This window comes from Acinetobacter yuyunsongii, from assembly GCF_041021915.1.
In the GTDB taxonomy this organism is placed as follows: domain Bacteria; phylum Pseudomonadota; class Gammaproteobacteria; order Pseudomonadales; family Moraxellaceae; genus Acinetobacter.
This window is the reverse complement of record NZ_CP157435.1, coordinates 807,400-922,742: the sequence shown is the minus strand read 5'-3', so window position 1 is coordinate 922,742 and position 115,343 is coordinate 807,400. Positions and strand designations below refer to the sequence as shown.

Genomic DNA, 115,343 nt, shown 5'->3' with positions numbered 1-115,343 from the left:
ATAATCAAAACAGCGACTGCACACATTAAAGCCAAATCAAACTGTGCTTTCCCAAATACCATCCACGCAATAAAAGTCAGCACACTAATACTGAGTACGGCGATCACAAAATATTTTGCAACCACATCTGCAATTCGTTGCAATGGTGCTTTGGAGCGTTGCGCATCAGCGACAGTTTGGATCATTTTGGCTAATGTCGTGTTCGTACCCACAGCAGTTGTTTGGATTCGAATAGAGCCTTGTTGATTAATTGTCCCGCCAATGACTAGATCATCTTTTTCCTTTTTCACAGGAACAGGCTCACCTGTCATCATGGATTCATCAACATAGGTCTTTCCATCAACGACTAGACCATCTAATGGAATTTGCTCACCCGATGATATTTGCAAAATATCACCTTGTTTGACCATCGCTATATCTACTTCAACAACTTGATCATGCTGCACAAGTTTCGCTTTAGCAGGTTGTAAACGGAGTAAAGCTTTTAATGAATTTGCTGTTTGTGAACGTGCTTTTAGTTCTAAAATTTGACCCAACAAGCTCAATGAAACAATCATACAGGCTGCTTCAAAATACACAGCGACACCATGCCCTGTTTTCGCCTCAACTGGAATGAGTGATGGGAAAATCGTGGCAATAACACTATAAATAAATGCTGCAAGCACCCCGACACCAATCAAACTCCACATATTCAGATGTCCTGTTTTATAGGACACCCAACAACGTTGTAAAATGGGATAACCCGCCCATAACACCACAGGCAAACTTAAAAGAAGTTCAATCCACGGCTGAATATGTGGCGAAATAAAGGCATGAACATGCGAACCCATGGCCAAGATCATCACCAACAAACTCAAAGGTAATGTAGTCCAAAAACGTCGACTAAAATCTACCAGTTCAGGATTTGGTCCATCATCCAGAGTGGGTTGCATCGGCTCCAGTGCCATCCCACAAATTGGGCAAGTTCCTGGCCCTTTTTGTACAATTTCAGGATCCATTGGACAGGTATAATCCATATCCATTGCCCCCTCAGGTAGAGGACGCTGATCGACTGGAATTAGATAAAATTCAGGATCATTTTTAAATTTATCAAAACAAGATGGGTTACAGAAATAATATGTTTTACCTTGATAATCTGTTTTTAAATCTGTCGTGGTTTTGACTGACATACCACAAACAGGATCAATTTCTGTATCAACTAAATTGCTTTCACTTGAATGATCATGCTTTCCACCACAACAAGAAGAAGATTTTTTAGCTTCATCTTGAATAGATGCTACTTCTGGTTTAGGGCCACAACATGAACTTAGTTTTTGCTTCGTTGGCTTAGGCTTACAACAAGAAGATGTTTGAGCTAATTCAATAGCTTGCTCTGATTCACTTTCACAACATGAACCTACTTTTTGTTGAGACTGCTTAGCACAGCAAGATGATGTTAATTTTAGATATTGATCTGATTTTAAATAATTTTCAGGTTTTGAGCTGAATTTCTGTTGGCAACCTGCTGAACAGAATAAATAACGAATATCCTGATAATCAAAATAATGCTTCGACGTTTCAGCCACCTGCATTCCACAGACAGGATCAATATATTCATAAACAATTGCTGTTTTCTGACCTGAACAGCAGGATGAAGCTTGTTGCTGAGTCATCATTACACCTATCTTTTCTTTCTCGATAGGACTAGGATAAAGTCTGTACCTAGGTACAGAGTCAAGTGCTTTTTCACTATCCCAACAAAGGTATGAGAAAATGAACCTTACAATCGGAAAACTAGCAAAATCCTGCCACGTTAATGTCGAAACCATTCGTTATTATCAGCGTATAGGTTTAATGCGTGTACCTGAAAGTACTCAAAGTTACCGACATTATAGTCAGCAAGACTTAGAGACCTTGAGCTTTATTCAGAAAGCGAAGGATGCTGGATTACAACTGAATGAAATTAAACAATTGCTCACATTGAATTTAGAAGATCGCATCCAAGTGAGACATGTTATTGAACAACGATTGAGCAAGATCGATGAAAGAATTCAGGAACTTATGGGTCTTAAGCAAAGACTTTCCACATGGTTAGACGAGTGTAAAACGACAGAAAATGAATGTTGCCCAATATTGATGGAACTCAAACAATAAATTCCATCAATCAATCTAGACAGTTGAATCAATACTCATCAAAAAAGTACATAACATTAGATAAATGACCAAATCACATTTTCATCCTTCTGTTTCAATAAGAAACTGGTTTGGTAATCATCGGCGACGATGAGATGCTGATTAGAGATCATCATTACTTTCAACAGCGTATCATTGTGATAAACCAAATCATTTTTACCTTGTTTAGTTAAGATAAGCATTTGATCTAAGACAATTACATTTTTTGAATCAAACATACTTTTTCCCTCTCAACATTACCCTATGGTCTTTTCAATATTTTTATAAAGTGACACAGTGAATATCGTAACGAATGAAATAAAACACCCCATTCATTCATAGCGCTAAAATATTCCTTTTAATTGTTTAAATATGTGAAATAACCAAGTATTTGCAATTTTCACAGCAAGATTATAGAGCACTTTTTACGCAATTTGTGATATTTTTGCCATATAAAACCAAAATTTGTTATTTTATTCTTATTTTTGACAGCACACTAATTAAGTCTAGTGCTACAGCTGTGTGATTACTTTGAATTGTCAGAATCCAGAACTGACCAACAAGATTAGAACTTCAATTTATTTAGATACTTAAGCACACTTAAATCAAGTATGATTCTCGAGGCTTTGTTATATTTTGAATACGATGAATAGTGATTTACATGTACTCAGAAAAGATATTCGTTTAAAAAGAAAACGAGTGAATCGCTTTGAACATAAAAAAAGTGAGCAAGACACTTTAAATCGCCTCAGATCAATACCTCAATTCAAGTTTGCAAAAAGCGTTGGATTATATCTTCATGCTTTTGGCGAAGTGCACACTCACAAACTCATTCAACTTTGTTTTAAACACAAAAAACTCGTTTACCTACCCATGATCTGCACGATGAATCAAGAACTTGTATGGGTAAAAATCAGCTCCAGTCAATATTTAAATAAACGCTTTTCCCATCATCCACTCGGGATGAAAGAACCAATGGCATCGCGTGGTCAGCATGTATCTACTTTAGATTTACTGATTATGCCTTTACTTGCCTGTGATCACTTAGGGACACGAATCGGCATGGGAGGTGGTTTCTATGATCGTACTTTGGCAAGTACGCCGCATCGACCTTTTCGTTTGGGTCTCGCTCATACATTTCAATATATTGATCAAACTTTACCTAGACAAAAATGGGATCAACCGATTCATGGTTTACTAACACCTAAAAAGTTCTATATTTTCAAGCCTTAACCTTATTGTTCTAATATTTTTTAGAAAAAAACCGACCAATTTAGTCTTTTTTTAATATTTTCTAAGTAAAAACCCTTGTAATTTTTGAAATGCACATCACTATAAAAAACATGGCAACACCGTTGTCACTCATTAGGAGTGCCCATGTCTGAATATATTTTAAATAATGAATCAAGCTTAGAGCCACAGGTTCCAAGTGTATTACCACTATTAGCATTACGTGATGTTGTGGTCTATCCACACATGCAAATTGCGCTATTTGTGGGTCGTGAAAAATCGATCAATGCAGTGGATGTGGCTCGTAACGGTGACAATTTAGTATTTGTAGTTGCGCAAAAAGATTCGCTTACAGAAGAAATTGATCACGATAACCTCTATCAATATGGAACTGTGGCTAAAATCGTACAAGTCGTAAATCATGAAAATGATGAAAACTGCATTAAAGTACTGATTGAAGGTCTGCATCGTTCTAAATTAGAGCGCATCATTGATGGTGAAGAATACTTGACTGCCGAGCACAGTCTCAGTCCAATTACATTACCATTGGATGAGGAAGCTCAAGCAACTCGCTTAAACGAATTGCGTACCCTATTCGCTCAATATGCTGAAGCGAAATTACGTAATGCACGTGAGCTTGTTGCAGCAGCAAATAAAATCGAAGACTTATTACAATTAATGTTCTTTGTTGCAACTCGTGTACCTTTAAATATCGAAGTGAAACAAAAGTTTTTAGAGCACGACGAGTTTGAAGCGCATTTGCAAGAGTTGATGAGCTACTTGATGAATCAATCTGCTGAACAGCAAATTGAACAAACGTTGCATGACAGTGTTAAACGTCAGATGGAAAAGAATCAACGAGAATACTTTCTAAATGAAAAAATGAAAGTTATTCAACGTGAACTTTCTGATATGAACGGCGGTGCTGAAGATGACGTTGCGGAAATTGAAAAACGTCTTGCTGAAGCAGATTTGCCTGAACATGTACGCAAAAAAGCTGAAGCTGAGTTTCGCAAACTGAAAGCGATGCAACCTGCATCGAGCGAAGCTGCCGTTGTTCGTAACTATCTAGAAGTCATTTTAGATACACCTTGGAATAAGGCGAGCAAAGTCAGCATTAACTTAGCGAAAGCACAAGAGATTCTTGATGAAGATCATTACGGCTTAGATGACGTCAAAGATCGTATTGTTGAATATCTTGCAGTGCAATCTCGTGTGAAAAAACTCCGTGGTCCTATTCTTTGTCTAGTTGGTCCTCCAGGTGTGGGTAAAACATCACTTGGTGAGTCTGTTGCTAAAGCAACAGGTCGTGAGTTTGTTCGCATGGCGCTTGGTGGTGTACGTGATGAAGCTGAGATCCGTGGTCACCGTCGTACTTATATTGGTGCGATGCCGGGTAAAATTGTACAATCTTTAACAAAAGTTGGCGTGAAGAACCCACTGTTCTTACTCGACGAAATTGACAAGATGGCACAAGACTACCGTGGCGATCCTGCATCAGCATTATTGGAAGTACTTGATCCATCACAAAACAGTAAGTTCAACGATCATTATTTAGATCTTGATCTTGATCTTTCAGAAGTCATGTTCATCTGTACGGCTAACAGCATGAATATTCCTGAAGCATTGCTTGACCGTATGGAAGTCATTCGTCTACCAGGTTATACCGAAGATGAGAAAGTAAATATTGCTGAACGTTACCTTGTTCCAAAAGCGATTAAGAACAATGGTCTACGTACAAAAGAATTGACTGTTCACGAAGAAGCAATCCGTGACATCGTACAACGTTATACACGTGAAGCGGGTGTCCGTAGCCTAGAGCGTGAAGTGTCTAAAATTGCACGTAAAGTGGTGAAAGAAGCCGTTAGCAAGAAGTCTAAAAACTTACAAGTTGATGTCACTTCTGCCAATCTTCCTGAATACCTAGGTCCGCACAAATTTGACTTTGGTATGGCTGAAGATGAAGCACAAGTCGGTCGTGTAAATGGTTTAGCTTGGACTTCGGTAGGTGGTGAATTGCTTACTATTGAAGTTGCAGCCGTGAAAGGTAAAGGTAAATTCATTACCACGGGTTCGCTCGGTGATGTGATGAAAGAATCGATTACTGCTGCAATGACTGTAGTTCGTACTCGTGCTGATGAATTAGGTATTGAAGCATCACGTTTTGATGAAACTGATGTCCATGTTCACTTACCTGAAGGTGCAACGCCAAAAGATGGTCCATCTGCTGGTCTAGCACTCACAACTGCGCTTGTATCAGCATTTACTGGTATTGCGATTCGTCCAGACATTGCGATGACAGGTGAAACGAGTCTAGGTGGTCGTGCGATGCGTATTGGTGGTCTAAAAGAAAAACTTCTTGCAGCTCACCGTGGTGGAATTAAATTAGTTTTTATTCCACAAGATAACGTTCGTGACTTGGCTGAGATTCCTGAAAATGTAAAAGAAGGCTTAGAAATCAAAGCTGTAAAAAGCATTGATGAGATCTTACCTTTAGCATTAACGGATACGCCGAAGCCTTTACCTAAAACGCCTATTGTTAAACCAGTAGAAGAAGCAAAGGCTGCGCGCCATTAAACAAGTAAGTAGATGAAAATTAAAGAGAGCTTCGGCTCTCTTTTTTTGTTACATAATTTGGTTGAAAAACAACCAATATATTGCATAATAAAATAGAGTCGATAAAAATAAAGATGAAGCTTGACTCAGTGAACCCATTTTTTAGTGTCATCCGAACTCCAGACTGATGACACTTTGATCGCAGCTCAAACGCAATTTTGAGCTGCGTTTTTTATACAACGTAATCAATAAATACACTTTCAGCGACTATTCCCTTTCTTGCTGATCACTATCGATAAAGAACACTGTTTATAATAGGCGTAATTTCTCGATCTATTTATTCTATGAAAATTCGTATTCTGACTATCGGACAAAAAATGCCTGCTTGGGTGTTAACTGGATTTGAAGACTATTTCAAACGCATTCAACCTTTTGTACAAACTCAAGTGATTGAACTCCCGATGGCAAAACGAGGCAAAAATGATTCCGAAGCAGATATTTTAAAATATTGTCAAATTGAAGGTGATAGTATTTTAAATGCACTTAAACCCAATGAAACGTTAATTGCCTTAGAAGTAGGTGGTCGAGAACTCAGTACAGAAAAACTGGCAGATACCATGAAACAATGGATGCTTGAAGGCAATGATATTGCTCTTGCGATTGGTGGTCCTGATGGACATTCAGACGCAGTTCGTAAAGCAGCAGCTTGGCATTGGTCTCTTTCTAAATTGACAATGCCACATCCCATGGTTCGTATTCTACTGATTGAACAACTTTATAGAGCGATGAGTATCAATCATAATCATCCTTATCATCGCGCTTAAAATTGTTCTGATTATAGAACAATCTGTTGATGTTTAAGGGCTGTCATTGTTCCCATGAATTTGTCACGATAATGATGTATTTCCAATCAGGTGCTTATCTATGAATTTCCAGACTTTACCCGGGTTATTTATTTCTCATGGTTCTCCCATGCTTGCACTTGATCCTGAACAAGTGGGTCCCGCATTGTATCGTTTAAGCAATAATTTACCAAAACCCCAAGCAATTATTGTGATGTCTGCTCATTGGGAAAGCCAAGCACTAGAAGTAAGTACATCAACTCGAGCTCAAACGTGGCATGATTTTCGTGGTTTCCCCCCTGAACTTTATGAGATCCGTTATCCTGCTGCGGGCGCTCCAAAACTTGCTGAGGAAATACTGACTCTATTTACAGAAGCAGATATTCCTGCACATGCAAATAGCACACGACCACGAGATCACGGTGTATGGATGCCTTTATTGCATATGTATCCAGAAGCCGATATTCCTGTGATTGAAATTTCCTTACCCATCGAAATGAATGCTGACCAGATTTACAAAATCGGGCAAGTTTTAGCACCTTTACGTGAACAACAAATTTTATTAATTGGCTCTGGTAGCATTACCCATAATCTCTCTGAACTTTCATGGCATGCAGATGCTGAAGTTCCAATATGGGCAAGCACATTTCGGAATAGTGTAGTTAGTAAACTGAATCATCAAGATTATGACGCTGTACTTGACTGGCCATCTTTACCCTACGTGCAACGAAATCATCCTACCCTTGAACATTTTGCACCATTATTCTTTGCAATGGGAACAGGTCATCGTTTTAGTATTGTGCATAGTAGTTTTTCAATGGGATCATTAGGTATGGATATTTATCGTTTTGATTAAAAACCAAGCATCAGACTTTTCAAATGGCTTACTTATATTTGGGTAAGCCATTTTCCTAATCAATTTTCTTAAAATTTACAAATAGATATATTTAACGAACTTAATCCATAAACTGATTACATTTTATTTTTTAAGAATACTTTAAGCTAATGACTGTTATTTATTTACTGTTGTTTGACTATGAAAATTAAATATTTAGTTCTTGCCTTATTACCGCTTTCTTTGATGGCGTGCCAAACTGTACAAAATGTAACTGATAATGTTATTTCTCAAATTAATACAACAGCAGCAAAAAATTTAACTGAATATAATTGGACTTATCAAGATTCAAAAGCATCAAAACCTTTAGTTTTATCTTTCGATGATAATCAACGATTATCTATTCAAACTGGTTGTAATAATCAAGGCGGGACTTGAAAAGTTGAAGGTAATACCATTGTAACCTCACCACTGGCATCAACAATGATGGCGTGTGCGGATGATTTAATGCAACAAGAACGCTTATCTGCTGATATTTTTAGTGAGAAAAAAGTTCCTTTCACACTCAGTACCCAAAATGATCAAGCGATCTTGACGATAACTGATAGTAAAGGTCAAAAATATACGTTCCTTGGTAAAATGACAGCTGAAGCAAGATACCAGTCTGAAGGTAAAATCGTTTTCCTCGAAATTTCACCACAAACTAAATCATGTACGGGTGTAGCACCACAAACTTGTATGCAAGTTCGTGAAATTAAATATGACGATAAAGGCATCAAAACATACGCTGATAAAAATTGGTCACTTTACTATGGTCAAATCGAAGGTTTTGAACATAATCCAAACCAACGTGTAATCGTTCGAGTTAAACGTTTCGAAATTAAAAACCCTGCTGCCGATCAATCAAGTATTGCAGATGTGTTAGATATGGTGGTTGAACAAGAAATCGTGAAAAAATCATAATTTTAGCCAGTTAAAAAAATCCGATGTTTTTCAACATCGGATTTTTTATGGAAATCCCCTCTTTATTAAAGAGGGAGTTTAGGAGACCCTTAATAAATACCCTGCGCAAGAATGGCATCTGCTACTTTGACGAAACCAGCAATATTTGCACCATCAACATAATTGACAGTACCATCTTCTTTGGTCCCATATTTTAAGCAATTGGCATGAATATCTTTCATGATGGCATGTAAGCGTTCATCAACTTCACCATGTGTCCAACCAAAACGTAACGCATTTTGAGACATCTCAAGACCAGAAGTTGCAACTCCACCCGCATTTGATGCTTTACCTGGTGCATACAAAATCTTAGCTGCGATAAATCGTTCAACTGCGTCCAAGGTAGATGGCATGTTGGCTCCTTCTGCAACACAGATCACACCATTTTCTAGTAATAATTTTGCATCTTCTGCACCTAGCTCATTTTGAGTGGCACAAGGTAATGCGATATCAACAGGAATATGCCAAGGGGTTTTACCCTCAAAATATTCAAAACCATGCTTCGATGCAAACTCTGAAATACGTCCACGCTTGATATTTTTCAGCTCCATCACTTCGGCAAGTAATGCATCAGTAAAACCATTTTTTACAAAAACAGTGCCATTCGAATCTGACAGAGTCACCACTTTTGCACCCAAAAACATAGCTTTTTCAGCGGCAAATTGCGCTACATTTCCCGAACCCGAAATCGAAACCGTTTTTCCTGCAAAGCTATCACCACGAGTTTTCAGCATTTCTTCAGCAAAATAAACAGTGCCATAACCCGTCGCTTCTGGACGCATTAAACTTCCGCCAAAAGAAATACCTTTGCCCGTAAAAACACAAGCCGTATCATTACTCAGCTTTTTCATCATCCCTGCCATGAAGCCTACTTCACGACCACCAACCCCGATATCACCTGCTGGAATATCGGTATCTGATCCTAAATGACGATATAACTCCAACATTAACGCTTGGCAAAAACGCATAATTTCAGCTTCTGACTTTCCTTTTGGATCAAAGTCTGAACCACCTTTACCACCCCCCATAGGGAGAGTCGTTAATGCATTTTTAAAAGTTTGCTCAAAACCCAAAAATTTTAAAATCGATAAATTTACTGAAGGATGAAAACGCATGCCACCTTTAAATGGCCCAATCGCTGAATTAAATTGAATCCGAAAAGCTCGATTTACATGAGTTTGACCTTGGTCATCCATCCACGATACACGAAATTGAATAACACGTTCAGGCTCAACCAAACGCTCTAACAAACCGTATTGAGCGTATTTAGGATTTTTCTGTATAAAAGGCCATAAACTCGTCATGACCTCTTCTACTGCTTGTAAAAACTCAGGTTGATATGGATCTCTAGCTTTAACATACTCCAAGAAATCATTTAAGCTATCGTATTTCAACGCTCACCCCCAGATAGTGATTTAATTCAGTGCAAAAAATGCACCAAAATAGAATATTAAACACATTTAATACCCTTTATGATCAACTCTCAACCCAATCTTCATAAATAATATTTTTATTATTTTAAATCAATATCTTACTTTAAAAAATATTCATTATTTTTATAATAAATATTCAAAAAAATAGCTTAAATAAGCATTTAACCTAGTAATAAGGCATTAGAAATCATTCGAAATATAAGATTTAGCACTAAAATAAAACAATATTAGCACTATAAAATTGCAAAAATAAAAATCTATAAAAAGTAGATTTAAGCAACGATTGCCGCCGATTAAACTATTCTTTGCTATAATAACGACATTGTTTTTATCCTATCTTCTTTCATGTCAGTTTCAGCACAACAACTCTCTCTTATCGTTCAAGTAGACCAACTTTTACCACAAACGCAATGTGGTTTATGTGGACATCGTGATGGTTGTTTACCTTATGCGAAGTCGATCGTGGAAGGTGAAGATGCAAACAAATGCGTTCCTGGTGGGCAACCCGTTGCAGATGCACTTGCAGCATTATTAAAAAGACCAACAATGATTGCGGAACCGAGTGTTTGGGATATTCAAGCAGATGGTCGACCGCAACAAATGAAAGCGATAATTCGTGAAGATGAATGTATCGGGTGTACTAAATGTATTAGTGCCTGCCCTGTTGATGCCATTATCGGTAGCGGAAAATTAATGCATAGTATCTTGACTGATCTATGTACAGGTTGTGAGTTATGTATTCCACCCTGTCCTGTAGATTGTATTGATCTGGTCGAAGATTCCAATCCATTACCTACAGTTCAACAACGTACTCTTGAACAAGATGATCTAAGACATCGTTACTATGCGCATATTCAAAGAGAAGAAAAACGCCGTTTGAGTCGTAAAGGACCGATTGTTCGTGCTGAAATTGATACCGAATTTTTTGCTCAATTTTCTCAAGCACTTAACAATGTACCCTTGATCACACTCATGGATAAACCAAAAGAAAATCCTGCATTAGATGCAAAAACGACAATTGAACTTGCGAAAATTAGAACGCAAATCAAAAAGTTAGAAAAGCAGTTAAGTGTACGTGCAGATGAATCCAAGCAAACACAATTACTTGATTTACAACAACGTTTAAATGAATTACAGGGAATCTAAATGCCTGTCAAAAATATGACCAAAAAACAAATTCAGACTTTTTTTGAACGTTTACGTACGCAAAGACCACATCCCCAAACTGAGCTGAACTATAACTCTCCTTTTGAGTTACTGATTGCTGTTTTGCTTTCTGCGCAAGCAACCGATGTCAGTGTCAACAAAGCCACTGATAAACTCTATGCCGTTGCCAATACTGCACAAGCTATTTTAAATCTTGGTGTTGATGGCTTAAAAGAATATATTAAGACGATTGGCTTATATAACGCTAAAGCTGAAAATGTGATCAAAACTTGTCAGATTTTGGTTGATCAATATCAAGGACAAATTCCAGAAACGCGAAAAGAACTAGAAGCTTTACCAGGTGTAGGGCGTAAAACGGCAAACGTCGTGCTCAATACCGCCTTTGGCCACCCTACTATGGCAGTCGATACCCATATTTTCCGTGTTGGCAATCGTACTGGTTTGGCAGTAGGTAAAAATGTTTTAGAAGTCGAAGATCGATTAATTAAGGTTATTCCTAAAGAGTTTATTATTGATGCTCATCATTGGCTGATCTTGCATGGACGTTATTGTTGTATAGCACGTAAACCTAAATGTGCTGAATGTATCGTATCCGATGTCTGCAACTGGCCTGATCGTTTTGAATTTGGAGCCGTAAAAACAATTCCAACAAAAAACCTCAGTTAATCCTGAGGTTTTTTAGGCTGCTGTAATTTGGGATGTAGCTGACGTTCTCGACCATTTTTCTTATTTTCCAAAGCCTGTTGTTTCTGCACATGGCGCAGCATTTTTTGACTTTGATACAATAAAAACAACAGTAAAGCTAAACTTAAAATTACCACCACAATCAACATAATTTTCAGCAACGAAGTATCCTCAATCAGCTCACACGTTTCGACTTGCATACCGAAACTTCATCTTCATGTTCTATTATGTCAGATTTTGCTGGGTTGCATACCATGCATGAATATCTCGTTTTTCAATAGCCGTCGCCATGAGTTCTGGAAATTGATCAGGTGTGCAGGCAAACGTTGGAATCCCCATATCCGCAAAGATCTGTGCATGTTGAGTATCGTACCAAGGTGCACCTTCATCAGACAATGCCAGTAGCGCAATCACTTGCACACCACTATCTAACATTTCAGCCACTTGCTTGAGCATTTGCTTAGCATCTCCACCTTCACACAAATCACTGATAAGAATAAAAATGGTATCTTCTGGGCGAGTGATTTTACTACGACAGTATTTAATTGCTTTCGCAATATCGGTTCCCCCACCCAACTGTGTGCCGAACAACACATCCACAGGATCTTCGAGCAAAGGGGTTAAATCGGCTAGCTCCGTATCAAACACGATCATTTGTGTACTGACTGCACGAATACTTGCCATCACTGCCGCAAAAACACTGGAATAAATCACGGAAGGTGCCATCGAACCACTCTGATCAACACAGAGTACAATGTCTTTTAAAGCCGTTTGTTGACGTGGATGACCATGTAACTCATGTGGAATAATCGTTTTAAAATCTTCCTGCCAATGTTTCAAATTAGACTGAATGGTGCGCTGCCAATTAATGTCTTGCATGCGTTTAGGACGGCGTGTATGTGCTGAGCGATTAATACTGCCTCGAATCGCTTGCTGTAATGGTTGCTTTAGACGATTTTCAAGTTGCTCTACCAACTGACGTACCACGATGCGCGCGGTTTCTTTGGTTTTTTCAGGCATCAAATGATTGAGTGAAATTAAGGTAGAAACTAAATGAATATCGACTTCTACACTTGCCAACAATTCAGGCTCTAACAACATTTGTTGTAAATTCAAACGCTCTAAAGCATCTTTCTGAATAACTTTTACCACAGAAGATGGGAAATAATGGCGAATATCCCCTAACCATTGTGCCACTCTAGGACTAGAATGCCCCAAACCACCACGGCGATTAGGCTGTTGTGCCTGATAAAGCTCATTCAGACATTCTTGCATTTTGGTATCTTGCACCGACCAATTCGGTAAATGCGAGGTCGAATTGGGGACTTGCCCTAAAATTAATCGCCAACGTCGTTCTTGTTCCGCAAGATCAGGTTGCTCTAAAGTGATCAGTTCTTCATTCATATTCATCACTTAAACCTCGACAGCAACAGGCTGTAAATACGCGTAAATTTCATCTAATACCGTTTGAGCACGTGTAATATCTAAAGTACCGACCTCTTGTTTGACTGCGGTCGCTTTCTGCGTCACTTTCTGAATTAATTGCTGTGCTTCAGCAGGGCTAAAACTTGAAGCTGTTCTGGCCAAAATTGGCAATAACTCAATGAATTGCTGTTCTTGTAATTGATTGACCCATTGGCTCACGGTGTCCCAAAGACTTTGCTCATGAATCAATAACAAAGCTTGATGGGTCAAGAAACCTTCAAACCAAGCTGCACTATAATCCGCCGTCTGCCCAAGCGATAAAGCACGAGATAGAAATCCCTCTGTTTGCTCCACATCGATCAACTGCTGTTCTCGAGCTAAACGCACACAACAACCATGCAAATAACCTTGCATATGTTCCAACTGCAATAACTGATGTAAGGTCTCTTGCCAGAGCCGTAACAATTCATCTTGTTGTAATTGTTCTAAAAGCTCATATAAAGTTTGTAGTTGTTGGGCAAATTGCTGAGCCATTTCGGCATTCAGTTGTACACAATAACTTGGCAAACTCAACATCAAACGAATCGCTAAATGTTCTACCACTTGATGTAAATGTTGCATTGAAAATTGGCGCACACTGCCATAACGAATTGCCGTAATAAGCGGCTTTAATGTTGCCAAAATAATGCTTGGGTCTTGATGCTGAGTGGTGAGCTCATTCAATTTATCCAAAGCCAAATTTAGGCTTTGATCCAAACCAGACAATAAAATGCTCTCGATCAGTTGCGCAATTTGCGCCACATCTTCACATTGTCTAATCTGATGTTCGACATAACTTTGTGTGGCAAGCTGAATGCTATTTCCCCACAACGACATTTCATTCAGATATAAACTAGTTTCAGGCTGCCAAGACAACTGCCAAACTTCTTTAAAGTTACCTTGCTTTGAGCCTGCACCAGCTAACTCTGCCCAAGCGAGACCCAGTAATTTCACGCAATGTAAAAATTGACTTTTTGCCAAGTCGAAGGCTTCCCGTAAATCCAGACTAATGTCACGATGCGGTGCTTCGAGTTTCAGGCGAAAATGCTTCACTTGCTGTAAAAAGTCTTTTTGAATGGGCAACTCAATCAACTCATCAGGCACTTGCCCCAATTGCTCGTCTTCAAGCAATTTAGCTAAAATCGGTTGCGGAATATCTAAGCCGTGATTTAAGACCGAACGAATTGCCTCAAATAAATCTTCCAAATCAGGAATACGGCGTCCACGTAATTGCAATAAAGATTGAATCAGTTGTACCGCATCAATAATCTGAGCACTAGAGGCATCATGACCTGCTTGGCGTAAGGCTTGAGCAAATTTACTTAACCAATCAATCGTAATTTTTTCGCCATCTGCCTCTGCATCTAAGGCTTGTTGGTAATGCTTCCAAAGATGGGTATACCATCCAACCGCTTGTACACCTGCACCATAGCCATTGTCCCTGCTCAAACGCCCATGTGTCCATGCAATCCATGCAGCATCAACTTTGACTTTAGGTAAGCCTTTGAGCAAGGCGGTATCTTCTTTATTTTGCGCTTTTAAATCCGCCAATACAGGTGCATGCCATGCACCACAAATCACCACAATATTTTGGTAGCCTTGCTTTTGTGCCTGCTTGATCACTTTGCGCATGTAGGCTTCGCGATACTGCTCTAGCAGTTGGTCTTCACTACTATAATTTTCAGGTTGCTGGCTTATCAAATAATCACGTAAAGCTGACATGGCATCGCTAATTGCGGCAAACATTTGTCCAGCGTGTGGCTGCTGCTCGACCAAATGCTCCCAAAAACGTTCGCTGTCTTGATAGCCTGCCTGCTCTGCCAGCAATTGAATTGGATCTCGGCGAATCGAAAGATAATGCTGTTCCAAATTCTGTTCTGGCTCAACATCACCTTGCTGATTAGACTCAATCTCTTGATCGTCTGCTGAAGCTTGCTGTAAACGTTGCTCTGCCCATTGTTTTTCCAACGCAAAACGATGTTGCAAAGGCAGATCCATAAACTCTACTGCAATTTGCTGACGCAACGCATATTGCAAAGCTTGCCACTCAGGCGAAAATTCAGCAAAAGGATAGAACACTGCCTGTGATCGCACTTCTTTTTGTATAGGGGTATTCAACAACAACGCCACAGGCGGCTTAAAATCTGCATGTTGCAATTGAGCAATGATTGCATTGGCATCAGGTGGCCCTTCAATCAAAATACAATCAGGTTGAATCGAAGCCAAAGCATTACAGACACTACGCGCCGAACCAGGCCCATGATGACGAATACCGAGAATATGCAGCATTTTTTATCCTTTATTCCGATCACAGCTTCTCCCTTTCAAGGAGAAGATTGGGATGAGGTTTTTATTATTTGGTTTTATTCTAAATCACGACAAGCACGATACAGGTTTTGCCAACCCTCACGTTGTTTAATCACCGTTTCAACATATTCTTTCCAAGGTACGATATCTTGCACAGGATCTTTTAATACTGCACCTTGCAGACCTGCCGCCAACTCATGATCAGTGAGATTGCCCGAACCAAAATGCCCTGCCATCACCCAACCATGACTCATCACTGAAATGGCTTCAGCCGTTGATAAAGTTCCCGTGGTGGTTTTGAGTTTTTGCTTGCCATCTAAGGTTTGCCCATAACGCAGCTCTCTAAAAATCGTCACCAGTTTTTGAATTTGAGCATCCAAAGGCTGAATCTCAGGTAGTTGTAAACTCTTGCCTAAAGATTGAACGCGTTTTTGTACGATTTCCACTTCCTCAGCAATGGTAGCAGGCGGCGGTAAAATCACCGTATTAAAACGACGCTTTAACGCAGAGGATAGTTCATTCACCCCTTTATCACGGTTATTGGCGGTGGCAATCACACTAAAACCTTGTACGGCTTGATACTCAATTCCCAACTCAGGAACAGGCAAATTTTTCTCTGAAAGTAAGGTAATCAGCGTATCTTGGACATCGGCAGGAATACGTGTCAGTTCCTCCACACGCGCGATCTTACCTTCTTGCATTGCACGTAACATCGGACTTTTCACCAAAGCATCTTCACTTGGGCCTTTGGATAATAATTGGGCATAATTCCAACTATAACGTAAGGTATCTTCACTGGTTCCCGCCGTACCTTGAATCAATAAGGCACTATTACCTGAAATCGCAGCGGCCAAATGTTCAGATACCCATGATTTTGCTGTCCCTGGCACCCCTAATAGTAATAAGGCACGATCAGTCGCCAACGTTGCGACAGCAATTTCCATCAAACGGCGATTACCAATATATTTTGGTGAAATCTCTGTGCCATCAGCTAGAGTTGTTCCTAATAAATAGTCAACCACTGCTTTTGGTGAAAGCTGCCATTGAGGAGGTTTAGCTAAACGATCATGTGCTTTTAATGCATCTAATTCATGGGAAAACTGTTGTTCTGCACGCGCACGTAAAACTTGTTGAGACATGTTGATTATCCTAATTTATGATTTCTTGATCATTAAGCAATAAGTTTTTGTTTGTACTGATTCAATTGAATGAGCTGTTTCCATTCAGAAATAGAAAAAAGAGCTTGTAAACTACTGATGTCGATTGGATAAGCTTGCAAAATCAACCATTGAGCCTGCTCTTTTAATAATGCAAATTTCTTCTGATCCTGCTGCAAATCTAAGTTCGCATATGCATGTTGTAATAATACGACTGCCATTTCTGAGATATTTTGAACATCATGCAGCGCCTTAGCACGCTGAAACAACAACCAAAAATGTTCTAAATCTTGATTTTGGTAATGGGATTCAAGTTGCTTTAATAACAATCCAGTTGCTGGTTCTTGGTCTAGCAAAGTAAAGAATAACTCACGTTCAAACATGTTCCCACTTGATGCCGTTACAGCTTCACACCATTTGACTTGATGTTGGTAAAACCATAAAGCTAAATCATGTCGTTGCTCTCGATAACAACACACAATAAACGCACTCCAAAGTGAATCTTTTTGCTGTGAATGCAATGAAAGTAAATGATCCCAAGTACCAAATAATTCTAACCAATACGCAAGTGGCAATTGGATTAAAATTCTTTTGAGATAAAGTACGCCCTGTGAACTTGCACAAAATGCCTGATAAGCTTGCTCGACTTGAGCACTTTGGTAAGCTATTTTTAAACTTTTACGACTTTCAACCAAATTAGCTTCTCGATCAAAAAAGCCATAATCATTGAGTGCATCATCTTGGTCTAAGTTAATGTTGAATTTAACTTTTTCAGCTTGAGCATCGTAACTCAAACATGCACGCATTAACGCCATAACTTCGTTGTACAGTGCATTATCTTGATAATATAAATAGAAAGCTAATGCAGCATTACTACTTACTGTCGCTGCATTCTGTGGTTCTAATGTTTTTACATGCTGGTACAAAGCTTCAAATTGAGTCACGGGCATGTTATACATCACAAGACTTTCAGCATGACTTTGCAAATGATTTCTCTGAATCGATTGTGACCAAAACTCTGCTATATGTTGATGAATAAAGTTCGGCAATTGACCGCATAACTGGCTCATCAACAAAGACCATTCGCTACTTTTTGATTTCTGTAATTGACGGATCAATGGTGCTGCGTCTTGTTGTTTCACATATTTCCACACCCTTTTTGCATCATCCAAACGCGTTGTCACATCGCCCTGAAATGCAAACTCAGGTAAGACTGATGCCAATAACACTGGGTTTCGACACAGTGGTAGAACTTTCAACACCAAATAACGAGGAATCACTCGCTGCTGTAGTTGAGCAAGTTTGAAAATTTGAATAACCCAATCTTGATATAAAAATGGCGACTCTTGTGCAACAACCCATTTCAAAATTTGCACAAGTTGATTATCCAATTGCTTTTCATTTTCTATCTGATCAATCTCAGCAATATTCTTTTGTAAGGTTTCAGGTACACCTTGTGCTTGATAACCTGCTTGTTGCATGAGCACCCAATATTGATTCAAGACTAATAAATCTTGAGCTGAATCAATCTGTTTAGGTGCATAGACTTGCAATTCATTCGGTACTTTTACAGTCTGTTTAAACTGCTGCCCTAGCGTCAATTTGAGTAATAACTGCTGATTAAACTCACTGTATGATGTGCTTAAAGACATTCAAAGTGCCCTCCTTGCCAAATACTCACCAGTTTAAGTTGCAATCCATTCCATTCAACGCCTGCACTAAATGGCTCATTCCCCACTAAAAACCATAACTCAACAAATTGTTTAATCTCAATTTCACACATTTTTTGATCCTGATCGACCAAATAAATTACTTTATCCTGCTTGACCAAACGCAATTGCTCTAGCCAGAAAAAGCGTACTAGCTGCAAAGGATATTGTTTTAATCCATTCGCATACTGAGTAAATGCTTGATCAAAATTTTCAAAGCCTTTTGGCGCAACCAGCGTTAGGCTCAAATCATTGAATGACATTAAATTATCTTCTAAACGAAGACGTTGTTGGCTTACCACTGGATAAAGTTTGGCATTTAGAGCCAGTTGTTTTTGGAAAGGCAACGTTAAGCCAAAGTTCGAATAAGGTGGAATTTCAAAATCTAATAGCAAATAGTCGCGTAAATTTTGACTATCCCACAGCCATTGACGACGATAACGTCCACGGGTATTGACCAACTCCTGAGTTACTTGTCCTAAGGCATAAATATGAAGTATCTGAGCGGATATGTTATCCCACGCATCAGTTGGTAAATTCACACCAAAAAGCTGTTTTAATTCTTCATATAGTTCTGGTTTGAGCTGTTGACGGTTTTGCCATAAATGAACGGCTGTTTGTAATTTAGCTATCCAAAATGAACTCTGCATTTGCCAATTACTTTGATATAGCGCACTCGAAAACTCATCTAAATAACTAACTAAACCTGCAACTTGAGCATCGACCAAACGACTTTGAATATCGCGGAACTTTTCATGTTGTTGCTGACGTAATCTCCCAAGTCCCATCGTGACAATATCATTCAACCATGTTTGTAATGCCTCAATGCCTGCATCCATTTTTTTCTCACGTGCCAATTGGCGTTTCGCACGTGCTTCTTCATCAATCGGTTTATCAATCTTGTTTTCTTTCTTCTCAAGTGTTTTAGTTTTTTTATCTCGCCATTTTTGTACTCGATCAGGTATGCCTTGTTCATCTGATTGCACAGTAAATTTATCTTGATACTCGGTATAGACAAACAATAATGCTAAAGCATGTTTACAAGGTCGTTTAAAACTTGGACAACTACATTCGCATTTAAGTTCAGGTAAAAATACTGCGCTTTGATAAATCGCACTGCCCTGAATTTCTCCCCAAATCCACTGATCAGTCGAACCCGAGATATTGTTCCATGCCTCAAATTTTGCGAGTTTCTTGGCTGATTTTGCCGAACTTGCATCTGGAATAATTTGCTCGACTTGATCAGATTGAATCGTCAGCAACATAGTTAACCCTTTAAAATAATTCTAAGTTTCAGTATTTTTAAATTGTACGCTTGAATGGAATATAACGTTTTTTGTTTAGTTTTTATATCATTTAATCTGACATAGCGACATTTTATGTCGTAGATAATTATAGGTATAAAAAAACTGTCTTATGGCTACATAAGACAGTTCTATCAAAACTAAATTATTTATCTAAAATAGCAAATAATTCTTTTTGAACTTCTTCGATTGCACGTAAGCCATTCAATTTATTATAAGTTGGTGCATCTTCACCTGAAGCAGCACGACCTTGATAAAAACCTACTAATTGTTCAGTTTCACTATGATATGAACCTAAACGCTTACGAATCGTTTCTTCTTGATCATCTGGACGTTGTACCAAGTCTTCGCCAGTTTCATCATCCTTACCTTCTACTTTAGGTGGATTATAAACAAGGTGATAAACACGACCAGAAGCTGGGTGCTGACGACGACCTGAAAGACGTTGAACAATCTCTTCATCAGGAACATCAATTTCAATCACATGATCAATTGAAATACCCGCAGTTTCCAAAGCTTCAGCTTGTGGAATCGTACGTGGGAAACCGTCAAAAATACAACCGTTCACACAATCTGGTTGAGCAATACGCTCTTGAACCAAACCAATAATGAGTTCGTCTGATACTAAACCACCAGACTCCATAACACTTTTCGCTTTAAGACCTAGTTCAGTTCCTTCACGAATTGCAGCACGGAGCATATCACCGGTTGAAATTTGTGGGATATTGTAGCGCTTACAGATCAACTGAGCTTGAGTACCTTTACCTGCCCCAGGTGGTCCGAGTAAAATAATGCGCATAAAAGAACATCCTCATTTAAAAACAATAAATCTTAAATTGAGCAATATGATACAGATTTATTGCTCAACCAACATCAAATTAATTATAAGAAAGCAACAAATAAGTGGATTAAACCTGCAAAAAAACCAGTCACACCACCCAATACAATTAGGATCCACTCATCTTCTTGGAACGCAGGTCGCAATAAATTCTGGAACTCTTTCGGTGTTAGTTCACGGATGCGGTCTCTAAACATTTGAAAGATCTTCTGCGCACGACTTGCATTCAGAGCTGGGTCACATACTGGACCCATAGTAATTTCAATTGAGCGATCAATCAAGTCGGTCTTGAGTCTAGCATATTCTCTTGGCCCTAATGAAAGCTGCAGTGAAGTTCTGACCAATGGAGTTTCCATAATTTCATTAATATGGCGCTTGACAATCCGACGAGTTTTATCTTTTTTACTACCATACATCATTTCAGTCATGATGGATTTCAGAGTAATTAAATCTTCAGTTACCACGCTTGCAAATACATCTGAAACTTCCTCTTGGCGTTTCATAAATGCACCTTGAACGTTATATGTACCAATCCTTAGCACAGGAACGATCCATGGAAACTTACGGTCTTTGGTCAAACGGAAAATCTGTGGGTAACGGATATAATGCGGTTCAATTGGGTTAAATACCATCCAAATCGCAATCCAGTTGGTTAAAAAGCCCCAGATTGATGCCCAAAAAGGAACGGTCCAATGCCACGGTACCACAAACCAAACGATCATTTGGAAAATCCCAAAGAACATTCCAATTAACGCACTGATATGCCAAATAAAATTAATTTCTTTCTGACCAACTTTAAGGAACATACGTACCATTAAACGGCGATCACCTTCCATTTGGCTGACCACCATTTCCCGCATGTCCACAAGTGACTCGACGTTCATGGTCAGCTCAGTCACAAGTTCTTTTAATGTATTTGGTAACTGTTTATGGGCTTGCGCATAAATTCGACGTTTAATCGAGTATGGTAAGTTCTCCCACAACACAGCATTACGATCAACCATGACTTCATCAATTAAGTGTTCAAGCTCAAAACCAACTTGCTCACCAATGATCATTGCCATATCTTCTGGATCCATTGCCTCTAAAAACTCACGCAATGAACCCAACTTAGATAATGTATTATCGGTAATGATGCCCGAAATACGCCCTGCTTTACGCGGCACAATCCCCTGCCAACCTACAGGTAATGGTCCTAAATGGAATCCCCAAAAATTAATTGGGTAAAACACCATTTTTAAAGCCATCCATACATGAGCCCATGTTACTAGGGCTGTCACTGGAATAATACTTAGGACCGCCAGATGGTCAGGCCGATTTAAAAAAATCTGCCACAATTCATTGACGTAATCAAACATGCATGACTCTCAGAATTATTGATACATTAAGACTTATAAAAGAATGAACAATCAGTCACGCCCATATAAGCCAAAACTTAACGTGTAAGAAATCTGAAAAAGGGGCTCTACTTTTTTAACAGTATTCCCATTTCCATCTTCTATCTTGTCACGCAGTCCCGCTCCCACACTAAACGTACTAATTCGATCACTATTCAACCAAACAAATGCTAAATCAGTACCAACACCTAAATTCCCTTTTTGTTTACCGCCATAGTTTTTACTATCTAAATGACCAGCATAAAGACCAAGGTAATAACCATTTTTATCTGTACCTGTTAAATAATATGGATAACGAAAGCCAATTTGCGCACCAGGTTCATTATCATCATTTAAAAAAGCGCCTACTTTTGCATAAGCAATACCGTATGGATTTACCCATTCAAGATTGGCATGTAGTAATTTTTTAGTAAAACCAGCACCAATATTCCAAGTTGCTACGTCTTTTGCCCCTTTTAATTTTGCTTCAGGCATATATGGATTTTCTTCAGCATGGACAACGCCGTTGAATGCTAAAACCGCTAGTAAAAGGTAAGATTTTTTCATTATTTTCTCCATTTTCCCTAAGAGTGTATCTTGGACAATCCTATTTCAAACAGCTTCAGACTTTAACAGAATTATTTTGCATCTAATATACAAGTCCCTACAATTTTAATGTCTGCAAAGTCAAAAACTGTCGCATCATCATTCAGATGATGTACTGAAAATACTACAGTATGATCATGCAACTTACGTTAAAATAGCCCGCCTTTTATATTTTCTCCCTTGTAATTTAAGTCGACACCCTATGAAACAGCACTTTCCTTTAAAAAACATGCAACAAGAAAAGCGCATTTACAAGGGTCGAATCTTCTTTGCTATATTTATCGTCGCTACTTTTCTACTTTTATTAATTTGCCGTTATGCATATTTACAGATTATTCATTACGACGACTTTACAACAGCCTCTGATAAAAACCGAATTCGTTTACAGCCTCTTCCACCCGCACGTGGTTATATTTATGATCGCAATGGCGTACTCTTAGCGGATAATTATCCTGTTTTTACAGCAACACTCAGTCGTACAGATGTCACAGATATTGATGGAACCATTGCACGTTTAATTCCAGTACTGAGCTTAACCCAAGAAGATGTCGATCGTTTTAAAAGTCGCGTAAAAACTGCACGTAAAACGGAAAGAATTACCATCAAGTTAAATCTGACTGAGGCAGATATTGCGAAATTCAGCGAAGTTAAATACGACTTCCCGGGTGTGAAAATTGAAACACAAATGACACGTTACTATCCTCATGGCGAATTGTTTGCCCATGTGATCGGTTATGTGGGGCGAATTAATGACAAAGAATTAAAATCTATTGATAAAGATTTATATGCAGGTACCAACCTGATTGGAAAAATTGGTGCAGAAAAAAGCTATGAAGAGTTATTACATGGAACACCAGGTTATGAATCCGTTGAAGCCGATGCACATGGTAATGTACTCCGTCATTTAGGTCGTCAAAACCCAACGCGCGGAAATGACCTTTATTTATCGATAGATTATGGTCTTCAAACCATTGCAGCTCAACAGTTGGCAGATCGTCGTGGTGCAATTGTAGCCATGGATCCTCGAACTGGAGAAATTTTAGCACTGGTATCTAGCCCAAGTTTTAATCCAAATTTATTTGTTACAGGCATCAGTTCAAAAGATTATAGTGGTTTACGTGACAACTTAGACCAACCACTTTATAACCGTGCCGTACAAGGCGTTTATCCACCGGGTTCGACTATTAAACCGATGTTCGGACTTGGCGGAATTCATTACGGACTTGTCGATTGGGGCACAGCAATTTCTGATCCTGGTTATTTTAATTTACCAGGAGATAGCCACCGCTTCCGTGATCATAAAAAGACAGGTCATGGTGCTGTAAATTTACATAAAGCTGAAGTTGTATCCTGTGATACCTATTTTTATATCCTGTCTTATCGTATGGGTATCGAAAAAATGAATGACTGGATGCGACAATTTGGCTTTGGCGCAAAAACAGGTGTAGATTTACCAAGTGAAAGCACAGGTTTATATCCAAGTCCAGACTGGAAAATGCGTACACGCAAATCGAAATGGTTAAAAGGTGAAACGATTTCTGTGAGTATTGGACAAGGCGCATTTACTGCTACCCCATTACAACTTGCGATGGCTGTAGCAATTACTGCGAACAAAGGCTCTCACGTTACACCTCACGTTTTACGTGATAATAAAGGCGCAAAAAAATATTCTGTGCACAATGCTCCTGACGGTAAAATTCAATTTAATGGTACAGAGCAAGATTGGCTTAACATGCATGCAGCCATGATAGACGTGATTCAATCTGGAACGGGGCGTGGCATTAAGGGCGGATTACAATATTCTATTGCGGGTAAAACAGGTACAGCTCAGGTCAAAAGTATTGCTCAGGGTAAACGTTATAATGAAGCCGCTCTTTCCTCCCGACAATGGGACCACGGTTTATTTGTTGGCTTTGCACCAGCGGATAATCCTCAAATCGCAATTGCTGTCGTTTGGGAAAATGGTAAACATGGCGGATCGGCAGCTCAACTTGCACGTCCAGTCTTTGATTACTGGCTAGTCACTCGTAAAAATAATCCTATTCGTCCAGCCAACCATCAAGTGAGTGGCGGTTTAATGACTGCTGGTATTAAGCCCGGTGAACTACCAAGTAGTTCTGATTCACCTGCATCAACATCAGCAGCAAGTTCAGTTACAACTACTGCTGCTTCTCATTCTAATGATGGAGTCACTGAGTAATGAAAAATCAATTACGTATCATCGGTGGTGATTGGAAACGTAGAACGCTACCATTCGCTAGCATTGAAGGTTTACGTCCGACACCAGATCGAGTAAGAGAAACATTATTTAATTGGCTCATGTGGGATATACAAAATTCACAAGTTTTAGATTTATGTAGCGGCTCTGGTGCGCTGGCTTTTGAAGCTTTATCACGCGGCGCTGCAAAAGTCGTCATGATCGAACCCAACCCGATTCAAGCTCGCTTTTTAAAAGAAAACATTCAATTGCTAAAAGCAGAAAATTGTCAGCTACTAACACTCACTGCACAGCAAGCATTAAAGCAATTAAATACTCATTTTGAGGTTGTTTTTTTAGACCCCCCCTACGACCTAGAATTATGGGAAGAACTTGCTAAATTAGCTGATCCTATTATTACGGAAAATGCCTTTATTTATGTAGAGGCAGATCGAGAATTATCTCAATTAAAACTTCCATCTAGTTGGCAAAAAATTAAAGAAACCAAAGCAGGAATTGTCAGAGCGGGTTTGTACCAGAAAAAATCTTAAAAAATGCGCAACCAAAATAATCGAATTAATTGGCCCCGATCAAATGGAAAACTGGAAAGATATTCATAACCAATCCGATTATTTTTATTCAATTGATACACCATACCGTATCCAAATGAAATCGAAAAATCATCTAAAGAGAGATTGCTCGTATCTCCTGTTAACATCTTTTGATTAAATTGATTGGTTTGGTAAGCGGTATAGTTATAAACACGCCAACGATCATCTTGGAAAAACAGATTATGCAAGATTGAATAATCTGTTTTCTCTTGCTGTGGATAGGCAGAGTCAAACGTTTCTTCAGTATCATCATTGACCTCTGTAAAAAAATTATAATCCCCTGCATGACAGGCACAGGAGAAAAATAAGATAAAATAGGATAAATTTTTCATTTTTGTTTTCCCAATTATATTACATGATTAAAATCAAATATATAGAAAAAAATATGCGCTTCATCTCAAAACTGGATTTTATGCCAAACTATTTAATTCATTTAATTGCTTATATTAGACATAATTAATTTATTTACAGAATAAATTCTATATACAATAACAATCTTTAAAAATTTTTATTCTAAATATCATGAAGATCTTATGCGTGCTGATTGTGATTGCCCAATTAACAGGATGTGTATTTGGACAATCAAGTGAAGTCAAACGTGCTGAAAAAATTTTACAGCGTTTCCAGTGTAGCAACGTGGAGACCAGCCAGCTTGCCACTTCTTCCATTACCAATTTTTATCAACAGACCCTTGCCGCAAACAAGGACAAAGCCAGCACCTATATTGAACAGTATAAAAATGGTGAGGACCTGTTTGACATTCCACTCGATGAAGTTGTACAACAAAAGTACCAGCTCTATCTACAGGCTTGTCAGGCGCTTGGTGGGGTTGCAGCGTCACCTTTAATACCAGTTTCAACCGAACAATGATAAATCAACCTGCCTGATGATTTTTTCTTCTCGGATGCAGCATGATTGAAAAACAACTTGGTTTAAAACATTATATTGCGCTTGGGGTCATCGCCCTTGCCGTGGCAATTGCCAGCATACAGCCGCTTGAGCTTGAGTCCTATCTCCTGCATCAGGTGGGCACCGTGTTTATGCTGGTTGTGCTGATCATCAGCATGAAAAAAATAGGCATCAATTTTTCCAGTTTTTGCTTGTACCTACTTTTCCTTTTCATCCATATTGTTGCGGCACATTATTTGTACTCCTATGTGCCTTACAATGAATGGTTAAAGTCCCTATTTCATTTTGACCTGAATCAGGTGATGGGCTGGTCTCGCAACATGTATGATCGACTGGTGCATTTTGCTTATGGATTATTGCTTTACCCATTTTTTCTCCGTTGTTTTCAGGTCTGGTTTCCTACCGCAAAACCATTGACTTTGTTCCTGCTGGTGATCCAGTTTGTGATGGCTTCCAGTATGCTCTATGAGTTGCTCGAATGGGGACTATCCATTGGTTTATCGCCTGAAGATGCAGAAAACTATAATGGACAGCAGGGAGATATGTGGGATGCACACAAGGATATGTTTCTGGCCACAATCGGATCAATCTTTACAGGGCTGCTCTATTTAGGCAAAAGCAAAAGAAAAGCACCTTAAACAGGTGCTTTTCTTTGATCAGGACAAATTGATTAAAACTTAGGGTCACGCATCTGAACCAACGTGCTGTTTGCCTTGGCGAGGCTATCAGCGATTTTACCCATCACCGTTGGAATCAGAGTCTCAGCCATTTGTGCCGCCTGCAAACCTAGTTTTTCACCAAAAGTTGGGCGCTTACGGGTATTAATCACATACACATCATGTTTTGGTAATAGGCTTAACAAATATTCATCCGAGGTCTGTAATTTATCAACCAAGTTCAGCTCACGTGCGTCTTCACCGTACCAGTGCTCACCTGTTGCAACCTGAGCAACATCTAATTGTGGACGATACTTCTCAACAAAGTGCTTAAATAAAGAATGGGTTTGTTGTAACTCTTCTTCAAATTTCGCTTTACCTTCCGGCGTATTCTCACCAAACATCGTCACAGTACGTTTGTATTCGCCCGCAGTATACAGCTCGAAATCAACATTATGTTGCTTCAATAAACGATTGAAGTTTGGAACTTGAGCAACCACTCCTATCGAACCTACAACCGCAAAAGGAGCAGAAATAATTTCATTGGCAATACATGCCATCATATAACCGCCACTTGCAGCAACTTTATCCACACAAATCGTGACATTAAAACCGGCATCACGTAAACGAACCAATTGAGCAGCAGCTAGACCATAACCATGAACCATACCACCAGGGCTTTCTAAACGTACAATGACACGGTCATGCCCTGCTTTTGCAGTTGCTAAAATTAAAGTAATTTCTTCACGAATAGTATCTACCGCAGATGCTTGCACATCACCTTTAAAGTCAAGCACATAAATTTTTTGATCATTCTTTTTTCGAATTTTTGCTTCTTTAGCAAGTTGTTGAACGAGTTGTAGTAATTCCAAACGAGATGCTGTTGTTTGTGCAATTCTTTTTCTTTGTTCATTCACACGCGCATTTAAATGACTAATACGAATTTCAGCAGGAAATTTAGGTAAATGGAATAACATAAAGTAAGTGCTCTATAAGTTCGGCTTTATTCGACTAAGATGTGGCCTGTTGAATAAAAATTCAATAGTGATTTTGCAAAATAGATTCATTTTCATCTATCTCATAAAAAAAGAGCCCGAAGGCTCTTTAATTTATTCAGCAAGAATCAACCAAAACGACCCGTAATATAAGCTTCAGTCAATTGATGATCTGGTTGTGTAAATACTTTTTCAGTTGAATTGACTTCGATCAAATCACCCAAGTGGAAGTATGCAGTACGATCAGATACACGTGCAGCTTGTTGCATCGAGTGAGTTACGATCGCAATGGTATATTGTTCAGAAAGTTCTGAAATCAACTCTTCAATTTTTGCGGTCGCAATTGGATCCAGTGCTGAACATGGTTCATCCATTAAGATGACTTCTGGACTTACAGCAATGGTACGTGCAATACATAAACGCTGTTGCTGACCACCAGATAAACCAGTACCAGGTTGGCTGAGACGATCTTTCACTTCATCCCATAAACCCGCTTTACGTAGGCTGTTTTCAACAATTTCTTCTAAGTCATATTTATCACGTGCTAAACCATGCAGTTTTGGTCCGTAAGCAACGTTATCAAAAATTGATTTCGGGAATGGATTTGGCTTTTGGAATACCATCCCCACTTGAGCACGCAGCAACACTACATCAAGATTTGGATCGTAAATATCTTGGTTATCGAGTGTTACTTTACCTGTCACACGACAACTGTCAATCGTGTCATTCATACGGTTTAAGGTACGCAGGAATGTTGACTTACCACAACCCGATGGTCCAATAAATGCAATCACTTCATTTTGATAAATATCGATATCAATACCTTTGATTGCTTCAGTTTCACCATAATAAACATGAACATCTTTGGTCGTGATTTTTACTTCATTGCTTTTAGGCTTTTTATTTGATGAAGCCGTTTCAAACTGAGAAACAAAAGCAGTATTAGATTGCTGAACTTGTGCTTCAGATGAATTCGATTCTGTTTGCTGTGGATTCACTGACTTATCCTTTTCTAATGCGTTCATAATTTCAATCGTATTCATTGTACTCTCCTCAACTACCAACGCACTTCAAATTTCTTACGAAGCCAAATTGCAAGGCTATTTAAACCAATCATTAATGCAAGTAACACAATAATCGCAGCAGCAGTACGTCCTTCAAAGAAGTTACGTAACTCATTTCCCTGCCATAAATAAACTTGTACAGGTAAGGCTGTTGCCTGATCCAGTGGCGTAGCTGGAACACTCGCAACGAAAGCACTCATACCAATTAATAGTAATGGTGCGGTTTCACCCAAAGCATGTGCAACACCAATAATTGATCCTGTCATGATACCCGGTAATGCCAATGGTAATACGTGATGGAACACTGTTTGAACTTTTGATGCACCTAAGCCAAGCGCTGCCTGACGAATTGAAGGTGGCACAGCTTTTAATGAAGCACGTGTGGTAATAATCACGGTTGGTAAAGTCATGAGACTGAGTACCAGACCACCAACCAACGGTGCAGACAATGGTAAATGCATCCAACCAATAAAAATCGCCGCGCCGAGTAGACCAAATACAATCGAAGGTACAGCAGCCAAATTGTTGATATTGACTTCAATGATGTCAGTCATGATGTTTTTAGGTGCAAATTCTTCAAGATAAATCGCACTTGCAACCCCGATTGGAATTGAAATCAAGATTACAATCAACATCATGAATAACGAACCCATAAACGCGCCCGCTAAACCACTTGTTGCTGGTGAGCTACGAGAATCTGGACTGATAAATAAATTCGTATTAAATGTATTTTCAATAATACCATTTGCTTTTAGTTTATCTGCAAGTTGACGAACTTCTGGATCAAGCTGCTGTTGGTCATCTGGTAAAGAACGATCAATATTACCTGCTAACCACACATCCACATTGGCGTCCGCTAAGAATTTAATCTCTTCTTTAGTACCAATTAATGCTGGATTCTCAAGCACCATGTCACGTAAACGATAGGCTTCTGAACTCGTGTACAAACTATTCAAATAATCACGTTGTGACTCAAGTGCTGGATCTTTAGCCACAATACCATTAACAATAAGTGCATCCCAATCCACCATGCCCATTTCAGTTTGCCAAGCCACAAAGCGCTCTTCAAAATGAGCAGGTGTCTCACCAGCAGTCTGCTTTGGCTTTGCTCCTACATTAATAATTGCAGGATCAAAATACACAGGAACGGTCATACTACTTTGCCAAAATGAAGGCAAACCTTTTGCTAAAATGCTAACGAACAATAAAGCAACAAATGCAAGACCAATCATCACCGCAGAGAAACCTGCAAAGCGAAATGCCTTTTCTTTACGATGACGCTTTGCTAGAGAGCTTTGAATGATTGCTTTACGCTGCTTACGTTGTTCAGCAGCTACTTGTGGATCAAATACGTTCTGATCCAGAGGAGATGTATTTGAACTCATTCGTATTGCTCACGATATTTGCGCACGATATATAGTGCAATAATGTTTAAACCCAAAGTAATCACAAACAAAGTTAAACCAAGTGCAAATGCCACCAATGCTTGTGGACTCGCAAAATCTGTATCACCAGTTAACTGTTTAACAATGGTTACGGTCACTGTTGAAACCGCTTCAAATGGATTTGCATGCAATAATGGACTATTCCCTGCTGCAAGTACCACAATCATGGTTTCACCTACAGCACGAGACACTGCAAGTAGAAATGCCCCTGTAATACCCGGTAATGCTGCTGGTAATACAACTTGGCGAATCGTTTCTGATTTGGTTGCACCTAAACCCAATGAACCATCACGTAACGCGCGAGGAACTTGAGTAATAATGTCATCTGAAAGCGATGAAACAAATGGGATGATCATAATCCCCATGACAAAACCCGCAGTCAGTGCACTTGTTGCATTAATATCAATACCAACAATTTCACCAATCATTTTGAAGAATGGACCAATGACCATTAAAGCAAATACACCATAAACGATGGTTGGAATACCCGCTAATACTTCAATTGTTGGCTTTGCCCAAGAGCGTAAGTTTGGAGATGCATATTCAGCTAGATAAATCGCAATCATCAATCCCACTGGTACTGCAACTAATAATGCAATACCACTGACCATTAAAGTACCCCAAATTAATGGCAAGATACCGTAACTTCCCTCTGCATTACCTGACGTGCTAAAACCTGGATTCCATTCTGTGCCAAAGAAAAAATCTGCTGGACTAACAAAACGGAAGAAATGTAATGCTTCACTCAACATTGACAGTACAATACCAATCGTTGTGAGAATCGCTACACCAGAACATAGGATCAAACCAACATTAATGGCTTTTTCAACCTGATTACGAGCACGAAATTGCTGACTCACATGACGCTTTGCCCAAACTAAACCTGCTAAACCAGCACTAATTACGATTGCCAATTTTGCAAAAGAACCTATGGTTTCAAATTTAGCAAGTTGTTGTGCAGCTGCTAGCTCATAAGCTGCTGGATGATCTGTAACCCCAAAACCAGAGGCAATCGCTTGAACACGATCGATTAAAACCTCACGGCTTGCTTCATCTAAAGTTGCACTGACCGATGCTGGAATATTGTTAAAAATAATATGTTGAAGGACACTTGGTTCGACCAAGTTCCAAATGATCAAAATTAAAAAAGCAGGAACACCACACCACAAAGCGACCAACGCACCATAATAACCTGGACGTGAATGCAAAGTTGCTGAGTTGTTTCCCTTACCTGCTAGGTTACGGCTTTTGCTCAGCCCGATTTGATATGCAATTGCCACAAGGGCTAATAACACACCGATAAGTAGCAGATTCATGTAATCTCCACTGTTTTCTCAATTTTCATCATTTGAAAAAACTTAGTTAGACAAAAAGGCTGATGAACCTAAGTCGCACCAGCCTCCCTTTTAACAATATTACTTAACTGTTTTACCCGCTTTGAAATCAGCTAGAACTTTTGCACGTTCTTTATCGCTCATACTGATCAAGCCAGCTTTTTCTAATTTAGAACCTTTACCAGAAGCTTTCTTATTTAAGAAATATTCTACGTATTGTGGTAAACCTTTAATTGATTTTAAATGCTCGCCTTTCACATAGAAGTAAAGTGCACGAGATACTGGGTATTGACCACTTAAAACTGTTTTCTCAGAAGGTAATACACCATTTACTGTCGCAACACGTAATTTATCGCGGTTTTGGTCATAGAAACCTAAACCAAATACGCCCACTGCATTAGGAGAAGTTTTTAAACGAGCAAGAGTTTCTGTATAGTCACCAGCGATTTCGATTACGCGACCATCTTTACGGAATGTAGAGCACGCTTTTTTCTGAGCTTCTTTATCTAAGTTTTTGAAATAAGCAAATGATTCACAACCCGCTTCAACCATTTTTTCTTGGAACACTTCACGCGTACCATGGTTTGTTGCTGGAATAACTAAAGTAATCGGTTCATTTGGTAAGTCATCATCAATTTGGTTCCATCGTGTATATGGGTTTGGAACCAATTTACCACCTGAAGGAAGCTGTGCAGCCAATGCAGTAAACACATGTACTGGATCTAAGTTATAAGCACCCTTTCTTGAGTTAGACGCAAATACAATACCGTCATAACCAATTTTGATTTCTTGAACTTGATTTACGCCTGCTTTTTTACATGCAGCAAGCTCAGAATCTTTAATTTTACGTGAAGCGTTTGCAATATCGATGGTATTATCGCCAACACCTTGACAGAATTGCTTTAAACCACCTGAAGTACCACCTGAACCAACAACGGGTGCTTTAAATTGCGGGAAGGTATTCCCAAAGTCTTCAGCAACAATACTTGCATATGGCAATACAGTTGAAGAACCAGCGATTTGAATCGTATCACGAGCTGCATTCGCAGTTGTTGCTACGGCTACTCCAGATACAGCTAATGCAATTGCGATATGACGTGGATTTAAGCGCATTCTGTTTTCTCTCATTTATACAATTTGATTTACAACTCTTTTTAATTCAAGTGTTGTACTTTAGTTAACTGCATTTTGAGGAGATAATATGACAATTAAGTGACAACTTTATGACGCTTTTATGATGATCATTTTTTATTTGAAAATTTTCAGTCATAAAGAAAAGAATTTTTTGATAAAAATAGCAAAAGAAAATTATCTTAATGATTGTAATTTATAATTTTTTACTTAAAACACGACATATAAGAAATCAAACTAGAAATACAAATTTGACGACCTTAGTAATGAAAACTATATGACAAATGTCTATGTAATATTAGTTTTAATCCGTCGACTTGGTTCTAAATGAAATAAAATCAGGTTTCCAATAGCCATTTACACGTCTATCTTAAGCTATTCCGAAAATTACTTGAGATTAAATTAAAGGTATATTCAGATAAGCTAAATCTTTCCAAGCTCAATCTCACAGACTAAAAAATAAAAAAGGCACATGAATGTGCCTTTCTCTTAGAAAGCAAATCGATTAGTCAATCGCTGGAACATAAGTTCCTGCGACAATTGCATCTTTAATACGATCAGCTTCTGCCAACACAAGTGCAAGCAAGTTTTGAACGTTTTCAAGCGTTGCAACTGGGCTTAAAGTGGTCATCTTCAATGATTGAACATTACCCACTTTGGTTACACCAATATTCGCCTCACCACGAGCAAACAATTCATCTGCCACGTTTTGGTTTAAGCTATCGATAAATTCAGCAGGATAAGCTTCTGGTACGACACGGAACAGGACTGAAGCGAATTGTGGTTCAACCAACAATTCAAGACCCGCTGTTGCTTTAATATAATCTGCAACTTCACGTGTTAATTTCACACCATGATCAATCATTGAACCATAAAGCTCTTCGCCTAATGCTTCAACCGTCATCCATAATTTCAATGCATCAAAACGACGTGTCGTTTGTAATGATTTAGACACAAGGTTAGGTACACCATGTTCTTCATCATAAGCAGAGTTTAAATATTCTGCTTCATAATGCATAAAGCGATAGTTTGCTTCGTCTTTCAACAAGAAAGCGCCACAGCTAATGCTTTGGAAATAATGTTTATGGAAATCAAGTGTGATTGAGTCGGATAATTCAATACCATCTAACATTGCACGATGGTCATTGGAAAGAATCAGTGCACCACCCCAAGCCGCATCAATATGCATCCATGAACCATACTTGGTGGTAATTTCACGGATTTTCTTGAGCGGATCAATCGCACCCGCATCGGTTGTACCTGCTGTCGCTACCACACATGCTACGATTTTGCCTTCAGCCTGAAGATGCGCCATAGTTTTTTCTAGCGCATCCACATCCATCTGTGCATTTTCGTTCACAGGAACAGTGACAACAGACTGGAAACCCATACCCATCATTGCCATGTTCTTTTGCACAGAGAAATGTGCATTTTCAGAACAGATGACTTTGACGTTCTTCATTGCTTCTGCTGGAATACCATCACGCTGAACTGACCACGGCTTGCCGTTTTCATCTTGCCAGTTTTTCGAGATGCACCAGTCACGCGCCAGTAACACACCCATCAGGTTTGATTGTGTACCACCAGAGGTGAATACACCTGCTTGACCTGCGCCATAGCCCACTTTTTGGCGTAACCAATCAATAAGCTGAACTTCCATCAATGAACCCGCTGGGCTTTGATCCCATGAATCCATAGATTGGTTCGTTGCATTGATTAACACTTCCGCAATTTGGCTCATCACCATCGTTGGGCAATGCAAATGTGCAAGTGAGTGTGGATGATGTACTTTTAAACTTTTGTTGAGGAAAAGCTCAACCATACGTTGTAATGATTGTTGTACACCTAAACCTTCTTTTGATGGATGAAAAGAAATTGCTGCACGCAAATCTTTAATACTTCCACCTGTGTACATTTTATCATTTTGCAACCATGCTGAAACGGCTTTAACCGCTTCGCCCATTGCTGACTGATAGTCAGCAATGGATTGTGCATCATTGCAGAGTAACGCTTTACGATGTTCTGCAAAATCAACCATGGATTAGCCTCGTACTGCTTTTAATGCTTCAGCAATCGCTTTTTTGAAGCGTGCAACCACTTCAACACATTCGTCTTGATTGATGATAAGTGGGCAAAGTAAACGAATTACAGTACCGTTACGACCACCTTTCTCAAGCAATAACTTGTTGTTGAAACACGCGGTTTGAATTGCCGCAGCCAATTGTGCATCAGCAGGAAGTGAACCCATATGGTCAGCTGGTTTACGCTCATCAACGATTTCAACGCCGATCATCAAACCACGACCACGGACATTACCGATACATGGGAATTCTTGAGCTAACTTTTTGAATTCAGCTTGTAAGAAGTCACCACGCTCTTGCGCATTTTGAGCTAGGTTTTGTTCAGAAATAGTTTTTAGAACCATTAAACCTGTACCCATGGCCAACTGATTGCCACGGAAAGTACCCGTGTGACCTGCTGGCTGCCAAGCATCAAACTTACGCTTAATACCAAGCACGGCTAATGGTAAACCACCACCTACAGCTTTTGACATCACCACAACATCAGGCTCGATACCTGCATGTTCAAAGGCAAACATTTTACCTGAACGTGCAAAACCAGCTTGAACTTCGTCCAAAATTAAAACGATGTTGTGCTTTTCAGTCACTTCACGAATTTTTTGTAACCACTTAACAGGTGCAGTTACGACACCGCCTTCTCCTTGAATTGCTTCAAGAATCACAGCAGCAGGTTTCGTTACACCACTTTCAACATCTTCGATGAAATTTTCAAAGAAGTAAGTCAAAGCATCAACACCCGCTTCACCACCTAAACCAAGTGGGCAACGATACTCATGTGGATATGGCATAAACTGAACGCCAGGCATAAGACCATTCACGGCATTTTTAGCACTCAAGTTACCTGTCATAGACAATGAACCATGAGTCATACCGTGGTATCCACCTGAAAAACTGATAACAGAACTACGACCAGTATATGTTTTAGCGAGTTTAATCGCCGCTTCTGTAGCATCTGCACCAGATGGTCCACAGAATTGTAGGCAATATTCTTCTTTACCGCCTGGCAAGTAAGCCAAAAGTGCTTCAGTAAAAGCATCTTTTAAAGGAGTCGTTAAGTCTAAAGTATGCAAAGGCAAGCCACTTGCCAATGTATCTTGAATACTTTGAATCACCGCAGGATGATTATGACCTAAAGCCAATGTTCCTGCCCCAGCTAAACAGTCGAGGTATTGAGTACCCTCAACATCTGTAACCCAGCAGCCCTGTGCTTTCGCTATCGCTAACGGTAATTTACGTGGATAACTACGAACATTTGATTCCATCTGACTTTGGCGAGTCAAATAATATTCGTTGGATGCATTAGCGGCAGGGTTTACGGAAGTAACGCTCATATCGAATTACCATCTCTGATATGGGTAAAAGAAATAAGTCTGGTGACTTGCGGTCGTTTGACTCGGTGCTTTTTAGAATCTAGTGAGACACAAATTTTATATCTTTTCAACTAGGAGCGAGATGATACCTAATTTTGAAATAAAATAAACTCTTTTTATGCCTGACATTCATCTAATAGTATTGAAAAAATGCTTCATTCCAATAACTATGATGAATTATCATCATACTATGTGACAAGCGAAAGAAAGTAAGCTTTTTTTAACAGCCTTAATTTTTTTAGATAAATGGTCAAATACATAAAGCTAATTATTTAATTTTAAATATTTTTTAATTAATTTTTCTGTTGCAAAACACTGTTAATATATTACAAAGACACCACAAAATCTGCAGAAGTTCAACATCAGTTCTTTTTAATATGAAAGTTGTAAAAATAAATGTTTAATACCAAATTTTAAGGAATTTTTTATGCGTACTTTAGCACTTGCAACATTAATGATCGGAGCTGCACTTAGCCCAAGCCTTTTTGCTCATGAGACTGAAAACTTGAACTATAATATTGTGAATATCCAAGCAGATGCAGCACGCCAAGTTGCCAATGATGAAATGCGTGCTGTGCTTTATATTGAAAGAAGCAATAAGCAACCCGCAGAGCTTTCGAATCAAATCAATCAATTAATGAATCAAGCGCAAGCTATTTCACGTAAATACACACAAGTAAAAGTCGAAACAGGTGCTCAAAGCACTTACCCTATTTATGACAATGATAATAATAAGTTAAAAGAATGGCGTGCGCGTGCAGAAATCCAAATTGAAAGTAAAGACTTTAAAGCAGCAAGCCAGTTGATTAGTGAACTACAACAGAGCTTTCAGACTCAATCGATTAGTTTTAGTGTATCTGACGAACAACGTAAAAAAGTTGAAAATGAACTCATGATTGAAGCTTCTAAAAACTTTCAGCAACGCGCACAAGCGATTACCCAAGCTTGGAATAAAACGCAATATAATCTTGTCAGTTTAAATTTGAATACAAGTAATTATTTCCCTCAACCAATGATGCGTGGTGGGATGGCAAAATTTGCGATGGCTGAGGCAGCTCCAGCACAAGACATGGCGGCTGGTGAATCCAAAATCACGGTTAGCGCCAATGGGTCGATTCAGTTTAAATAAAATCGTAGGAGCGTATCGCATACGCTCTCCTAACATTTATTTTTTTAACGGCAAGGCATATTTAAAAATACGCCCGACCACTTCACCGAATTGTTTTACAAAGCTAGCATTATTGTAATTTAAACCATATTTCTCACATACAGCTTCCACTTTAGGTGCAATTTGACGATAGCGGCGAGCGGGAATATCTGGGTATAAGTGATGTTCAATTTGATGGCTCAAATGTCCTGTCAAAATATGAAATGGTTCTGAACCTTTTAAATTAGAAGAACCACGAATTTGACGCATGTACCAATGACCGCGACTTTCATTCTGTAAAACAGTTTTTGGGAAGACCTCAGCATCTTTAGTAAAATGACCACAAAAAATAATACTAAAAGTCCAAATATTACGAATCCCATTAGCAACTAAATTTCCAGTAAAAACTGGGATCGCTGAAGGTCCTGCAATCAATGGGAAAAACACATAATCTTTAAAAAGTTGCTTCGCTATTTTTTTCTGCGCTGGTTGCCATTCTCGTTTAAATTGCGTCATTGATTTACGCTTATAAATCACTTTGCCGAGTTCAAGATTTTGAATCGCAACTCCCCACTGGAATAATAAGCTGAATGGCACAATATAAATCGGTTGAATTAAAGTAAACTTTGTCCAGCGTTGTTCTGGAAATAAGCGAAATACACCATAACCCACATCATCATCCATACCTTTCACATTGGTATAAGTGTGATGTTTGTAATTATGTGTTTGACGCCAATTATCTGAGGTTCCAACGGTATCCCATTCGTAAGTCTGACCGTTAAATTTTGGATCATTCATCCAGTCATATTGTCCATGCATCACATTATGACCTAACTCCATGTTTTCCATAATTTTGGCAAAACCCAATAGCCCCGTTCCTAATAACCATGCTGGTGGAAACCATCCTGCAAATAACAAAGCTCGTCCGAGTAAGCTGCTATAACGGATTGAAGAATAAACACGGCGAATATACTTCGCATCTTTTTCGCCTAAGTCATCTAATACTTCTTGCTTGATCTGATCTAATTCTCGAGCAAAAGCATCTAATTCTGAAGCAGTTAAATCACGATTTTTTGGATTTTTAAAATATTCAATTTTAACAGGCATATTCATAATTAATTTCTCATTTATAGATCAATCACTAGATCAGACTGAGCGAAATTTACACAAATTTTTAATAGTTGAGCTGGTTCATGATTCGCTGAACCATTCAACAAATTCTTCGTTGAGCCTTGCGCTTTAGTGCAGGCGCATTTATTACAAATACCCATACGGCAACCATGATTAGGTTTAATCCCTTGATGTTCCAAACTAGAAAGAATGGATTGCCCTTTAGGTATCGCAACTGTTTTGTTGGATTGAGTCAATCTCACATTTATAAAACCAGTTTCCGAAGCATCCACATCAAATTGGCTTAAACTAAAAGCTTCGGTTTGAAGCAAAGCAGCACAAGAAAATAATTTTTCTGCTGTACTTACAAAACCCGATGGACCACAGGCATATACAGTGGTTTCATTTAAAGCTGAAATTTGATCAACATAACTCTGGTTCAAGCGTTGATCTTGTTCTTGGGTATAAAAAATTTGATAACTGAAATGAGGAAAGTTTTCCGCTGTTTCTTTTAAATATTCAGCATAGGCTGCATCGGCCTGAGTTTTCACCCAATACATCAATTGTACAGATGTCGTCGAAAACTGTTTGGTTTGACTCAAACTTTCGATCAGGCTCAGCATCGGCGTAATGCCGCTACCTGCTGCAAGTAATAACAAGTTAGGAGTTTGAATATGCTGCTGCATATCGCCATAAGGTTGCCCTAAATAGACAATATCCCCTACTTTAGATTGCTCAACCAACCATGAACTCACCAAACCTTGATCAACTTTTTTGACAGTTAAACAGAGATGATCTGCATCTAATTGCATCAAGCTATACGTGCGTTCGTAATGACGCCCTGCTATTTCAACGGTGACAGGATGATGTTGTCCTGCTGCGCCGCGTTGTACATGACGATTGCATTGCAGAATAAGACTTACCGTATCTTTAGCTACCGTTTGTTTTTTTACAACTTTAGCGAGTGATTGATTCAAAGACCACAGTGGATTGATTTTTTGTAGCCAAAAATTGGCATCATGGTTCGTAATTACGCTTTGGGCTATTGAATTGAATAGAGAAATTCTCTTTTCGACTGCTTGCATGAGCGGGAACTCTGATCATTTTTTAATTATTATACATATATATATATATTTGTATATATATTCGTATAAGAATTTACATTTCCCAAGTAGTCAGACAATCGCTATAATCCCGAGTAGCTTACTTATATTTTGAAAATAATGGTTCAGTCTTCTACTTTTTTACCGCTCGGTCATGACACACTAAATGAACAAGATGTCATTGCTATGAAATCTCCTGTACGTTCGGTTGGTAGAAAAGCAACCATTACCAAAGAAGAACTTTTTCAGGCGACACTGAATCTAATTGGTCCACAAAAAAGTATTGCATCTTTGAGCTTACGTGAAGTAGCGCGTGAAGCAGGCATTGCACCAAATAGTTTTTATCGACATTTTAAAGATATTGATGAACTGGCTATCGCTCTGATCGATCGTGCAGGTTTGGTATTACGTAAAATCATTCGCGAAGCGCGTTTGCAGGCATCTATGCAGCAAAGCATTATTCGAAGTTCAGTTGAAGTTTTCATTCAACAGCTCGATACCGATGAAGGTTATCTCAGCTTATTATTACGCGAAGGATATACGGGCTCAACCTCATATAAACTCGCTGTAGACCGTCAGCTAAATTTCTTTCAGCAAGAATTACAAGAAGACCTGATTCGCCTAGAACAAATGAATAATAGTAAAATCAGTCATGCTGACATTGCGGCTAAAGCGATTACCCAATTGGTATTCAATATGGGCGCAAAAGTGATTGATTTACCTGCTGAACAACGAACTGACGTTGCAGAGCAAACCATGGTAATGATTCGTATGATTTTAGAAGGTGCCCGTCATTTTGATAAAATGGAAATTGATTAAGCAATTTCATCAGCATAGACTATCTTCATTTGGTATATATCTTTGTCATTTATCATAACTACAAGCAAATTTAGGCATACAGATCATGACCCTTCTCAATGACCGTCAAAGTATCATCGCCAGTTTTATTCTGATGTTTTTATTTTTAATGATGGTCATTCCCCTGCATTTGTTGCCTAGTTTTTTTGCAGGTTTCTTGATTTTCGAAATTATTAACAGTCTAAGCTCAATTGTTGAAAAACATATTGATGGACAACGTGCGCGTATCTTTATCAGTATTATTCTTGGAATTTTGACCACATTTTTGATTGGCTTTTTTATTACCAGTTTAATTAGTTTTGTGATCTATGATTTAAAAGGAACAGGTCTTAACTCGTTTAACTTTAAGATTGATCAAACTCTCATTAAATTCCAAGCTGAAATGAGTCAATATGTCCCTGGTTATCTTCCTCATAGTGTTGCAGATATCAAGAATCAGATTTTGTCCTTCATCAAGAATAATATTTCGATTGTTAAAAATACAGGTACCGATATCCTGCATAACTTGGCGACCATGCTGATCGGTTTAATTGTAGGTATCTTGGTTTCTATTCAGAACTTTAAGCAGCATGCACCACAACCTGTCTTTAAAGCTGCTATTTTGCATCGTATTCAGAAGCTTTCGATTTCATTTAAAAATGTTGTCTTTGCTCAAGTAAAAATCTCTTTAATCAATACAGCACTATTTATCATTTTTGTTTTTATCGTTTTGCCTCTATTCCATATCCATTTACCTTTTGCTAAAACACTGACTATTCTGACCTTCATTTTTGGTCTGTTACCTATTATCGGCAACTTGATTTCGAATACGTTAATTATCATGGCTGGCTTAACCATTTCACTCTCAGTAGCAGCCATCGCTTTAGCATATTTAGTCATCATTCATAAACTTGAATATTTCGTAAATGCAAAAATCATTGGTACAAAAATTAATGCAAGTGCATGGGAAGTACTTTTGGCTATGCTCATTTTTGAATCGATTTTCGGATTAAGTGGCTTAATCGTTGCACCGATTTTTTACGCTTACATTAAATTAGAATGCAAAGATGCTGGTTTGATCTGAATTATATTCGGGCTATTCAGATTCAATAGATCAATTTATCATTGCGACTGATTTAGCAAAGTAATAAAAAGAAAAATGATGATAAGGAAAATTACAAAAGCCTTGCGAATTAAAACATTCATTCAGGCATTCTGCGCTTAAGCTAGAACAGAATGGTTTTTATTCACGATGTTTCATTACATTATAATTGAATGAGGTAACTATGAATTCTTCAGCAGCGGCTTTGAAAGTATATACTCGTAATAATTTAGATGATTCTATCAAAGAAGCCACCGTTAAAATTTTAAATCAAATTCTTGCAAATCTTATTGATCTATCATTGCTTACCAAACAAGCGCATTGGAATATGCGGGGTAGTAATTTTATTGCGGTACATGAAATGTTAGATATGTTCCGTACTTCATTGATCACCCATTTAGACAATGTCGCAGAGCGTGCGGTACAGATTGGTGGAACAGCGCTCGGAACAACCCAAACGGTTTCAGAGACCTCACATCTCAAGCCTTACCCTGTTGCAATCCATGCAGTGCAAGATCACTTAAAAGAGCTGGCTGATCGTTATGGTGTCGTTGCAAATCATCTTCGAGATACAATCGAGCAAATTAAAGATCCAATCTCTGAAGATATTATCCATGCAGCACTCGAAGATCTGGATCAATATTTATGGTTCTTAGAAGCCAATATCGATCAAAATTAAGTATATTCACGATATAAAAAAGAGGACGATTGGTCCTCTTTCTTATTACATCAGTCGTAATTATGGTTTAACTACAACTAAGACTTGAATCGCTTCTGGAGTCACAGAAAGACCATCTAATAAGCTTAGACCCTCTTTCTGGAACTTTTGTAAACGCTCAATTTCATCTTGACGAATACTTGGGTTAAATTGCTTAAGGTAAGTTAAACGGTCAATTTCGTATTGCCATTTGCTGCCATAATGCTCTTTGGCTTGTTGCATCAATTCAGGCAAAGAGTTTTTGGCAATATCTAAAGCTTGTGCGTAACGCTCTTCAATTACATCACGGCGAGCTTTCACCACCTGACGACAGCTATTACCATCTAAATGGTGCAAGTATGGACGTAAAATACTTGGATCAATCTTGGCAGATAAATCTTGACCATTTTCGCTCAATAAAACACGAATCAATTGCTTCGGCAAACTTGACGGTAAGTTCAACCCTTTTGGTGCAACTACATCGACCTTAAACCAAACTTCGAGTAAGACCGAACCTTGTTTTAACGCATTCGATTTGAGTAATGCAACGTTAGTACTACCAAATGATTGTGTGCGGATCATTTCCATCACACTTTCAATAAATGGGTGTTCCAAGGTCAAATATTGTGCATCTTCACGGATTTGAGCCTGATCACGATAGAAAGTTGCTGTCATGCCTTCTTCGTCCAAGGTAATGCCTTGAACTTGCATTTGATCCGTTGGTTTGATGATCACCGTACCATTGCTTTGCTCATCAAAGTCAATATTGGTCGATGACATGAAACGCTTCACAAACATTGGCAAAGTCGTGTTGTCATCATAGTCTTCAAGTGCTTGTACAATGCCCTGTGCAACGACTGGGCGACAAGAGTTGTACTCAAGCAAACGATCACGACCCGCTTGTAACTCAGCTTCCAAAGCTTGACGTTGTAGATTCACTTCTTCAAGTAAATCCTCAAACGTCTGACCTTGATCAGCCAATAAACAGTCTTTCAATTCAACAATAAAGTTCTCTTGCAGCGTTTGCGCCGTCGGAGAAATACTGCTGAAAATATTCAATGCTTCATTATACCAACGGAACATACGCTCTTGCGCTGTACCGATCAAATATGGCACGTGAATTTGAATGCGATTTTCCTGACCAATACGATCTAAACGACCAATACGTTGTTCAAGTACGTCAGGGTTTGCAGGTAAATCAAATAGGATCAAGTCACTGGCAAACTGGAAGTTACGTCCTTCTGAACCAATTTCCGAACATAGAAGAATCTGAGCACCGTAACTGTCTTCGGCAAAGTATGCCGCAGCTTGGTCACGTTCCAATAAGCTCATGCCCTCATGGAACATGGCAGTACGAATACCTGCATGTAAACGCAATACATTTTCAAGTGCTTCAACTACTGGTCCACTACGTGCAATCAACAAGACTTTTTTATGTTTTAAATCTTTGCGTAGAACTTCCATCAACCATGGCACACGAGGATCATTTTCCATCCAAGCACCATCAAGTTGACCTTCTTCTGGCCACATTTGCTCTCGCATTTTGCCATCAAATGACCAGTCTTCTGGTGCTGGTAAAGGCGCTGGCTGGCAATCACGACCTGGGAAACCTTGAATCGCTTCACGTGTGTTACGGAATAAAATACGACCTGTACCGTGACGGTCTAACAACTCGTGAATCGCACGCATACGCTGTTCAGGCTGATCATCAATACGATGACCCAATAAGCCATCCAGAGCAGCAAGATGTTCTTCAGTCAATGCTTCATCTGACATTAAGACTTCAGCAACTTTAGCTGTTTGCTGATATTGTTCTTCTTCGTCAAGGAAACGATCTAAACTACTAAAACGTTGCGGATCAAGTAAACGTAAACGTGCAAAATGACTTTCAACACCGAGTTGTTCAGGCGTTGCCGTAAGAAGTAAGACACCCGCTGTTTGTTCAGCCAACTCTTCGACAAGATCATAACGATCATTACCGCCTTCTTCTTCACTCCACATTAAATGGTGTGCTTCATCGACTACCAGTAAATCAAAACCTGCCTCCACAGCTTGCTCACGCAAATCATCATGGTCAACCATTAAATCAACACTGGCAATAATGCATTGCTCAGTCAGGAATGGGTTGAGATCAGGATCATGTTCTTTGATCGAAGCGGTACGTGTTAAATCAAACAGGGAGAATTGCAAATTGAAACGACGACGCATTTCAATCATCCACTGATACTGTAATGAATCAGGCACTAAAATCAGGATACGCTCTGAACGTCCTGTTTTCAGTTGTTGATGGATAATCAAACCCGCTTCAATGGTTTTACCCAAACCGACTTCATCGGCTAACAATACGCGTGGTGCAAAACGTTTACCCACTTCGTGTGCGATATACAGTTGATGTGGAATCAAACCCACACGCGCACCAAGGAAGCCACGTAAAGGACTGGTATGCATTTTTGCTTGCAATAACATCGCTTCAATACGAAGGTCATACCATTCTTTATAATCAATTTGGCTCGCTAACAAACGCTCTAAAGGTTTTGATAACTGAATTTGTGCACCGATACGGGTTTCGTTCAATGACTTACGTTCTTGTTCGCCATTTTCTAGGCTACGAACGACATCATAACGCAGCACGCCATGACGATCTTCAACCGATTCAACAATCCACTTAACACCTTCTTGATCTTGCACTTCATCTTTGACATTGAAGATGATACGAGACAAAGGCGCGTTGTTGCGTGCATAAACACGCGTTTCATCACTTTTCGGGAATAAAATACTGATAGAACGTTCATCTACATCAATAAGAACACCTAGACCGAGTTCAGTTTCTGTATCTGATAACCAACGTTGACCAATAGCAAACGGCTGCAATTTATTCCACCTTTTTTCATGTTAGCCCACATATTGTATGCCTTAAACTGATGAAAGTTTAAGCTACTTTATGTAGTTTTAAATTTGGTATTATGGTGAAAATGAATCACCAAATAAGCTCAATATTTTGACATAAAGCTGACTGAAATAGCGCGCTTTACATCTAGTTTGATAAAAAAAATACGGTTAAAACGGCACTGGGTAGTCAAAACTGAGTTGAGTGCCTGTTTTAGGATGAGTGAAGCTAAGTTGTGTTGCATGAAGACACAAACGTGCATAAAGCTGTTGCTGTTCAGGAGTTGCATATAAGGTATCTCCTAGTATTGGATGACCTAGATATTGCATATGCACACGAAGTTGGTGTGAACGACCTGTAATCGGAATCAATTTAACTCGGGTTACTGCTTGTCCTTGAATTTCGAAATGCTCAATGGCTTGCCATTCGGTTAATGCAGGTTTGTGATGTGCTGCATCAGCGATATGTAATGGCGGACGACTTGGATCATAAATCACAGGAATATCAACTGTACCCTGACCCTCTAAATGACCAGCAACCAAAGCTTGATAAATTTTTGAGGTTTGACGGTCTTGGAATTGACGTGAAATATTGCTCTGTCCAAATTTGGATAAACCAAACACCAAAATGCCTGAGGTATCTCGATCTAAACGATGAATGAGTAAAGTTTTCGGTTCTAATTTTAATAAACGATTGATCAGACAGTCTTGTAAATCGGGTGTTTTCCCTGGCACTGTCAGAAGCCCAGCAGGTTTATGGATCACCATAAAATCTTCATCACGATGAATCAAATGTTCACTTAGAAAATCACTCAAACACACCTTCCAAACACTCGATGAAAATAGGCGAGCCATCATAGAAAGCTTGCCTATGAATTACAATGATAAATTAACACTTAAATCATTTTTTAGATCTAACAGTGAGCAATTCACCCCACAGTAAATGTGTGGTGAATCTAAAATGCTTAATTAGCTCGATGCTTTCATCTCTGCAAACGTTTCTTTTGCTGCTTGAATGGTCTCTGCAATATCTTGATCTGAATGCATAGACGAAATAAATCCTGCTTCAAAAGCCGATGGTGCAAGATAGACACCACGCTTTAACATGCCATGGAAGAATTGCTTAAATGCTTCAACATCACAAGCTAACATCGAATCAAAGCTAGTAATGTCCTCTTGATCGGTGAAATACAAACCGAACATGCCACCGACTTGCTGAGTTTTAAATGGAATACCTGCTTCATCTGCCGCAGCTTGTAACCCTGCAAGTAATTTTGCGAGCTGTGCAGCGAGCTTGTCATAAAATTCAGGTTCACGGAGATGCTTGAACATCGCGATACCAGCACGCATTGCCAATGGATTCCCTGACAATGTACCTGCTTGATAAACACCGCCTAAAGGTGCGATGCATTCCATGATTTCACGTTTGCCACCGAAAGCACCGACTGGCAAACCTGCACCAATAATTTTTCCTAAAGTGGTTAAATCTGGTTTTACCTTATAAACCGATTGTGCACCACCTAAAGCAACACGGAAACCTGTCATCACTTCATCAATAATAAATACTGATTTGTACTCATCGCAAACATCACGAATCGCTTGTAAGAAGCCGTCGATTGGCGTCACTAAGTTCATATTGCCAGCAACAGGTTCAATAATCACACCCGCAATCTCATGACCAAATTTGTTAAAGCATTCTTTTAAAGCTTCAATATTGTTATATGGCAACGTTAAGGTATGTTTTGCAAAATCAGCAGGTACGCCTTTAGAAGTTGGTTCACCTTCACCTAAAGTGAGTAAACCCGAACCTGCTTTCACCAATAACGAATCTGAATGGCCATGGTAACAGCCTTCAAATTTTACGATTTTGTCACGTCCAGTATAACCACGCGCCAGACGAATCGCGGTCATAGTTGCTTCAGTACCTGAGCTGGTCATTCGTACCAATTCAATTGAAGGCATAATCTCGCAAATGGTGTCTGCCAAAGTGGTTTCATATACTGTTGGTGCACCAAAACTTAGGCCATCTTCTGCTGCGGTTTGTACCGCTTTGATAATATCGGGATGCGCGTGACCTAAAATCATTGGTCCCCATGAACCAACATAATCCACATAACGCTTACCATCAACATCCCACAAGTACGCACCTTTTGCCTTTTCAATAAAGACAGGCGTACCACCCACACCGTTAAATGCACGTACAGGTGAATTGACACCACCTGGAATATGTTTATTTGCTTGTTTAAATAACTGTTCTTGCTTTGGAGATAAACTCATAAAAGACTCAACCTAGAATCGAAGAATAAAATGTCGAAACGATGCAAAAAATTATGCAAATAACTTTGCCCATGCATTTACACGAGCAGGAATTTCGGCTGTTGATCGCCCTAATATATCACTAATTACCGCACAAAGGCTTGCTCCTGCTTCGATAACCACTTGGGAATTTTCAACGGTCAAACCACCAATGGCACATATTGGTACTTCAAACGTCTGCTTTGCTTGTTGAATGACTGCAATTCCAACATTACCTGCTTCAGGTTTAGTTGAAGTGGCATAGACTGCGCCAAAGGCCACATAAGTTGCACCTTCAGCAATTGCCTTTTCAGCCAGTTCTAAGGAGTTTAAGCAAGTGCGCCCAATAATCACACCCTCTGGTAGACGTGCAGTCGCATCGATAATTTCACCATCAGATTGCCCAAGATGTACGCCTAAACCAAATTGTTCTGCCAAAGCTAAATCATCATTAATTACAAATGGAACTTGGTATTTTTCACAAAGGATTTTGATCTGTTCCACTTCTAGCTGTTGATCGGCTTTTGCAACTTTTTTTCGACGGTATTGCAAAATGGCAATATGCCCTGTTGCCAAAGCCACATCTAATTTTTCTAATAATAATTGGAGGGGATCATCATTGGTAATCAGATAAAGACCGCGCATAGTTCAAACTCATCAATTTCATGTATTAAAGTATAAAGCAAAAATATTACGCACTTTTAATAAAGCGCCCACGTGTAATTGCTAATATTACGAATAATAAAATCATGAAAATACCGACACTTCCACCACCTGATTGATTTGTTTGGCTAGTTTTTTGTTCTGGAATAGTACTTGGATGCAGATAGTTGTTTATCCAATCAGAGTAATTTGTAACTCGCGTATAAACACCAGAATAACCCACCTTGGCACAACCGACACCCCAACTTGCAATCCCAAGCAGATATGGCTTTTCTAAATTGTTTATCGTTAAACCTGCACCGCTATCACCATAACAAGCATCTGTAAGAGTGTCTTGCATCGGTGATTCTGCACAAAGCATATTCTGAGTGATTTGTTGCGCGCTATATAATGATGATGAAGATAGACAATTGGCTAATTTTAGCGTGGTATATCTTAAAGTGGTTGGATACAGCGCAGGATTTCTCATCATTTGCCCTGCGTAATGTTGACAAACTAGAGATTGACTATTTGATCATTTGTGCTTCAGCAAGCAACAAATCGCCAACTTTGCTTTGATGCGGAATTTTCTTTTCAAATCCTGTTAACACCTGGGTGATATCTCGGTCATCCAGATAAAATCCTTCGGCTTGTAAATCCCGATCTTTAGCCCAAACTTTACGGATAAATTCGATACGCGCGAACTGAAATTGCTTTGCGACCTATAAACGTTTCGCCTCATCAAACCAAAAGCTCATCCACCCCTGCATGTACTCCGTGGGGCGATATTTACTTTGTGGCATCATCCATTCAATTTCGCTGCCCATAAATAAAGGCGTTCCGCCGCCACCTGTAAAACCGCCCCCTGCACTGGCGAGCATCCGTATGGCAGCTTGGGTAATTGATGTGCCAGTACGCAATAAAATGACCGTGGTATTGTCAATTAGAATTTAGCCATAACCCTACGGGACAGTAGATGTCGTTTATCGTATTAAAGAAAAATATTTTTTAAGAATCTATTTTATCAAACTGACGATCAACCAAACTCAAACGACCACGTGCAACGTCTGATAGCATCATCCAATCCGAAATAAAGCTATAAAATGGTTGTTTAAAGCTAGCAGGTTTATTGTGTTCAAAGAAAAAATGCCCCACCCAAGCGCAGGCATAGCCTGAGACTAAACCATACGCGAAGTATTTTGCTTTGCGCTGACGAATTACTTTACTAAAGAAATATAAGCCAATTGAACTGCCTGCTACATGCAAACGTCGGCTCGCAATACTACGATGTTCAGTTAAATAAAAGCGGTAAAATTCATTATAGTCTTTAATTGGCAATGTGAATTCTACTGGCTTGTCGATCTTAGCTGGTGCATTCATTTCTTGATCATCCTAATCGTGCAAGATTGTTCACACGTTAATTCATTTTTTGCACAAAATAAAGTCATTAGGTGTCATCGTATCTAGACTTAAAACAACTTTACAATCATTCTTGAGGTCAACCCGTTATACTCATTTTATATTAATCATTCTTTGCGCTCAGGAGTCATAACATCATGGAAATAGAGCTTAAATTTCAACTTCCTGAATCTAAGAAAAAAAGTGTTTTACAAATATTGAATAAGCAAAAAGCGCAAAAAATTCAGCTCCAAGCCAAATATTATGATACCGCTGACCGCTTACTTGCCAAAAACTATGTCGCTATCCGTTTACGCCAAGAAGGTGAGCATTGGGTACAAACCTTTAAAGCCGCCAGTAAAAATCATCTACAGCGCATTGAAGAAGATATTTATCTGGGTAAATGTGAACAAGAACCCGAACTTGATCTATCACTTTATCAGCACAATCGAACCGTTCAAACGGTGCTACGTGAGATTTTAGGTGATGCTCCTGCTAAGCTAGAATTACAGTTTCAAACAGACGTACAACGAAGTTTCTATGTGTTTGAGTTTCAAGATTCACAGATTGAAGTTTGCTTAGATGATGGTGAAATTCGTACTCCAACCGATCAAGCCAAAATTTGTGAAGTCGAATTTGAACTCAAACAAGGTACAGCACAGGACTTAATTGATTTTACCAAGACATGGGTAGATAAATATCGATTATGGCTTGATGTGCGTAGCAAAGCGGAACGAGGTAATTTACTCGCAGTTGGCAAACGTGTTTCTCCTGCGACCAAAGCCAAATCACTTCAACTAGAGCCGAATCTATCGGCTGAACAGGCATTAAAACAGGTCATTGAAAATAATCTAAACCATATTCTACCTAATGCAGCTGCCATTGCTGGTGGCGTGGCTGAGGCCGATCATATTCATCAAGCACGTGTCGGCTTGCGTCGCTTACGTTCTGCTTTAAAACATTTTTCAAATTGGTCAGCACAGATTGATCCAACTTGGGAAAATGAATTAGCAGAACTTTTTAAGGCTTTGGGGCAATTACGTGATCACGATGCAATTCAGGATTCTGTGATTCCGCTTATAAAACAAAGCTGTGATTTTGAATTTCCTATTGATGCTGAAATAGACTCCAATATCGCCAAGCTTTTCAGCGGAGCTAAAACAACACAGCTATTCTTATCATTATTTAGTTTTATATATTGTGGTGATAAATCGAAATCAAAATTATCTAAACAAGTGGCTAAAAGTTTGAGCAAGCTTTTTCATAAAATTTTAATGGACGCGACTCAGTTTTCTACACTTACAGTTGAAAAACAACATCGTACTCGTAAGCGTATTAAGCAATTGCGTTATTGCATCGATTTTATTTCTAGGCTTTATCCTGAAAAAGAGGTTCAGCAATTTCTAAATAAACTTGAGCCAATTCAGGAGTATTTAGGTTTTTATAATGATCTATTTGTGGCAGAACAGGTCTTTGAACAACAGGCAGCAGAACAACCACAATTTTTATTTGCACTCGGTTGGGTAAAAGCACAACAACCTCATGTCGCAAAGAAAGCTAATAAAAAGTTACAGCATTTATCGGCTAAAGATATTTTCTGGAAATAGCAATCTCTACACAAACCCAAATACTGATCAGTATAAATTTCAACTCACCCCTCTTTGAAAAAGAGGGGGATGAAAAGCTTGACTTGATGAGAAATTATCAAATTCTATCGATATTTCCCAAAAATCTTCCATGTCCCATTATCGGCAATCGGATCACTATAACTATCATTACGCGGCTTACGTGGCTTATCTCGCGCATCTACCAATTTAAAATGCGGCTCAACACTTAAAATCACGCCATTCATATAAAAACGGGTACGCGTATATTCACTTTGTCCATGTTGAAAGACATAAGTTCGTAAATCAATAAACTCACGATGTGCCACCAAAGCCGCAGTATCATCACTCCCCAACCATTCCTGCATCGCAAAAATCTGATCGGTCTCAAATTTTCCACATTTTTCGAGCAAAGCCGCTACGCCACGAAAAGTCTTAGATTCTTTGGCCCGTGTTTTATTAATTCGAATACGATCTACATGAAAGAAAAACAGCGGTAAATTTAGATGGCTCGGTAAATGAATCGCATCAACGACATCATCTTCCATAAAAGGCTGACAGAGTTGCTGCGCCCTTTCAATCAAAGGTTGCCATTGTTGGTAGTATTCATCGACCTCGTCCTTTAAACCATAATAAATCGGCAAACCTTCGACATGCTCTAAATATTGGGGTGGATGAATATGTTGACGTAGTAAAGCGATATCCGTTTTAAGGCTTTGAATTGCAATTGCATCTTGCATAGTGATTATTCTAATTACTTAGGCTATTTTAGATTAAGCCAAAGGTTTAGTTTCCACAAGGCTTTGTCTATAATATCGTGTCTTATTTGTTGTTGGGAAAAATCATGTCTCAAAAAATTAATGCCACTGATGTGACAGAAGAAGAAGCTTTAAATGCGATATTTTTTGAGCGAGCAGATGAATTTATCAAACAAGCCAATGAGTTTTGTCGCCCACAAAAAGGACAGCAACCCAAACCAGAAGAGTTACGCGGACAAGTCAGCGCTGCCATGTTATTTGCAACAGCTCGTTTTAATACGTGGGTTGCAGCAAATAATTTTAAAGATGGCAATGAAATGCGTGATGCCAAAGAACAGGTGATGTCTTATTTATTGCAACAGTTTCAAATGATGCTTGAAGACAACTTTGACGAATATTGTGAGCAGTTTGAAAATTACTTACGCTTTCGTAAAAATGAAGATTTTCATACGCATAAACACGATCACGAATAATCTAAACGTAAAAAGAAAGCCACCTAATGGTGGCTTTCTTTTGGTCTGTTATTTTAAGTCTTGGGCTTTACCATATTGGTCAGCCATCACTTCCACAAACTGATCCAATTTGATGTATTTTTTAATTACAGCATCTACATCTGCCTTACTCAACTTTGCAAGTGCTTGATCTCGTTCAGCACGATCCATCAAGGTTTTATTTCGCTCTAATTGACCCGTAAGCATACTATGAATATTTCGTTCATCTTCTAATGAAGTCACACGCTTCTTCATAATATCGGCTTTGGCTGCTTCAACCTCTTGTTCAGTCACACCTTTGCTTAGCAAATCAGTTAATACTTTATGAACAGATTGAGAAACTTGATCAGAACGACCAGCTGTATAATTCGCAGTAATACTAATTGATCCACTATCGGTATCAGAATCTAGATCAAGGTTGCTTCCAAATCCATAAACAAGTGCATTTTTCTCACGTAATTCCTGCGCCAAGCGAGAAGACAATTGCGAGTTACCCATAATATGGCTAAGGATAATGAGTGCAGGAGCATCTTGATGATAAGCACCTACAGGAATAGTCAGGATACTTTGATAACTACCAAACTCACGTTGCTCGGAGAGTGCATGGACTTTTTCAGCTTTGAAAGCAACATAAGGAGAAGTAATTTTTTGGTACGGCTGTTTCGTTTTCCATTGTCCAAATGCTTTCTGTAGAGTGTTTTGCATTTTTTTCGGATCGAAATCACCTGTCACAGCAATTTGACCATGATCTGTCACAAAGAATTGATCATAGAATTGCTTCACCTGTGCTTGCGTAGCCGCATTTAACTGCTTCTTGGCAAACTCTGGTTCAAAGTGATAACGCAAATCACCTGGTTGATAGGTTTCAAGTAATCTTGCCAAAGTCATAGATGCGACTACAGCAGGTTCAGTATAAGGTCGATCTAATGCAGATAAACTCTGATTTTTTGCTAAATCAAATTCCGATTGTGCAAATTTAGGTTGCTTCATCACATCGACAATAAAGTTTAAAAAATCTTCAAACTTATCTTTTTTTGCCTGAATCCCAATTGTTAAACCATTACCATTTGAAGTGATAGATGCTCCACCACTTGCTGCAATCGCTTTATCTGTAATTTCTTGCAGTGTATGTTTTTCAGAACCACGCAACATTAAATAACTGGTTAAATCTAAGGTCTCTCCTTTACCAAACAGTGATTTTTCTGTACCAAAATCTAAGCTAATCGTGGCATAGGTTTTGTCATCACGTGTTGTGGTTGGGAATAAAGCATAGCGAATACCATTCTTTAATTCACCACGTTGAATTTTTTGCTCATTTTTTTGCAATTGCTGCGCAGACTGTGCGACAAATTGAGTGACTTCTTGTTGATAAATGGCAACATCTTTCAAAGGTTCAGGCTTTTCGGCACTTTGGTCTAAGGTTTTAGGTTTATCTTGTGCCTTGAGTGTCATCGCTTTCTTTTGATCTTCAGGCGTAGGCTGAATATCTCCCGAAATACGATGCGATGATACTAAAAACTGTTTTAATGTTTGATTGGCATCATTTAATTTTAAATCTTGAATGGCTTGTAAATCTTTGAAGTACTGATCCCATTGTCCTTGTGAAGACACTGCATAATCACTAAGGCGAGAACCCAAAGCAACGGCATCATTTGCAATCGTATCAGCGGTATTTTGAGTAATAGTTTTGATACGTTGTAATTCTGCGTCGGTAAATGATTGGCTATTCTCAACACCATCAATCAACGCATCATCAACTTTCTTTGCATCATGATTCGGCGCATACACCGCACCCATAAAGACCATATTAAAATCTTGGTCCAACCATGTCGTTGATTGAACAGCTGTACTCACTCCTGTTTCTACCATGCTCTTATACAACGTACCACTAGGCTGCATGGTATAAAGTGCTGGTGCAAGTGCTAATGCTGGTTGTAGTTGCGTATTTTTTCCATTCATATAAATGTGGAATTTAGCAAGATCACTACCCTTTTGCACCGTGAATTTTCGCTGCTCAATCTTACTAGAATCTAAGACTGGAACTTGAACAGGTGCAGGCACAGTACGTGCAGGAATCGGACTAAAATATTGATCAATTTTATTTAATACTTCTGATTTATCAAATTTTCCAGAAATGACCATTACAGCATTATTTGGTGCATACCATGTTCTATAAAACTGATTTAGTTCATTCATTTTTATAGACTTTAATTCAGGCAAATCACCAATCGGCAATCGACCTAAATATTGATTGCCATAAGCCGCTTTCCACATCTGATCCATCAATACTGCAAACGGTTGATCCATACGAATTTCACGTTCACGTTTTACGATTTCGATTTCAGAAGGGACAAATTTTTCTTGTAGCACTAATTTATCCATACGCTCAGACTCAAGGTATAGAATTTCATTCAGTGCATTTTTTTCAGGACGAACAATATTTAAATATTTAGTTGAGTAATAATCGGTACTGGCATTGGTCATTAAAGTGAATTGATCCAAACGACGCTGAAACTCCTCACCTTTTACATTTTGTGTGCCTTTAAATGCCAAATGTTCAAGCAAATGAGCAAGACCACTTTTCCCTTTAGGATCGTTAAGAGAGCCTGTTAAATACACTGTATTTACATAGACTTTATTTTCTTTATCATTTGGTGCAAGAATAACTCTGAAACCATTATCTAATTTGTATTCTTCAATATTTTTTTCACTTTTTACGAGTACTGTCTGAGACCAAGACGTTGCACTCAACCCGATCAAACAAAGTGAGAGCGTAAGCTGCTTAAACCGCATTAACATAGATTATCCGAGTTTTTTTGGTGATTTAAATAAAAACAACAAGCTATACTAGATAATGGTTTAAATTTTTAATAGTTATGTTTTGAAAAAAGCTGTGTATTTAAACAGCTTTTTTCTATGTTTTTATAGCGGTTTAGTTAAAATTTAGATCGTCAGTTCAGCCTGCATATACAGTTTTGCATAACCTGAAATTTCAATACGATCCTTAGACTCAATCACACACTCTAAAACCCCACCTCGAACTGATGCCTGATATGCGATAAGCTGAGTTTGATCAAGTTTTTCAGCCCATAAAGGTGCAATTGCAGTATGAATCGAACCCGTAACAGGATCTTCATTAATCCCAATCGCAGGAGCAAAATAGCGAGACACACAATCAAACTGACCTTCGCCTCTCGCTGTAATAGCAACATCAGGTTGAGATGCAGTAATTGCAGTACGCAATGCGCCTAATTGCTTTAATTTTTCAAAATCAGGCTGCTCGTTTAATACATCAGCGACTGTTTCATATTCAACAATATACGCCTGACCATTCAGATAAACCGCTTTAAATGGCTTGGTTAAACCATCTCGAAGTTCCTGAGGATATTCAGATATAAGTTCAGCTTTTCGAATAGGGAAATTCATTTTAATCTTACCGTCTGCTGCTTGGCTAACGATAAAAATTCCCAACTCACGCACATGAAATTGAATGGTTTTTATTCTTGTAAAATCTTTAAATAATACGAATGCACTTGCCAGTGTCGCATGTCCACAAAAAGCGACCTCATCCGTTGGCGAAAACCAACGAATTTCATAATTTGTCTCATCAATCTTTTTGACAAAAGCCGTTTCAGAAAGATTATTCTCTAATGCAATATTTTGCATGAGATACTCATCCAACCATTCATCTAAGACAATGACTGCTGCTGGATTGCCTTTAAATAAGACTTGGGTAAAAGCATCAACTTGATACATCTTCATGACATGAGACTCTAAACATTTTTCAGCCATTTTGGACTTTTGGTCTATCAATGGTAGATACAGATTTTTCTAAATTAACGATACAGTGCATATTTATACGTTTAAAAATCATGTGAAATACACTATGAAAGAACGATATTAACAAACAATACAATCGAACTAGAAAAATGCCGACAAAAAAGGGCGTTACTTAAACACCCTTCTCTTTAGCTTAGCTTTGTTTAATCTTCCATGTGTTGAATAATGGCTTGACCAAATTCAGAACAGCGCAATAGGGTTGCATTCGGCATTAATCGTTCAAAGTCATACGTTACTGTTTTCGCTTCAATTGCACCAGAAACACCTTTGATAATCAAATCGGCAGCTTCGCCCCACCCCATATCACGTAACATCATTTCAGCAGAAAGAATAATTGAACCAGGATTAACCTTATCCTGCCCCGCATACTTTGGTGCTGTTCCATGTGTTGCCTCGTAAACTGCTATCGCACCACCAATATTAGCACCCGGTGCAATGCCAATTCCCCCAACTTCTGCTGCCAGCGCATCAGAAATATAGTCACCATTCAAATTAAGCGTTGCAATAACAGAATAGTCCGCTGGACGCATTAAAATTTGCTGTAAAAAGGCATCGGCAATCACATCTTTAATAATGATGTCTTTACCATTTTTAGGGTTCTTGATTTTAACCCACGGCCCACCATCAAGTAGTTGACCACCAAAGCGCTCTATTGCAAGTTCATAGCCCCACTCTTTGAATGCACCTTCGGTGTATTTCATAATGTTACCTTTGTGGACCAACGTCACAGAAGGTTTATCATTATCTATAGCAAACTGAATGGCTTTACGTACTAAACGTTGTGTCCCTTCTTTAGAAACAGGTTTGATCCCAATTCCACAGCCTTTATCAAAACGGATTTTTGTTACGCCCATTTCTTCTTTTAGAAATTTAATAACTTTTTTAGCTTCTTCTGAATCTGCTTTCCACTCAATCCCTGCATAAATATCTTCTGAGTTTTCGCGGAAAATCACCATATCCGTAAGTTCAGGATGTTGAACAGGTGAAGGAACCCCCTCAAACCAACGGACTGGCCGCACGCAAACATATAAATCAAGCTCTTGACGTAAAGCAACGTTCAGTGAACGAATACCACCACCCACAGGTGTGGTTAAAGGGCCTTTAATCGAAACAATAAATTCTCGTAAAGCTTCGAAGGTTTCTTCAGGCATATAAGTGCCATAAATTTTATCTGCTTTTTCACCGCAATAGACTTCCATCCATTCGATCGAACGTTTGCCACCGTAAGCTTTTAACACCGCAGCATCTACTACTGCCTTCATAGCTGGTGTAATATCCACACCAATACCATCACCTTCAATAAAAGGGATGATTGGATGATTTGGAACATTCAGTGACAGGTCTGCGTTTACTGTGATTTTGTCACCATCAGCAGGAACAACGATCTTCTGATAACCCATTTTGCAGGTTCTCCCTCATGTATTTAGCGATTATCACTATGCCTTCTATGGCATACTTTCGTTTTTATTGCATGAAACAGTTTAGTCCAAAACAGGTTTTTTTGAGATTTATACGGAAAATAACAACATTTTCCCATTAAATAGAAACCTTTATTGTTATGATGCCGCCCATAGCCAAAGCAGTATACTCATATGAAAATAGTTGTATTCAACAAACCTTTCGACGTTTTGTCACAGTTCCGTGAGGATGAAGCTCACCTTACACTTTCTCACTTTATTCATGATCCAGATTTACGTCTGGCAGGCAGACTTGATCTTGACTCAGAAGGACTTATGTTCCTTACGGATCATGGTGGTCTGAATCAATACATTACAAATCCTGCAAATAAAAAATTTAAAACCTACCTTGCTCAAGTCGATGGTGATGTAACTGAGGAGGCATTAGAGCAATTGCGTAAAGGCGTTGAACTCGCTGATGGCATGACGTTACCTGCTAACGCAGTGAAAGTAGATGCGCCAGAATGGTTATGGGACCGAGATCCACCTGTACGTTATCGCGCTAACATCCCAACGAGTTGGATTGAGCTACAAATTTGTGAAGGTCGTAATCGCCAAGTACGTCGTATGACAGCGGCTGTTGGCTTTCCAACTTTACGCTTAATTCGCACTAAAATTGGTGCAATTGATTTGGTTCGTTTAGGTTTACAACCAGGCGAGCAAACTGAAATCGAGCCTTTGCTTTATCCTGATTTTAAAGATTTACCTGAAGATCAACCGTATCGTTCTCGCTCATATGTGAAAAAACCAGGCGGTACAGGTGGTAAACCCATGCACCAGAAAAAGAAAGAAGGTGATAAAAAAGATCCGAACAAGAAAAAGTCAGGTACAAAGCGTATTTGGCAAATGGATGAAAGTGAGAAACCACGTCGTAAGACCAATGGTACAACTCGTCCAAATACTAAAGCACCACGTGGTCGTAACCGTAATGGTCGTTGATATCTTTTAAAGTATTAAGGAGCTATAAAATAGCTCCTTAATAACATATTTATTTTTCCAAATCTTATGTTTAAATCTCAAATAGACTGAAATTCATTAAAAAATAAGATAAAAGCCACAACCATACTTAATGGCAATCCAATTTTAACTATCCAATATTCCAATTGATTCACTTCACTAAAATTCTTTTTGCTCGTTAAAAACCATTTCCTTAAAATCCAAATATGTGCAGCCAAACATAGTAAAAGAGCAATGATTATAAAAAAAATATTATTTCCCTTTTTAGGATTAGTGTCTACCAAAGAATAATCAATTTTTTTATTTCCCCCATTATTTATTATCTCAAAAGACTGAACATAATAAATAACATCTTGATTAGATCTCCCTATGCCTTCCTTATATTTTAAGTTTTGAATTGGTAGGCCTCCACTTTCAAGTATAGATTTACAATAGTTCTCTAAAGATAAGGCACATTCATCTGTATAAAAAAGTTGATCTCCTTTATATATTTTTAGGTAATAAGTCTTAAAAAAGTTTTTCCTTTTTACTTTATAAGAACTATATATTTTAAATGAAGAATCTTCATGAATAAATTTCTCAGTCAATTTGTAATTAAATTTTTCATTAAAAGTACCAATTTGCATTGCCAAAATACCATAAGTAATGACAAGCAAAGTACAACTTATTAAAATTTCGTTCCAGCTCTTACTTTTAACCATTATTTTCATCAAAAACAATCTTCTATAATTTTAATTAGTGTTTGAAGTTTTCATCTTTACAACATCATATCCTATTAAATTAATTTCCTTGGTATTTGGGTCTACTTTAATTCAACCATTTAATATTATAAATAAAAAAATACCGATGCTTTCGCATCGGTATTTTTACATTACCAACAGGTTTGTTAGTTCTGCATTAAAACTTAAATAGTTTCAAGCGTAGCATTAAGCGTTGGACTAGGACGCATCACTGCATTTACTTTCACTGGATCGACAGCGTAGTAACCACCAATATCAGCTGCTTTACCCTGTACTTCACTTAATTCAGCAAGAATTTTTTGTTCATTTTCAACTAAGGCTTTTGCAAGAGGAGCAAACTTCGCTTTCAATTCAGCATCTTCGTTTTGAGCAGCAAGCGCTTCAGCCCAATACATTGCTAAATAGAAGTGGCTACCGCGGTTATCTAGCTCACCCGTACGACGAGATGGAGACTTATCGTTATCTAACAACTTACCCGTTGCTTGATCAAGAGTTTCTGCAAGTAACTTCGCACGTGCATTATCTTCTTTAAGACCAAGCTCTTCTAAAGAAACTGCAAGCGCAAGAAACTCACCAAGCGAATCCCAACGTAAGTGGTTTTCTTCAACTAACTGCTGAACATGCTTCGGCGCTGAACCACCTGCACCTGTTTCATACATACCACCGCCCGCCATTAACGGAACGATTGATAACATTTTAGCTGAAGTACCCAATTCCATGATCGGGAACAAGTCAGTTAAATAATCACGTAAGATGTTACCAGTCACAGAGATTGTGTCTAAACCACGTGCTACACGTTCAAGCGTATAACGCATTGCACGTACTTGTGACATGATTTGGATATCAAGACCCTCTGTATCATGTTCTTCTAGATACTTTTCAACTTTCTTGATCAACTCATTTTCGTGTGGACGATATGGGTCAAGCCAGAAAATCGCAGGCATACCAGAGTTACGAGCACGACTTACCGCAAGTTTTACCCAGTCACGAATTGGTGCATCTTTCACCTGACACATACGCCAGATATCGCCTTCTTCTACATTCTGAGACATCAACACTTCACCAGTGTCTAAATCGGTAATGTTCGCAATACCCGCTTCAGGAATTTCAAAAGTTTTGTCGTGTGAACCGTATTCTTCAGCTTTTTGCGCCATCAAACCAACGTTCGGTACTGTACCCATCGTACGTGGGTCAAAATTACCATTCCACTTACAGAAATTGATCATTTCTTGGTAGATACGTGCAAAAGTTGATTCAGGCATAACAGCTTTACAATCGTAAGGTTTACCATCGGCACCCCACATTTTACCACCACCACGAATCATTGCTGGCATAGATGCATCTACAATCACGTCGTTTGGAGAATGGAAGTTATCAATCCCTTTCGCTGAATCAACCATAGCTAATGCTGGGCGATGTTCTTGGCAAGCATGTAAATCTTCAATGATTTCTTCACGGAGTGAAGTTGGTAAAGTTGCGATCTTTTCATAAAGACCTGCCATACCATTGTTGACATTAATACCTAACTGATCAAATAACTTACTGTGTTTTTCAAAAGCATCCTTATAGTAAATTTTCACACAGTGACCGAAAACGATCGGGTGTGAAACTTTCATCATGGTCGCTTTTACGTGTAATGAAAATAAAATACCAGCTTCACGGCAGTCATCAAGTTGCTTCTCATAGAAGTCACACAATGCTTTTTTGCTCATGAACATTGAGTCAATCACTTCACCATCTTGAAGCTCAACTTTAGACTTGAGAACGATTGTCTCACCGCTCTTCGTGATTAACTCCATCTTCACATTACGTGCACGATCAAGTGTCATTGATTTCTCGCCATGGTAGAAGTCACCTTCTTCCATATGAGAAACGTGCGTTTGTGACCACTGTTTCCACTCACTCATTGAATGAGGATGCTTTTTCGCATAATTTTTTACAGCAGCAGGCGCACGACGATCTGAGTTACCTTCACGTAATACAGGGTTTACAGCAGAACCAAGACATTTACCGTAACGTGTCTTAAGTTCTTTCTCTTCATCCGTTGTTGGATTTTCTGGATAATCAGGAATTGCATATCCTTTAGACTGCAATTCTTTGATACATGCTGTTAACTGAGCAACTGAAGCACTGATATTTGGCAGTTTAATGATATTTGTATCTGGATCTTGAGTAAGGCGACCAAGCTCAGCAAGGTTATTGCTTACCTTCTGCTCATCGCTTAAGTATTCCGAAAATTCCGCAAGCACACGTGCTGCAACAGAAATGTCACTCTTGACAATTTCTATGCCAGCTGGCTTAGTAAAGGTCTCAATGATCGGCAGTAGCGAGTAGGTCGCCAATAATGGCGCCTCATCAGTCAGTGTATAAATGATTTTTGACTTTCCACCAGCCATATATAGCCCCTTGTGTTTGGTTGAGTTTTTCATGAACGAGCTTTTGGCCCAGTCCATTAAAACCGGTTTGCTTGATTAAGGTCTGAGAGTATCAGTCCTCAACGTATCTCAGTCAACGCAATATCTTGTGATATTGACATTTCGCTACGAAATAATGGTATAAAGCTTACGCTTTGTGACCAAGGAACCGGTTAGCTTAAATAAAACATGAGAGTATCAGCGTTGATTACTTCTCAGTCAATGTAATATATCGTGATATTGACATTTCACTACGAAATACCAATGCTTGCGTACTTCCGTACGATTAAACCCTACATTTTTTAAAATTTTATTTGCCGATTCATTTCTGCCAAATATTTTATAAAAATGCTTAACCATAATAAATTATTTAAGTCCATACGAATATTCGACTCAAGTTTCATTTACACTTTTTAAACCTATATTTTGAACAAATGATTAAAATCATTTTTTATTTTTAGGATTGGTCAGATGTTAAAAGTTTTGATTCCTTGCGTAGCCATTTCTGTTTCATCTTTTAGCTTTGCGCAAAACCCTTTAAGTGTACATGTGCTTAACTTAGAAAATGGACTTCCTTCAGCGGGTGTAAAAGTTATTTTAGAAAAACAAGAAAATAACCAATGGAAAGAGCTTAACCAAAGTACAACCAATCAGCAAGGTCGGATCACAGCGTTATATCCTGAAGATGCTTCCCTTCAAAAAGGTATTTACAAAGTTACTTTTAAAACAGGTGAATGGTTCCAAAAGAATAAGCAAAGCTCATTTTTCCCAGAAGTTCCTGTAATTTTCTCTGTGGATGGCAATCTTGAACATTATCATATTCCACTTTTGATTAGTCCTTATGGATACTCAACTTATCGTGGTAACTAATTATTTTCAAAAATCTTAATTAAAATTTTGATATACAAATGAGGGACACTGAATCTGTTCCCTCATTCATTTGAAGATTTATGTTAATGATATATACAACGCTATCAATTGCATCAACCTTTCAACCAAGCCTCTAATTTGGTTTGATCCTCAACTTTTAACTCAACCGAATTCAGAGGATTCTCTCCAGCATGAAGTTCAAACTGTAGCAGTTCATCGCGACGGAATGCATAAACTATAAATGAGCCTTTTTGTTTTGCATACTTCGCCAACAACTTTTCTGATGCTTTGATACCATCAATCGCAATAATGACATCGTTAGCAGACAAACCTGCTTGTGCAGCAGCACTATCACGGCGAACATTTTGCACGATGACACCGTCAGCTTTATCTAGCACTTTTAAGCCAAAAGGTAATGCTTTGTTATTTTTAACGATATAGCTCAAACCAAACTCTGGGAATAGTTGATCCAATGGCAATTCATCAGTGGTATTGATCAAATGATTAATTTGTTCAATCCAGTTATCCCCAGTCAATTCATTACATAATTCAAAAATCGTGCGTTCATTGACCTGAATGCCCTTTTTGGTATTTTCATACAAACGGCGCATCAAGGCATCTAAGTTTGAACCACGTAAACGCAAGCCCAAGTCTAAGCAAAGCGCAACTAAGCTACCTTTGTTGTAATAACTTGTTCCTGCATTATTTGAGTTTTCATCCTGACGATAGAATTTAATCCATGCATCAAAACTCGATTCTGACACGGACTGAATAAAGCGCCCTGGATTTTGCAAATAACGCTCAATCTGTGCTTTAAGTAAATCCAGATAGGATTTTTGAGAAATAACGCCGCTGCGTAATAAAATTAAATCATCATAATAAGAAGTAAAGCCTTCAAAAATCCACAATAAGCTCGTATATCCTTCTTTATGTAGATCATAATTCGTAAAGTTTTCAGGACGGATAAATTTAACTAACCATGAATGAAAGTATTCATGGCTACATAAGCCTAAGAAACGCTGATAATCTTTAGACGGTTCTTCAGCTTCATCTACTTTCGGCAAATCATCACGTGGTGTGATCAAACTGGTGCTATTACAATGCTCTAGACCGCCATAACTATTGCCCGTTGCCATAGTCATAAAGGTATAGTTTTGAAACGGTGCAGAACCGAACATCTTAATTTCAGTCTGACAGATTTGCTGAATATCAGTTTGTAACCGCTCTAGATTTGTATTGTGTTTACCTGAAATCACAAACTCATGCGGAATACCATTTGCTTCAAAGCTAAAACGGCTTTGCTCTGCCAACTCAAATGGACTATCAATCAACTGATCGTAGTTATCTGCCTTTAAAGTATAGCGTCCTTTAACCAGACTTTTACTTGGCAGTCCTGTGGCAATCTGGAAATGCTTGAGTTCATCAGGCAGGAAAATTTCAACCTCACAAGATGATTGTTCCTGATCTTGCAGACCTAAACAGACACAGGCAGGATTGACATACAAACGGGTTTGATCCACATAGGCCCCACGCACCGATAAATCATAGGCATACACATCATATTCAACCGTAATCAATTCATGATCTGTATTGAATAATTGCCAACGGTTCTTTTCCGTTTTCTTAATACTAAGTAACCGCCCTGCTTCATCAGATGCTTTTACTGATTCAATATGTTTTGAAAACTCTCGAATCAAATAACTGCCAGGGATCCATGTCGGTAACCAAAGTTCTTGGTTCGGATTAGCGAGGAAACGAAGTGTGACATGAATAAGATGTTGGCGATAATCGTCAAACTCAATTTGATAGTGCAACATAGTTTTAGATCATAAAAATAGGAACAGTTTCACACAGCTTAGCATTTTTTTACAAAGTCATGCGTAGATGTCTTAATTGTTGGCAAAAGTTGCTGGATTCTGCAACAAAAAAGTCATAGCATGCTTTTTTTCGCTTTCCATGCCATTGGATCGGCTGCACTAGGTGTTCTCTTGAAATTTCTCCTCTCGCTCTTTACGTTGTTTAGTCTGTTATGTGCCAATTTAGTACATGCCAATTTACTTAATATCGCTCCTGAAACGGTTGAAGCGCAAGCTTGGTCGATCGTAGATGCTCAATCAGGTCAAATCATTGCTGAACATAATAGTCATGTTCAACGTTCGCCTGCATCGCTCACCAAAATGATGGTGGCTTATATTGCTTTGAAAGAAATCGAAGCAGGTAAATTACGTAAGGAAGAGGTATTAACCGCAACACCTGTGGTGAGCACTGTCATGTGGGATGAATCCCAAATGTATTTAAAAGCTGGTGAACAAATTTCTGTTGATCAACTTTTAGCAGGATTGATTGTCATGTCTGCGAATGATGCCGCAGTTACGCTTGCTGAAAAAATTTCAGGTGGTGTTCCACAGTTCGTTGCACGAATGAATAAAGAAGCCCAAGCCTTAGGAATGAAAGATACCCATTTTAGTAATCCTGCGGGTATCACCATGACAGATCATTACTCAACTTCAGCAGATTTAAGTCTATTAGCAAAAGCGATCGTAAAAGAGACACCTGAATATTTACATTATTCAAAAATGCCAAGTTTTAGCTATAACCAACGTTTCCACCGTGCAACAAATCTTGCATTAAAAATGGATCCAACAGCAGATGGTTTAAAAACAGGTTATACCAAGGCGGCAGGTTACAACTTGGCTTTAACCGCTGAGCGCCCTACTCTAAATCCACATGTTGATAAGCGTCGTTTGATTGTAGTGGTACTTGGAACACCAAGTGCGGTAAAACGGGCTGAAGTCGCGCATAAATTAATGAATTTAGCGTATACATACACACGCGATGAAGAAGTGATTCCAAAGCAAAAGCTAATTGCTGAGCTTCCTGTCATCAAATCAACTTTAAAAATTTTCAAAGTTGAAACTCAACAACCCACTATCGTAACAACATCTTTATACGATCAAGGGACACCAATTGATTTAAATAGTTTTGATTTACTCACACAACGTATACATTTGCTTGATACAAACCAGCAAATCAAAACCATTGAACCACTTGAAACGACAAAAACACACGTCAATATCAAACTCAATCAACAGCATTTAACAGCACCATTGACGCAAGTCATGAATTTGGCCACAGTGACGGTTTATCAAAATAATCAGTTAATTCGTAGCTTACAAATTGAAAATAACGTGGAAATTGAGGAAGCGAATATTTTTCAAAAAATTATGATTTGGTTTGCGAACTTATTCTCGTTTTTTTCAACAAATGATGTCAAAGCTGCCAAAATTTATCCTTTAAATCAAGGATAAAAAAACCTACTATTTTTATCAAGATTAATCATACAATGTTGAAAAAAGGATGGCATAATCCAACCATCCTTTCACAAAAATAATTAGGTTAATCATGAGCAAAACCTTACATCATATCGTGATTGTGGGTGGTGGCGCAGGTGGTTTAGAGCTTGCAACACAATTAGGTGAACGTTTTGGCAGGAAAAAGAAAGCCAAAATTACCCTAATCGACCAAAATCTCACGCATATATGGAAGCCTCTCCTACACGAAATTGCCGCTGGCTCACTAAATCCTCACGAAGAACAAACCAATTATTTTGCTCACGCAGAAAAACATGATTTTGAGTTCATCCTTGGAACCTTAATCAACGTAAATAAAGATCAAAAACAAATTACGATTTCACCTCCTCAACTTTCTAAAGAACATACTCCTGTTATTCAGAGTCTTAGCTACGACACACTGATATTAGCTGTTGGTTCAGTTTCAAATGACTTCGGAACTGAAGGTGTACGTGAAAATTGTCATTTCTTAGATAGTCGCAAACAAGCCGATATTTTCCAACAGGACTTATTCCATCTTTATATTGAAGCGCAAAACCAAGCAACTGAACGTGCCTTGAATATTGGTATCGTGGGTGCGGGTGCAACAGGTGTTGAATTAGCGGCTGAACTGATTGAAACCACGAAGAATTTTTATCGTTATGGGTTAAAGAAAATTAATCCAAAGCAAGTTAAAATTACTTTGATCGAAGCCTCAGATCGTATCTTGCCTGCGCTCAATGAAAAAACAGCTGCACATAGCGCTAAACAATTACAAAAAATGGGCATCGACATTCTGACGCAACATCAAGTGCAAAAAGTCGATAAATCAAATGTCTATTTTAGCAACGGTCATGTTTTGCATTCAGACATTACCGTATGGGCGGCAGGTGTCAAAGCGCCCAAAGTTTTAGAATCATTTACAGATTTTAAACGCGATAAAATTAATCGTTTAATGGTCTATGCGACATTACAAACGTATTCAGATCCAAATGTATTTGCCTTTGGAGATTGTGCAAATTGTCAGCTTGATGCACGTCAACCTCCATTAGGACCACGTGCACAGGTCGCAAGCCAACAAGCGACATTCTTGGTAGATGCCATGGCCGCTCGTTTATCTGGCTCACCTCAACCTATGTTTAATTTCAGTGATAAAGGCTCTTTGGTTTCATTAAGCCGTAATCAGGCTGTTGGAGAATTACTTGGTGATGTAAGCGTACAAGGTTTTATTGCCAAAACAATGTATGTGTCTTTGTATCGATTACATCAAGCCAATATTCATGGTTATACCCAAGCAGGAATGCTGACCATGAAAGATTTTCTGACACGTCGTGTACGTCCAAAAATTAAACTTTATTGAGTTGAAATTTTCTATTTCGTTCCCATTTATAACGAAATAGTTTCAAAAAGTGGAAAATAGTCAACAAAATCTATTTTTCACTTTATGATGTACACCTAAATTGATTGAATGGATCAAACAACATGACTGCTATTGCAAATAACCACGTGGTTTCATTCCACTACACTTTAACAAACGCTGAGGGTGAAACACTTGATCAATCTCAAGGTGAACCACTTGCATATTTGCACGGCGCGGGCAACATCATTCCAGGTTTAGAAAATGCACTTCTTGGTAAAACAGTAGGCGAAAAATTTACTGTAACTGTTCCAGCTGCTGAAGGTTATGGCGAATATAATCCAGACCTCGTACAAGAAGTTCCAGCTCAAATGTTCCAAGGTGTAGACAATATCCAAGCGGGTATGCAATTCCAAGCTCAAACTGATGATGGCGTTCAAATCGTAACTGTTAAAGCAGTTGAAGGCGAAAACGTTATTGTTGATGCAAACTTCCCTCTTGCTGGTCAAGACTTAACTTTCGAAGTTGAAATCGTAGAAATCCGTGATGCTAGTCAAGAAGAATTAGATCACGGTCATGTTCACGGTGCAGGTGGTCACCACCACTAATTCATTTTTTGAATTAGATAAAAAAGCAAAGCTTCGGCTTTGCTTTTTCTTCACATAGACATAGATAAAATCATAATTATATTTAATTTCTTTCTAATAAATGTAATGGTTGTTAGCTTATGTCTCATGTCTATCAATTGATTTGGTTTCGTCAAGATTTAAGAATCCATGATCATGCTGCTTTATGGCATGCGACTCAAACAGGTTCATGTGTCGCAATCGTTGTATTATCGCCTGAACAATGGCAATGCCATGACGATGCGCCGATTAAAATTGAATTTTATCTGCGTCAATTACAAGAACTAAAAAAACAACTGGATAGTCTGAATATCCCATTAATCGTTCAAACCATTCCTTTATGGAACGATATTCCCCAATTCTTTATTCGCTTATTAGAACATATTAGTTTTCAAACTATTTATGCCAATATTGAAGTCGGTGTTCATGAACTTCAACGTGATGCAAATGTTCAAAAGCTTTTAAATCAGCATCAAAAAGAACTCGTACTCTTACATGATCGAACTCTGTTTCCTTTTGCATCTATCCGTAATCAATCGAACCTGCCCTACCAAGTTTTTGGCGCATTTAAAAAAGCATGCTACCAACGTTTACAACATGCTTTACCTCAATGCTATCCGATGCCCAATATTCAACAACCGATTGAATTGGATTTATCTGCTTTAGCTCAAACAGATATTCATCAATTACAAGTCGAATATGCAGAGAAAATAAAACCACCAATGACTGCTCTTTGGAATGTCGGTGAGTCACACGCACATAATTTATTGGATCATTTCATCGATCAAAATCTAACGGACTACAAAATATCTCGTGATCTACCTTCAATATCAGGTACAAGCCAGCTTTCTACTTATTTAAATATTGGCATACTTTCCATTCGCCAATGTATCCAAGCATTGTTTCGACAACAGCACGGGGATTTTGTTATTCAGTCTGAAGGTCAACAAACGTGGCTAGATGAACTGTTATGGCGTGAATTTTATCAACATATTTTGTTTGATTTTCCACAAGTCTCTAGACATTTACCCTTCAAAGCAGCAACCCAAAATATCAATTGGCGCGATGATCCAGTTAATCTAGAAAAATGGCAACAAGGGCAAACAGGTATTCCAATTGTAGATGCTGGTATGCGTCAGCTACTCGCAACAGGTTGGATGCATAATCGAGTTCGTATGATTTGCGCTATGTTTTTAACTAAAAATCTATTGATTGATTGGCGCATTGGCGAACAATGGTTTATGCAACATTTAATCGATGGTGACTTAGCGGCAAATAATGGTGGATGGCAATGGTGTGCATCCACAGGCACAGATGCTGCCCCTTATTTCCGAGTATTTAATCCAATTAGTCAATCACAAAAATTTGATTCCAATGGAGACTATATTCGTAAATGGGTACCAGAACTTGCGCATTTGGATGCGCAAATCATACATGAACCTTATGCAAAAGATGTATCAAAAAATCTCAATTATCCGAAACCAATTGTTGATCTTAAAACTAGCCGAGCACGCGCGATCGAAGCTTTCAAATCATATTTATAGCCTTCACCAAGGCTATAAATCTGCTGAGTAATCATTTTTTAATCGCACAACGCACAAATAAACAGTTCATCAAACCAACAACATAAAACAATCAAAAACCAGATTAATATGGTGTTAAGTTAATCAGAAAAGAATTCGTTAAAATAAAATAGCTATGCAAAATAATCCAGCATCAGCACTCATCTTATGGACTATCGCAGCTCAAATATTTATGGGTATCGTTGCTTATGAATGATTACCTGCGAGTTACAGAAGCAGTTGGATTTTTTTTAATTTTATTATTGGTTGCAGGCGCATTTTTAAATATTGGTGCAATAAAGCGGATCTCAACTCAAAATACCAACTCGATAGCTGATACAAAATCAATTTCACACCTATAAAAATGTTAAACTATTCACAGATCATAACTAAATCATCGTCACGTTATCGTTAAAATAAGTTACTTTATAAGTAAGTTAAGTTGATGAATCGTCATAAAATTCTGCTCATAATGATTCATCTATTTACCCCAATAATTACGTTTACATATATAAAAAGAGAGCCATTATGTCTTTGTCATACCATCAAGAACTTCATGTCATACAACGCTCAGGATGGCTGCGTGCTGCCGTGCTTGGCGCAAATGATGGCATTATTTCTGTCACAAGTTTAATTATGGGGATGGCAGCCAGTGGTGCGAGTTCGCAAACACTCTTGGTCACCTGTATTGCTGGACTGATCTCAGGTGCAACCTCGATGGCGGCTGGAGAATATATTTCGGTAAAATCTCAAGAAGATATTGAAAAATCAGACTTAAAATTTGAAGCAACTGAACTTGAAAAAAATCCGCATGCAGAATTGAAAGAACTGACTGAAATTTATATTTCGAGAGGTCTAAAACCTGAATTGGCACATGAAGTTGCCACACAACTCACAGAACATGATGCACTTGGGGCACATGCCCGTGATGAAATTGGCATACATGAAAATACTGCTGCGAATCCGATTCAAGCAGCGCTCTCTTCTGCTGCTTCCTTTTCATGTGGTGCCGTACTTCCTATGCTTGCCATTTTACTCAGCCCAAGTTCATGGGTCGCTCGCTCAGTTTTAATTACAGGTATCGTTTCACTCGCATTATTGGGAGCGTTATCCAGTTATTTTGCTCGAACATCAATGCTAAAAGGTAGTCTACGTATTACCTTATGGGGCATTTTAGCCATGGCATTTTCGAGTTGGGTCGGCTCATTGTTCCATGTGACTGGCATTTAATTTCTGTGTGACTCGGTATTTTAAAAGATTAGGGTCTGTTGACATTTACTGTTCATAATTAACCCTATAAAGGTAGCCATAAAAATATACAGGCTAAAGCAACAGAACTTTGATAATTTCTTTTGAGCTTGTCATATCGAGTAGCTATTCCTCTAAATTGCTTTAGTCTACAAAACATATTTTCAACTAAATGCCTGATTTTATATAAATACCAGTCCATATGGTCATTGTTCGATTGGCTATTTGTTTTCTTTGGTATATTCGCTTTAGTCCCTGTTTTCCTGATCTGTTCACGCAGTGGTTCTGAATCATAGCCTTTATCTGCACATACCACTTTTGTCTCTTTTAAATCTAATGTTGATATTAAATCAGGTGCAACTTTAACATCATGTGTGGTTCCATCGGTAATCATGAAATCAATAGGATTGCCATGTGCATCAACAATCAAATGTATTTTTGAGGAGTTTCCTCCTACACTTTTAGAAATAGATTGATTCGCTATGCCGGCAGAATGTTGATGAGCACGTACATGAGAGCCATCAATAAAAATCCACTCCATATCGGGGCATGAGGCTAGTAATTTGAATAATCTAAGTAACTTACCGCTGCTTGACCAACGATTAAAACGTTTGAAAATAGAGTTTGAATGACCAAAACAACAAGGAATATCTCGCCACGGACAGCCTGTTCTAATTCTATAGAGAATAGCTTCAATAAAATTGCGTAAATTTGAGTTGTGGTGAATGGATAAATTACGCAGAATAACTTTCAACTTTTGCCAGTGTTGATCTGTCAGCATGGTACGAGGCATAGCGAATAGTAAAATTGGGTTTGGCGATTTGATTTTACTACTTCGCTATTTTTTTAAGCTAAAAGTGTCAACACACCCTAGGGCTTGTTGAGAATTAACAAAGGCAACTGATTAATTTATAATAGTACTATGGATAGATACATACTTACTGATGCCCAATGGGCAAAAATGGAACCTTTTTGCCTAGGTAAAGTGACCGATCGAGGTCGTAGTGGAAAAGATAATCGATTATTTTTAGAAGCAGTTCTATGGATTGCCCGTACAGGCAGTCCATGGCGTGATCTACCTGCTCATTTTGGTAAATGGAATACCGTCTTTAAAAGATACCGTGATTGGGTGAAAGCTGGTGTATTTGAAGCTATTTTTGCATCTGTAAATGAAGATGTTGATTTGGAATACGCCATGATTGATGGAACGATTGTTAAAGTTCATCGACATGGCCAAGGTGCAAAAGGGGGACTTTCAAACAGTCTATAGGTAAATCTCGAGGTGGAATGACCTGTAAAATTCTTGCCTTAGTGGATAGTCTAGGCAACCTCATTAAGTTTCGATTAATGCCTGGTCAATATCACGATTTAGTAGAAACCAAACCTTTAATCGAAGATGTTGATTTTCAAGCATTACTAGCGGATAAAGCATTTGATGCAGATTGGCTCATCCAAGAACTCAATGAACGTAAAGTGAAAGTGGTGATCCCACCTAAATCTAATCGAAAAGTAATGAGAGCATTTGATACGATTATGTATAAATGGCGTCATCTCATTGAAAACTATTTCTGTAAGTTAAAAGAATTTAAACGTATAGCGATGCGTAGTTGTAAAACAGATACGAGTTTTGGAGCCATGATTCAATTGTGCGCGAGTTTAATTAACTCTCGGTAATTCTCAACAGACCCTAGTATTCAATAATTAAATACTGATTATTATTTGCAGGGCTTTTTGTTTTTACGTTATGGTGATAGAAAAGCTAAAGAGTATATAAATCATGTCAATTTTAGAATTATTAGAAATAAAACATCCTATTTTCCTTGCTCCAATGGCTGGTGTATCAACACCAGAGCTTGCTGCTGAAGTTTCTAATCAAGGTGCTTTAGGTTCTTTGGGACTTGGGGCAAATTCAGCAGAGACAGCAAAACAACAAATTATTAAAACTCAAGAACTGACTGACCACCCTTTTCAAGTTAATTTTTTCTGCCATCAATCAGAACAACTCGATCCAGAAGTTGCTCAACAGTGGATTAATTATATTCGTCCTGAATTTGAAAAATTCGGAGCAGCACCTCCGACTGAATTGGATTGTATCTACCCAAGCTTTTTAGATAATGATGATTTCCTGAACGTTGTACTTGAAACTCGCCCCAAAGCTGTGAGTTTTCATTTTGGAATTCCACACCCTCATCAAATTGAAGCCTTAAAACAAGCTGGAATTATCACCATGGTTTCTGCAACCAATCTCATTGAGGCTCAGGCAATCGAAGCGGCGGGTATTGATATTATTATTGCTCAAGGCATTGAAGCTGGAGGACACCGAGGTATTTTTAATCAAACTTTTGATGCAGCCATTAAAACCAGTGATCTTGTGCAACTGATCTCAACACATTGTAAATTACCTGTCGTAGCTGCTGGCGGTATTATGAATGGTGATCAAGCAAAATCGATGTTGAAATTAGGTGCTGCTGCTGTTCAATTGGGTACGGCATTTGTGCAATGTAAAAGTTCGAATGCGAATGCAGCCTATCGAAAAGCTTTATTCAGTCAATCTATTACACAAATCAGTTCAAGCTTATCAGGTCGTCCAGCACGTGGTTTAGTGGGGACTTGGCACACACTGATTGACTCACCAAATCGACCTCAAACGCCAGCCTATCCTTATACTTATGATCTAGCTAAACAACTAATGAGTATTGCAAATACCCACCAAGATTTTAGTTATGGCGCATTTTGGGCGGGGAGCAATGTGGCACAAATTAGAGAGTTAGAAGCTGCCGATTTAGTCAATCAGTTGGTCTTAGAAATTAAAACCAACTAATCCATATCTACAAAAAACCGACCTTAAGGTCGGTTTTTTAGATTTATTTAATCGCATCAAGTAATGTGTGTTGCGCGTTGTGTGGTTCCTCACCCTGAGCGGGTTTAGCGCGATCCCAGACACCATCACCTTGTAATAACCAAGCTTGCTGATTGTCTTTTAAATAATTCATTAAACCTAATTGATAAATACGCTTTTTCAGTGCAGAATCTTCAATCGGGAAACATGCTTCTACACGATTAAATAAATTACGATCCATCCAATCTGCACTTGAACAATAAATACGAGGATTACCATTATTACTAAAATAATAAACTCGTGTATGTTCCAAGAATCTTCCCACAATTGAGCGAACACGAATATTCTCTGACAAGTTCGGGAGACCCGGACGTAAGCAACAAATTGAACGAATAATTAAGTCAATTTGTACGCCTGCTTGCGATGCTTCATATAACTTATTGATCAGTTGGACTTCGGTTAACGCATTCACTTTTACAATAATCTGCGCCGATTTACCCTCTTTGGCATTCGAAATTTCTTCATCAATATAGTTGATTAGTTGAGCATGTAATGTAAATGGTGCATGCAATAACTTTTTCGGTTTTGCCATTTTCCCCATGCCCGTAAGCTCTTGGAAAATCCGATGTACATCTTCACACAAATCTTTATCTGTAGTCATTAGACCATAATCGGTGTAAATACGTGCATTCGTGGCATGGTAGTTACCTGTACCCAAATGTACATAACGTACTAATTTATTATTCTCACGGCGTACCACTAAAATCATTTTGGCATGTGTTTTATAACCAACGATCCCATAAACAACTACGGCACCCGCTTCTTGCAATACATTTGCAACTTCAATATTTGATTCTTCATCAAAACGAGCACGTAACTCAATCACAGCAGTGACTTCTTTACCATTGCGTGCCGCTTCGGCAAGAACTTGAACAATTTCTGAGTCTGCACCACTACGATAAAGTGTTTGTTTAATTGCCAAAACTTGCGGATCACGTGCTGCTTCACGCAATAATTGAATTACAGGCGCAAATGATTCAAATGGATGATGCAATAAAATATCTTGCTTTTGCATCGCAGCAAAAATACTTTCAGTCTTCTTGAATACTTTTGGAACCACTGGCGTATGCGAGTCATAGCGTAAATGTGGACGTTTAAAATTAGAAAGTAATCGAGCCAAATTTACAGGACCGTCTACGCGATAAAGCTGTTCTTCTTCTAAATCAAATTCATCCAACAAATATTCATAAATATGCTTTGGACAATTATGCGTAACTTCTAAACGAACGGCACGTCCAAAACGACGTGAACTTAACTCACCTTTTAAAGCTTTTGCTAAATCTTCAACATCTTCATTTAAGGCTAAATCGGCATTACGCGTCACACGGAATTGATAACAACCTGTTGCCGTCATACCTGGGAATAGATCTGAAACATGTTCATGGATAATCGCAGATAACATCACATGATGTTCTTTACCATCCGTAAGCTCATCGGGTAAACGAACCACACGAGGTAAAGAGCGAGGCGCGGGCACTACAGCAAGATCAATCTGACGACCAAAAGCATCTTTACCTTCCAGCGTGACAATAAAGTTCAAACTTTTATTGACTAAACGTGGAAATGGATGTGCTGGATCAAGACTAATCGGTGTTAAAACGGGCGCAACTTGTTCTTGGAAGTATTTTTTAATCCATGCAGATTGTGCTGGGGTCAATTCGCCACGGCGTAAGAAGCAAATATCTTCCTCACGCAATTTTGGTAAAATTTGTTCATTTAAAATACGATATTGTCGTTCAATCGCAGCATGTGCTGTTTTAGAAATTTGATCGAGCACTTGCTTAGGGGTCAAACCATCTGGTGTACGACTTTCATTGCCTAAAGTTAATTGCTCCATCATTCCTGCAACACGAATTTCAAAAAATTCATCTAAATTTCTTGAAAAAATAAGCAGGAAATTCATTCTTTCTAATAATGGGTGGAGAGGATCAACTGCTTGCTCAAGTACGCGTAAATGAAAATCGAGAATAGAAAGTTCACGATTTATATATCGATCATTATAAGTATATTCTGTTGGCGTTGTTGTCGTCACTGCAGTATTCATACTGAACCTTGTCGCTTTATCATTCATCAAAACACGGTTTAAGTATGCTGCAAAATTATGTCAATTTGGTAAAAAAGCCCAAAAATATTGAGCTTTTTTTAATTTATCTGAATTATTGTGGAATTTGTGTACTATTCATATACCTTAAAATCACACGCTTACGAAACTGTAACTTATGATCATTGCGATGATCTTGATAATACTTAGGATTTGGTAGTAAAGCAGCTAAAAAAGCAGCTTGTTCACGCGTTAAACTTTTCGAGCTCTTACCATAATAAAATTGTGCGGCAGCTTCAACACCATAGATGTTTTGACCAAACTCGACCGAATTCATATACACCTCTAAAATTCGACGTTTTGACCACATACGTTCCATCATCCATGTAGCAACAGCTTCCTGCCCCTTACGAATAAATGAACGCTGATTATAAAGGAATAAGTTTTTTGCTAGCTGTTGAGAAATCGTGGAACCGCCTGCAACGACTTCCCCTTTTTCATTATTACGCTCTAATGCAAACTGAATCCCAGCCCAATCGAAACCATGATGATGAATAAATTTAGCATCTTCAGCAGCTAGAATTGCATGCTTAAAGTTATCACTAATATCATCATAATCACGCCAGTCTTGTTGAATTGGCTTAAAGTCAGTCAGGTAATCCCAACGCATAAACATCGTTGTTTCAACAGGCTGCGTTCTCCACCATACCAAGCTACTAAAAATCCAAAGCTGAATGAGAAGAATGATACCGATAATCAACATCACTGCACGTGCTAAAAAGGCTTTCATTAAAGCGCATCACTCCTTGGGCAACAAATTCATGCTAAGCTATTTTTATATCGTAATAACTTGCATAAACATATGACTGAAACCACTCCACCACAAATTACCCAAAAGTTGCAAATACAGATATGGTGGTTTACAGCATTATTAATTGCCATCAATGTTGGTTTATTTGGCTGGCAAATTCTTTCAGGTGTAAATATTACCGACCCTTCCCCTATAGATGCAATTACTTGGGGAGCAGATTTTACACCACTCACCTTCTCTGGGCAGCCCGAACGTCTGTTTAGCAGTATGTTTTTCCATTTCGGTCTGATCCATTTAATGCTGAATATGTGGGCACTGTATATTTTTGGAAGTGTTGCTGAACCACTTTTTGGTCGTCGTTATTATATTGCGCTGTATTTTCTCGCGGGTTTAATGGGCAGCGTTCTTTCCAGTTATCTCAGTATTCGTGACGGCTATGAATTATTACAACATTTTGATCCCCAATTACTGCCACATATCAGTGCTGGTGCATCTGGCGCAGTGATGGGTTTAGGTGCTGCGCTCACAACTGTTTCTTTATTTCCACCTTTACCCCAACAACGTTTTTGGTTAGATAAAAAGTCATTATTATTAATTATGGGCATCAACCTTGCCTTTAGCTTTACTGTTTCAGGTATTAATAATGCAGCACATATCGGTGGAATGATCATGGGTGCTTTACTTGCAGGCTCTTGGTATTTCAGTCATAAAACTCAACATCCAGTTTTCTTACAAATCATTGCACTGGTTTTAGCTAGTTTATTAACGCTCGGATTTTATGTTTACTGTAATGAGTTAAGCACAGGACTTAATTCTCTATGGAATGAAATCCTGCGCCAAAACCAGTTAAGCTTTTAAGATTGGTTCATCTCTCTCAGACTTTGTAACGGTGGAATATCACATAAATAACTGAGTCGATATCGACCAATCAACATACATACCAGCATCATACTGAGCGGTAAAATTAACCAAATTTCAGGATGAAATTGGATTGCCATTTGCATCTTGTAACTGGCAATCGCACTAATCACTTCAGCAAAAAGACATGCTACAATTCCTGCCACCAAGCCAATAAAACCAATTTCTAAACTGAGCATCTGTTTTAATTTATTTTTTGCGACACCAAAAGATCGTAATAACGCAACTTCTTTACGGCGCTCATCCATTAAAACATTCAAACATGCAATTAAAACCAAGATACCTGACAAACCAACCAATATTGCCAGTACTGTCACTACCTGAACCAATATATTCATTAAACGTTTCACTTCATCTAAAACACGCCCAACATCAATAAATACAGTATTGGTAAATTGTTCAATCAATCGCACCATTTTTGGCTGATCCGCAGTAGGGACATAAAAACTGCCTAAATAACTTCCTGCATTTTCATCCATGGTTTTGGGCGAAAAAATAAAGAAAAAATTAGGGCTAAAACTCTCCCACTCAACTGAACGTAGGTTAATCACTTTGGCATCCAATGATCCTTCAGGCAAACTAAAACTCAGTTGATCCCCCACTTTAATCCCTAATTCAGTAGCCAATTTTTCTTCTACCGACACTTGCCCAACTTGGGTGAACTTTGGGTTCCCTTGAGTAATCAGATTATCTTTTGGATAAAGATCCGCTTGAGTCAGATTCAGTTCACGGCGTAAGGAATTATTTTGTTGAATCAGTTCAGTACTGAAAGCCTGACCGTTTTTAGCAATCAAGCGTCCCCGAATATTGGGATATAGAGGTGTTGATTGCCAATTATTCTGCTCAAGCTGTTGTTTGAACTGTGGCATATCAAATGGTGGCAGACCGTAGACAAACTGATTCGGTGTACCTTCAGGCAATTGCTGCTGCCAACGCTCTAATAAATCCGTTCTTAAAACACTTAGAACTGTTATTAAGCTGAGACCTAATGCAAGCGCTGTGATTTGCAAAGCCGTCTGATGTGGGATTCGAACATAAGCAGATAAGGGATGTTTCAACTGCTTAATTACTCTCAGTAATGACCAAATCATAGCAAATAGAGTCACACAAAGTACTAATATGGCAGATAAGACCAATAAACTTAATTTTAAATTATCACTCAGCACCAAACTAAAGATGACCAAACTCACAATACCGACACTAAACATCATCATGTAGGACTTACGTGAACGCTCTTGCTGACGAATGACACGAATCGGCGGCGTATTCAATAATTCCCAAATACTTGGCAAAATGAAACCAATCAGCACCATGACACTGGTAAAAATTGCGATGGGTAATGCCATAAGCAAATCAGCAATGGCAAAGCTGAGTTGCAATTGTGGAATCAGTTGCAACATCAATTGCAACAAACCATATCCCAATGCGATTCCGATTAAGCTTCCAATCACAATTGATAAGGCACTGACAATCGCAAGCAATATCATATAAGCGACTAATATCTGTCGTTTACTCGCACCGAGACAACGCATCAAAGCAATATGATCCTGATTTTGTTGCACATAACGTTGGCTGGTTAAAGCAATCGCAATCCCACACAGTAGAATGGTTAAGAGGTTGGCAAGCTGTAGAAAGGTATCCAGATTTTCAATAGGTTTCATCAAACGGGTATTGGACTGACTCGCATCACGTAGTTTCAGTGTGCTTTGTTCACTATTCTCTGCTTGTTGATTATGTGGATCAGCTTCAAGCTTGGTTTCTTGTTTAAAGATGGTCTTAAATGTTTCAACTTGTTTTGGCTCACCTGCCATTAATAATCGATAATCAATCCGACTCCCAACCTGAATAGCATTTATTTTCGCAATATCTGCTTGATGAATAATCACGGTTGGTGAAAAACCTGAAAAGCCCAACTCCTGATTAGAGTCATGCTCAATAATGCCTGTTACTTTAAATTTTCCATCAGCAATTGCAACCTGATCCCCCAGTTTTACTTTTAACAGATCAATTGCTCTTGGACTTAACCAAACTTCACCTTGTTGAATAGATTTCGCTCTCGGTTGAATCTCTAATTTACCACGCAGTGGAAAATGCTCATCGACAGCTTTGACATTGACCATCACAAATTGGTCTTGGGTATGTGCCATTGATCCAAACAAAGTGACAGGTGTCTGTTTTAGATGAAGTTGTTGGGCATTTTGTACCCACTTTGATTGGATAGGGTCATTATCAGACAAAACTAAATCTGCACCCAGCATTTCGGCAGCTTGCAATGAAACGGCATTTTGAACTTGAGTATTACTAAATTTTAATGCGGTGGTGGCACTTATAGCTAAAGACAGGGCAATAATCAGTAAATATAACCCTCCTGTGCGGAAACTTTGCAAAAGTAGTGGTTTGAGAACTGAACTCATACACCCTCCTGCACTTTTACAATTTCTTGGATTTGACCATCAAGCAATTTGACATGCCGTTGACACAAGGCTGCCAAATTTTGATCATGCGTTACAAGGATTAAAGTTGTTCCGAGTTCTTTGTTTAAATCAAATAACAGCTGCTCAATTTCTGCTGCGGTTTGCCCGTCCAGATTACCTGTCGGTTCATCTGCAAAAATAATCTTAGGCTCAGCAATTAAGGCTCGAGCAATCGCAACACGTTGTTGCTCACCACCCGATAAAACTTTAGGCGTTTGCTGTGCTTGGCGAACTAATCCAACACGCTCTAGCCATTGCAATGCCTTATTTTCAGCTTGCCTAAAATTAAAATCAGGCTGAAGACGTAAGGGTAACATCACATTTTCGAGTGCACTGAGTTGTGGTAAAAGCTGAAAAGATTGAAACACGAAACCAATATTTTCTAAACGGACCTGAGCACGCTGCTCTTCAGTTAAAGTATGCACCGCTTGTCCACAGACCCACAATTCCCCCATACTTGGTCGATCAAGTGTTGCTAGAATACCTAATAGAGTGGATTTTCCAGAACCTGAACGACCTGTAATCGCAATCTGTTCCCCCTGATAAATATCTAAATCGATATTTTTTAAGATGGTTAATGTTTGCTGATTAATGTGGATATTTTGTGTAACTTTTTGGGCAGAAATAATCGGCTGTGGCATCATGTCACGTATCCTTTAGGACAAATTTAAAGTGCAATGCAAATATCTAAAGTTTTATTTTCGCTATCCAAAACATTTGGAATCATCACGATTTGCTCATTACCCGCTTTCGCATCAGCAAAGACTATTTTAATTTTGGGTGACAGTCTCAGTGCAGGTTATGGCATAGATGCCAAACAAGGCTGGGTAAACCTATTACAACAGCGTTTAGATCAACAGTATCCGAAACAGCATAAAGTGGTCAATGCAAGCGTCAGTGGTGAAACTACAAGTGGTGCTTTGGCAAGATTGCCTAAATTATTACAAACTTATCATCCTGAAATTGTTGTAATTGAGTTAGGTGGAAATGATGGCTTACGAGGTCAACCCCCTCAAATGATTCAAAAAAATTTAGCACAATTGGTACAACTCAGCCAAAAGCAGAAAGCCTCTGTTTTACTATTTGGCATGAAAATACCACCCAATTATGGGACGGCGTATAGCAGTGCTTTTGAAAAAAATTATAAAGTTGTAAGCCAGCAATATAAGGTCAAGTTATTGCCTTTCTTTTTAGAAGGGATCGCTGGACATAAAAATTTAATTCAAAACGATCAAATTCACCCAAATGCTAAAGCCCAACCTATTCTATTAAATTTAGCTTATCCATACATAAAAGGTGCCCTATAGGCACCCTTTATGATTCAGATTCTAATTATTAGAAATCAAAAAAAGTGACTTCACCTGTCTCAAGCGAGTATTCTGCGCCAACAACAATCATTTTGCCTTTTTCAATCAAACCCTCTAATACAGCTGAGCCATGACGTAGCTGATTCACTGAAGCAAATACATTTGAACGTACTGCATGCGCAGACAATTTTTTCAAATCATCCTTTAACTCAGTTTGCATTAAGATTTCAACAGATGGGCGTACACGATTTACGATTGACATCAAGTTTGATGACGGCGGTTGATCAGGATGTTTGAGTGTATCAATCGTTGCTTGAATCGCACCGCAATGACTATGTCCTAATACAACTACCACAGCACAATCATAACGTTCAGCAGCAAATTCAACGCTACCAACCTGAGAGGGTGCAACAATATTTCCAGCAACTCGGATAACAAACAAGTCACCTAACCCCTGATCAAATACCATTTCCGCAGGCACTCGAGAATCAGAACATCCTAAGACGATAGCAAAAGGATTTTGTTCACTTGCCATTTCAGCACGCTCTTGGTGAGTGAGCAATTTTTGCTGGGTCGTTTCCCCTTTAACAAAACGAGCATTACCAGATTTTAAACGTTCTAAGGCTTCTTGAGCGGTGAGCATGCTTACATCCATCTATGATTGACATGAAAAACTAGTTTAATGTGGGGATGCTAGATTGTCACTGACAAAAATAAAAACTCTCAGACAATTAAGTGTCCTGATATCAAGAAAAATAATGGAAAATTAATCATTTTATTGGCAAGAATTTCCATACATCTGTAGATTATGCAAATGACTGCATTCCAAACTTCTACAATAATCAATTGGTTTAAAAATAAATCAAGGATAGAACAATCATGACCAAAACACTGTTTTCAACACCATTCCGAAAAACGATCACTGCCACTTTGCTCTCATTCAGCTTAGCAACAATTGCTGTAAGTTCTACTCAAGCTGCTGAAATAGAAATGAGTTTCCAAAATGTATTACAACAAGAACGTGCTTGGGCTGGCTTACAGACCAAGACATTAAAAGTAGGAGATATTAGCTGGTCATATAGTGAAGGTGGTCAAGCCGGAAAACCTATTGTCATTTTAATTCATGGTTTAGCAGGTAGTCGTGATAACTGGAATCGTGTCGCACATGCATTAACCGCAAATTACCATGTTATTATCCCTGACTTACCAGCGAGTGGTGAAACGCAAGTTCCTAAAGACTTTGATTATTCAGTTCCGAATGTGACTGAAAAATTACGTCGTTTTATCGAAGCCGCAAATTTGACAGGTCCAGCACATATTGCAGGTCACTCACTTGGTGGATCGATTGCAATGCTATACGCAGGTCAATATCCTTTTGAAACGAAAAGCCTATTCTTGGTCGATGCTGCTGGTGTGTACAAAGCAGCAACAACGCCTTACCTAAAAGATCCGAAACATTTGAAAAACATGATCGTCAGTAAAAAAGGTGACTTTAATTTCTTGATGCAACAGGCGATGTATGCTCCGCCATTTATTCCAAAAGAAATTGCTCAAGCACAGGAAAAAATGATGATTGGTCAAGTTGAGCAAACTCAAAAAATAGTGGATCAATTGATCGCACTCAATAAACTGTTTACTCCTGATTCTTTTGCTCTGCTTGCAAAATCAATTGATGCGCCCACCCTGATTTTATGGGGCAAGCAAGATAAAATTATTAATGTCGAAGTGGCACCTGAGTTAAAATCATTATTGAAAAATGCGCAAGCACCTGTGATTTTAGATAATGTGGGACATATGCCAATTTTGGAAGCAGATCAATTGGTGGTTCAACAATATCTACCTTTCTTGAGCAAAATCCAGACACAAAAGCCTGCAACTGCACCATCTCCATAAGTTTAGTAAGAATTTGAGGTTTTATGTCTAAACATCCAATGATAGAACAGCTAATTGATGCACAACTTGATTTTTTAGATCAAGAGTTTTCACAATCAGAAACCATTCAATATGAGTTTAAGCAATTCTATCATTGGTTACGGTTGCAACAGCTACAACATATTTGGTCATTTGAACAGATTTTTAAACTGATCGAAAAGCAAATTCTAACAACGCCCGCCAGTCCATTTCTCATTGAGCAAATTGCTGAGCATATTCGTTTTGCATTGATTCATCCGCTGAACGATAGCACCAGAATTGAAGAGGTTATTCCTGTATTAACCGTCGACTCAATTGCACAATACGTCGCAGGAAAAGCTGAACATCGGCAACGTTTAATTCAAACTATCGTCAATAATCCAGCCTTTTCAGCCTTGATTACGCAGCTTATACAACACTCCATCCAAGATTACTTAGATAATTCGGTCATGTCTAAACGCGTTCCTGGCGTAGGACATTTCATGAAAATGGGAAAATCCGTTTTAGAAACCGTTACGGATTCCAACCTGAATGAAACGATTGGTCATTATTTGCAAAAGAATATTTTAAAAATTAGCCAAATGAGCGAAAAAGTTTTGAATCAACATTTTAATGATGACAAGCTCTATCACTTCCAAGCAAATCTTTGGCATAAAATCAAACTGATGCCGATTTCAGTATTGCGAAATTATTTTGAAGTCCAAGACCTACCTCAAACTGTGGGATTAGGTCATGAAATTTGGGATCATATTCGCCAAACGCCTTACTTGAAACAGCAGATTCATGATGGGGTCTATGCATGGTACGCAAGAAACCAAGAGAGAACTTTCGATTTGTTACTGCGTGATCTAAATATTGATGAAGATTTAATTCAGAATGAATTGAATAATTTACTTACACCCGTGCTACAGCAAGTGATTCAAACTGGGTATTTAAGACAACGAGCACGCGCACATCTAGAAAAATTTTATTACTCAGAACAAGTCCATGAAATACTAAAAAAACAAGGCACTTAAAGTGCCTTGTTTTATCGTCGTTTGCTTAGAATGAATATTTTAAACTTGCATAATAAGCCCGACCTGGTTCGTTGTATGTTTGACTGATTGAATTACTATCTCTTAAAATTTGTTTATCAAATAAATTACTTACACCAAGACGAGTGCTGAATTGGCTGTTAAATTTATAGCCCATATTTAAACCGACTAAGCTATAACTTTTTACATCACTTGGCTTAATCGCACTACTTGTACCACCTGAACCCACACCTGCTTCAATCCTATTTTCTGCGAATTGACGTGATTTTTGACGACCATATTGAGTGTAAACAAAATTCATATCCAATTGATCCGTGATGTCATAATCGAAAATTGAGTTAATCGTATACTTTGGAACAAGTGACAAAGGATTTCCTGTTTTCTTATCCTTAGAGTCCATCATATAAGTGAAATTGTTGGTCCAGCGGATATTGCCATAATCTAGTCCTAAACTCCCTTCAAACCCTTGAATCAATGCCTCTGGTGTATTATCCCAACGAAGAATATTCCAAGTCGTTTGCGTAACCCCTCCGTTTGCATTTGTACTTGAACCATTCACAGTCCCAACAATGTCTGTTCCAGCAACAATCTTATTTTTATAATCATTACGGAACCAAGCTAAGCTGGCATTCACAACATCTTTTTGGAATTGAATCCCAATTTCTTTGTTGATTGAAGTTTCTGGTTTTAAATCGCCATTACCTTGTAATAAACAGCGCAAAGCAATATTTGCAGGACAACCATTACCATTGGTACTCAATAAATAACCTTCAGCATTTTGGTACATATTCGGGGCTTTATAGGCTTTGGCAATCCCCCCTTTCAAAGTAAAATGATCATTTAATTTTTGCGTTATGTTTAAACTTGGACTCCAGTTTGAGCCTGATTTACTATGATCATCAAAACGTAAACCGACCACAACATCGGTCATATCTGTAACTTTGAAATTATCTTCAATATATGCCGATGCAATTCGTGATTCCATTTTACTACGATCACCTTTAGCAAGCTGATCGCCATAGCCAGCACCACTTTGATCCTTACCTTGTGTTGTAGAGGTCTGATCAGTGAATTTGTCTTCCACCCAGTCAACACCCAAGGTCAATGCTTGTGGCAGATAATATTCAAGTGGAATATTTAGCTCGCCATTTAATCTTAACGTGTCTAGTTTAGATGTAACACGATCATTTAAATTATTAATTTTTCCTTCAACACTTCCTGCTAAACCTTCTGGAAGTCTTTTATTACGTGTTTTATCGTACTGCGCAACCAATTTACTTTTGCCCCAATCCCAATCTCCCTCATGAGTTAGCGCCAAGCTATCTCGATACATGGTATTGGTTTCTTTCCCAATAAGTTGAGAAAGAATTGGGTCGGTTTCTGCATTTGAATTTAATTGAGAGTCTCCAGAATAAATATTACCTTGGCGACCAGAAGAAATATCAAACAATACTGTTTGTTCATCAGTTGCTTGCCAAGCTAAGCGCCCAGCAATATCTTTATTTTTAACCCCTTCTCGACCAGCAGCCTGACTGCCAATTGATTTATTAATATCTACTGCATCTGCATCAGTTTTATTGTAATTACCATATAAACGATAAGATAAAATGTCTTTAATGATTGGACCACTAAGATTGAAACTTGCTCGAGTAGAATCGCCTTCTTTGGAATCTTCAGGTTGATTGGTATATAGCTCAACAGAACCATGTGTCTCATTCGTTACTTTCTTAGTAATAATATTGACTACACCACCCGCCGCTCCAGAACCATAACGAGCTGCTGCTGGACCTCGTAAAACCTCAATAGACTCGATTGCTTCTACTGGCACCCAATTTGAATCTCCCCGTGTGTCACGCTCTCCTTTCCAACCATAGCGTACAGAGTTACGTGAGGACACAGGCTTTCCATCAATCAAAATGAGTGTATTCTCAGGCCCCATACCACGAATATCAAGTTGACGATTATTTCCACGCTGACCTGTTGCACTATTCCCTGTTAAGTTAACGCCTGGCATACGACGAACGTATTCAGAAATATCATTACGTACTGGAATTTTTTCTAAATCTTCGGCAGTGATCTTAGAAACTCCGAGAGATTGTTTAATTTGTTCCTCTGCTGTTAGAACAATTGTATCCAGTTTAACAACATCGTTTTCATTTGATTTTTCAACCAATCCACTTTGATTAACTGTAGTTTCTGCTGCATATGCAAACGTCATCATGCCACTCAGAATTGAAGTCGCGAGTAATGTATGGCGTGCTATTTTATTAGACATATTCCCACCTCATTAAGATAAATCATAAGATTTGCTAAAAAAGTACGCTAGATTCTAACAAAGAAACAATAAAACTCAATATAAATGATAATAATTATTATTTATATTTTCATTATTTTATTTGACTAAAACATTCCTGAACATAATGATGAAATAAAATTTGATTAAATGAATAATGAAAAAAGCCCTATTCAGGGCTTTTATAATGCAGTAAATTTCAAGTTTTATTACTTGAAGTACGCACCTTCTGACTGAGAGTGATCAGTTTGGTCAACCACACGCTTTAATTCTGGGACATGCTGTTGTAAAGTCGTTTCAACACCTTGTTTAAGGGTAACATCAATTGCTGAGCAACCTTGGCAACCACCACCAAATTTCAATACAGCAGTAAGACCATGCTCTGGATCATCTTTCACTTCGACTAAACTACAATTACCGCCATGACCCTCTAAACCTGGATTGATCTCAGATTGTAAAATGTAGGTAATTCGTTCTTCAATTGACGCATCTGGGCCAACACGCGGCACTTTCGAATTTGGTGCACGGAAAGTTAATTGACCACCAAAACGGTCTTTGTTGTAGTCAATGACAGCATCTAATAAATATGGAATGGATGGTGCATCAACATAAGCAGGAAAATCAGGATATTCCTGTTTGTAGTCTGTTGGTACTACTTCATCAGGTGCGCTATATGCCATACAACATTCTGCACGCGGTGTACCTGGATGTTCTACAAAAACCCGAACGCCAATTCCTGGAGTATTTTGCTTTGTTAATAAATCACTTAAATACTCTTGTGCAGAGGGAGTAATCAAAAGGTTTGGAATTTCTTCTGCGACAGCAGTGTTGGTGTTCTCAGTCGACATAACAATAATCCTCAAGCTGATGTCGTTATATTAACCGAAGATGGAGGGGATTTAAAAAAAATCAACCATTTTTGTAGGAATTATATGCCAGATGATTGTTTATTCACTTTTTAATGGCATTATTGCCTAGACACTGATCAATCTAAAATTTTTATGTTACATCTACCCTTTAGTCACACTGTGACACTCATCATTATTACCATTGCAATTTCCCTATTGGCATTTTCCAATCAGGCCGTCATGAACCGCCTGATTTTTTGGCCGCCTGCCATGCAACGTGGACAATATGATCGTTTCATCACTCATGGTTTTATCCATGCCGATGGCGCTCATTTACTGTTTAATATGATCACGCTGTTTTTCTTTGGCAATATTATCGAAAGCTTTTATCGCCAATTCTTTTATGACATGGGTTTCGTATTGTTTTATCTGGGTGGACTGATTGTTGCGATCTTACCCAGCTACCTAAAGCACCGTCATGATGTGCACTGGGCAAGTTTAGGAGCTTCTGGCGCAGTTTCAGCGGTCTTGTTTGCCTATATTTTATTTCAACCCTGGAACCTGATTTTTGTCTTTTTTATTCCTGTGCCTGCCATTATTTTTGCCATTTTATATGTCGCTTACAGTATTTGGTCTGGCAAAAGAGGCAACACAAATATCAACCATAGTGCTCACTTATGGGGAGCAGCGTATGGTGTGGTCATGACAATTTTATTAGAACCTAAAGTGCTGCCGCACTTTTTAAATCAACTCACTCAAATACCATTTTAATTTTTATCATACACGCCCCTTTTTTGGGGCTTTTCTTTTTTTAAGATTAACAATCAAATTTTAATTATTTTTATCATAAAAATCATCGCTCTAAACTCGTCATAATTCTTCTATAAAATTAAGTCGATCCTAATGTCTCATAATCGTCTCTTTAGCACACTTTCTATTGCATTATTTAGCTTGTCAATTTCAGCTTGCAGCAATGATTCTGATCATTCAAATACTGTGGTTGAAACCAAGAAGCAACCCAACATTTTATTCATTATGGCTGATGACTTAGGCTATTCAGACTTAGGCGCTTTTGGTGGGGAAATTCATACACCCAATATTGATGAACTAACCCGAGCAGGTCGTATTTTAACGGACTATCATACTGCCCCGACCTGCTCACCGACACGCTCACAATTGATTTCGGGAACTGACCATCATCTAGCGGGGATTGGTGCAATGGCTGAACTCACACCTGAGCATCTAAAAGGTCAACCTGGTTATGAGGGCTATTTAAATGAACGTTCACTCTCTATTGCAGAAGTATTGAAAGACAATGGCTATCGAACTTATATCAGCGGTAAATGGCACTTAGGCTTGACCGATGCAACCAACGCACATGCTAAAGGATTCGATCACTCATTTACGTTATTGCAAGGCTTAGACCTACATTTTAAACAAGCACCGAGTGCCTATAAGCGTAATGCGACGTATACGGAAGACGGCAAACAAGTTCCGATTTCGGTGGTGTTTCAAAAAGTATGCTGACATTAAATGAAGCCATTATTGATGTAAAAAAAGGTTAAGTCGAAAGCTTTAAAATGGTTTTCAATCTTTTTTGAAAAATTACAACTCCTTCTAAAACCACGCCTAATTCGATGCCTTATTTTGCAATTATTACCTTCAATACCTACAGTAAAAAATTTACCAATACTTTGCTTGCAGTTTTTAAAAGCAGTTATGAAACTGTCCCAATGATCACTTGCAATTCGGGTGTAGTGAATACCTAATTGTTTAAGCTTTGTTTTCAATCGTTGAACTGTAGCTAAGTCTCTTTTACCCCAAACATAAGCAACAATCTCACCTGTTTCTCGATGGTAGACGTAAATAAGCCATTGTTTATTATTTTTATTTCCCACAAAAGTCCAAAACTCATCAACTTCAAGAGACTCATAATGACTTTGTTTAGGCTGAATTTGGTAGGTCGATTCGGTTAAAGTACGTAAAACTTTACCGATACTGATTCGCTCAACTTCAGCGATATCTCGTATACCACTACCTCTGACCATCAACTGTAATATTTTTCGAGTAATGCCTGAATTACATCCTAGATAGCTCAGAGCATGGTCACCAATAAACTGACGTTTACAGTCTTTGCACTGATAGTTTTGTTTCCCATCTACTTTGATGCCATTTTTCTTTATACTGTCACTGAGGCAGGTTGGACATTTGATTTCTAGAGTTATTCGCATTTCTCTATTTTATCAAAATTCAACCTGCTTTGTTTCAGCATACTTTTTGAAACACCACCCCGATTTCATCCTTACCCGATGATTTCTTCTCTACCAATTACTTCACAGACAAATTGATCAGTTATATTGAGTCAGGTAAAAACTCAGGCAAGCCATTCTTTGCCTATGCTGCTTACACCGCGCCGCATTGGCCTTTACAAGCACCCGCTGAATATCGCGATCGTTATCGCGGTGTTTATGACGCAGGCTATGATGTGATTCGCGATGCGCGTATAGCTCGCCAAAAACAACTCGGATTAATTCCAGCCAACTTTAAGGCGGCTGAACCAATCGCCACGCAAAATGCACCGCAAAAATATGGCAAGTGGAATGAACTTTCAACCGAGCAAAAAGTGCTAGAAGCACGCAGAATGGAAATCTATGCAGGCATGGTCGAAAATCTGGATGCCAATATTGGTCGGGTGATTCAATATTTAAAACGCAATAATCTATATGACAATACATTAATCTCCTTTGTCTCAGACAATGGTGCAGAAGGCTTTATCCGTGGCAATTACGGTGCTGAATCAGGTTTTGATAACGGCGTGAATAACCTGGGGACATCAAGCTCTTATCACTATGTTGGACCACGTTGGGCGGAAGTCAGTGCTGCGCCATTCCATCTATGGAAAGATACTGCAGGTGAAGGTGCAACCACAGCACCTGCGATTGTGAAGCTCCCTTATCAAAGCAAAGCCCAAGGCACGCATCATGGTTTTGCCTCAGTCTTGGATGTGTTCCCAACCGTGCTCGACTACGCAAATATTGCCGTCCCACAAGGTCAATACAAAGGCCGTCAAATCAATACGCCAAGCGGCTATTCATGGAAACCTGTACTCGACAATAAAGCGCAAGCGATCCGCCCCGTTAACTTTAGCTTTGCCGATGAATTACATGGCAGTAAATATGCCCGTCAAGGGGACTGGAAAATTGCATTACAAGGTAAATCAGAACTCGGAACAGGTGCATGGGAATTGTATAACCTCAAAAATGATCGAGGCGAAACGCAAAACCTTGCTCAAGATAATCCAGCCAAATTACAAGAGCTGATAAATGTATATAATCAATATACCCAGCAAAATGGGGTTAAGGAATATTTCCTTAAATGAAATGGGTATGCATTTTAGTTTCACTGATCAGTCTGTCCCTCGTGACAGGCTGTAGCAAAGTTAAGTCTGCTACCACTCAATCACATAGACAAAACAGCACCTTGGCTCCATTGGGCTCATTACAGCAATGCCAACAGTATTCGGGCTTACCTGAGGCATGGCAAAACAGTAAAACTGCAGGTATGGTCTGGATTCCTGAAGGTTCATTTCAACTGGGTTCAAACTTAGCCTACCCTGATGAATTGAATTTTGGCCAAGCACAACGCCAAGTAACAGGTTTTTGGATTGACCAAACCGAGGTGACAGTTGCTCAATTCTCCAGTTTTGTCAAAGCCACAGGCTATATCACTGATGCAGAAAAGCAGAAACAGGCTGCAGTATTTTCACCTGATGTGGACAACCCAAAACAATGGTGGCAGTTGAAATCAGATTACACATGGAAAACGCCGAATGGTGCTCAGGGTCAGCCTCCATTACCGTCTGAACCTGTTCGCTATGTCACTAAAAATGATGCTGAACACTATACCGTTTGGTTAGGTCGGGACTTACCTACAGAGCAAGAATGGGAATATGCCGCCAAAGCAGGTTCGAAAAGTGATACTCCTTTACACCAAGCGCCACAAGATACGCATCAACATCCACAAGCCAATTATTGGCAAGGTGAATTTCCTTTCGATAATACGGTTGAAGATCATTTCCAAAGTGTGGCGCCTGTCGGCTGTTATGCTTCCAATGCTTTTAAGTTATTCGATATGATTGGCAATGTCTGGGAATGGACCTCTTCTGCTTATCGCGGCGCACATGATCAGCACATGGGCAATTATGCGGAACTTCGTCAACAAAACAGCACCGCAACGCAATATGTACTCAAAGGTGGTTCTTTTCTATGTGCCTCCAACTTTTGCGCACGCTATCGAAACAGTAGTCGTTATCCACAAGAATTTGATTTGGCAGCAACCCATGTGGGATTTAGAACTATTTTACGTACAGTCGAATGATACAAATCTCTATTAAAAACATGCGTCATTACGCTAGTCGAAAAGTGAGGATCAATTTAAAGTAAATGAGAAAGCAATAAAAAGAGGATGCAATGATGAAAATAATACTGCTTTGCTTCAGTACTTTAATCACATTTAGCTTATCGGCCTGTGCCGTGCATACCCCTCATGGCAGTGTGATTGTTGATCCAGACAACCACCATGATGGCCATAGTGATTTTTGTCCTCCAGGACAGGCTAAAAAAGGACGTTGTTAAATTCAATCTCGCCTAGGCTTTGATAGGGCTTAGGCATTTTTATCAAATGATAAAGTTTATTCAATTTTTTCTTTCAAATAATTCATCTCATCAAATTGTATAAATAAAACTAGGGCTTGTTGAGAATTAACAAAGGCAACTGATTAATTTATAATAGTACTATGGATAGATACATACTTACTGATGCCCAATGGGCAAAAATGGAACCTTTTTGCCTAGGTAAAGTGACCGATCGAGGTCGTAGTGGAAAAGATAATCGATTATTTTTAGAAGCAGTTCTATGGATTGCCCGTACAGGCAGTCCATGGCGTGATCTACCTGCTCATTTTGGTAAATGGAATACCGTCTTTAAAAGATACCGTGATTGGGTGAAAGCTGGTGTATTTGAAGCTATTTTTGCATCTGTAAATGAAGATGTTGATTTGGAATACGCCATGATTGATGGAACGATTGTTAAAGTTCATCGACATGGCCAAGGTGCAAAAGGGGGACTTTCAAACAGTCTATAGGTAAATCTCGAGGTGGAATGACCTGTAAAATTCTTGCCTTAGTGGATAGTCTAGGCAACCTCATTAAGTTTCGATTAATGCCTGGTCAATATCACGATTTAGTAGAAACCAAACCTTTAATCGAAGATGTTGATTTTCAAGCATTACTAGCGGATAAAGCATTTGATGCAGATTGGCTCATCCAAGAACTCAATGAACGTAAAGTGAAAGTGGTGATCCCACCTAAATCTAATCGAAAAGTAATGAGAGCATTTGATACGATTATGTATAAATGGCGTCATCTCATTGAAAACTATTTCTGTAAGTTAAAAGAATTTAAACGTATAGCGATGCGTAGTTGTAAAACAGATACGAGTTTTGAAGCCATGATTCAATTGTGCGCGAGTTTAATTAACTCTCGGTAATTCTCAACAGACCCTAGTAATGCTTGAAAATCAACATCTTCGATTAAAGGTTTGGTTTCTACTAAATCGTGATATTGACCAGGCATTAATCGAAACTTAATGAGGTTGCCTAGACTATCCACTAAGGCAAGAATTTTACAGGTCATTCCACCTCGAGATTTACCTATAGACTGTTTGAAAGTCCCCCTTTTGCACCTTGGCCATGTCGATGAACTTTAACAATCGTTCCATCAATCATGGCGTATTCCAAATCAACATCTTCATTTACAGATGCAAAAATAGCTTCAAATACACCAGCTTTCACCCAATCACGGTATCTTTTAAAGACGGTATTCCATTTACCAAAATGAGCAGGTAGATCACGCCATGGACTGCCTGTACGGGCAATCCATAGAACTGCTTCTAAAAATAATCGATTATCTTTTCCACTACGACCTCGATCGGTCACTTTACCTAGGCAAAAAGGTTCCATTTTTGCCCATTGGGCATCAGTAAGTATGTATCTATCCATAGTACTATTATAAATTAATCAGTTGCCTTTGTTAATTCTCAACAAGCCCTAGAATATATTTCAGTTACTGATTTCATTTCATCAAAACCCATATAAACTACATAGAAATGTATTCTATTTATTTTAATGGGATTTTTGAATGGATCTAAGCCAACAAAGCACTGTCATGGAAATCTTGAATAAGGTGCAGCATGCTGATGATTGGATTATTTTATTAGAACAACTGAATCAACATTTTAATCTACAAGCCTCTCAACTACTCGCCGTTGATCTTGAAGTACAAGCGCTATCTTTTAGTGTTCATCATGGCGTTGATTTTGATGAACATCAACTTGAACAAGCCGCACTAAAACAAATTCGTTTAGATATAGATGATGATCCTCGCTTAAACAAAATGTTAGTGGCTCCAATGCAAGGTTGGATGCATTGTTTTCAACATTTCACAGAAGATGAAATTCTTCAAACTCAAGTCTATCAACAAGTATTAAAACCTCTAAATTTACGTTTTTGTTCAGCAATACAAATTCTTTATGATCATAAAGTTTGTATCATACTTTCATTTTTGACTAGCCCCGAACGAGGTGCTTTGAGTTGTTCTGAATTACAACCGATTTATGAATTATTACCGATACTACAGCAAAAAATTCAACAATATCGACATCATTTTGAATACTCGACAATGACCTTACTCGGGTCCCAATTAATTCAAAAAATGAATCAGCCCATTGCGATTATTAATTTGAATGGCGATATTCTTGAATTGAATACAGAAGCAAAACAGCTATTGGAAAATAGTAAATTGATCCAAATCAAACAACGTCGTTTTGCATTCAATGAAAGTAGCCAACAACAATTTGAGTTAAACCTGATTGAGCTAGAACGCCTACATAAACGTCATCATGATTTAAGCTACGCTGAACGTAGTAAAATTATGATGGTTGATGATCATTTATTTTTAACACTGGATTTATTAAGTCCAGAAAAAACACACAAGATTTTTGGTCTACGTCCAGTTTTACTCGCCACATTTTCTGGTTTAAAACACAAACCTAAATATCAACGAGAAATATGTACTCAGCTTTTTATGTTCACACCTGTAGAACACAAAATATGTGAGCAATTACTTGAGGGTAAAACCACCAAAGAAATTGCTCTCTCACACGATATTCAGGCTGATACTGTCAAAAAACATCTACAAGCGATTTTCAAGAAAACCAAAACGCATCGACAAAGTGAGTTAATTCAATTATTGATGCAGTTTTTATAAGCATGTAAAGATGAAAGTTTCTAAGCAATCTCCGCTGGGAAAGTAATCACTTGATCAATTTTCATCTTATTCATCGCAACCATCAGTAAACGATCAATTCCAAGTGCAATCCCTGAGCATTCTGGCATGTGGGGTAAAGCTGCTAACAAGTGTTGATCCGTTGGAATGACGGGTAATCCTTGTTGAGCACGTTCGATATTATCGGCGTCAAAACGTTCAGATAAAACTTTGGCATCTAAAAGCTCATCATAGGCATTGGCAAGCTCTAAACCCTCAATGTATACCTCGAAGCGTGCTGCGACTAATTCACCATCCTCATCTGTTTTCACCTTAGCCAACGATGCCATTTCAGGCGGAAAATCAGTTAAAAATACAGGTGCATCAAAGCCTAAACTTGGTTCAACGAAATGCGAAAACAATAAATCCATATAACCCAAGCGATCATTTCCTAAATCAAGATTGAGTCCTACACGATTAGCAGTTTCTTTAAGTTGCTTTAAATTCGCTTGTAAAGGATTAATACCTAAACGATCTTGAAAAGCATGCTTATAACTCAAAATATACGGACGGACTTCACCAAAACGATGTGCCAAACACACTTCTAGTAAATCTGCTGTTTCATGCATTAAACCTTTTAAATCTAAACCAGGTCGATACCATTCCAGCATGGTAAATTCACTATTATGCTTACGCCCATGCTCATCATCACGGAATACTTTACAGATTTGATAAATTGCTCCACTACCACTGGCCAATAAACGTTTCATTGGAAATTCAGGTGAAGTCTGTAAGTACTGAGTATTTAATTTGCCATGAATATGACGTTGTACTTGTACAGATGCCAAATGAACATCGGTTACAGCAGCTTGAGACAAAACAGGTGTTTCAACCTCTAATACCTTACGCTCAGCAAAAAACTGACGAATCTTTTGATACATCTCTGCACGTGCTTTTAATGCCTCAATAGAACAAGTCGGTTGATAGGATTTCATATCTTGGCTCATGCTTTTGGTCCACCGTGTGCCGCCCATTCACGGCGTAAAGGATAATTTTTACGAAGTAAATCAAATGCTTTTTGTTCAACTTTAGCATTTTGAACACAAGCTCTTAATTGTTTATCATCTTCAGCAATATCGTAAATCTGAGTAAGATGTTGTTTAAGCACAGCTTTTAAATCCTGCTGCCCGAAATATTGTTCCACCTGAGGCAATTGACTCTCAAAACGCTTTGAGGCTTCATAAGAAAATTTATCGCAAAATGCCTCATAAATCATCTGCGTTCCTCTCGCTTTGCCTTCAAGGCTATACCCTGCAATATGCGGGGTGGCTAAAGCCAATAAATTCAGCAATTGCGCTGGAATCTCTGGTTCAAACTCAAAGACATCCAAGACAACTTTACGGTTGTTTTTTTTAATATCGTTCATCAATGCAGATTGTTGAATCACTGGACCACGCGCACTATTAATCAAAATTGCGGATGCTTTCATTGCAGCAAATGAAGCATCGTTGAACAAATGTTGTGTTGGATAATCACCAGCTAAGGTTAAGGGGACATGAATTGAAATCGCATCAGCCTGTTTTAATAACTCATGAAAAGAAACATTTTCAATATGACTTAATTGCACATAAGGGTCATAGCCAATCACATTCCAACCCAACAATTGAGCCATCACTGCGAGTCGACTCCCTACATTGCCTAAGCCAACAATTGCTAATGTAAAAGCTTTCTCTTGTTCTAATAAGTCGATATTCAAATGCAATAAAGCAGTAATCACATATTCAGCAACGGCTTGCGCATTGCAGCCCGCAGCATTACTCCATGCAATATGCTGCTGTTCCAAAGCTTGAATATCAAGATGATCTGTACCAATTGTCGCACTGCCCACAAATTGAAGCTTGGTCTGATCAATTAAGGCATGATTCACTTTAGTCACCGAGCGAACCAAAAGTGCATCGGCATCTTGGACATCATTATGAGTCAATGTGCGCCCTGCTTTATGCTGTATTTCAGCAAAATCTGCAAAAAAATAATCGGTAAATGCCAAATTTTCATCTGCGATAATTTTCATGCAATTCTTTCCATCGATTTGTATGTGCTTATTATCCTTAGCGCAAAGGAAATTGACAAATCAAATCTGAAAGTTCCAGTTAAAATGTCGAGAAACACTACATTTTTGATGCAATCATGCGACTTATTGCCAATCCTCTGTCTTACTTTTAATTTTATAATAGTAGTGTTTTCTTCATAAGCAGTTTTATTATGACGCCTTACTCTCCCTACAAAGGCAAAAGTGGTATCAAACGTATTTTTAATGCAACAGGCTATTCCCTTGCAGGGTTTAAAGCTGCATTTAGCCATGAAGCCGCTTTTAGACAAGTCCTTTTGCTTAATTTAATTTTGATCCCAATCAGTTTTTCTGTTGATGTCTCAGCCCTAGAACAAGCACTCATGGTGGCTGTTTGTTTGCTTGCAATTATTGTTGAACTATTTAATTCAGCAATTGAAGCTGTAGTTGATCGTATTTCTTTAGAAAAACACCAACTTTCTAAAAATGCAAAAGACATGGGCAGTGCTGCTCAATTTGTTTCTCTTGCGATTATATTTTTTACATGGATGATTATTTTATTTCGATAAGTCATTATAAATTCTAAATAAAAAATCCCTGCATTAGCAGGGATTTTTTTAATCTAGGAAGAAGATGTAATTACATCATTCCGCCCATACCACCCATACCGCCCATATCTGGACCAGCTGGTTTGTCTTCTGGAATGTCAGTAATCATGCATTCAGTTGTCAACATTAAACCAGCAACAGAAGCTGCGTGCTCAAGTGCAGAACGCGTTACTTTCGCTGGGTCTAGAATACCCATTTCCAACATATCGCCATATTCACCAGTTGCAGCGTTATAGCCAAAGTTACCTTCACCCGCTTTAACTGCATTGATGACAACTGATGGCTCATCACCAGCATTCGAAACGATTTGACGAAGTGGCGCTTCAATCGCACGGCGTAAAATGTTGATACCCGCAGTTTGATCTTCGTTTGCACCTTTTAAGCCATCCAATACGTTTACAGCACGTACCAGTGCAACACCACCACCTGCTACAACACCTTCTTCAACTGCTGCACGAGTTGCATGAAGTGCATCGTCAACACGATCTTTCTTCTCTTTCATTTCAACTTCGGTTGCTGCACCAATTTTGATAACTGCAACACCGCCAGCTAATTTAGCAACGCGTTCCTGAAGTTTTTCTTTGTCGTATTCAGAAGTAGACTCTTCGATTTGAGCACGGATTTGCTGTACACGCTCAGCGATTTGCTCAGCATTACCCGCACCATCAACAATCACTGTATTTTCTTTAGATACAGTAATTTTGTGTGCAGTACCCAAATCTTGAAGAGAAGCTTGCTCTAAAGACATGCCGACTTCTTCAGAAATTACAGTCGCGCCAGTCAAGATCGCGATGTCTTGAAGCATTGCTTTACGACGGTCACCAAAACCAGGTGCTTTAACCGCACATACTTTGATAATACCGCGCATGTTGTTCACAACAAGTGTAGCAAGCGCTTCACCTTCAACATCTTCTGCAATGATGAGAAGTGGTTTACCTGTTTTAGCAACCGCTTCTAATACGGTAATCAATTCACGGATATTGCTGATTTTTTTATCAACAAGAAGAATGAACGGATTTTCAAGTTCAGCAGTTAAAGTATCTTGCTTGTTCGCGAAGTATGGAGAGATATAACCACGGTCGAACTGCATACCTTCTACAACGTCTAAAGCATCTTCGAAGCCAGAACCTTCTTCTACAGTGATCACACCCTCTTTACCTACTTTTTCCATTGCTTGCGCGATCAATTTACCCACAGTGGTGTCAGAGTTTGCAGAGATTGAACCCACTTGTTCAATTGCTTTGAAATCATCAGCAGGTTTTGCATTGGTGCGGATATTTTCAACAACCGTTTTTACTGCGATATCGATACCACGTTTTAAATCCATTGGGTTCATACCTGCAGTTACAGATTTGATCCCTTCATTTAAAATTGCTTGAGCAAGTACAGTTGCCGTTGTTGTACCGTCACCCGCGATGTCGTTGGTTTTAGAAGAAACTTCACGAACAAGTTGAGCACCCATGTTTTCAAACTTGTCTTTTAAAGAAATTTCTTTCGCAACTGTTACACCATCTTTAGTGATGTGTGGTGCACCGAAAGAACGGTCAATGACAACGTTACGGCCTTTAGGACCTAAAGTTACTTTTACCGCATCTGCAAGAACGTTTACGCCTGCAATCATTTTTGAGCGAGCTGAATCACCAAATTTTACGTCTTTAGCTGACATATTAAACTCCGAATCTTTTTAAATACTTAATCTGATAATAAATGTGAGTTATGTGTCGATTAGCCTTCAAGCACAGCCAAGATATCTGACTCTTTCATAATCAAGAGTTCTTCACCATTTACTTTTACAGTTGTGCCCGCATAAGTACCAAACAATACTTTGTCTCCAACTTTAACATCCAAAGCACGTACACCATTGTCAGTGATCTGACCATTACCCACTGCAATCACCTCACCCTGAGATGGTTTTTCAGCAGCAGAACCTGGAAGTAAAATACCGCCAGCAGTTTTGGTTTCTTCTTCTACACGACGAATCACAACACGATCATGTAATGGACGAATGTTGCTCATAATTAACTCCATCAGACTTAGTCTTTTTTGATAAATTGTTATGACAAGACAAAAGCGCCATAACAAAATTTGATATGCCACTTTTGTGGGGTTAAAAAAAATGGCTTCAAGGGGTAAAAAGAATTTTTTTTTATAAAAAAGATACCTCAGGTTAAAAAAAACACAAAAAAGAGACCATTGCTGATCTCTTTTTTATCTTGCAGGATTTCTAGATAATAAGTTGCTGATTTGCCAACAACTCATCCAGAGTGGTATGGATCTGGTTTAAGGTTACAAGTTGAACCTGTGGATAGCCATTTGCACCGCCATCACGGTCAATACTGATCACGGTATTGTCCCCATCCTGACTCACATTGATAAAGCCAGACAAGGACTCGGCTGAACCATCACCCGCATAATCGGTTAATAACTCACTCAGATCAATTTTATCTGCCTGTGAATCTTCCTGCACATTGCCAACATGGAAATCCTGCCAGCTATCGACCAACCCATCACTATAGTTCAAGAGGTTATAGATGACCGTATCCGAACCTGCGCCGCCAAAGAAAGTATCGTGCCCACCACGCCCATCCAGAATGTTATCTCCTGTATTACCTGTGATGACATTATCCAGCCCATTGCCTGTAGCACTTAAATTCGCACTACCAACCAGTTCTAAATCCTCAACATAACGCCCACTTTCCAAATAAGACTCAGCACTGGTTGGATCATTAACTGAATCATAGTGGTCTACCAGGCTATAACTGACAGAGCTAATAATCTTGTCATGGCCACCAAAGTCTACATCTCGATAGCCCTGATCAACCAGTTGGTTTTCCCAATAACCGCCTTCAACCCACACATCTTCATAGGTCTCATAGTGTTCAACAATATATTCCTGAACAAAATCATAAGCATGATCCACCTGATAGATATTATCGGTATTATCTCCCCTAAACTGGTCTACGGTAATATGCGGAATTTCCGTCTGGTTCACCGTCACAGTCGGACTATGGTTTCCTGCACGATCCACCACAGTCACATCAAATGAAGTGGCATTGTCATACATATAGATTTCAAAAGTCCCCTCATTCACTGCTGTTTCACTATTGGTATAAGGTTCCTGATCTGCAAAATAATAGGTCACTTCGACTGTGGCATTGGTTTCAGCATGGCCCGTCAGATAACCCCACTCATTTATTGCAAGTTGCGTTGCTGCATCTGGTGCTGTCGTATCATTCGTCGCAACAATAGTACTATCTGGACTTTCATTTTGATTGCCATCAACCACTTTTACAGTCAAGGTTTCACCATGCCAGTATGAATACCATAAATAGGTCGTGAACGTTCCATTAGCATCTACTGTGGTCTGTCCAACCTGATTATTGTCAGCATCAAAAATCTTAACGGTTAAATAAGCTTCAGCCAGCCCTGAAAGTATTTGTCCATTTTCCAATACGAGTTCTGTTGCCGCTTCAGGCACAACATTATCTATTGGTGCAGTAATTTCGGTATAGGCGCTTTGGTATCCATTTTCCTCCACAACAACACGTAGGACTTCACCATTTGCCTGAGGTAGATATAACTGAATATTAAAGTGTCCAAACTCATCCACCGTACCACTACCAATCGCATTGCTTTGTGTATTCACAATACGGACGTAGCCATTTGGTACTGCATCGCCCTCAATAAAGAAGCCATTTTCAGACACCACTACATTTTCGGCTGGATTCGGTGCATTGCTATCCGCATTAAAACTAATGCTGAATGGGTTGCTCACGTTTTTTGCTAAATCCGTGGCGGTAATAAAGAGCTGTTCACCACGCAAGATTTGTGGATAGACACTGAGATTGAAATAACCTGTCTCATCGACTTGGTATTCGCCTCGAAGATCACCATCCGCATCCACAATCTTAATGGTTGATTTAGGTTCTGTTTGTCCAGCAACGGAATAGCCATCCTCACTGATCACGACATTTTCAACAACAGGAAGAATATTGTCCAAAGGTGCAACGATTTCAGTAATTGGGCTATATTGATTTGTAGAGGAGTCAAAAACACGGATCTGTAATGTCTGCCCCTGTAGATAATAGTCATTTAACTGAATACTGAATGTGCCGTCCTCATTAACCAGTGTATTCCACCAACCACTATCGACACGTTCACCAGCCGCATTGGTCACCACAATATAGAAACCAGCCGTTGCCATACCTGTCAGAACATGCCCTTCGGCATCAAGCACCAAGTCAATCGCCGCCGCTGGTGTATCCACCAATGCAGGCAAAATCTTGTAGACAGGATCACTGCGATTTCCAGCGGCATCTTTCACCACAATACTTAACTCTTGTGACTGGTATTGGCTCAGGTTAATCCCTTGACCAAATGAACCATTATAATTCACATAGGTTGATGTGATAACTGCCCCATATTTGTCAATAATTTCAACAATTGCATTCGGCTCAGCTTCCCCAGAAATCCATCCTTCAGGTGTAACCGTGACATTTTCAGCGGCTAGAGGCGCAATGTCATCATTTAATGTAATAGCGGTTACTGGATTACTTTCATTTTCCGCACGGTCAACCACAATAAAGGTGAGCTCCTGACCATCCAGAAATACCTGATTAAAAGAACCATAAACATTACCATCACTATCAGTATACCCCTGTCCAACCTGATTGCCCTGATACAACACCTTAATAGTGCTATTTGCTTCAGCAATTGCGGTGAAATTCCAGCCGTTTTCATTGAAAATAATATGACTGACATCCAGTGGGTCGGGTTTAAGCTCATCAATTGGGGCATCAATTGTTGCCACTTCACTGATATTACCAGCACGGTCAGTAACAGTAACCTTTAAAGTTTCACCATGTAGATAGTAGTCATTTAAATAGATTCTAAATGTGCCATCTATTTGAACAGTGTTATTTATCCACGATGCATTGAGTGAGTTTCCATTGGCATCAGTCACCTGAATGGTTGCGTACGGCTCCGCTTTGCCAAGCAGAATAGAACCAAAACCACCCTCAATCAGTTCAAGATCAGTCGCAACCGCTGGAGCATCACGGTCAGTCAGGGTATTTTGATTAACTGTGTCACTTTCATTCTGCGCACGGTCAACAACGATAAATGAAAGTTCCTGCCCATCCAGAAATACCTCATAGAAATAACCAGATACCTTGCCCTCACTATCTGTGTAACCACTGCCAACTTCATTACCCTGATAAAACACTTTCACCGTACTATTGGCTTCGGCTGTTGCAGTGAAGTTACGCCCATCCTCATTAAACTCAATATTTTGGATTGGTTCAGGATTAGTATTATCCAACGGCGCAACAATCGTGGCTTTTTCGCTGACCAAACCAGCACGGTCAGTGACAGTGACAGTTAAGGTTTGCCCTTTTAGATAGTACTGGTTGAAATAAATCTCAAATGTGCCATCAGCCTTGACATTGTTGTTCCATTGATAGACGAGGTTATCATCCTGATCATAAACTTGAATGGTGGCATTCGGTTCGGCTATACCTGTTAAGACTGAACCGCCATTCTCTTCGATCAAGACAAGATTTGTTGCTGGATCTGGTATAGAGTCATCATTTATCGCATTCAGTGGCACTTCAGCACTTTGGTTTCCAGCACGGTCAAATACGATAAATGTAAGTAACTGGCCATCTAGATAAACATGATCAAACCAGCCTGAAACATTCCCCTCACTGTCCGCATATCCAGTACCGACCTGGTTGTTACTCGTATCGTAAACCTTAACCGTACTATTGACCTCGGCCTGAGCTGTAAAGTTCAGACCATTTTCATCAAAAACAACCTCATCAATCGGTTCAGGATTCGTATTGTCTGTTGGCGCAACAATCGTTGCACTTTCACTGACATTATTGGCAGCATCCGTCACTGTTACCGTTAAGGTTTGTCCTTTTAAATAATACTGGTTCAAATAAATGGTAAATGTGCCATCAGCATTAACATTGTTGTTCCATTGATGGACGAGGTTATTATCCTGATCATAAATTTTAATGATGGCATGAGGTTCCGCTTTACCTGTTAAAACCGAACCACTACCACTCTCACTAAGTTTAAGCTCTGTCGCAGCTTCAGGTCGGGTCACATCACCCAATGCAACTACATTCGCTTCATCACTCTCGTTTCCTGCACGATCACGCAATACAACCGTGAATTCTTCATTATCAACATAGGATTGGTTGAGTTGCAGACTAAATTCACCATTAGCATAGCTTTCAGTAGTTCCAACCAATAACCCATTTTGATCAAATACATTTACCTTTAAACCAGCAGCTTCGGTCAAGCCTGTTAAAGTCCAGCCATCTTCACTGATGAATAAATCGGTTGCGATTTGAGGCTTCAAGGTATCCACCACAACCGTTTCAATAGCTGTCTCTACAATATTGCCCGCAACATCGGTTTCAATCGCCTTAAACTGATACGTTCCATCTGCCAGATTTGTCTGTTGTGCTGTGGTGGTTATCCATGTCAATCCACCATCTGTAGAAACCTCATAATGATCAGTAATCGCAGCTTCTTCTCCAATTACGATTGGATGTAAGGATTGCAAATCAAAGCTGTTGTCTTGAGTAATTCGGTCAATTGCTGACGCACCAGTATCATTCAAATTGCTAAATGTTAAGGTTCCTGCAACAGGTGATGTATTATCCACAACAACAATTGGAGACAGGGTCTCTGCACTATTACCTGCCTTGTCAGTTACAATCGCCTTAAATTGATAACGGCCATCAACCAAATTGCTTTGTGCAATATCAGTATTAACCCACACACCATTATCTTTAGAGACCTGATAAACGACCGTTGTTCCTGCTTCCTGTCCCGTTAAACTTAGGTCAAAGGCTTGGTCTTTGGTGATGTAATCTGTAGCCGAAATACCTGTATCATTGAAATTTGCGAAAACTAATGTTCCAGTTACGGGTGCAGTATTATCTACAGTGATTATTGGAGATAAGGCTTCTGCACTGTTCCCTGCAACATCGGTCACAACCGCCTTAAACTGATACACGCCATCCGTCAGGTTGGTTTGGCTTGCTGTCGTTGTTGTCCATGCTCCATCATCTTTGGATACCTGATAGACAACTGTAGTTTCAGCTTCTTGTCCTGTTAAAGTGAGATCAAAAGCCTTGTCCTGTGTAATCAGGTCATTAGATGACGAGCCTGTATCGGTTAAATTGCTAAATGAAAGCACCCCTGCAACTGGTGCCGTATTATCAACGGTTACTTTGGCAGATAGTACCTCTGCACTGTTTCCTGCAACATCGGTCACAACTGCCTTAAACTGATACACGCCATCCGTCAGGTTGGTTTGGTTTGCTGTCGTTGTTGTCCATGCTCCATCATCTTTAGACACCTGATAGACAACTGTAGTTCCAGCTTCTTGTCCTGTTAAAGTGAGATCAAAAGCCTTGTCCTGTGTAATCAGGTCATTAGATGACGAGCCTGTATCGGTTAAATTGCTAAATGAAAGCACCCCTGCAACTGGTGCCGTATTATCAACGGTTACTTTGGCAGATAGTACCTCTGCACTGTTTCCTGCAACATCGGTCACAACTGCCTTAAACTGATACACGCCATCCGTCAGGTTGGTTTGGTTTGCTGTCGTTGTTGTCCATGCTCCATCATCTTTAGACACCTGATAGACAACTGTAGTTCCAGCTTCTTGTCCTGTTAAAGTGAGATCAAAAGCCTTGTCCTGTGTAATCAGGTCATTAGATGACGAGCCTGTATCGGTTAAATTGCTAAATGAAAGCACCCCTGCAACTGGTGCCGTATTATCAACGGTTACTTTGGCAGATAGTACCTCTGCACTGTTTCCTGCAACATCGGTCACAACTGCCTTAAACTGATACACGCCATCCGTCAGGTTGGTTTGGCTTGCTGTCGTTGTTGTCCATGCTCCATCATCTTTGGATACCTGATAGACAACTGTAGTTTCAGCTTCTTGTCCTGTTAAAGTGAGATCAAAAGCCTTGTCCTGTGTAATCAGGTCATTAGATGACGAGCCTGTATCGGTTAAATTGCTAAATGAAAGCACCCCTGCAACTGGTGCCGTATTATCAACGGTTACTTTGGCAGATAGTACCTCTGCACTGTTTCCTGCAACATCGGTCACAACTGCCTTAAACTGATACACGCCATCCGTCAGGTTGGTTTGGTTTGCTGTCGTTGTTGTCCATGCTCCATCATCTTTAGACACCTGATAGACAACTGTAGTTCCAGCTTCTTGTCCTGTTAAAGTGAGATCAAAAGCCTTGTCCTGTGTAATCAGGTCATTAGATGACGAGCCTGTATCGGTTAAATTGCTAAATGAAAGCACCCCTGCAACTGGTGCCGTATTATCAACGGTTACTTTGGCAGATAGTACCTCTGCACTGTTTCCTGCAACATCGGTCACAACTGCCTTAAACTGATACACGCCATCCGTCAGGTTGGTTTGGTTTGCTGTCGTTGTTGTCCATGCTCCATCATCTTTAGACACCTGATAGACAACTGTAGTTCCAGCTTCTTGTCCTGTTAAAGTGAGATCAAAAGCCTTGTCCTGTGTAATCAGGTCATTAGATGACGAGCCTGTATCGGTTAAATTGCTAAATGAAAGCACCCCTGCAACTGGTGCCGTATTATCAACGGTTACTTTGGCAGATAGTACCTCTGCACTGTTTCCTGCAACATCGGTCACAACTGCCTTAAACTGATACACGCCATCCGTCAGGTTGGTTTGGTTTGCTGTCGTTGTTGTCCATGCTCCATCATCTTTAGACACCTGATAGACAACTGTAGTTCCAGCTTCTTGTCCTGTTAAAGTGAGATCAAAAGCCTTGTCCTGTGTAATCAGGTCATTAGATGACGAGCCTGTATCGGTTAAATTGCTAAATGAAAGCACCCCTGCAACTGGTGCCGTATTATCAACGGTTACTTTGGCAGATAGTACCTCTGCACTGTTTCCTGCAACATCGGTCACGATTGCCTTAAACTGGTAGACGCCATCACCTAGATTCTTTTGTGCAGCATCGGTATTTGTCCAGGTCTTACCGCCATCTTTAGAAAGCTGATAAATGACCTCTGTATTGGCTTCCTGTCCTGACAGACTTAATTCAAATGATTTATCCTGAGTGATGCGATCAGTAGAAGATAAACCCGTATCAATTAAATTCGTAAATGACAACGTTCCTGCAATGGGTGGCGTTGTATCTCGCGGTGGTTCTGCTTTATCCTCGCCCCCCCCACTTCCTGCTGCCGCAGCAACTGCTCCAACCCCAGCAATCCCACCTGCAACCAAGGCCCAGGTTGGAATTGTCATTGCAGCGACAGAACCAGCGGTCGCCACCGTACTTGCAGCAACAATCGCACTCTCTGCTGCAATTGCGCCTGTACCTGATGCAACAGCACCTAAACTATCCGCAGCAACGACAGAACTATCCGAAAGCACCGCACTGGCTGGCACACCATCCAGTACCAGATAATCATCTACAGGTTGCTCTGCAACCTCATCCTCAACAAGTGTTGCCCATAAGCTTTGCCCATCCTGTAAGGGAAGTTGTAGAAGCTCCTGAACAAAGAACCCCTCTAAAACAACTTGCGTACCATCTATTAAATGTACAACCGCGTTATTTCCCACCCGCACAATTGAAGAGACTTGTTCTGGATGAATCTCAAACTTTGCCATTAAGCGCTGATCTAAAGGAATTGCTGTTGATTGCCCAGTTGCTATGACCTCAGATTTAGTTGTTGTTTTATAAATACTTTTATCCACCAAATATATACGTGTCATTTTGTCACCTTTCAGCATGCAGAAATCGCAAAAGTACTTATATTTATTACTTTGTGCGTATGTATATGTTATTTAAAATGATTATTTTTTCCAGTTTTAGAGTTTTCTGATATCTTACAAATGAAGAATTTGGGGGAGCAAAATTTCATCAACTCTCAAAAGATTTTATGTATTTTTTTGTGGAAGTTATATTCCTCAAATGGGGAATAGACTGACCTGTATTAAGAGATTTTTCCAGTTAAAAATCGACTGATAATTTTAAAAAAAATCAACACAATATTCTGATATTTAAAATATTAATATTTTTCAAGCATTCAAAAATCAAGTCTAATATGCTTATTTTTATATCAGTGTACGGAACTCATAATTTAAAGATATTTAATAAGTTATATTTTTCATCTTTGTACACGACAAAAAAAGATAACTCATTGAAATAATGGCATAATACTTGTTTTCTGACGACGAATATGATGACACATTTCAATGAGTTACATCTCATCTTAAACAAATATCTAAAGTGGAACAAGTCACATGTAAAATGTTTTACACTGATTATGCTGGCATTAATTGTAAAACAGACATGCAACCTTTCTTCTGCATCTAAAGCCTTACCCATCACGTGCTTACCACAATCATTTTATCGACGTATACAACGCTTCTTTGCAGATCAGTACTTCGATTATCGTCAAATTTCTCAGTTAATTTTCAATATATTTTCATTCGATAAAGTCCAATTAACTTTGGATAGAACTAACTGGAAATGGGGAAAACGAGATATCAATATCTTGATGTTAGCCATCGTCTATCGTGGAATAGCGATACCTATTGTTTGGACATTGCTCAATAAACGTGGAAATTCAGATACAAAAGAGCGTATTGCTTTGATTCAACGCTTTATCTCCATTTTTGGTAAAGATCGTATTGTGAATGTGTTCGCAGACAGAGAATTTATCGGTGAGAAATGGTTTACATGGTGAATTGAAAATGACATTAACTTCTGTATACGTGTTAAAAAAACTTTATTGTGACCAATCACTTAGCCAAGAATCATAAAATTAGTGATTTATTTCGTCATCTTCAAGTTGGTCAAACTGAATGTCGTAAACGACGTATTTGGGTTGGTCGAGTGAAACTGTATATTAGTGCGCTACGATTAGAAGATGGAGAACTTTTACTTGTTGTTTCTCGTATGTTTAATGCTTCTGCTATTCGTGATTATGCATTACGCTGGGAAATCGAAACCTTATTTAGTTGTCTCAAAGGACGTGGATTCAATCTTGAAAATACTCGTTTAACAGACCCTAGACGAGTCAAGAAATTGATAGCAGTGCTAGCGATCGGTTTCTGTTGGTGCTATTTAACAGGTGAATGGCAACATGATCGAAAAAAAACGATAAAAATAAAGAAGCATGGACGACTTTCAGTAAGTTTATTTCGATACGGTTTGGACTATGTTCAAATGGCTATTCTACGTTTGATTGGTTTTGGAAAAAAAGAAGAATTTAAGAAAGTGCTCGCAATTTTAAGAAAGAAAAAGCCTGATAGGACAAGGGCCCTATGAAATTTGTCGTGTACAAAGTATTTTTTTGAATCCGTCAATGCGTAAGTCCTATAGATAAGCTTTTTTGTCGTTTCTTTAACGAGTGTATGGGTAATTAAGCGGTTTGACTATATAAGTTTTTAAACTTTCCCAAGCGCTCATCAAACCAATAATGCTCAATTGTTCCGTCATCTAAAATCACGTTAAAACTATTTGAAAACCCAAAATGCAAACGATTTGAAGTTGCTGTTCCAGCATGAATATCCAAAATAGGATGGTTGAATCCCAACCGAAAAATTTGATTTAAATCATGAACAGCAACTTTGTGTAGATGCCCATGTAATAAACCAAACAACCCTGTCTCACCCCAACGTTCTAATGCAATTTTAGCAAGCACAGGACAATCCTTATCTCCATGCTCATTTGGGAAGGTATAAAAAGGCTGATGGAATGTGACCAATTTTATTTTATTTGTGGGTGCATTTTTCAGCTTGGTATCCGTTTCATGAATTTGCTCAAGAGAAATATGCCCTCGGGTATGGTATCTCCGACGAATACTATTCATACCAACAATATAAAAATGCTCCGTTTCTAAAGTAGACTCTAAACGGCCAAAAAACGCTTGGTAACGTACAAATGGAGAGAAGAAGCGATTCCAGACATGATAAAGCGGAATATCATGATTACCCGGCACAACAAGATATGGGATATGTAAAGAATCTAAAAACTGACGGCAATCATAAAATTGCTTGAAACGCGCACGCTGGGTTAAATCACCACTGATTACAATTGCCTCTGGGCGTTTTTGTTGGCAAAACAGTTGTATCGCTTGAATACATTTTTCACGTTCAGTACCAAAATGTAGATCAGATAGGTGTAACAACATTTGGAACCATCACTTTCAAGGCTGATTTTTTTACTGAGAATTTTAAAGGTGGTTGCATATCCATTAATTCCCCATCGACTGCAACAGTAAGTTTGGCCTTTTTACAGTCAACCTGTATTTGTTCGGCACAAAAAGAATAGACGTCCGATGCTTGATCGATTTCCCCTTGAACAAGTTTCCATAGCATTTTTAATAAACTGATTCGGTCACTTTTAGCAACAACAACTCCAGCTAACTTGCCTTTTGCAGCACATTCTGCAACTCTTAATTTCATATCCTCTAATTGCAACTGATTATTACCAAAGAATATTAACGGAGTAACTACAGGATATTTTTTCCCATCCACAGTGAGTGCGAGTTTTGATGATTTATGTTCGCGCAGTAACACATCTAACGCCGAAGTATAAGCATGTAATGCAAAGCGCCCTAAATACTGGTTATAAAGTTCACGCTTCTTAATGAATAAAGGATACAAACCTAAACTGGCATTGTTCAAATAAATTTGATCATTAATCGTTGCAACATGAACTTCGCGCGGTTGACCCACTGCGATTACTTCTGCTGCTAGAGCCACATCAATCGGAATATCTAAAGCACGTGCAACATAATTAAACGTACCTAAGGGCATTATTCCCATTGGAATATTGGTATGCATTAACTTTTTTGCTACGGCATTTAATGTACCATCACCACCTGCAGCAACAACTACCCCACGCGCATGTTCCTGTTGATGTCGAGATAAAATATTATTCATCATTTCATCAAAATTCATGTGCGAATTTAATTCAAATACCTGAATTTCAAATCCTTTCTGACTCCAAAAAGCCATAAGAGCTTCATATTGGTCTTCTTGCTGTGCTGCATGAAAGCCAGATTTTTGATTGTAAATTATGGACAAGGGCCGTAAATTCTGAATCATACCTAACAGCCTTAAAGATAAATCACCAGTATTTTTGTTTATAAAATCAACAATTAAAAGTTTGTTTATGTAAATTTTGGATGAGCATTATTCAATTTATCAATAATAATTCTCAAAAAAAATAAACAAATCTATCCAATTGTTTTTAATAATAATTTAAAATAAAAATAATACACATAAAAAAATTACATATAGAACCAAAAAATACTCAATTTACGCAAAAACAATATGTTACCCATAAATATACACTCTTAGATTAAGACTCTATCAAACACGGTAGTCTTATTTTTTTTACGATTTTATGCTTTAATACAGCCACTTTTTTTACTTCATCTATTTTCATTGTCATCCAATGAATAGAATTGTACGTCGTACACACTTTAAAAAGGCATCACCATGACCCAAGTGAACGCACCAGAATTCGTTCGTCACCCTAAGCTTATTGCATGGGTGGAAGAAATTGCAAAATTAACCAAACCAGCAAAAATCGAATGGTGTGACGGAAGCGCGGAAGAATATCAACGTCTGATCGACTTGATGATCGCTAACGGCACCATGCAACAACTTAACCAAGAAAAACATCCTGGTTCTTATCTTGCAAATTCTGACCCTTCTGATGTTGCTCGTGTTGAAGATCGCACATATATCTGCTCTGAAAATCAAGAAGATGCTGGTGCAACAAACAACTGGGTTGCGCCTGCTGAAATGCGTGCGAAATTAAACGGCTTATTTGATGGCGCAATGGAAGGTCGTACCATGTACGTCGTTCCTTTCTCTATGGGTCCTTTAGGAAGCCATATTGCACACATCGGTATCGAATTAACAGATTCACCTTACGTTGCTGTCAGCATGACAAAAATGGCGCGTATGGGTAAAGCAGTTTATGACGTATTAGGTACAGATGGTGAGTTTATCCCATGTGTTCATACGGTTGCTGCTCCATTGAAAGATGGTCAAAAAGATGTCGCTTGGCCATGTAACAATGAAAAATACATTGTTCATTACCCAGAAACTCGTGAAATCTGGTCTTACGGTTCTGGTTATGGTGGTAATGCTTTACTTGGTAAAAAATGCCTAGCTTTACGTATTGCTTCTGCAATGGGTCGTGAGCAAGGTTGGTTAGCTGAGCACATGCTTATTTTAGGCGTAACCAATCCACAAGGTGAGAAACACTACATCGCTGCGGCATTCCCTTCTGCGTGTGGTAAAACGAACTTTGCTATGTTGATTCCACCAGCAGGTTATGAAGGTTGGAAGATTGAAACTGTAGGTGACGATATCGCTTGGATCAAACCAGGTGAAGATGGTCGTTTATATGCAATCAATCCAGAAGCAGGTTTCTTCGGTGTTGCACCTGGTACAAATACCAAAACCAACCCGAACTGTATGGCGACATTAACTAAAGATGTTATCTATACGAACGTTGCTGTAACAGATAACGGTGAAATTTGGTGGGAAGGTCTTTCTAAAGAAGTTCCAGCAAACTTAACCAACTGGAAAGGTCAGCCTCACGTTGAAGGTGAAAAAGCGGCTCATCCAAATGCTCGCTTTACAGTTTCAGCTGGTCAATGCCCTTCTATTGATGCTGACTGGGAAAATCCAGCAGGTGTACCAATCTCTGCATTCATCTTCGGTGGTCGTCGTGCAGATACAGTACCTTTAGTAACTGAAGCTTTTGACTGGGTTGATGGCGTTTATAAAGCTGCAACAATGGGTTCAGAAACAACTGCTGCTGCTGTTGGTCAACAAGGTATTGTTCGCCGTGACCCATTTGCAATGCTTCCTTTCGCTGGTTATAACATGGCTGATTACTTCGGTCACTGGTTACAACTTGGTCAAGAAGTTGGCGCTAAAGCAGAAGCTGCTGGTAACAAATTACCAAAAATCTTCAATGTAAACTGGTTCCGTCGTGATGCTGAAGGCAATTTCGTATGGCCTGGTTTCGGTCAAAACATGCGTGTTCTTGAGTGGATTATTGATCGCTGTGAAGGTCGTGCTGAAGCGACTGAAACACCAATCGGTTATGTTCCAACTTACGAACAGTTAAACTGGACTGGTATTGATTTCTCTAAAGAGCAATTCAACACTGTTACAGCTCAAGATAAAGATCAATGGATCAAAGAGCTTGAAAGCCATACTGAGTTATTCACTAAACTTGGTGACCGCTTACCGCAAGCACTTAAAGATCGTCAAAATGAATTATTAGCAGCTGTTAAATCTGCTTAATCACTCTAGTTTTCCTCTTGATTAAAGAGGGGTTCAGGGAGATTTAAAAGGTCACTTCGGTGGCCTTTTTATTTGGCTGATCAAGTAAGGATGCGCAACACATTTATAAGTAGTTATTAAAACAATTGTGGTGCAAAATTAAACACCCCAACCAAAGAAACGCCGCAAACCATCAACGTAGTGACACGTCGAAAATCGAAGATTTTGGTTTCACAACGACTAGAGATATCTTAAATAACAGACCCACCCAACCCTATAACTAATATGCTTATAACAGATATGCTGCCTAACTAAATCAAATAATTTAGGCTAATGAACTGGTATTTTATTATCCTTGTTATTTTTATGATTTAATAATGGTTTTAAGTCAAAATAAATCAATATTATTTTGTTTAATACTTCATTAAATAGGCGTCTTATGCAGCAAGTTTTAGCCTCTTATGTGTCACCTCTGCCGCATAAGAGTAGTTAGGGAGAATGATGAGAAACCAATTTCAAGCTCTACTGCCAATTCTTGGCGTAATTGTCATTATTTTTCAGCTAATGCACATAGGTGGTGATTACCGAGGTCTTGATAGCCCCATTTGGGGATTTTTACTTGGGTTCGGTTTAATCGTTTCACCGTTCACGGCACTTGGTATGTTGCTTGTGTACCTTTTAATGCTGGTGTTTATAGTAGGGTTTCCAATTTTAGGTGCATATATTGGCGCGCAAATTATGGGAAAAGACAGTATTGGGGTTTGGTTAGGGTTAATCGGTGGCGGGATCATCGGATTTAAAATAGCCACGGGTGATTTCTTTGATACCTTAGTATCACCATTACGCAAAGTCGCAGAACAAGATGATAAGGAATAAACATCCCCTAACAATGGGCTCCAAGCGGCGCTCCGCTTCGCTGCGCACTCCTGAGCCCAAGCGTTAGGCTACTAAGGGGAGTCTATGGCTGTTTTGATAGAAGCAATTTCTGTGGTTATTCGCGCAGATTCATTGCTCCGCAAATTCCCCGGCGGATGGGACGGCTTCAAGTCACATCTTCCAAACGAAACCATGTGCGCTGACAACGAGATCGTTCGCGTTGGCTTCATGTCGCTGCAAGATACGGAATCATTCGTCAAGCTACTTACCCACTCTGGCATCACACACCTCCAAGATGGGCACGCCATTGACTTGGCGGTTGCAGATCAAATTCATGGCTTAGCCTCGCACTGTTCATGGCTTGAGTTTGGCCATGCAAATCTCGGCAACAACCCAAAACAACGCATCGCGGTCTGTCGCCTTGTTGGGAGCAACTCCATGCAAGTGGTCACTCCACCTACGTGGAAATTTGACGGCTCCCTGAGTCACTCGTATGGCTTCGCGCCAACAGAGCACAGTGATAAGAGTCTCAAATACCTTCGGCATGAGAATGGGCTAGACGTATATCTCAATACAGTATTGGCCAAGAGGTTTACATTGGTCGCACGGGCGAGACGTAGCCTAACAATTCATTCAAGCCGAAGCCGCTTCGCGGCTTAACTCAGGCGTTAGACAAAAAACTTTTTAAAAACAGTCCAGCTATACGATTTTTTAAGCGGCATGCGGCTCTTGCTGTTTGGATACTAAATAAGTATCCAATTGATTCATTTCAATTTGTGTAAAACTCAAGCCCAATTTGGAACGGCGCCATAAAATATCTTGGCTGGTCGTCGCCCATTCAACCTGACATAAATAATCGACTTCTTTAGCATATAAGCCTTGACCGAAATGCTGCCCAAGTTGCTCAACCGAACTTTTCTCGCCTAAAATATTCCAAATACGTGAACCGTAAGCAGTAGCCCAACGTTTTGCCAATGCTTCAGACGCATCGGTGACTTGTGCACGGATTTCCTGCATCAATTGTTCAACAGAATGCATATTCTCACCGCCAGGCAATGCTTCAGTCGCAGTCCAGCTTCCCCGCATCTCAGGAAAAAATGCCTTGAGCTGTTGCATGGCAGATTCAGCCAATTTACGATATGTTGTTAATTTTCCACCGAATACGGAAAGTAATGGGGCCTGCCCCACCTCACCTTTGGACAAAGCCAAAGTATAGTCACGCGTAATTGCAGAAGGATTATCTGATTCATCATCACAGAGTGGACGTACCCCAGCAAATGTCCAAATAACATCCGCTTGAGTAAGCTGTTTTTTGAAATGTGCATTGCTCACTTCAAGCAAATAGTCTGTTTCTGCTTGAGTAATTTGCACTTGCGCAGGATCACCTTGGTATTCACGATCCGTAGTTCCAATCATGGTGTATTGATCTAAATAAGGAATTGCGAAGACAATACGGCGGTCATCATTTTGCATAATAAATGCTTTATCACCTTCATACAGTTTCGGTACAATGATATGACTACCTTGAATCAAGCGAATACCGTAAGGTGATTTGAGCTCTAAATCTTGTTTGATGAATTTTGCGACCCAAGGGCCAGCAGCATTGACCAGTGCCTTTGCTTTAATTTGGAATTGACAATTTTCATTTTCTAAATCAACAATC

General features: G+C 38.9%; 91 protein-coding genes and 6 pseudogenes (2 of these 97 only partly in view). 43 read left to right on the top strand and 54 right to left on the bottom strand.

Annotated features, from left to right (window positions below; all coding sequences use genetic code 11):
* Window positions 1–1,652, bottom strand: the 5' portion of a protein-coding gene (locus tag ABLB98_RS04395) for a heavy metal translocating P-type ATPase (RefSeq protein WP_348882888.1). 1,069 nt of this gene lie to the left of the window's left edge; 1,652 of the gene's 2,721 nt are visible here — the first part of the coding sequence; it begins with the start codon at window positions 1,650–1,652; its stop codon lies beyond the left edge, outside the window.
* Window positions 1,653–1,752: 100 nt separating this feature from the next.
* On the opposite strand from ABLB98_RS04395, the gene ABLB98_RS04390 reads away from it, so the two are divergent.
* On the top strand, window positions 1,753–2,133 hold the full coding sequence (locus tag ABLB98_RS04390; protein WP_348882889.1) for a MerR family transcriptional regulator: 381 nt from the start codon (window positions 1,753–1,755) through the stop codon (window positions 2,131–2,133).
* A gap of 56 nt (window positions 2,134–2,189) precedes the next feature.
* Here ABLB98_RS04390 and ABLB98_RS04385 read toward each other — a convergent pair whose 3' ends face one another.
* On the bottom strand, window positions 2,190–2,390 hold the full coding sequence (locus ABLB98_RS04385) for a hypothetical protein (RefSeq protein WP_348882890.1): 201 nt from the start codon (window positions 2,388–2,390) through the stop codon (window positions 2,190–2,192).
* Between the two features lie 406 nt (window positions 2,391–2,796).
* On the opposite strand from ABLB98_RS04385, the gene ABLB98_RS04380 reads away from it, so the two are divergent.
* The 5 genes and pseudogenes from ABLB98_RS04380 to ABLB98_RS04360 all read left to right on the top strand — a co-directional run bounded on the left by ABLB98_RS04380 (window position 2,797) and on the right by ABLB98_RS04360 (window position 8,577).
* The gene (locus ABLB98_RS04380; RefSeq protein WP_348882891.1) at window positions 2,797–3,384 is read left to right on the top strand and encodes a 5-formyltetrahydrofolate cyclo-ligase; all 588 of its coding nucleotides are present in this window, start codon (window positions 2,797–2,799) and stop codon (window positions 3,382–3,384) included.
* A 144-nt stretch (window positions 3,385–3,528) separates the two neighbouring features.
* Window positions 3,529–5,958: an endopeptidase La gene (gene lon, locus ABLB98_RS04375; protein ID WP_348882892.1), complete on the top strand. Its 2,430-nt coding sequence runs from the start codon at window positions 3,529–3,531 to the stop codon at window positions 5,956–5,958.
* 323 nt (window positions 5,959–6,281) lie between these two features.
* The gene (gene rlmH / locus ABLB98_RS04370; protein WP_004663191.1) at window positions 6,282–6,761 is read left to right on the top strand and encodes a 23S rRNA (pseudouridine(1915)-N(3))-methyltransferase RlmH; all 480 of its coding nucleotides are present in this window, start codon (window positions 6,282–6,284) and stop codon (window positions 6,759–6,761) included.
* Between the two features lie 100 nt (window positions 6,762–6,861).
* The gene (locus ABLB98_RS04365; RefSeq protein ID WP_348882893.1) at window positions 6,862–7,635 is read left to right on the top strand and encodes a class III extradiol ring-cleavage dioxygenase; all 774 of its coding nucleotides are present in this window, start codon (window positions 6,862–6,864) and stop codon (window positions 7,633–7,635) included.
* Window positions 7,636–7,815: 180 nt separating this feature from the next.
* Window positions 7,816–8,577 (top strand): annotated as a pseudogene (locus ABLB98_RS04360) (DUF4377 domain-containing protein).
* Window positions 8,578–8,666: 89 nt separating this feature from the next.
* Here ABLB98_RS04360 and gdhA read toward each other — a convergent pair.
* Window positions 8,667–10,010: an NADP-specific glutamate dehydrogenase gene (gene gdhA, locus ABLB98_RS04355; RefSeq protein WP_348882894.1), complete on the bottom strand. Its 1,344-nt coding sequence runs from the start codon at window positions 10,008–10,010 to the stop codon at window positions 8,667–8,669.
* Between the two features lie 384 nt (window positions 10,011–10,394).
* On the opposite strand from gdhA, the gene ABLB98_RS04350 reads away from it, so the two are divergent.
* Together ABLB98_RS04350 and nth are read left to right on the top strand one after the other, a co-directional pair.
* The gene (locus tag ABLB98_RS04350; protein ID WP_256414689.1) at window positions 10,395–11,195 is read left to right on the top strand and encodes an RnfABCDGE type electron transport complex subunit B; all 801 of its coding nucleotides are present in this window, start codon (window positions 10,395–10,397) and stop codon (window positions 11,193–11,195) included.
* Window positions 11,196–11,882, top strand: a complete 687-nt coding sequence (gene nth, locus ABLB98_RS04345) for an endonuclease III (RefSeq protein ID WP_087543785.1) — start codon at window positions 11,196–11,198, stop codon at window positions 11,880–11,882. It begins immediately after the preceding gene.
* Here the strand turns inward: nth and ABLB98_RS04340 are convergent.
* From ABLB98_RS04340 to ABLB98_RS04300, 9 genes are all read right to left on the bottom strand, one after another.
* Entirely contained in the window at window positions 11,879–12,061 is a 183-nt protein-coding gene (locus ABLB98_RS04340; RefSeq protein ID WP_348882928.1) for a hypothetical protein, read from the bottom strand. The genes nth and ABLB98_RS04340 overlap by 4 nt on opposite strands.
* A gap of 64 nt (window positions 12,062–12,125) precedes the next feature.
* A complete protein-coding gene (locus ABLB98_RS04335) occupies window positions 12,126–13,310 on the bottom strand; it encodes a VWA domain-containing protein (protein ID WP_348882896.1) in 1,185 nt (394 codons plus the stop codon).
* Between the two features lie 3 nt (window positions 13,311–13,313).
* On the bottom strand, window positions 13,314–15,653 hold the full coding sequence (locus tag ABLB98_RS04330) for a DUF5682 family protein (RefSeq protein WP_348882897.1): 2,340 nt from the start codon (window positions 15,651–15,653) through the stop codon (window positions 13,314–13,316).
* 74 nt (window positions 15,654–15,727) lie between these two features.
* A complete protein-coding gene (locus tag ABLB98_RS04325) occupies window positions 15,728–16,810 on the bottom strand; it encodes an AAA family ATPase (RefSeq protein ID WP_348882898.1) in 1,083 nt (360 codons plus the stop codon).
* A gap of 32 nt (window positions 16,811–16,842) precedes the next feature.
* The gene (locus ABLB98_RS04320) at window positions 16,843–18,480 is read right to left on the bottom strand and encodes a hypothetical protein (RefSeq protein WP_348882899.1); all 1,638 of its coding nucleotides are present in this window, start codon (window positions 18,478–18,480) and stop codon (window positions 16,843–16,845) included.
* Window positions 18,471–19,802, bottom strand: coding sequence for an SWIM zinc finger family protein (locus ABLB98_RS04315; protein ID WP_348882900.1), 1,332 nt, complete (start codon window positions 19,800–19,802; stop codon window positions 18,471–18,473). Before ABLB98_RS04315 ends, ABLB98_RS04320 begins: the two co-directional genes overlap by 10 nt.
* A 184-nt stretch (window positions 19,803–19,986) precedes the next feature.
* A complete protein-coding gene (gene adk, locus ABLB98_RS04310) occupies window positions 19,987–20,640 on the bottom strand; it encodes an adenylate kinase (protein ID WP_087536237.1) in 654 nt (217 codons plus the stop codon).
* Between the two features lie 83 nt (window positions 20,641–20,723).
* Window positions 20,724–22,037 carry a hypothetical protein gene (locus tag ABLB98_RS04305; RefSeq protein WP_005157894.1) on the bottom strand — a complete coding sequence of 438 codons (1,314 nt, stop codon included), beginning with the start codon at window positions 22,035–22,037 and terminating at the stop codon, window positions 20,724–20,726.
* A gap of 51 nt (window positions 22,038–22,088) precedes the next feature.
* Complete coding sequence (locus ABLB98_RS04300; protein ID WP_348882902.1) at window positions 22,089–22,622, bottom strand: hypothetical protein; 534 nt, start codon at window positions 22,620–22,622, stop codon at window positions 22,089–22,091.
* Between the two features lie 241 nt (window positions 22,623–22,863).
* Between ABLB98_RS04300 and mrdA the strand changes: the two genes are divergently transcribed.
* Both mrdA and rsmD read left to right on the top strand, forming a co-directional pair.
* Window positions 22,864–24,861: a penicillin-binding protein 2 gene (mrdA, locus tag ABLB98_RS04295; protein WP_348882903.1), complete on the top strand. Its 1,998-nt coding sequence runs from the start codon at window positions 22,864–22,866 to the stop codon at window positions 24,859–24,861.
* Window positions 24,861–25,409 carry a 16S rRNA (guanine(966)-N(2))-methyltransferase RsmD gene (gene rsmD, locus ABLB98_RS04290; RefSeq protein WP_249570268.1) on the top strand — a complete coding sequence of 183 codons (549 nt, stop codon included), beginning with the start codon at window positions 24,861–24,863 and terminating at the stop codon, window positions 25,407–25,409. Before mrdA ends, rsmD begins: the two co-directional genes overlap by 1 nt.
* Here the strand turns inward: rsmD and ABLB98_RS04285 are convergent.
* Window positions 25,406–25,801, bottom strand: coding sequence for a hypothetical protein (locus ABLB98_RS04285; RefSeq protein WP_348882904.1), 396 nt, complete (start codon window positions 25,799–25,801; stop codon window positions 25,406–25,408). The two genes, rsmD and ABLB98_RS04285, sit on opposite strands and share 4 nt — an antisense overlap.
* Window positions 25,802–25,991: 190 nt before the next feature.
* Between ABLB98_RS04285 and ABLB98_RS04280 the strand changes: the two genes are divergently transcribed.
* Both ABLB98_RS04280 and ABLB98_RS04275 read left to right on the top strand, forming a co-directional pair.
* Window positions 25,992–26,339, top strand: a complete 348-nt coding sequence (locus ABLB98_RS04280; protein ID WP_005157904.1) for a hypothetical protein — start codon at window positions 25,992–25,994, stop codon at window positions 26,337–26,339.
* Between the two features lie 41 nt (window positions 26,340–26,380).
* Window positions 26,381–27,016, top strand: coding sequence for a DUF2238 domain-containing protein (locus tag ABLB98_RS04275; protein WP_005157906.1), 636 nt, complete (start codon window positions 26,381–26,383; stop codon window positions 27,014–27,016).
* A gap of 32 nt (window positions 27,017–27,048) precedes the next feature.
* Here ABLB98_RS04275 and sohB read toward each other — a convergent pair whose 3' ends face one another.
* From sohB to ABLB98_RS04240, 7 genes are all read right to left on the bottom strand, one after another.
* Window positions 27,049–28,011 (bottom strand): protease SohB, encoded by a 963-nt coding sequence (sohB, locus tag ABLB98_RS04270; RefSeq protein WP_348882905.1) that lies wholly within the window; start codon window positions 28,009–28,011, stop codon window positions 27,049–27,051.
* A 146-nt stretch (window positions 28,012–28,157) separates the two neighbouring features.
* On the bottom strand, window positions 28,158–29,072 hold the full coding sequence (gene pstB / locus ABLB98_RS04265) for a phosphate ABC transporter ATP-binding protein PstB (protein WP_348882906.1): 915 nt from the start codon (window positions 29,070–29,072) through the stop codon (window positions 28,158–28,160).
* A gap of 14 nt (window positions 29,073–29,086) precedes the next feature.
* A complete protein-coding gene (gene pstA / locus ABLB98_RS04260; protein ID WP_249570374.1) occupies window positions 29,087–30,484 on the bottom strand; it encodes a phosphate ABC transporter permease PstA in 1,398 nt (465 codons plus the stop codon).
* A complete protein-coding gene (gene pstC / locus ABLB98_RS04255; protein ID WP_087546644.1) occupies window positions 30,475–31,854 on the bottom strand; it encodes a phosphate ABC transporter permease subunit PstC in 1,380 nt (459 codons plus the stop codon). The genes pstA and pstC overlap by 10 nt, the downstream gene beginning before the upstream one ends.
* 99 nt (window positions 31,855–31,953) lie before the next feature.
* Window positions 31,954–32,985: a substrate-binding domain-containing protein gene (locus ABLB98_RS04250; RefSeq protein ID WP_005157915.1), complete on the bottom strand. Its 1,032-nt coding sequence runs from the start codon at window positions 32,983–32,985 to the stop codon at window positions 31,954–31,956.
* Window positions 32,986–33,508: 523 nt separating this feature from the next.
* Window positions 33,509–35,041, bottom strand: coding sequence for an aspartate aminotransferase family protein (locus ABLB98_RS04245; RefSeq protein WP_249570271.1), 1,533 nt, complete (start codon window positions 35,039–35,041; stop codon window positions 33,509–33,511).
* Between the two features lie 3 nt (window positions 35,042–35,044).
* Entirely contained in the window at window positions 35,045–36,415 is a 1,371-nt protein-coding gene (locus ABLB98_RS04240; RefSeq protein WP_004755817.1) for a diaminobutyrate--2-oxoglutarate transaminase, read from the bottom strand.
* Between the two features lie 466 nt (window positions 36,416–36,881).
* On the opposite strand from ABLB98_RS04240, the gene ABLB98_RS04235 reads away from it, so the two are divergent.
* A complete protein-coding gene (locus ABLB98_RS04235) occupies window positions 36,882–37,583 on the top strand; it encodes an SIMPL domain-containing protein (protein WP_046739721.1) in 702 nt (233 codons plus the stop codon).
* Between the two features lie 36 nt (window positions 37,584–37,619).
* Here ABLB98_RS04235 and ABLB98_RS04230 read toward each other — a convergent pair whose 3' ends face one another.
* Window positions 37,620–38,714 (bottom strand): acyl-CoA desaturase, encoded by a 1,095-nt coding sequence (locus ABLB98_RS04230; RefSeq protein WP_348882908.1) that lies wholly within the window; start codon window positions 38,712–38,714, stop codon window positions 37,620–37,622.
* Window positions 38,715–38,728: 14 nt separating this feature from the next.
* Entirely contained in the window at window positions 38,729–39,796 is a 1,068-nt protein-coding gene (locus ABLB98_RS04225) for a ferredoxin reductase (RefSeq protein ID WP_348882909.1), read from the bottom strand.
* Between the two features lie 138 nt (window positions 39,797–39,934).
* Between ABLB98_RS04225 and fabR the strand changes: the two genes are divergently transcribed.
* The 3 genes from fabR (at window position 39,935) to dps (ending at window position 42,432) form a co-directional block, all read left to right on the top strand.
* Window positions 39,935–40,633 carry an HTH-type transcriptional repressor FabR gene (fabR, locus tag ABLB98_RS04220; RefSeq protein ID WP_348882910.1) on the top strand — a complete coding sequence of 233 codons (699 nt, stop codon included), beginning with the start codon at window positions 39,935–39,937 and terminating at the stop codon, window positions 40,631–40,633.
* Between the two features lie 85 nt (window positions 40,634–40,718).
* Entirely contained in the window at window positions 40,719–41,735 is a 1,017-nt protein-coding gene (locus tag ABLB98_RS04215; protein ID WP_004663233.1) for an AI-2E family transporter, read from the top strand.
* Between the two features lie 202 nt (window positions 41,736–41,937).
* Window positions 41,938–42,432 carry a DNA starvation/stationary phase protection protein Dps gene (gene dps, locus ABLB98_RS04210; RefSeq protein WP_004663234.1) on the top strand — a complete coding sequence of 165 codons (495 nt, stop codon included), beginning with the start codon at window positions 41,938–41,940 and terminating at the stop codon, window positions 42,430–42,432.
* A gap of 60 nt (window positions 42,433–42,492) precedes the next feature.
* Here the strand turns inward: dps and rapA are convergent, their stop codons facing one another.
* From rapA to ABLB98_RS04175, 7 genes and pseudogenes are all read right to left on the bottom strand, one after another.
* Window positions 42,493–45,321 (bottom strand): RNA polymerase-associated protein RapA, encoded by a 2,829-nt coding sequence (gene rapA, locus ABLB98_RS04205; protein ID WP_348882911.1) that lies wholly within the window; start codon window positions 45,319–45,321, stop codon window positions 42,493–42,495.
* Window positions 45,322–45,507: 186 nt separating this feature from the next.
* Complete coding sequence (locus ABLB98_RS04200) at window positions 45,508–46,152, bottom strand: RluA family pseudouridine synthase (protein WP_171294981.1); 645 nt, start codon at window positions 46,150–46,152, stop codon at window positions 45,508–45,510.
* A 153-nt stretch (window positions 46,153–46,305) separates the two neighbouring features.
* Window positions 46,306–47,613 (bottom strand): glutamate-1-semialdehyde 2,1-aminomutase, encoded by a 1,308-nt coding sequence (hemL, locus tag ABLB98_RS04195; RefSeq protein WP_348882912.1) that lies wholly within the window; start codon window positions 47,611–47,613, stop codon window positions 46,306–46,308.
* Between the two features lie 51 nt (window positions 47,614–47,664).
* Entirely contained in the window at window positions 47,665–48,276 is a 612-nt protein-coding gene (gene thiE, locus ABLB98_RS04190; protein WP_348882913.1) for a thiamine phosphate synthase, read from the bottom strand.
* A gap of 46 nt (window positions 48,277–48,322) precedes the next feature.
* Window positions 48,323–48,766 carry a trypsin-like serine protease gene (locus ABLB98_RS04185; protein WP_348882914.1) on the bottom strand — a complete coding sequence of 148 codons (444 nt, stop codon included), beginning with the start codon at window positions 48,764–48,766 and terminating at the stop codon, window positions 48,323–48,325.
* Between the two features lie 46 nt (window positions 48,767–48,812).
* Window positions 48,813–49,223 (bottom strand): annotated as a pseudogene (cas1f, locus tag ABLB98_RS04180) (type I-F CRISPR-associated endonuclease Cas1f); the annotation flags it as partial.
* Window positions 49,224–49,281: 58 nt separating this feature from the next.
* Complete coding sequence (locus tag ABLB98_RS04175; RefSeq protein WP_348882915.1) at window positions 49,282–49,653, bottom strand: DUF962 domain-containing protein; 372 nt, start codon at window positions 49,651–49,653, stop codon at window positions 49,282–49,284.
* A gap of 176 nt (window positions 49,654–49,829) precedes the next feature.
* On the opposite strand from ABLB98_RS04175, the gene ABLB98_RS04170 reads away from it, so the two are divergent.
* On the top strand, window positions 49,830–51,278 hold the full coding sequence (locus tag ABLB98_RS04170; protein WP_348882916.1) for a CHAD domain-containing protein: 1,449 nt from the start codon (window positions 49,830–49,832) through the stop codon (window positions 51,276–51,278).
* 104 nt (window positions 51,279–51,382) lie between these two features.
* On the opposite strand, the gene ABLB98_RS04165 is transcribed toward ABLB98_RS04170, so the two are convergent.
* The gene (locus ABLB98_RS04165; protein ID WP_208727932.1) at window positions 51,383–52,015 is read right to left on the bottom strand and encodes a hypothetical protein; all 633 of its coding nucleotides are present in this window, start codon (window positions 52,013–52,015) and stop codon (window positions 51,383–51,385) included.
* Window positions 52,016–52,119: 104 nt separating this feature from the next.
* On the opposite strand from ABLB98_RS04165, the gene ABLB98_RS04160 reads away from it, so the two are divergent.
* On the top strand, window positions 52,120–52,506 hold the full coding sequence (locus tag ABLB98_RS04160) for a DUF3144 domain-containing protein (protein WP_005217661.1): 387 nt from the start codon (window positions 52,120–52,122) through the stop codon (window positions 52,504–52,506).
* Between the two features lie 48 nt (window positions 52,507–52,554).
* Here the strand turns inward: ABLB98_RS04160 and ABLB98_RS04155 are convergent, their stop codons facing one another.
* The 3 genes from ABLB98_RS04155 to icd form a co-directional block, all read right to left on the bottom strand.
* Complete coding sequence (locus ABLB98_RS04155; protein WP_348882917.1) at window positions 52,555–55,323, bottom strand: pitrilysin family protein; 2,769 nt, start codon at window positions 55,321–55,323, stop codon at window positions 52,555–52,557.
* 144 nt (window positions 55,324–55,467) lie between these two features.
* Entirely contained in the window at window positions 55,468–56,286 is an 819-nt protein-coding gene (locus ABLB98_RS04150; RefSeq protein WP_348882918.1) for a PhzF family phenazine biosynthesis protein, read from the bottom strand.
* Window positions 56,287–56,507: 221 nt separating this feature from the next.
* Window positions 56,508–57,764, bottom strand: a complete 1,257-nt coding sequence (gene icd, locus ABLB98_RS04145) for an NADP-dependent isocitrate dehydrogenase (RefSeq protein WP_348882920.1) — start codon at window positions 57,762–57,764, stop codon at window positions 56,508–56,510.
* Between the two features lie 192 nt (window positions 57,765–57,956).
* Between icd and ABLB98_RS04140 the strand changes: the two genes are divergently transcribed.
* Complete coding sequence (locus ABLB98_RS04140) at window positions 57,957–58,760, top strand: pseudouridine synthase (protein WP_087545514.1); 804 nt, start codon at window positions 57,957–57,959, stop codon at window positions 58,758–58,760.
* A gap of 77 nt (window positions 58,761–58,837) precedes the next feature.
* Here the strand turns inward: ABLB98_RS04140 and ABLB98_RS04135 are convergent, their stop codons facing one another.
* Window positions 58,838–59,488 carry a hypothetical protein gene (locus tag ABLB98_RS04135; protein WP_348882921.1) on the bottom strand — a complete coding sequence of 217 codons (651 nt, stop codon included), beginning with the start codon at window positions 59,486–59,488 and terminating at the stop codon, window positions 58,838–58,840.
* Between the two features lie 194 nt (window positions 59,489–59,682).
* Entirely contained in the window at window positions 59,683–61,914 is a 2,232-nt protein-coding gene (locus tag ABLB98_RS04130; protein WP_249570353.1) for an NADP-dependent isocitrate dehydrogenase, read from the bottom strand.
* Between the two features lie 489 nt (window positions 61,915–62,403).
* Here ABLB98_RS04130 and uraH point away from each other — a divergent pair, with 489 nt between their 5' ends.
* A complete protein-coding gene (uraH, locus tag ABLB98_RS04125) occupies window positions 62,404–62,802 on the top strand; it encodes a hydroxyisourate hydrolase (RefSeq protein ID WP_348882922.1) in 399 nt (132 codons plus the stop codon).
* A 113-nt stretch (window positions 62,803–62,915) separates the two neighbouring features.
* Here the strand turns inward: uraH and ABLB98_RS04120 are convergent, their stop codons facing one another.
* Window positions 62,916–64,619 (bottom strand): PDZ domain-containing protein, encoded by a 1,704-nt coding sequence (locus ABLB98_RS04120; RefSeq protein WP_348882923.1) that lies wholly within the window; start codon window positions 64,617–64,619, stop codon window positions 62,916–62,918.
* A gap of 171 nt (window positions 64,620–64,790) precedes the next feature.
* Here ABLB98_RS04120 and ABLB98_RS04115 point away from each other — a divergent pair, with 171 nt between their 5' ends.
* The 5 genes from ABLB98_RS04115 to ABLB98_RS04095 all read left to right on the top strand — a co-directional run bounded on the left by ABLB98_RS04115 (window position 64,791) and on the right by ABLB98_RS04095 (window position 70,906).
* Entirely contained in the window at window positions 64,791–66,110 is a 1,320-nt protein-coding gene (locus ABLB98_RS04115) for a D-alanyl-D-alanine carboxypeptidase PBP6B (protein ID WP_348882924.1), read from the top strand.
* A 94-nt stretch (window positions 66,111–66,204) separates the two neighbouring features.
* Window positions 66,205–67,491, top strand: a complete 1,287-nt coding sequence (locus ABLB98_RS04110) for an NAD(P)/FAD-dependent oxidoreductase (protein WP_348882925.1) — start codon at window positions 66,205–66,207, stop codon at window positions 67,489–67,491.
* Between the two features lie 122 nt (window positions 67,492–67,613).
* Window positions 67,614–68,096: a peptidylprolyl isomerase gene (locus ABLB98_RS04105; protein ID WP_004663295.1), complete on the top strand. Its 483-nt coding sequence runs from the start codon at window positions 67,614–67,616 to the stop codon at window positions 68,094–68,096.
* Between the two features lie 119 nt (window positions 68,097–68,215).
* Complete coding sequence (locus ABLB98_RS04100; protein WP_348882926.1) at window positions 68,216–69,658, top strand: deoxyribodipyrimidine photo-lyase; 1,443 nt, start codon at window positions 68,216–68,218, stop codon at window positions 69,656–69,658.
* A 546-nt stretch (window positions 69,659–70,204) separates the two neighbouring features.
* Window positions 70,205–70,906 (top strand): VIT family protein, encoded by a 702-nt coding sequence (locus ABLB98_RS04095; RefSeq protein ID WP_208727938.1) that lies wholly within the window; start codon window positions 70,205–70,207, stop codon window positions 70,904–70,906.
* 64 nt (window positions 70,907–70,970) lie between these two features.
* Here ABLB98_RS04095 and ABLB98_RS04090 read toward each other — a convergent pair whose 3' ends face one another.
* The gene (locus tag ABLB98_RS04090; protein ID WP_004645384.1) at window positions 70,971–71,717 is read right to left on the bottom strand and encodes an IS5-like element ISAba31 family transposase; all 747 of its coding nucleotides are present in this window, start codon (window positions 71,715–71,717) and stop codon (window positions 70,971–70,973) included.
* Between the two features lie 129 nt (window positions 71,718–71,846).
* On the opposite strand from ABLB98_RS04090, the gene ABLB98_RS04085 reads away from it, so the two are divergent.
* Both ABLB98_RS04085 and ABLB98_RS04080 read left to right on the top strand, forming a co-directional pair.
* Window positions 71,847–72,598 (top strand): IS5 family transposase gene (locus ABLB98_RS04085; protein ID WP_369028925.1). Its coding sequence is split into 2 segments (ribosomal slippage): window positions 71,847–72,183 and window positions 72,183–72,598, totalling 753 coding nucleotides; the frame shifts between segments, so codons are not numbered across the junction.
* Window positions 72,599–72,701: 103 nt separating this feature from the next.
* Window positions 72,702–73,745 carry a nitronate monooxygenase gene (locus ABLB98_RS04080; protein WP_348883615.1) on the top strand — a complete coding sequence of 348 codons (1,044 nt, stop codon included), beginning with the start codon at window positions 72,702–72,704 and terminating at the stop codon, window positions 73,743–73,745.
* Window positions 73,746–73,788: 43 nt separating this feature from the next.
* Here the strand turns inward: ABLB98_RS04080 and ppk1 are convergent, their stop codons facing one another.
* Window positions 73,789–75,867, bottom strand: coding sequence for a polyphosphate kinase 1 (gene ppk1 / locus ABLB98_RS04075; RefSeq protein ID WP_348883614.1), 2,079 nt, complete (start codon window positions 75,865–75,867; stop codon window positions 73,789–73,791).
* 112 nt (window positions 75,868–75,979) lie between these two features.
* The gene (mtgA, locus tag ABLB98_RS04070) at window positions 75,980–76,654 is read right to left on the bottom strand and encodes a monofunctional biosynthetic peptidoglycan transglycosylase (protein WP_004663315.1); all 675 of its coding nucleotides are present in this window, start codon (window positions 76,652–76,654) and stop codon (window positions 75,980–75,982) included.
* Window positions 76,655–76,726: 72 nt separating this feature from the next.
* Here mtgA and ABLB98_RS04065 point away from each other — a divergent pair, with 72 nt between their 5' ends.
* Window positions 76,727–77,533, top strand: coding sequence for a rhomboid family intramembrane serine protease (locus ABLB98_RS04065; protein ID WP_348883613.1), 807 nt, complete (start codon window positions 76,727–76,729; stop codon window positions 77,531–77,533).
* Here the strand turns inward: ABLB98_RS04065 and ABLB98_RS04060 are convergent.
* Both ABLB98_RS04060 and ABLB98_RS04055 read right to left on the bottom strand, forming a co-directional pair.
* A complete protein-coding gene (locus ABLB98_RS04060) occupies window positions 77,530–80,007 on the bottom strand; it encodes an FtsX-like permease family protein (protein WP_348883612.1) in 2,478 nt (825 codons plus the stop codon). The two genes, ABLB98_RS04065 and ABLB98_RS04060, sit on opposite strands and share 4 nt — an antisense overlap.
* A complete protein-coding gene (locus ABLB98_RS04055; RefSeq protein ID WP_087537016.1) occupies window positions 80,004–80,708 on the bottom strand; it encodes an ABC transporter ATP-binding protein in 705 nt (234 codons plus the stop codon). The genes ABLB98_RS04060 and ABLB98_RS04055 overlap by 4 nt, the downstream gene beginning before the upstream one ends.
* Window positions 80,709–80,744: 36 nt before the next feature.
* On the opposite strand from ABLB98_RS04055, the gene ABLB98_RS04050 reads away from it, so the two are divergent.
* A complete protein-coding gene (locus ABLB98_RS04050) occupies window positions 80,745–81,374 on the top strand; it encodes an arylesterase (RefSeq protein WP_348883611.1) in 630 nt (209 codons plus the stop codon).
* Between the two features lie 28 nt (window positions 81,375–81,402).
* Here ABLB98_RS04050 and ABLB98_RS04045 read toward each other — a convergent pair whose 3' ends face one another.
* A complete protein-coding gene (locus ABLB98_RS04045; protein WP_087536996.1) occupies window positions 81,403–82,017 on the bottom strand; it encodes a carbonic anhydrase in 615 nt (204 codons plus the stop codon).
* Window positions 82,018–82,253: 236 nt separating this feature from the next.
* Here ABLB98_RS04045 and ABLB98_RS04040 point away from each other — a divergent pair, with 236 nt between their 5' ends.
* Window positions 82,254–83,267: an alpha/beta fold hydrolase gene (locus tag ABLB98_RS04040; protein WP_005158052.1), complete on the top strand. Its 1,014-nt coding sequence runs from the start codon at window positions 82,254–82,256 to the stop codon at window positions 83,265–83,267.
* Between the two features lie 23 nt (window positions 83,268–83,290).
* Window positions 83,291–84,301: a hypothetical protein gene (locus tag ABLB98_RS04035; protein WP_348883609.1), complete on the top strand. Its 1,011-nt coding sequence runs from the start codon at window positions 83,291–83,293 to the stop codon at window positions 84,299–84,301.
* A 25-nt stretch (window positions 84,302–84,326) separates the two neighbouring features.
* On the opposite strand, the gene ABLB98_RS04030 is transcribed toward ABLB98_RS04035, so the two are convergent.
* Together ABLB98_RS04030 and nfuA are read right to left on the bottom strand one after the other, a co-directional pair.
* Window positions 84,327–86,594, bottom strand: coding sequence for a TonB-dependent siderophore receptor (locus tag ABLB98_RS04030; RefSeq protein ID WP_348883608.1), 2,268 nt, complete (start codon window positions 86,592–86,594; stop codon window positions 84,327–84,329).
* A gap of 227 nt (window positions 86,595–86,821) precedes the next feature.
* Window positions 86,822–87,460: a Fe-S biogenesis protein NfuA gene (gene nfuA, locus ABLB98_RS04025; protein WP_348883607.1), complete on the bottom strand. Its 639-nt coding sequence runs from the start codon at window positions 87,458–87,460 to the stop codon at window positions 86,822–86,824.
* 153 nt (window positions 87,461–87,613) lie between these two features.
* Between nfuA and ABLB98_RS04020 the strand changes: the two genes are divergently transcribed.
* A complete protein-coding gene (locus ABLB98_RS04020) occupies window positions 87,614–88,231 on the top strand; it encodes a rhomboid family intramembrane serine protease (protein WP_348883605.1) in 618 nt (205 codons plus the stop codon).
* A gap of 132 nt (window positions 88,232–88,363) precedes the next feature.
* A pseudogene (locus tag ABLB98_RS04015) lies at window positions 88,364–88,963 on the top strand (sulfatase-like hydrolase/transferase); the annotation flags it as partial.
* Window positions 88,964–88,989: 26 nt separating this feature from the next.
* On the opposite strand, the gene ABLB98_RS04010 reads toward ABLB98_RS04015, so the two are convergent.
* Window positions 88,990–89,691 (bottom strand): IS1-like element ISPa14 family transposase, encoded by a 702-nt coding sequence (locus ABLB98_RS04010; RefSeq protein WP_369028918.1) that lies wholly within the window; start codon window positions 89,689–89,691, stop codon window positions 88,990–88,992.
* Between the two features lie 59 nt (window positions 89,692–89,750).
* Here ABLB98_RS04010 and ABLB98_RS04005 point away from each other — a divergent pair.
* The 4 genes and pseudogenes from ABLB98_RS04005 to ABLB98_RS03990 form a co-directional block, all read left to right on the top strand.
* Window positions 89,751–90,839: pseudogene (locus tag ABLB98_RS04005) on the top strand (sulfatase-like hydrolase/transferase); the annotation flags it as partial.
* Window positions 90,836–91,837, top strand: coding sequence for an SUMF1/EgtB/PvdO family nonheme iron enzyme (locus tag ABLB98_RS04000; protein ID WP_348883729.1), 1,002 nt, complete (start codon window positions 90,836–90,838; stop codon window positions 91,835–91,837). The pseudogene ABLB98_RS04005 and the gene ABLB98_RS04000, both read left to right, overlap by 4 nt.
* Window positions 91,838–91,932: 95 nt before the next feature.
* Window positions 91,933–92,094, top strand: a complete 162-nt coding sequence (locus ABLB98_RS03995) for a hypothetical protein (RefSeq protein ID WP_087536989.1) — start codon at window positions 91,933–91,935, stop codon at window positions 92,092–92,094.
* Between the two features lie 161 nt (window positions 92,095–92,255).
* Window positions 92,256–93,007 (top strand): IS5 family transposase gene (locus tag ABLB98_RS03990; RefSeq protein ID WP_099714932.1). Its coding sequence is split into 2 segments (ribosomal slippage): window positions 92,256–92,592 and window positions 92,592–93,007, totalling 753 coding nucleotides; the frame shifts between segments, so codons are not numbered across the junction.
* A gap of 14 nt (window positions 93,008–93,021) precedes the next feature.
* Here ABLB98_RS03990 and ABLB98_RS03985 read toward each other — a convergent pair.
* Window positions 93,022–93,518, bottom strand: a pseudogene (locus ABLB98_RS03985) (IS5 family transposase); the annotation flags it as partial.
* Between the two features lie 139 nt (window positions 93,519–93,657).
* Between ABLB98_RS03985 and ABLB98_RS03980 the strand changes: the two are divergent.
* Window positions 93,658–94,785, top strand: a complete 1,128-nt coding sequence (locus tag ABLB98_RS03980) for a helix-turn-helix transcriptional regulator (RefSeq protein WP_348883683.1) — start codon at window positions 93,658–93,660, stop codon at window positions 94,783–94,785.
* A 20-nt stretch (window positions 94,786–94,805) separates the two neighbouring features.
* Here ABLB98_RS03980 and epmA read toward each other — a convergent pair whose 3' ends face one another.
* Complete coding sequence (gene epmA, locus ABLB98_RS03975; protein WP_348883682.1) at window positions 94,806–95,789, bottom strand: EF-P lysine aminoacylase EpmA; 984 nt, start codon at window positions 95,787–95,789, stop codon at window positions 94,806–94,808.
* Complete coding sequence (locus tag ABLB98_RS03970) at window positions 95,786–96,853, bottom strand: 4-phosphoerythronate dehydrogenase (protein ID WP_348883681.1); 1,068 nt, start codon at window positions 96,851–96,853, stop codon at window positions 95,786–95,788. Before ABLB98_RS03970 ends, epmA begins: the two co-directional genes overlap by 4 nt.
* A gap of 191 nt (window positions 96,854–97,044) precedes the next feature.
* On the opposite strand from ABLB98_RS03970, the gene ABLB98_RS03965 reads away from it, so the two are divergent.
* Window positions 97,045–97,419, top strand: coding sequence for a diacylglycerol kinase (locus tag ABLB98_RS03965; RefSeq protein ID WP_087545482.1), 375 nt, complete (start codon window positions 97,045–97,047; stop codon window positions 97,417–97,419).
* Between the two features lie 70 nt (window positions 97,420–97,489).
* On the opposite strand, the gene groL is transcribed toward ABLB98_RS03965, so the two are convergent.
* The 3 genes from groL to ABLB98_RS03950 all read right to left on the bottom strand — a co-directional run bounded on the left by groL (window position 97,490) and on the right by ABLB98_RS03950 (window position 107,254).
* Complete coding sequence (gene groL / locus ABLB98_RS03960; RefSeq protein ID WP_249570369.1) at window positions 97,490–99,124, bottom strand: chaperonin GroEL; 1,635 nt, start codon at window positions 99,122–99,124, stop codon at window positions 97,490–97,492.
* Between the two features lie 59 nt (window positions 99,125–99,183).
* Window positions 99,184–99,474, bottom strand: a complete 291-nt coding sequence (gene groES, locus ABLB98_RS03955) for a co-chaperone GroES (protein WP_000065579.1) — start codon at window positions 99,472–99,474, stop codon at window positions 99,184–99,186.
* Between the two features lie 208 nt (window positions 99,475–99,682).
* Window positions 99,683–107,254 (bottom strand): Ig-like domain-containing protein, encoded by a 7,572-nt coding sequence (locus ABLB98_RS03950; RefSeq protein WP_369028924.1) that lies wholly within the window; start codon window positions 107,252–107,254, stop codon window positions 99,683–99,685.
* Between the two features lie 470 nt (window positions 107,255–107,724).
* Here ABLB98_RS03950 and ABLB98_RS03945 point away from each other — a divergent pair.
* Window positions 107,725–108,815: pseudogene (locus tag ABLB98_RS03945) on the top strand (IS4 family transposase).
* 94 nt (window positions 108,816–108,909) lie between these two features.
* Here ABLB98_RS03945 and ABLB98_RS03940 read toward each other — a convergent pair.
* Both ABLB98_RS03940 and ABLB98_RS03935 read right to left on the bottom strand, forming a co-directional pair.
* Window positions 108,910–109,680: a metallophosphoesterase gene (locus ABLB98_RS03940; RefSeq protein WP_348883186.1), complete on the bottom strand. Its 771-nt coding sequence runs from the start codon at window positions 109,678–109,680 to the stop codon at window positions 108,910–108,912.
* Entirely contained in the window at window positions 109,661–110,599 is a 939-nt protein-coding gene (locus ABLB98_RS03935) for a diacylglycerol kinase family protein (RefSeq protein ID WP_348883185.1), read from the bottom strand. Before ABLB98_RS03935 ends, ABLB98_RS03940 begins: the two co-directional genes overlap by 20 nt.
* Before the next feature lie 396 nt (window positions 110,600–110,995).
* On the opposite strand from ABLB98_RS03935, the gene ABLB98_RS03930 reads away from it, so the two are divergent.
* The 3 genes from ABLB98_RS03930 (at window position 110,996) to ABLB98_RS03920 (ending at window position 114,340) form a co-directional block, all read left to right on the top strand.
* On the top strand, window positions 110,996–112,825 hold the full coding sequence (locus ABLB98_RS03930) for a phosphoenolpyruvate carboxykinase (GTP) (protein WP_348883184.1): 1,830 nt from the start codon (window positions 110,996–110,998) through the stop codon (window positions 112,823–112,825).
* 477 nt (window positions 112,826–113,302) lie between these two features.
* On the top strand, window positions 113,303–113,680 hold the full coding sequence (locus ABLB98_RS03925; protein WP_348883183.1) for a hypothetical protein: 378 nt from the start codon (window positions 113,303–113,305) through the stop codon (window positions 113,678–113,680).
* Between the two features lie 84 nt (window positions 113,681–113,764).
* Window positions 113,765–114,340 (top strand): hypothetical protein, encoded by a 576-nt coding sequence (locus ABLB98_RS03920; RefSeq protein ID WP_348883182.1) that lies wholly within the window; start codon window positions 113,765–113,767, stop codon window positions 114,338–114,340.
* 51 nt (window positions 114,341–114,391) lie between these two features.
* On the opposite strand, the gene glpD is transcribed toward ABLB98_RS03920, so the two are convergent.
* Window positions 114,392–115,343 carry the 3' portion of a glycerol-3-phosphate dehydrogenase gene (glpD, locus tag ABLB98_RS03915; protein ID WP_348883181.1) on the bottom strand. Its footprint extends 569 nt past the window's final position, so only the last 952 of its 1,521 coding nucleotides appear in the window; its start codon lies beyond the right edge, outside the window; its stop codon occupies window positions 114,392–114,394.

What these genes read in the sequence shown, in the direction of transcription:
- ABLB98_RS04390 (WP_348882889.1), top strand. Translation starts at nt 1,753, where the DNA reads ATGAACCTTACAATCGGAAAACTAGCAAAATCCTGCCACGTTAATGTC.
- ABLB98_RS04385 (WP_348882890.1), bottom strand. Translation starts at nt 2,390, where the DNA reads ATGTTTGATTCAAAAAATGTAATTGTCTTAGATCAAATGCTTATCTTA.
- ABLB98_RS04380 (WP_348882891.1), top strand. Translation starts at nt 2,797, where the DNA reads ATGAATAGTGATTTACATGTACTCAGAAAAGATATTCGTTTAAAAAGA.
- lon (WP_348882892.1), top strand. Translation starts at nt 3,529, where the DNA reads ATGTCTGAATATATTTTAAATAATGAATCAAGCTTAGAGCCACAGGTT.
- rlmH (WP_004663191.1), top strand. Translation starts at nt 6,282, where the DNA reads ATGAAAATTCGTATTCTGACTATCGGACAAAAAATGCCTGCTTGGGTG.
- ABLB98_RS04365 (WP_348882893.1), top strand. Translation starts at nt 6,862, where the DNA reads ATGAATTTCCAGACTTTACCCGGGTTATTTATTTCTCATGGTTCTCCC.
- ABLB98_RS04350 (WP_256414689.1), top strand. Translation starts at nt 10,395, where the DNA reads ATGTCAGTTTCAGCACAACAACTCTCTCTTATCGTTCAAGTAGACCAA.
- nth (WP_087543785.1), top strand. Translation starts at nt 11,196, where the DNA reads ATGCCTGTCAAAAATATGACCAAAAAACAAATTCAGACTTTTTTTGAA.
- ABLB98_RS04335 (WP_348882896.1), bottom strand. Translation starts at nt 13,310, where the DNA reads ATGAATATGAATGAAGAACTGATCACTTTAGAGCAACCTGATCTTGCG.
- ABLB98_RS04330 (WP_348882897.1), bottom strand. Translation starts at nt 15,653, where the DNA reads ATGCTGCATATTCTCGGTATTCGTCATCATGGGCCTGGTTCGGCGCGT.
- ABLB98_RS04325 (WP_348882898.1), bottom strand. Translation starts at nt 16,810, where the DNA reads ATGTCTCAACAAGTTTTACGTGCGCGTGCAGAACAACAGTTTTCCCAT.
- ABLB98_RS04320 (WP_348882899.1), bottom strand. Translation starts at nt 18,480, where the DNA reads ATGTCTTTAAGCACATCATACAGTGAGTTTAATCAGCAGTTATTACTC.
- ABLB98_RS04315 (WP_348882900.1), bottom strand. Translation starts at nt 19,802, where the DNA reads ATGTTGCTGACGATTCAATCTGATCAAGTCGAGCAAATTATTCCAGAT.
- adk (WP_087536237.1), bottom strand. Translation starts at nt 20,640, where the DNA reads ATGCGCATTATTTTACTCGGACCACCTGGGGCAGGTAAAGGTACTCAA.
- ABLB98_RS04305 (WP_005157894.1), bottom strand. Translation starts at nt 22,037, where the DNA reads ATGTTTGATTACGTCAATGAATTGTGGCAGATTTTTTTAAATCGGCCT.
- ABLB98_RS04300 (WP_348882902.1), bottom strand. Translation starts at nt 22,622, where the DNA reads ATGAAAAAATCTTACCTTTTACTAGCGGTTTTAGCATTCAACGGCGTT.
- mrdA (WP_348882903.1), top strand. Translation starts at nt 22,864, where the DNA reads ATGAAACAGCACTTTCCTTTAAAAAACATGCAACAAGAAAAGCGCATT.
- rsmD (WP_249570268.1), top strand. Translation starts at nt 24,861, where the DNA reads ATGAAAAATCAATTACGTATCATCGGTGGTGATTGGAAACGTAGAACG.
- ABLB98_RS04285 (WP_348882904.1), bottom strand. Translation starts at nt 25,801, where the DNA reads ATGAAAAATTTATCCTATTTTATCTTATTTTTCTCCTGTGCCTGTCAT.
- ABLB98_RS04280 (WP_005157904.1), top strand. Translation starts at nt 25,992, where the DNA reads ATGAAGATCTTATGCGTGCTGATTGTGATTGCCCAATTAACAGGATGT.
- ABLB98_RS04275 (WP_005157906.1), top strand. Translation starts at nt 26,381, where the DNA reads ATGATTGAAAAACAACTTGGTTTAAAACATTATATTGCGCTTGGGGTC.
- sohB (WP_348882905.1), bottom strand. Translation starts at nt 28,011, where the DNA reads ATGTTATTCCATTTACCTAAATTTCCTGCTGAAATTCGTATTAGTCAT.
- pstB (WP_348882906.1), bottom strand. Translation starts at nt 29,072, where the DNA reads ATGAATACGATTGAAATTATGAACGCATTAGAAAAGGATAAGTCAGTG.
- pstC (WP_087546644.1), bottom strand. Translation starts at nt 31,854, where the DNA reads ATGAATCTGCTACTTATCGGTGTGTTATTAGCCCTTGTGGCAATTGCA.
- ABLB98_RS04250 (WP_005157915.1), bottom strand. Translation starts at nt 32,985, where the DNA reads ATGCGCTTAAATCCACGTCATATCGCAATTGCATTAGCTGTATCTGGA.
- ABLB98_RS04245 (WP_249570271.1), bottom strand. Translation starts at nt 35,041, where the DNA reads ATGGTTGATTTTGCAGAACATCGTAAAGCGTTACTCTGCAATGATGCA.
- ABLB98_RS04240 (WP_004755817.1), bottom strand. Translation starts at nt 36,415, where the DNA reads ATGAGCGTTACTTCCGTAAACCCTGCCGCTAATGCATCCAACGAATAT.
- ABLB98_RS04235 (WP_046739721.1), top strand. Translation starts at nt 36,882, where the DNA reads ATGCGTACTTTAGCACTTGCAACATTAATGATCGGAGCTGCACTTAGC.
- ABLB98_RS04230 (WP_348882908.1), bottom strand. Translation starts at nt 38,714, where the DNA reads ATGAATATGCCTGTTAAAATTGAATATTTTAAAAATCCAAAAAATCGT.
- ABLB98_RS04225 (WP_348882909.1), bottom strand. Translation starts at nt 39,796, where the DNA reads ATGCAAGCAGTCGAAAAGAGAATTTCTCTATTCAATTCAATAGCCCAA.
- fabR (WP_348882910.1), top strand. Translation starts at nt 39,935, where the DNA reads ATGGTTCAGTCTTCTACTTTTTTACCGCTCGGTCATGACACACTAAAT.
- ABLB98_RS04215 (WP_004663233.1), top strand. Translation starts at nt 40,719, where the DNA reads ATGACCCTTCTCAATGACCGTCAAAGTATCATCGCCAGTTTTATTCTG.
- dps (WP_004663234.1), top strand. Translation starts at nt 41,938, where the DNA reads ATGAATTCTTCAGCAGCGGCTTTGAAAGTATATACTCGTAATAATTTA.
- hemL (WP_348882912.1), bottom strand. Translation starts at nt 47,613, where the DNA reads ATGAGTTTATCTCCAAAGCAAGAACAGTTATTTAAACAAGCAAATAAA.
- thiE (WP_348882913.1), bottom strand. Translation starts at nt 48,276, where the DNA reads ATGCGCGGTCTTTATCTGATTACCAATGATGATCCCCTCCAATTATTA.
- ABLB98_RS04185 (WP_348882914.1), bottom strand. Translation starts at nt 48,766, where the DNA reads ATGATGAGAAATCCTGCGCTGTATCCAACCACTTTAAGATATACCACG.
- ABLB98_RS04175 (WP_348882915.1), bottom strand. Translation starts at nt 49,653, where the DNA reads ATGAATGCACCAGCTAAGATCGACAAGCCAGTAGAATTCACATTGCCA.
- ABLB98_RS04170 (WP_348882916.1), top strand. Translation starts at nt 49,830, where the DNA reads ATGGAAATAGAGCTTAAATTTCAACTTCCTGAATCTAAGAAAAAAAGT.
- ABLB98_RS04165 (WP_208727932.1), bottom strand. Translation starts at nt 52,015, where the DNA reads ATGCAAGATGCAATTGCAATTCAAAGCCTTAAAACGGATATCGCTTTA.
- ABLB98_RS04160 (WP_005217661.1), top strand. Translation starts at nt 52,120, where the DNA reads ATGTCTCAAAAAATTAATGCCACTGATGTGACAGAAGAAGAAGCTTTA.
- ABLB98_RS04155 (WP_348882917.1), bottom strand. Translation starts at nt 55,323, where the DNA reads ATGTTAATGCGGTTTAAGCAGCTTACGCTCTCACTTTGTTTGATCGGG.
- ABLB98_RS04150 (WP_348882918.1), bottom strand. Translation starts at nt 56,286, where the DNA reads ATGAAGATGTATCAAGTTGATGCTTTTACCCAAGTCTTATTTAAAGGC.
- icd (WP_348882920.1), bottom strand. Translation starts at nt 57,764, where the DNA reads ATGGGTTATCAGAAGATCGTTGTTCCTGCTGATGGTGACAAAATCACA.
- ABLB98_RS04140 (WP_087545514.1), top strand. Translation starts at nt 57,957, where the DNA reads ATGAAAATAGTTGTATTCAACAAACCTTTCGACGTTTTGTCACAGTTC.
- ABLB98_RS04135 (WP_348882921.1), bottom strand. Translation starts at nt 59,488, where the DNA reads ATGAAAATAATGGTTAAAAGTAAGAGCTGGAACGAAATTTTAATAAGT.
- ABLB98_RS04130 (WP_249570353.1), bottom strand. Translation starts at nt 61,914, where the DNA reads ATGGCTGGTGGAAAGTCAAAAATCATTTATACACTGACTGATGAGGCG.
- uraH (WP_348882922.1), top strand. Translation starts at nt 62,404, where the DNA reads ATGTTAAAAGTTTTGATTCCTTGCGTAGCCATTTCTGTTTCATCTTTT.
- ABLB98_RS04120 (WP_348882923.1), bottom strand. Translation starts at nt 64,619, where the DNA reads ATGTTGCACTATCAAATTGAGTTTGACGATTATCGCCAACATCTTATT.
- ABLB98_RS04110 (WP_348882925.1), top strand. Translation starts at nt 66,205, where the DNA reads ATGAGCAAAACCTTACATCATATCGTGATTGTGGGTGGTGGCGCAGGT.
- ABLB98_RS04105 (WP_004663295.1), top strand. Translation starts at nt 67,614, where the DNA reads ATGACTGCTATTGCAAATAACCACGTGGTTTCATTCCACTACACTTTA.
- ABLB98_RS04100 (WP_348882926.1), top strand. Translation starts at nt 68,216, where the DNA reads ATGTCTCATGTCTATCAATTGATTTGGTTTCGTCAAGATTTAAGAATC.
- ABLB98_RS04095 (WP_208727938.1), top strand. Translation starts at nt 70,205, where the DNA reads ATGTCTTTGTCATACCATCAAGAACTTCATGTCATACAACGCTCAGGA.
- ABLB98_RS04090 (WP_004645384.1), bottom strand. Translation starts at nt 71,717, where the DNA reads ATGCCTCGTACCATGCTGACAGATCAACACTGGCAAAAGTTGAAAGTT.
- ABLB98_RS04080 (WP_348883615.1), top strand. Translation starts at nt 72,702, where the DNA reads ATGTCAATTTTAGAATTATTAGAAATAAAACATCCTATTTTCCTTGCT.
- ppk1 (WP_348883614.1), bottom strand. Translation starts at nt 75,867, where the DNA reads ATGAATACTGCAGTGACGACAACAACGCCAACAGAATATACTTATAAT.
- mtgA (WP_004663315.1), bottom strand. Translation starts at nt 76,654, where the DNA reads ATGAAAGCCTTTTTAGCACGTGCAGTGATGTTGATTATCGGTATCATT.
- ABLB98_RS04065 (WP_348883613.1), top strand. Translation starts at nt 76,727, where the DNA reads ATGACTGAAACCACTCCACCACAAATTACCCAAAAGTTGCAAATACAG.
- ABLB98_RS04060 (WP_348883612.1), bottom strand. Translation starts at nt 80,007, where the DNA reads ATGAGTTCAGTTCTCAAACCACTACTTTTGCAAAGTTTCCGCACAGGA.
- ABLB98_RS04055 (WP_087537016.1), bottom strand. Translation starts at nt 80,708, where the DNA reads ATGCCACAGCCGATTATTTCTGCCCAAAAAGTTACACAAAATATCCAC.
- ABLB98_RS04050 (WP_348883611.1), top strand. Translation starts at nt 80,745, where the DNA reads ATGCAAATATCTAAAGTTTTATTTTCGCTATCCAAAACATTTGGAATC.
- ABLB98_RS04045 (WP_087536996.1), bottom strand. Translation starts at nt 82,017, where the DNA reads ATGCTCACCGCTCAAGAAGCCTTAGAACGTTTAAAATCTGGTAATGCT.
- ABLB98_RS04040 (WP_005158052.1), top strand. Translation starts at nt 82,254, where the DNA reads ATGACCAAAACACTGTTTTCAACACCATTCCGAAAAACGATCACTGCC.
- ABLB98_RS04035 (WP_348883609.1), top strand. Translation starts at nt 83,291, where the DNA reads ATGTCTAAACATCCAATGATAGAACAGCTAATTGATGCACAACTTGAT.
- ABLB98_RS04030 (WP_348883608.1), bottom strand. Translation starts at nt 86,594, where the DNA reads ATGTCTAATAAAATAGCACGCCATACATTACTCGCGACTTCAATTCTG.
- nfuA (WP_348883607.1), bottom strand. Translation starts at nt 87,460, where the DNA reads ATGTCGACTGAGAACACCAACACTGCTGTCGCAGAAGAAATTCCAAAC.
- ABLB98_RS04020 (WP_348883605.1), top strand. Translation starts at nt 87,614, where the DNA reads ATGTTACATCTACCCTTTAGTCACACTGTGACACTCATCATTATTACC.
- ABLB98_RS04010 (WP_369028918.1), bottom strand. Translation starts at nt 89,691, where the DNA reads ATGCGAATAACTCTAGAAATCAAATGTCCAACCTGCCTCAGTGACAGT.
- ABLB98_RS04000 (WP_348883729.1), top strand. Translation starts at nt 90,836, where the DNA reads ATGAAATGGGTATGCATTTTAGTTTCACTGATCAGTCTGTCCCTCGTG.
- ABLB98_RS03995 (WP_087536989.1), top strand. Translation starts at nt 91,933, where the DNA reads ATGAAAATAATACTGCTTTGCTTCAGTACTTTAATCACATTTAGCTTA.
- ABLB98_RS03980 (WP_348883683.1), top strand. Translation starts at nt 93,658, where the DNA reads ATGGATCTAAGCCAACAAAGCACTGTCATGGAAATCTTGAATAAGGTG.
- epmA (WP_348883682.1), bottom strand. Translation starts at nt 95,789, where the DNA reads ATGAGCCAAGATATGAAATCCTATCAACCGACTTGTTCTATTGAGGCA.
- ABLB98_RS03970 (WP_348883681.1), bottom strand. Translation starts at nt 96,853, where the DNA reads ATGAAAATTATCGCAGATGAAAATTTGGCATTTACCGATTATTTTTTT.
- ABLB98_RS03965 (WP_087545482.1), top strand. Translation starts at nt 97,045, where the DNA reads ATGACGCCTTACTCTCCCTACAAAGGCAAAAGTGGTATCAAACGTATT.
- groL (WP_249570369.1), bottom strand. Translation starts at nt 99,124, where the DNA reads ATGTCAGCTAAAGACGTAAAATTTGGTGATTCAGCTCGCTCAAAAATG.
- groES (WP_000065579.1), bottom strand. Translation starts at nt 99,474, where the DNA reads ATGAGCAACATTCGTCCATTACATGATCGTGTTGTGATTCGTCGTGTA.
- ABLB98_RS03950 (WP_369028924.1), bottom strand. Translation starts at nt 107,254, where the DNA reads ATGACACGTATATATTTGGTGGATAAAAGTATTTATAAAACAACAACT.
- ABLB98_RS03940 (WP_348883186.1), bottom strand. Translation starts at nt 109,680, where the DNA reads ATGTTGTTACACCTATCTGATCTACATTTTGGTACTGAACGTGAAAAA.
- ABLB98_RS03935 (WP_348883185.1), bottom strand. Translation starts at nt 110,599, where the DNA reads ATGATTCAGAATTTACGGCCCTTGTCCATAATTTACAATCAAAAATCT.
- ABLB98_RS03930 (WP_348883184.1), top strand. Translation starts at nt 110,996, where the DNA reads ATGACCCAAGTGAACGCACCAGAATTCGTTCGTCACCCTAAGCTTATT.
- ABLB98_RS03925 (WP_348883183.1), top strand. Translation starts at nt 113,303, where the DNA reads ATGATGAGAAACCAATTTCAAGCTCTACTGCCAATTCTTGGCGTAATT.
- ABLB98_RS03920 (WP_348883182.1), top strand. Translation starts at nt 113,765, where the DNA reads ATGGCTGTTTTGATAGAAGCAATTTCTGTGGTTATTCGCGCAGATTCA.